The sequence below is a fragment of the Flavisolibacter ginsengisoli DSM 18119 genome (assembly GCF_900129295.1).
Classification (GTDB): Bacteria; Bacteroidota; Bacteroidia; order Chitinophagales; family Chitinophagaceae; genus Flavisolibacter; species Flavisolibacter ginsengisoli.
The window spans coordinates 1-94,516 of sequence record NZ_FQUU01000018.1 but is presented as its reverse complement, the minus strand read 5'-3'; the positions used below and the strand labels follow the sequence as shown (position 1 = coordinate 94,516).

The 94,516-nt window shown below is 42.7% G+C and carries 83 protein-coding genes and 1 rRNA gene; 36 read left to right on the top strand and 48 right to left on the bottom strand.

Annotated elements, in window-relative coordinates; translation table 11 throughout:
- The 9 genes from BUA53_RS17450 to BUA53_RS17410 form a co-directional block, all read right to left on the bottom strand.
- A 16S ribosomal RNA gene (locus BUA53_RS17450) occupies nt 1-721 on the bottom strand; the annotation flags it as partial.
- Between the two features lie 674 nt (nt 722-1,395).
- Entirely contained in the window at nt 1,396-1,638 is a 243-nt protein-coding gene (locus BUA53_RS17445; protein WP_072836678.1) for a hypothetical protein, read from the bottom strand.
- A gap of 403 nt (nt 1,639-2,041) precedes the next feature.
- Complete coding sequence (locus BUA53_RS17440) at nt 2,042-2,713, bottom strand: AcvB/VirJ family lysyl-phosphatidylglycerol hydrolase (protein ID WP_072836677.1); 672 nt, start codon at nt 2,711-2,713, stop codon at nt 2,042-2,044.
- Complete coding sequence (locus BUA53_RS17435; protein ID WP_245793202.1) at nt 2,710-5,298, bottom strand: phosphatidylglycerol lysyltransferase domain-containing protein; 2,589 nt, start codon at nt 5,296-5,298, stop codon at nt 2,710-2,712. The genes BUA53_RS17440 and BUA53_RS17435 overlap by 4 nt, the downstream gene beginning before the upstream one ends.
- Nucleotides 5,299-5,378: 80 nt before the next feature.
- The gene (locus BUA53_RS17430) at nt 5,379-5,780 is read right to left on the bottom strand and encodes a hypothetical protein (protein WP_072836675.1); all 402 of its coding nucleotides are present in this window, start codon (nt 5,778-5,780) and stop codon (nt 5,379-5,381) included.
- Between the two features lie 29 nt (nt 5,781-5,809).
- Nucleotides 5,810-6,469, bottom strand: coding sequence for a hypothetical protein (locus tag BUA53_RS17425; RefSeq protein WP_072836674.1), 660 nt, complete (start codon nt 6,467-6,469; stop codon nt 5,810-5,812).
- Nucleotides 6,470-6,578: 109 nt separating this feature from the next.
- Nucleotides 6,579-8,783: a response regulator gene (locus BUA53_RS17420; RefSeq protein WP_072836673.1), complete on the bottom strand. Its 2,205-nt coding sequence runs from the start codon at nt 8,781-8,783 to the stop codon at nt 6,579-6,581.
- A 32-nt stretch (nt 8,784-8,815) separates the two neighbouring features.
- Nucleotides 8,816-9,016 carry a hypothetical protein gene (locus BUA53_RS17415; RefSeq protein ID WP_139256477.1) on the bottom strand — a complete coding sequence of 67 codons (201 nt, stop codon included), beginning with the start codon at nt 9,014-9,016 and terminating at the stop codon, nt 8,816-8,818.
- 223 nt (nt 9,017-9,239) lie between these two features.
- On the bottom strand, nt 9,240-9,935 hold the full coding sequence (locus tag BUA53_RS17410) for a LytR/AlgR family response regulator transcription factor (RefSeq protein WP_072836671.1): 696 nt from the start codon (nt 9,933-9,935) through the stop codon (nt 9,240-9,242).
- A gap of 161 nt (nt 9,936-10,096) precedes the next feature.
- On the opposite strand from BUA53_RS17410, the gene BUA53_RS17405 reads away from it, so the two are divergent.
- The 11 genes from BUA53_RS17405 (at nt 10,097) to BUA53_RS17355 (ending at nt 22,612) form a co-directional block, all read left to right on the top strand.
- Entirely contained in the window at nt 10,097-10,546 is a 450-nt protein-coding gene (locus BUA53_RS17405) for a hypothetical protein (protein WP_072836670.1), read from the top strand.
- A 427-nt stretch (nt 10,547-10,973) separates the two neighbouring features.
- Nucleotides 10,974-11,645: a hypothetical protein gene (locus BUA53_RS17400; RefSeq protein ID WP_072836669.1), complete on the top strand. Its 672-nt coding sequence runs from the start codon at nt 10,974-10,976 to the stop codon at nt 11,643-11,645.
- A 348-nt stretch (nt 11,646-11,993) separates the two neighbouring features.
- Nucleotides 11,994-12,809, top strand: a complete 816-nt coding sequence (locus BUA53_RS17395; protein ID WP_072836668.1) for a LamG domain-containing protein — start codon at nt 11,994-11,996, stop codon at nt 12,807-12,809.
- Between the two features lie 222 nt (nt 12,810-13,031).
- Complete coding sequence (locus tag BUA53_RS17390; protein ID WP_072836667.1) at nt 13,032-13,565, top strand: hypothetical protein; 534 nt, start codon at nt 13,032-13,034, stop codon at nt 13,563-13,565.
- Nucleotides 13,566-13,694: 129 nt separating this feature from the next.
- Nucleotides 13,695-14,414: a hypothetical protein gene (locus tag BUA53_RS17385; protein ID WP_072836666.1), complete on the top strand. Its 720-nt coding sequence runs from the start codon at nt 13,695-13,697 to the stop codon at nt 14,412-14,414.
- A gap of 182 nt (nt 14,415-14,596) precedes the next feature.
- The gene (locus BUA53_RS17380; RefSeq protein ID WP_072836665.1) at nt 14,597-15,277 is read left to right on the top strand and encodes an alkylmercury lyase family protein; all 681 of its coding nucleotides are present in this window, start codon (nt 14,597-14,599) and stop codon (nt 15,275-15,277) included.
- Nucleotides 15,278-15,373: 96 nt separating this feature from the next.
- Nucleotides 15,374-17,044, top strand: coding sequence for an amidase (locus BUA53_RS17375; protein WP_072836664.1), 1,671 nt, complete (start codon nt 15,374-15,376; stop codon nt 17,042-17,044).
- Between the two features lie 210 nt (nt 17,045-17,254).
- Entirely contained in the window at nt 17,255-19,558 is a 2,304-nt protein-coding gene (locus BUA53_RS17370) for a GH92 family glycosyl hydrolase (RefSeq protein WP_072836663.1), read from the top strand.
- Between the two features lie 67 nt (nt 19,559-19,625).
- On the top strand, nt 19,626-19,979 hold the full coding sequence (locus tag BUA53_RS17365) for a nuclear transport factor 2 family protein (RefSeq protein ID WP_072836662.1): 354 nt from the start codon (nt 19,626-19,628) through the stop codon (nt 19,977-19,979).
- Between the two features lie 90 nt (nt 19,980-20,069).
- Nucleotides 20,070-20,678 carry a hydrolase gene (locus BUA53_RS17360; RefSeq protein WP_072836661.1) on the top strand — a complete coding sequence of 203 codons (609 nt, stop codon included), beginning with the start codon at nt 20,070-20,072 and terminating at the stop codon, nt 20,676-20,678.
- Nucleotides 20,679-20,908: 230 nt separating this feature from the next.
- Nucleotides 20,909-22,612 (top strand): PKD domain-containing protein, encoded by a 1,704-nt coding sequence (locus BUA53_RS17355; RefSeq protein ID WP_072836660.1) that lies wholly within the window; start codon nt 20,909-20,911, stop codon nt 22,610-22,612.
- Nucleotides 22,613-22,887: 275 nt separating this feature from the next.
- Here BUA53_RS17355 and galA read toward each other — a convergent pair whose 3' ends face one another.
- The 8 genes from galA to BUA53_RS17315 form a co-directional block, all read right to left on the bottom strand.
- Nucleotides 22,888-26,271, bottom strand: coding sequence for a beta-galactosidase GalA (galA, locus tag BUA53_RS17350; protein WP_072836659.1), 3,384 nt, complete (start codon nt 26,269-26,271; stop codon nt 22,888-22,890).
- A 21-nt stretch (nt 26,272-26,292) separates the two neighbouring features.
- Nucleotides 26,293-28,773, bottom strand: coding sequence for a glycoside hydrolase 5 family protein (locus BUA53_RS17345; RefSeq protein ID WP_245793200.1), 2,481 nt, complete (start codon nt 28,771-28,773; stop codon nt 26,293-26,295).
- A gap of 172 nt (nt 28,774-28,945) precedes the next feature.
- Nucleotides 28,946-30,313 (bottom strand): SusE domain-containing protein, encoded by a 1,368-nt coding sequence (locus tag BUA53_RS17340; RefSeq protein ID WP_072836658.1) that lies wholly within the window; start codon nt 30,311-30,313, stop codon nt 28,946-28,948.
- 23 nt (nt 30,314-30,336) lie between these two features.
- A complete protein-coding gene (locus BUA53_RS17335; RefSeq protein WP_072836657.1) occupies nt 30,337-31,167 on the bottom strand; it encodes a SusE domain-containing protein in 831 nt (276 codons plus the stop codon).
- Between the two features lie 20 nt (nt 31,168-31,187).
- Nucleotides 31,188-32,816, bottom strand: coding sequence for a RagB/SusD family nutrient uptake outer membrane protein (locus tag BUA53_RS17330; RefSeq protein WP_072836656.1), 1,629 nt, complete (start codon nt 32,814-32,816; stop codon nt 31,188-31,190).
- 18 nt (nt 32,817-32,834) lie between these two features.
- A complete protein-coding gene (locus BUA53_RS17325) occupies nt 32,835-35,834 on the bottom strand; it encodes a SusC/RagA family TonB-linked outer membrane protein (RefSeq protein ID WP_175546108.1) in 3,000 nt (999 codons plus the stop codon).
- A gap of 160 nt (nt 35,835-35,994) precedes the next feature.
- A complete protein-coding gene (locus BUA53_RS17320; protein WP_072836654.1) occupies nt 35,995-36,729 on the bottom strand; it encodes an NUDIX hydrolase in 735 nt (244 codons plus the stop codon).
- A 6-nt stretch (nt 36,730-36,735) separates the two neighbouring features.
- Nucleotides 36,736-39,609, bottom strand: coding sequence for an alpha-amylase family glycosyl hydrolase (locus tag BUA53_RS17315; protein WP_072836653.1), 2,874 nt, complete (start codon nt 39,607-39,609; stop codon nt 36,736-36,738).
- A gap of 94 nt (nt 39,610-39,703) precedes the next feature.
- On the opposite strand from BUA53_RS17315, the gene ligA reads away from it, so the two are divergent.
- From ligA to BUA53_RS17290, 5 genes are all read left to right on the top strand, one after another.
- The gene (gene ligA / locus BUA53_RS17310) at nt 39,704-41,806 is read left to right on the top strand and encodes an NAD-dependent DNA ligase LigA (protein WP_072836652.1); all 2,103 of its coding nucleotides are present in this window, start codon (nt 39,704-39,706) and stop codon (nt 41,804-41,806) included.
- A gap of 160 nt (nt 41,807-41,966) precedes the next feature.
- Nucleotides 41,967-42,527: an NUMOD4 domain-containing protein gene (locus BUA53_RS17305; protein ID WP_072836651.1), complete on the top strand. Its 561-nt coding sequence runs from the start codon at nt 41,967-41,969 to the stop codon at nt 42,525-42,527.
- A gap of 126 nt (nt 42,528-42,653) precedes the next feature.
- On the top strand, nt 42,654-42,971 hold the full coding sequence (locus BUA53_RS17300; RefSeq protein WP_072836650.1) for an antibiotic biosynthesis monooxygenase family protein: 318 nt from the start codon (nt 42,654-42,656) through the stop codon (nt 42,969-42,971).
- A 102-nt stretch (nt 42,972-43,073) separates the two neighbouring features.
- The gene (locus tag BUA53_RS17295) at nt 43,074-43,742 is read left to right on the top strand and encodes a DUF2461 domain-containing protein (protein WP_072836649.1); all 669 of its coding nucleotides are present in this window, start codon (nt 43,074-43,076) and stop codon (nt 43,740-43,742) included.
- A 57-nt stretch (nt 43,743-43,799) separates the two neighbouring features.
- Nucleotides 43,800-44,636 carry an oxidoreductase gene (locus BUA53_RS17290; protein WP_072836648.1) on the top strand — a complete coding sequence of 279 codons (837 nt, stop codon included), beginning with the start codon at nt 43,800-43,802 and terminating at the stop codon, nt 44,634-44,636.
- A gap of 74 nt (nt 44,637-44,710) precedes the next feature.
- Here BUA53_RS17290 and BUA53_RS17285 read toward each other — a convergent pair whose 3' ends face one another.
- Entirely contained in the window at nt 44,711-45,895 is a 1,185-nt protein-coding gene (locus BUA53_RS17285) for an outer membrane protein assembly factor BamB family protein (RefSeq protein WP_072836647.1), read from the bottom strand.
- 684 nt (nt 45,896-46,579) lie between these two features.
- Between BUA53_RS17285 and BUA53_RS17280 the strand changes: the two genes are divergently transcribed.
- Nucleotides 46,580-47,269, top strand: coding sequence for a hypothetical protein (locus BUA53_RS17280; RefSeq protein WP_072836646.1), 690 nt, complete (start codon nt 46,580-46,582; stop codon nt 47,267-47,269).
- 133 nt (nt 47,270-47,402) lie between these two features.
- On the opposite strand, the gene BUA53_RS17275 is transcribed toward BUA53_RS17280, so the two are convergent.
- Nucleotides 47,403-48,395: an aspartate-semialdehyde dehydrogenase gene (locus BUA53_RS17275; RefSeq protein WP_072836645.1), complete on the bottom strand. Its 993-nt coding sequence runs from the start codon at nt 48,393-48,395 to the stop codon at nt 47,403-47,405.
- 232 nt (nt 48,396-48,627) lie between these two features.
- On the opposite strand from BUA53_RS17275, the gene BUA53_RS17270 reads away from it, so the two are divergent.
- A complete protein-coding gene (locus BUA53_RS17270) occupies nt 48,628-50,343 on the top strand; it encodes a lamin tail domain-containing protein (protein ID WP_072836644.1) in 1,716 nt (571 codons plus the stop codon).
- Between the two features lie 76 nt (nt 50,344-50,419).
- On the opposite strand, the gene BUA53_RS17265 is transcribed toward BUA53_RS17270, so the two are convergent.
- Together BUA53_RS17265 and BUA53_RS17260 are read right to left on the bottom strand one after the other, a co-directional pair.
- Entirely contained in the window at nt 50,420-51,343 is a 924-nt protein-coding gene (locus BUA53_RS17265) for a PfkB family carbohydrate kinase (RefSeq protein WP_072836643.1), read from the bottom strand.
- A 184-nt stretch (nt 51,344-51,527) separates the two neighbouring features.
- Entirely contained in the window at nt 51,528-52,274 is a 747-nt protein-coding gene (locus BUA53_RS17260; protein WP_072836642.1) for a DUF3575 domain-containing protein, read from the bottom strand.
- Between the two features lie 125 nt (nt 52,275-52,399).
- Between BUA53_RS17260 and paaE the strand changes: the two genes are divergently transcribed.
- Complete coding sequence (gene paaE, locus BUA53_RS17255; protein WP_072836641.1) at nt 52,400-53,479, top strand: 1,2-phenylacetyl-CoA epoxidase subunit PaaE; 1,080 nt, start codon at nt 52,400-52,402, stop codon at nt 53,477-53,479.
- On the opposite strand, the gene BUA53_RS17250 is transcribed toward paaE, so the two are convergent.
- Nucleotides 53,480-54,202 (bottom strand): TlpA family protein disulfide reductase, encoded by a 723-nt coding sequence (locus BUA53_RS17250; protein ID WP_072836640.1) that lies wholly within the window; start codon nt 54,200-54,202, stop codon nt 53,480-53,482.
- A gap of 271 nt (nt 54,203-54,473) precedes the next feature.
- Here BUA53_RS17250 and paaA point away from each other — a divergent pair, with 271 nt between their 5' ends.
- From paaA to BUA53_RS17200, 10 genes are all read left to right on the top strand, one after another.
- A complete protein-coding gene (paaA, locus tag BUA53_RS17245; RefSeq protein WP_072836639.1) occupies nt 54,474-55,421 on the top strand; it encodes a 1,2-phenylacetyl-CoA epoxidase subunit PaaA in 948 nt (315 codons plus the stop codon).
- Between the two features lie 59 nt (nt 55,422-55,480).
- A complete protein-coding gene (gene paaB, locus BUA53_RS17240; RefSeq protein WP_084080218.1) occupies nt 55,481-55,846 on the top strand; it encodes a 1,2-phenylacetyl-CoA epoxidase subunit PaaB in 366 nt (121 codons plus the stop codon).
- Between the two features lie 33 nt (nt 55,847-55,879).
- Nucleotides 55,880-56,701 (top strand): 1,2-phenylacetyl-CoA epoxidase subunit PaaC, encoded by an 822-nt coding sequence (gene paaC, locus BUA53_RS17235; protein ID WP_084080226.1) that lies wholly within the window; start codon nt 55,880-55,882, stop codon nt 56,699-56,701.
- Nucleotides 56,701-57,186 (top strand): 1,2-phenylacetyl-CoA epoxidase subunit PaaD, encoded by a 486-nt coding sequence (gene paaD / locus BUA53_RS17230; RefSeq protein ID WP_072836637.1) that lies wholly within the window; start codon nt 56,701-56,703, stop codon nt 57,184-57,186. The genes paaC and paaD overlap by 1 nt, the downstream gene beginning before the upstream one ends.
- Nucleotides 57,187-57,230: 44 nt before the next feature.
- Entirely contained in the window at nt 57,231-58,004 is a 774-nt protein-coding gene (locus BUA53_RS17225; protein WP_072836636.1) for an enoyl-CoA hydratase-related protein, read from the top strand.
- 51 nt (nt 58,005-58,055) lie between these two features.
- Nucleotides 58,056-58,427 (top strand): four helix bundle protein, encoded by a 372-nt coding sequence (locus BUA53_RS17220; protein WP_072836635.1) that lies wholly within the window; start codon nt 58,056-58,058, stop codon nt 58,425-58,427.
- 56 nt (nt 58,428-58,483) lie between these two features.
- Complete coding sequence (locus BUA53_RS17215) at nt 58,484-58,903, top strand: PaaI family thioesterase (RefSeq protein ID WP_072836634.1); 420 nt, start codon at nt 58,484-58,486, stop codon at nt 58,901-58,903.
- The gene (locus tag BUA53_RS17210; RefSeq protein ID WP_072836633.1) at nt 58,903-59,460 is read left to right on the top strand and encodes a TVP38/TMEM64 family protein; all 558 of its coding nucleotides are present in this window, start codon (nt 58,903-58,905) and stop codon (nt 59,458-59,460) included. The genes BUA53_RS17215 and BUA53_RS17210 overlap by 1 nt, the downstream gene beginning before the upstream one ends.
- 48 nt (nt 59,461-59,508) lie before the next feature.
- Nucleotides 59,509-60,099 (top strand): acyltransferase, encoded by a 591-nt coding sequence (locus BUA53_RS17205; RefSeq protein WP_072836632.1) that lies wholly within the window; start codon nt 59,509-59,511, stop codon nt 60,097-60,099.
- Between the two features lie 82 nt (nt 60,100-60,181).
- A complete protein-coding gene (locus BUA53_RS17200) occupies nt 60,182-61,435 on the top strand; it encodes a T9SS type A sorting domain-containing protein (RefSeq protein WP_072836631.1) in 1,254 nt (417 codons plus the stop codon).
- A 59-nt stretch (nt 61,436-61,494) separates the two neighbouring features.
- Here the strand turns inward: BUA53_RS17200 and BUA53_RS17195 are convergent, their stop codons facing one another.
- A complete protein-coding gene (locus BUA53_RS17195) occupies nt 61,495-62,211 on the bottom strand; it encodes an SIMPL domain-containing protein (RefSeq protein WP_072836630.1) in 717 nt (238 codons plus the stop codon).
- A 181-nt stretch (nt 62,212-62,392) separates the two neighbouring features.
- Between BUA53_RS17195 and BUA53_RS17190 the strand changes: the two genes are divergently transcribed.
- Nucleotides 62,393-63,247 (top strand): TPM domain-containing protein, encoded by an 855-nt coding sequence (locus tag BUA53_RS17190; protein ID WP_072836629.1) that lies wholly within the window; start codon nt 62,393-62,395, stop codon nt 63,245-63,247.
- Nucleotides 63,248-63,343: 96 nt separating this feature from the next.
- Here BUA53_RS17190 and BUA53_RS17185 read toward each other — a convergent pair whose 3' ends face one another.
- Complete coding sequence (locus BUA53_RS17185; RefSeq protein WP_245793198.1) at nt 63,344-63,691, bottom strand: DUF6970 domain-containing protein; 348 nt, start codon at nt 63,689-63,691, stop codon at nt 63,344-63,346.
- Between the two features lie 54 nt (nt 63,692-63,745).
- Between BUA53_RS17185 and obgE the strand changes: the two genes are divergently transcribed.
- Entirely contained in the window at nt 63,746-64,747 is a 1,002-nt protein-coding gene (gene obgE / locus BUA53_RS17180) for a GTPase ObgE (protein WP_072836628.1), read from the top strand.
- Nucleotides 64,748-65,210: 463 nt separating this feature from the next.
- Nucleotides 65,211-67,376, top strand: a complete 2,166-nt coding sequence (locus tag BUA53_RS17175) for a S46 family peptidase (RefSeq protein WP_245793196.1) — start codon at nt 65,211-65,213, stop codon at nt 67,374-67,376.
- A gap of 106 nt (nt 67,377-67,482) precedes the next feature.
- Here BUA53_RS17175 and BUA53_RS21280 read toward each other — a convergent pair whose 3' ends face one another.
- Nucleotides 67,483-67,647: a hypothetical protein gene (locus BUA53_RS21280; RefSeq protein ID WP_175546107.1), complete on the bottom strand. Its 165-nt coding sequence runs from the start codon at nt 67,645-67,647 to the stop codon at nt 67,483-67,485.
- 103 nt (nt 67,648-67,750) lie between these two features.
- Entirely contained in the window at nt 67,751-68,407 is a 657-nt protein-coding gene (locus tag BUA53_RS17170; protein ID WP_072836627.1) for a phosphatidylserine decarboxylase family protein, read from the bottom strand.
- A gap of 120 nt (nt 68,408-68,527) precedes the next feature.
- Here BUA53_RS17170 and BUA53_RS17165 point away from each other — a divergent pair, with 120 nt between their 5' ends.
- Entirely contained in the window at nt 68,528-69,913 is a 1,386-nt protein-coding gene (locus tag BUA53_RS17165; protein ID WP_072836626.1) for an aldehyde dehydrogenase, read from the top strand.
- Here the strand turns inward: BUA53_RS17165 and BUA53_RS17160 are convergent.
- The 3 genes from BUA53_RS17160 to BUA53_RS17150 are packed head-to-tail and all read right to left on the bottom strand — an operon-like array spanning nt 69,903 to nt 73,232.
- Nucleotides 69,903-71,678, bottom strand: a complete 1,776-nt coding sequence (locus BUA53_RS17160) for an ABC transporter ATP-binding protein (protein ID WP_072836625.1) — start codon at nt 71,676-71,678, stop codon at nt 69,903-69,905. The two genes, BUA53_RS17165 and BUA53_RS17160, sit on opposite strands and share 11 nt — an antisense overlap.
- Before the next feature lie 45 nt (nt 71,679-71,723).
- Nucleotides 71,724-72,239, bottom strand: coding sequence for a GNAT family N-acetyltransferase (locus BUA53_RS17155; protein WP_084080216.1), 516 nt, complete (start codon nt 72,237-72,239; stop codon nt 71,724-71,726).
- Nucleotides 72,240-72,269: 30 nt separating this feature from the next.
- On the bottom strand, nt 72,270-73,232 hold the full coding sequence (locus tag BUA53_RS17150) for an alpha/beta hydrolase (protein WP_072836623.1): 963 nt from the start codon (nt 73,230-73,232) through the stop codon (nt 72,270-72,272).
- Between the two features lie 25 nt (nt 73,233-73,257).
- Between BUA53_RS17150 and BUA53_RS17145 the strand changes: the two genes are divergently transcribed.
- Nucleotides 73,258-73,704, top strand: coding sequence for a hypothetical protein (locus BUA53_RS17145; protein ID WP_072836622.1), 447 nt, complete (start codon nt 73,258-73,260; stop codon nt 73,702-73,704).
- A 68-nt stretch (nt 73,705-73,772) separates the two neighbouring features.
- The gene (tadA, locus tag BUA53_RS17140; RefSeq protein WP_072836621.1) at nt 73,773-74,210 is read left to right on the top strand and encodes a tRNA adenosine(34) deaminase TadA; all 438 of its coding nucleotides are present in this window, start codon (nt 73,773-73,775) and stop codon (nt 74,208-74,210) included.
- Between the two features lie 326 nt (nt 74,211-74,536).
- Here the strand turns inward: tadA and BUA53_RS17135 are convergent, their stop codons facing one another.
- Together BUA53_RS17135 and BUA53_RS17130 are read right to left on the bottom strand one after the other, a co-directional pair.
- Nucleotides 74,537-75,946, bottom strand: a complete 1,410-nt coding sequence (locus BUA53_RS17135; RefSeq protein WP_072836620.1) for a SusD/RagB family nutrient-binding outer membrane lipoprotein — start codon at nt 75,944-75,946, stop codon at nt 74,537-74,539.
- Between the two features lie 10 nt (nt 75,947-75,956).
- Nucleotides 75,957-79,070, bottom strand: coding sequence for a SusC/RagA family TonB-linked outer membrane protein (locus BUA53_RS17130; protein WP_072836619.1), 3,114 nt, complete (start codon nt 79,068-79,070; stop codon nt 75,957-75,959).
- A 322-nt stretch (nt 79,071-79,392) separates the two neighbouring features.
- Here BUA53_RS17130 and BUA53_RS17125 point away from each other — a divergent pair, with 322 nt between their 5' ends.
- On the top strand, nt 79,393-80,001 hold the full coding sequence (locus BUA53_RS17125; protein WP_072836618.1) for a superoxide dismutase: 609 nt from the start codon (nt 79,393-79,395) through the stop codon (nt 79,999-80,001).
- A gap of 55 nt (nt 80,002-80,056) precedes the next feature.
- Here the strand turns inward: BUA53_RS17125 and yidD are convergent, their stop codons facing one another.
- From yidD to BUA53_RS17040, 17 genes are all read right to left on the bottom strand, one after another.
- A complete protein-coding gene (gene yidD / locus BUA53_RS17120; protein ID WP_175546106.1) occupies nt 80,057-80,287 on the bottom strand; it encodes a membrane protein insertion efficiency factor YidD in 231 nt (76 codons plus the stop codon).
- Nucleotides 80,271-80,678, bottom strand: a complete 408-nt coding sequence (gene rnpA, locus BUA53_RS17115) for a ribonuclease P protein component (protein WP_072836617.1) — start codon at nt 80,676-80,678, stop codon at nt 80,271-80,273. The genes yidD and rnpA overlap by 17 nt, the downstream gene beginning before the upstream one ends.
- Before the next feature lie 76 nt (nt 80,679-80,754).
- Nucleotides 80,755-80,910 (bottom strand): 50S ribosomal protein L34, encoded by a 156-nt coding sequence (gene rpmH, locus BUA53_RS17110; RefSeq protein ID WP_072836616.1) that lies wholly within the window; start codon nt 80,908-80,910, stop codon nt 80,755-80,757.
- Between the two features lie 228 nt (nt 80,911-81,138).
- Nucleotides 81,139-81,957: a glutamate racemase gene (gene murI, locus BUA53_RS17105; RefSeq protein WP_072836615.1), complete on the bottom strand. Its 819-nt coding sequence runs from the start codon at nt 81,955-81,957 to the stop codon at nt 81,139-81,141.
- A gap of 166 nt (nt 81,958-82,123) precedes the next feature.
- Entirely contained in the window at nt 82,124-82,693 is a 570-nt protein-coding gene (locus BUA53_RS17100) for an OmpH/Skp family outer membrane protein (RefSeq protein ID WP_072836614.1), read from the bottom strand.
- Between the two features lie 81 nt (nt 82,694-82,774).
- Nucleotides 82,775-83,287: an OmpH/Skp family outer membrane protein gene (locus BUA53_RS17095; protein WP_072836613.1), complete on the bottom strand. Its 513-nt coding sequence runs from the start codon at nt 83,285-83,287 to the stop codon at nt 82,775-82,777.
- Nucleotides 83,288-83,333: 46 nt separating this feature from the next.
- Nucleotides 83,334-86,063: a BamA/OMP85 family outer membrane protein gene (locus tag BUA53_RS17090; RefSeq protein WP_072836612.1), complete on the bottom strand. Its 2,730-nt coding sequence runs from the start codon at nt 86,061-86,063 to the stop codon at nt 83,334-83,336.
- Nucleotides 86,064-86,359: 296 nt separating this feature from the next.
- Nucleotides 86,360-87,109 carry an isoprenyl transferase gene (locus tag BUA53_RS17085; protein ID WP_072836611.1) on the bottom strand — a complete coding sequence of 250 codons (750 nt, stop codon included), beginning with the start codon at nt 87,107-87,109 and terminating at the stop codon, nt 86,360-86,362.
- 143 nt (nt 87,110-87,252) lie between these two features.
- Nucleotides 87,253-88,095, bottom strand: a complete 843-nt coding sequence (porG, locus tag BUA53_RS17080) for a type IX secretion system protein PorG (protein ID WP_072836610.1) — start codon at nt 88,093-88,095, stop codon at nt 87,253-87,255.
- Nucleotides 88,096-88,230: 135 nt separating this feature from the next.
- A complete protein-coding gene (locus BUA53_RS17075) occupies nt 88,231-89,109 on the bottom strand; it encodes an NAD kinase (RefSeq protein ID WP_072836609.1) in 879 nt (292 codons plus the stop codon).
- A gap of 330 nt (nt 89,110-89,439) precedes the next feature.
- Nucleotides 89,440-90,096: a CBS domain-containing protein gene (locus tag BUA53_RS17070; RefSeq protein WP_072836608.1), complete on the bottom strand. Its 657-nt coding sequence runs from the start codon at nt 90,094-90,096 to the stop codon at nt 89,440-89,442.
- A 33-nt stretch (nt 90,097-90,129) separates the two neighbouring features.
- Nucleotides 90,130-90,906, bottom strand: coding sequence for an alpha/beta fold hydrolase (locus BUA53_RS17065; RefSeq protein WP_072836607.1), 777 nt, complete (start codon nt 90,904-90,906; stop codon nt 90,130-90,132).
- 87 nt (nt 90,907-90,993) lie between these two features.
- Nucleotides 90,994-91,530, bottom strand: coding sequence for a CvpA family protein (locus BUA53_RS17060; protein ID WP_072836606.1), 537 nt, complete (start codon nt 91,528-91,530; stop codon nt 90,994-90,996).
- A gap of 7 nt (nt 91,531-91,537) precedes the next feature.
- A complete protein-coding gene (locus BUA53_RS17055) occupies nt 91,538-91,990 on the bottom strand; it encodes a GatB/YqeY domain-containing protein (protein ID WP_072836605.1) in 453 nt (150 codons plus the stop codon).
- 272 nt (nt 91,991-92,262) lie between these two features.
- On the bottom strand, nt 92,263-92,622 hold the full coding sequence (gene gldC / locus BUA53_RS17050) for a gliding motility protein GldC (protein WP_072836604.1): 360 nt from the start codon (nt 92,620-92,622) through the stop codon (nt 92,263-92,265).
- A 223-nt stretch (nt 92,623-92,845) separates the two neighbouring features.
- Nucleotides 92,846-94,030, bottom strand: a complete 1,185-nt coding sequence (locus BUA53_RS17045) for a glycosyltransferase family 4 protein (protein ID WP_084080214.1) — start codon at nt 94,028-94,030, stop codon at nt 92,846-92,848.
- A gap of 253 nt (nt 94,031-94,283) precedes the next feature.
- A partial coding sequence (locus BUA53_RS17040) for a transposase (RefSeq protein ID WP_175546105.1) occupies nt 94,284-94,516 on the bottom strand: 233 nt, incomplete at its 5' end.

Below are 94,516 nucleotides of genomic sequence, written 5' to 3'. Positions count from 1 at the left end.
TTGGTGTTCTATGTCATATCTAAGCATTTCACCGCTACATGACATATTCCGCTCACCTCCACGGTATTCAAGATAGATAGTATCAACGGCAGTTTCCGAGTTAAGCTCGAAGATTTCACCACTGACTTACCTACCCTCCTACGCACCCTTTAAACCCAGTGAATCCGGATAACGCTTGCACCCTCCGTATTACCGCGGCTGCTGGCACGGAGTTAGCCGGTGCTTATTCTTATGGTACCGTCAATCGGGAAAGAATTCCCGGGTTTCGTCCCATATAAAAGAAGTTTACAATCCAGAGGACCTTCATCCTTCACGCGGCATGGCTGGTTCAGACTTGCGTCCATTGACCAATATTCCTTACTGCTGCCTCCCGTAGGAGTCGGGCCCGTGTCTCAGTGCCCGTGTGACTGGTCGTGCTCTCACACCAGTTACTGATCGCAGGCTTGGTGGGCCGTTACCCTCACCAACTACCTAATCAGGCGCACGCCCATCCAAAACCGCCGGAGCTATACTATTAAAGTGATGCCACTCCAATAGGTTACGAGGTATTAATCCGGGTTTCCCCGGGCTATTCCCCAGTTTTGGGTAGGTTGCGTACGTGTTCCGCACCCGTTTGCCGGTCGCCAGCAACTGTATTGCTACAGTCCTGCTGCCCCTCGACTTGCATGTATTAAGCCTGCCGCTAGCGTTCATCCTGAGCCAGGATCAAACTCTCCATTGTAAATGAGTTTTGATACTGACTATTAAATTCTCAAATTTTGAAAAATTAACGAGTCAATTTCGAATTTTATTCGCTTGACTTACCTTTTGAGTTGCAGATCCCTCACAAAAGAGACCTGCGCTTGCTGTTGCTTCCAAACTTTCAAAGAACTTGCTTACCCCTACTACCCCCGAAAGAATAATATAGGAAAACTTCTGCCAGATGATAAGAAATCGAATCTTATAAGGCCCTATCGCCTCACCTGTTTTTTACCTTTTCGAAGAACTTTCCAACCGTGCTTTTTTCGATTGGGAGTGCAAATGTACACGCTTTTCTTACCCTGCCAAATTTATTTTCCTTTTTATTTTATTTTAACAATTATCTCCTCAAGCGATTGAGATATAATAAGATATCTCATTTACTTCCAGAATCTTCGATTCTTGTTCAATGAAAGGGTTTTTATGACATTTATAAAAACTGAAAGATTAATTAGTAACTACCTGTTCTAATAACACCCCCGGCACTATTAAATTGTAAAAAAACTTGCTAATTATTGCTCGCCTCATGCCAGGTCTGATCCAATCATCCTTGCCAGGATTTCCCGAGCCTTAAAACATCCAGAAAATAAAGAACAATACCGGACTTCACCTTCACAAGCTAATAATGTCTCCAAAAAAAGACAAATGGCTGAGCCACTAACTTTCTGTTTTGGAGGGCTGGCTTCCAGGTTGCAATTCTCCCGGAACATTTAATTTCAAAAGATCCAGGTGGGGTTCTTTCTTGTGTATAATAGAAGCCAGCCTGGTTACAATCTTACGCTGGTCGGATACTGCCTCCCAGCTTTCGCCGGACAGCAACCTCTTGTTCAGGCTTTCCAACTCAGTATTATACAGATCTAATAAGGACACTAAGTCCAGGTGAGAAAGATCCTTTTCCATGATAGCGGCATTCGGTTACGGCCAGGAATTCAGCAAAAATTATTCCGAAATCAATACCAGCAAAGGTTTCCCTGGAAAGCAAAACAATGAAAAAAGCCCCCTGGAGGGCTCTTTTCGTTTTTAGGTTCTCATAGAGAAGATACGGTTTGTTCCGGCTGGCAAGAACCGGTTCAATATGTTTAATCAGGCTAATAATAAATCCTATTCAAGCGTACTCTTCTTTAAAAGCAAGTTTATGATAAAGGCTTGAAGTTCATGACAAATATTTTAACCCATTACATAAAAACCCTTAATAACGCTCAACAAATTGATCATCCACAAGGCACCTGTCGCATGAAAAATGTTGTTGACTGTTACCTATGAAGGGATGGTATTACTGGAGATTCACTCCCCGGTAACCTGTTTAATGTAAGAACTGAAGCATGGTCCTGGCTACCAGGTCCGGGTGTCCATCAAAATGGTGACCCCCAGGAATGACCTCGTTGGTGTAATTCTTCAACGTGATACTGGCGACAGGAAACTGGCGCTCTTCACTACCCATTATGGTTACTGTTTTGGTTTCACCCATATGGTTGATAGCCTGGGGCACATCCATACTTCTTTTACGGCCTTCAATAAACATGTCCGCAACATGTATTTCAAGGTCCGTTGAAGCTGAAGGTGACAATAATAAAACAGTAAGTAATTTTTGTCTCAGCGCTAGTGGTAACGCATTTACAATAAAGGGAACTGCATCTGCTCCAAAAGAATAGCCAGCTAATACCAGCTTTACATTTGGTCTTTGTGATAGCTGCCCTTCCAGGTAAGCTGCGATGAGCTCAGCGGCTTGTTGGGGAGATTTTTTGTTCCAGAAAAAACCATTTGCATCCAGGGCCGCCACTGTATAGCCTGCCTGGTGAATGTCCTTGCAAAGATCAGCAAAGAAATGGCGTACGCCACCATCGCCGCTAATGAAGAATACAAAAGGCTTTTCACCAGAAGCAGTCCATTGTTTTACAGGGAGTGGTTCCTGTTGTGCAAACAACCTTCCCGCCAAACTGCTTATTATGATAAAAAAGGAAACTATCTTTTTCATGGTTTCATTACTGTATTTAATGCAAGGGGTAATTGAACAAGGTCTATTTCATTCTCAAATACCAGGTACTTGTTCTCCCATAAGGTTGCATATTTATTTTTGAATTCCCGTAAACCTTTGTAATGCTGGAAGCGTTTAATCCTGGCAGCAGCCATTTTAATAAGATGCTCACCTATGTTACCAGGCTGGTCGACCCCGGTCATGGGAACCAGGCCCAGGTTTAGCCATAATTTATTGTTTTCCCTGGCATATTCAATCAGCCTGATTACCAGCGCATCCATAGCAGCCGCCGGCGCATCAGCTGTTTTTCGTATCAGGTCGTATGTACATTCATCTTCTGCATAGTCAGGGATAATGTTCAGGAATGCCTTTACCTTTCCTTCCGCATCCTTTAGGCAAATAATATCCTGCTTTTGCAATTCCCTGGCATCGAAAATGCCCTGGGCAAACAACATCTCCACTTTATGATAGTGCTCAAGCCATTCATCCGAAACCGTGTGTAACTCTTTTAAGAAGGAGGCCTCATGAGGTGGATGATGAAGGGAAACCCTGAACCCTTTTTTCTCCAGGCTATTCAACCCATTGCGCAAGGATTTCTGCTCCCTGCCCTCAAGCGTAAATTGCCTTACCTCAAGTAGAGCCTCCTGGCCTATTTTCAATTTATACTTTTTCAGTTCATCAAACCATGGCATGCTATGCTCATCTACCCTGTAAAATGCAGTCTTCAATCCCATTTTCCTGCAATGCTGGTCAAACTCCCTTAGCACAGCGATCTTGTTTTGTTCAGCACAAACAGGTTCTTCCAGCACAATGGCAAAACCCCGGGCAATACGATAGGCAATAAAGGCTTCACATATACCTGAAAAGAAATACAACTTGTCCTTATAGAGCTTAAAATAATCAATGGCAGAATCGCCAAACCGGTTTAATAAATAAGCTGCACGCTCCTTATTGGATAGGGAATGTGCAGTTGTATGCATGGTTGGTTTTAGCAGGGCGAACACCAGGAAACCCCAGGTAAGAAAACCCAGGCTGCGGATCAGCCAGATAAATTCCCTTCCAAACCAGGTTACAGGGTGAAGGGAAGTATCCTCCACCAATAAAAAACTTTTTAAGCTATGCACTATAGCCTGTTGCCAACTGAAATCCAGTGCAAAATGCCGTTTATCAATAAAATAAAAGCTAATAAATGTAAAAAGCAGCACACTGGCAAAACTGGTAGCTGCTGTTTTAACGCCCAGTTGCGACCAGTATTTTCCTGTACGCAACTGGTAGGAAGCCGAAGTGGCGATCAATACCAGTAGCGTAATAGTGGCCAGTATTGATTCTTCATAGTCAAGGGCCTTGGTCACATGTCCTATGATTGATAATACTGTCAGGCTGAGAGCGATGACCCATGCGGCCCTGAACCCTCTTAACAGGTACGAAGCTGTTACCAACAAAGAAAGGCCAACTAAGAATACCAACAGGCGTGAAGCATGTATAGCGCCCAGGGGCAGGTATTCCCTCAATGCAACGAGGCGCGAGGTCAACGGTGGCGTAATCACTGAAATGATATTGACTATTCCCAAAAAAAAGGTAAGAACGGCCGGTGCAAGGCGAAGGAATAACCTCCTGCCCTTCCAGGCAAATGCCAGCAGCCCACCCAGCAAGGGTAACCAGAATTCAAAAACGCGAAATAGTATGGCAATAGACAGAGCCTGTATGGCAGTATAGCCAAATATTTGCAACACATAAACCATTGCCAATTCAACGGCACCAAGGCCCCTGAGGAAGGGAGAAATGATCATCAGTAGTACTGCTATGATATAGCCCGTGGCTGCAGCCAGCAACGAAGCCGGCACACCCAGGGCAAGCATGGCCACATACACATTAAGCATGCACAAGGCTTCCACCGCAAGGGAATACAATACTGCATGGGCTAATGGTTTGCTTTTAATTTCACCCTCTACAAGTTCCCTGAAAAGCGGTGCCTGTGATGGTAATTTAGAAGTGGCCCAATGGTATAAACGGCCCTTTGTCTTAAAAGAATAAAGAGCCTTTGCAAGGCCTGCTAATAAAACAAAGAGCGCCAAAAGGCCTATGGCTGCATGGTGGAAGATGTGGGCATGTAAAAGGGTAAATAGCACCACAGGCAAGCCAGCGATAAATACGGTCATCAAGCCTATCAATCCAAACAAGGCGCTTGCCTCGAATACCAGTGCTTTGCTGAATCCGGGCTTTCGCACCTGTGCCGGAGAATAGGCCAGCGAGCTTATTCCGCCGGCTGGCAAAAAAACACTTACAAGATTCCTTTTTAAGAAGAGTTGAATGGCATTTCCAAATGGCAGATCCAAACCAACGGCGGCAAAGCTTTTCCTGTATATTCCTGCCTGCGCAGCTATGTAAAGAATGGTAACAAAAATCCCCGCAAGCTCCCAGCCATGGTTGGCAAGTTGCAGTCGGGGAATGATAGTATGTAATTCCTTTCGCTCACTGCGAAAAAAAACAATGGCCAATAGCAGCACCAGTATCGCCAGTAATTCCCTGTGGTAATTCTTTAGTGCATCCAGGGATGTCTTGTTTCCCTGCCCCTTTTTCATCATTTGAAATTTTATGATGGGCAATGAAACCTGCATTGCCCTGTAGTAAACCTACAGGGCTAGACCAAATGCAGGTGTCAAAACTAACTGTGCTTTTTGTTCTCTTTGAAACGCATGTCTGCAGAACCATCCTTTTTCACATGGACAGTGGTCTTTGCCTTCTTGTTGGCCGCATAGCGCATATCCGGGGTACCGTCTTTTTTAACAACAGTGGTGCTTGTAGTTGCCGGGGCTGTTGTTTTTTCCTTGATCTTCACCTTGGTAGTGGTAGCCTTTCCTTTTACAGGAGTTGCAGCAGTAGTGCCTACAGTTGTAGGTTTGCTGGCAGCAGGCATAGTAACAACTGGTGCAGTTTGCTTACTAGTTGATTTTTTTACCACCTGCATTTTTGGGGCGTCTTTCTTTTGTGCAGCAGTTGTGGTCTGTGCATAGCTGGCAGCACTGAAACCTATTATAGCAAGAGCTGCGAAGAGTAGTTTTTTCATTGTTTGTTTTTTAAGTGTTTGAAAAATTATTAATTATCATGATCATTGAAAGCATGTAAAAACAAAGGCAGTTTGAACTGAAGCTCACAGTTGTCAAACTGTATATCATAAAGGAATAGTTTAATATTCCATTGTTGCTGGTAAAGACCTACTTTCTCTCCTATCGTATCTATTACCAATAATCCCGAGCATAAACTCCTGGAAAACTCATCGCTAATAATTCCTTTTAGGTTACAAACTGTTCCATTTATCTGTGGATCCTCCAGGTCTAAAGTACAGGCAGGTAATATGGAGGCACTGATCTTCAAGCGTTCAGCATCCGGCCTGTACCTATGTAACTGGCATTGCTGGTTAAAAGCCATGATGAATGTATAAAAGCCTTCCAACAAAAGGTCTCCTTTTTCAAAATCAATTACAACATTCAACAAGGGACGCTGGTCAACCTGTTGGTCCGGGTAATTTTCTTCTGATACAGCCAGCGCTGAAGAAGAAACCGAATAATGAAATTGCCGGAGCCTGTTTGAATTTGCCATGACCTTTGTTTGACCTATGTAAGCTACGCCAGGCACCGTAGGGTAAAAAGAGGCAGTCGATGGTTGGGCAAAAGCTATCGATGGCGGGGCAAAATCAAAAACAGATACTGGGAAAATACCTTGTAAGGGAATATTCGCCAATTGGTTATCCAGCATTCAGCTACGTTGAATGGTTACAGTTATAAACCTGTTAAAAGAAAGGTGAAGTAATAAAAATATAATCCATTTCATGGCAGGATAAAATAGTTGTATTCAATCTTAAATGCTAACTATCATTAAGACTAGCTAAAAAATGCCGGGCTTCTACAATAGCCATACGGCCTACTGAAATTATAGTATCAATTGTTTCCCCTTGGATATGTTGGCCATTATTCAAATTTTCCACCAGGTCAAGGTCTGCGCCCAGGAGATTGTTCAATCCCATTACACTAATGGTAGTCTTCATATTATGCGCCACCCTTTTCAGGGCATCATTATTTTTTGCTCGCCAGGCTTGCTCCAGGTCCTGCAATTCTACAGGCATGGCTTCAAGGAACTGTCCTGTTACTGCCTTTTCATATTCACTATTGCCTGCACTGATTTCTTTCATATAATCCAGGTTGATGTATTGATATACACCAGGTGCCTTTCTTGAAACAACAGCTCCAGCAGCAATAGGATTATATACAGGTATAAATCTTTGAATCAACTGCAAAAGATTTTCTTCACGAACCGGTTTGGAAATGTATTCATCCATTCCCAAACCCAGGCATTTTTCACGCTCTCCACTCAACGCATGCGCCGTCATAGCAATAATGGGCGTATCAATTTTCAATACCTTCCTGATCTCTGTTGTTGCGGTATAGCCATCCATGACCGGCATTTGAATATCCATCAATATGAGGTCATATTTCCGGGCACGTAATAATGTAATGGCTTCTTTGCCATTTTGCGCCAGGTCAAAAGATAATTGCCATTGTTTAAAAAGCTGCTGCAACAAAGATTGATTGACCTGGTTATCTTCCACCACCAGTATATGAACATGGTGAAAGGTATCGTATGTCGTCTCTCCTGGCTGGGATATGCGTGTTAGTGCCGGTGGTGTCTCCCCCGACAATTTAAATGGTACCTGCAGGTGAAAACTGGTGCCCTTTCCTTCCTCGCTTCCCACCTCTATATGTCCATGCATAAGTGTTACCAGGTCCTTCACAATAGCCAGTCCCAAACCACTCCCCCCATAGTTGCGTGTTACAGAATCTTCGGCCTGTTGAAAACGGTTAAATATGGCTGTTAGTTTATCCTTAGCTATACCTATGCCGGTGTCGCTCACCATAATACCCAATTTCACGCCTTCCTCGGAAACACCCTCGTTGGATACGGATATCCTTACAGCACCCTTATCCGTAAACTTGATGGCATTACCCACCAGGTTCACCAGTATTTGGGTCAGGTGCGTAGCATCACCTTCCAGCACCTGCGGTACATCTCCTGCTATATCTGTTGTAAGCATTATGTTTTTCCCCGCAGCTTTTTCACTAAACAGTGATTCGACAGATTGAAATAACTCTTCAACATGAAATACTACTGTCTCTATCCGCATCATACCGGCTTCAATCTTCGACAGGTCTAAAATATCATTGATCACAGAAAGCAAATTCTCACCCGAGCGTTGTATGATGCCTACATATTCTTTTGATTCAGTGTCCAGCGCCCTTCTTTCCAGTAAATGCGTAAAGCCTATGATGGCATTCATAGGCGTCCTGATCTCATGGCTCATATTGGCCAAAAAGTTCTCCTTCACCCTTGCAGCTTCCCTTTCTTTCTTTTCAGAAATATGCAACTGGTCAATTAACTGGTACTGATTACGAATGATATTAATGATGTACCAGAACAAAGCAGCACCCGTTACCAATACCAGTACGATGAGTAAAGTTCCAAACCGCTGGGCATCCTTACCGCTCTTATCCAGCGAACCTGTTATGTTGGACAACAGGCTTTGCCTGATGGTGATGATCTTTTGAATGACCTGCAGTATTGAATCCGTAAGTCTTTTCCCCCGCTGGGTAGCGATTATCTTTTCAGCTGTGGCCTTACCAGCCACATTAAATGAATCAACGATCTGGTTATTGAAGAGCAATTTCTGACGCACCAGGTGATCCAGTTGGTCAATGTATTCTATGGAGCTGTCATCATCACTTATCTTTTGCAACCTGTCAAGATCTGATTCCACCCTGGCAATCTGCGTTTCCAGTCCTTCTATATACGAAGTATCGCTGGTAGTGACCGTTCCCCTGATCTTGTTTTCAACGGATAGTATATCTTCCTCCAGTTCCTGCAACTGGCTTTTCACCGTCAGCTCGTGTAATAATTTTTCATTGCCGCCTACCAGTTGCCTGATATTTTTGGCGGAATTGTATTGAATGAAGATGACCAGGAGATTGCCGGCAATGAAAGCAGCCAATATATAAAAGATGATGCGCTTGCCTGTCATTACTGCTTGTGTTAAGGCTAATTTAGAGCATTTTACCGAGCTGATTTAGAAGGAAGCTTTAAATAGTGCACCAGTACAAGTATGAGTATCGCAATGCAGGCCAGCAGGGCAATGCTAAGCAGCATAAATAATTCAACACTCATGCCTCCATCTGACAGGTGCAGGAACAAATAAGCAACAGTGATGAGCATCATTGTATCTGCAAAAAATAATATGGTATACAAAATTTTCATGTTGTAAAACAAGCCCTGGTTAAGACCAGGGCTGTAACCAAACCAAAACATAAACCGATTCCTGCGATAGCAGAAAGAACACATGTTGATCATCGAAAATCCACAGCATTGCTGTTTTTAATTCGATGCACTATTAAAATTAGAAAGCAGGATAAGAAGCCAGAATCCCTAAAAGACAGTAAAGGAAAAGCAGTCGCTAAATGGGAAAAAGCAGTCGGTAACTTTAAAGCACATTCATCCTTTTGTTAAGTGCGGCCCTGTAGGCATCAGCCACTGGCACCGGCTTTCCGTTAATGATGAGGGTACCCTCCTGGATGGTATCGATCTTATCTATGGCAGCTATAAAGGAACGATGCACTCTTAAAAATCGCGAGGAGGGTAAGCGTTGTTCCACTTCCTTCATGGTGGCATGGATAGCAAAATATTTTTGAGCAGTATGCAGTTTTACATAATCACCCATTGCTTCCACATATAAAATATCTGAAAGTTTCAATCTTCTAACAATATTGCTATCCCTGATAAAAATAAATTCCTCATCGGATAGCTTTACCTGTTCCGAATTACATTGAAGCATTTCTCTGGCCTTATCTATTGCCTGCAGAAACCGGCCCGGGGTAATTGGTTTTACTATATAATCAGCCACATTCAGGTCAAATGCCTCAGCTGCATATTCCTTTTTTGACGTTGTGAAAATTATGATTGGCCTTTCCGCCTGTAAATTCCGGGTGAGTTCTATGCCCGTCATTCCCGGCATTTCAATATCCAGTAATAAAAGGTCAACCGGTTTTTCACGTAGCACGTTATAAGCTTCCATGGCAGAAGCGCATTCACCACTCAATTGCAGGTCACTTACCTGGCTCACAAGTTGCTTCAATGTAGTGCGGGCAATTATATTATCATCAACGATCAGGCATTTCATGCAATAAAATTAAATAAGGTTCTACTACATGTACCTGTTTTAAGTTTTTAAAAAAACAATCTCTTCATTTCCATTCATCCCAACCAGGTGCCGCCATTAATAAAATTCTAGAAAGGGTTTATGGAATAAAATGGTTGAGGCATCTCATTACAAAACCAATTATGAAGAAAAAAATTATGTCTCTCACAGTAGTTCTGTTTTCAGCAGGAATGGTTATGGCACAGCAACAAGGCAAAAAACTCCCACCACCGCCTCCACCACCGCCTGTACCTGGTGTTAATTTCAGTGCACCACCTCCGCCGCCACCAGTAGTAGTTCAGGCAGATATGGCAGAACCTCCTGCCCCACCTCCTGCACCTCCAACTCCTCCCGCAAAGGTTGATAAATTATCCTCTGGCGCTTACGAGGCTTTCTTGCACCGCAACCCGCAAGTAGAAGGCCTTGGCTGGTCGGATGAAGGAAAAACACTTCGTGTGCAACTAAAAAATGGCAGCGAAGAAACATACAACCTTGACAAAAAAGAACAAGCAGCAAAAGCAAGGCTTCGTTATGGTAAACTGCCAGCACCACCGCCACCGCCGCCTGCGCCAGTTCTCCCTGGAAATGACTAAAAGAAGGGAAGGCAAATTAAAAAAATAGGGAGTCAAGTTGTCAGACTATGATGGTACTCATTAGAAATCCTATATATAGCTATCGGCGGGGTGCTGACTCCAACTGAACAATGGTCCATTGGATGTTTATCTATGTTACAATTCTATCTGTTTAATTGAAACACTTCAGCATACCCTATTCTTATTCATCAGTTAGATATATCTCCTTTATAGCTCCTTCCTATGTACTGTATAGGAAAGGTATAGATACTCCGTACTGGTACGGAGTATCCATACCGTAGATAGGGAGTAGATAGGGCGAAGCTATACCTTTGATATATAGTAACCAGGAATACGGATAGGGATAGCTGTGGATAAATATCGAAGAAGGGATACATCTAAAATACTAATTATTTTAGTATTTTGTGTATCTAAATCCAATCCTATTATGGCCAGGCAGATAAGTTCTATTAAAGCAATCGGCACCATCCAGGGCATTAATTTTTACCAGGAAGAAGATGATTACCTGGCCAGGGAAAAACCAGGTGTAGATAGCAAACGATTCTTCTCTGACGCTGCTTTTGCAGGCTCCAGGGCCAGTTCTTCACGCTTTGGAAGGGCCAATACCTTGTGGTCACTGGTTTACCGTTATGTACTGCCTGGCTACAAATGCAAGACACTCGCTTCACTTTGCCGAAAGCAAGGCCTTGCCCTTGTTCATGAACGCATACAAGAGGAAGATGTACTGCGCAGGCTGCATAGCTATTTACACTCCCTGCATTGCATGGCCATCAGTGCCGCAGATTTTGAGTTGAGCATACCAGCCTTACTAAGGGAAGCAGATGCCAGGACAAATAGTAAATTGAAGAAGCCAAAGAAACGGAAGAAAGAAAATCTGACCATCATTATCAGCGAACCACCCACAGCAGAGGATAAGGAATATCTTACCCATGAGGAGCATGATTTTGATTGGGATATAGTTTTTGCAGGAAGTTTTTATAAGGACTACGAGATTCCCATTTGTTTAGCTGGCAGGGTAAGGGATAATTTCAGGGGGTTAAAAACAGTACTGCTAAAGCCAAAAGAAAAGATCGTGGATGAATGGGTGAAATTAGAATAGCAGGTGTGGTGACAGGGGCGCATAATGGCACTATTGAAAGTTGAATAAGAAAGAAAGCGAGAAAGAATAACAACTCACAACATGCATGTTTATGTAATATTAGCTGAAGAACATAAATGCTCTTCTCTATCTGTAATCATTGTAAGCAAGTTTATGCAATAAGAAAATCGAATTGTAGAACATTAATGAAGCGAGAGAATATAAGAGATCACTTCTTTACAAATACTTTTGCAAATAGCGGAAGGGTGGAAAAATTGAAAAGGTAGCATGTCATTAAATATTTATAGATATATTTAAATTTTAAATTGAATTTTCTAAGTCTTTGACACCAAAACCTACCCATTGAATATGCAAAAAGTTATTTATAGTCTTTATGGCACCCTACTTTTTATACTATTGCTTTCAACCCAGATAGGCGTTTCTTCTTGTACAAAGGAAATTACTAAACAAGACACGGTTTGGAAGTCCGATATAATCGGGAAGCATATTAATGATAGTTTATGGGGATACTATCCAATTGAGGGTAATACCAGCGATGCAAGTGGTAATAACCATGCTTTAACGCTAAAGAACGGCGCATCACTCAGCTATGACATACATGGCAATGATCTGAGCGCGCTTGACTTCAATGGATATGAGAATTATGCTTCTATTGCAGACGGTGCACTTTTCCCTAGTGCAACCGCTTTTTCAGTTTCTCTGACTGTTATGCCCAGGGAAAACAGAGGATTGTTTTTTGGTAAGCAGGATTACAACACAGGCAAGGCGGCATCGTTTAATGTTGGAATTGATAATGTGATAAATGGGGATGTAGCACGTTTTTCTATTACTACTAACCAGGATCAAATCTGTGACCAAATTCCCGCAAATGGATATTTGTTATCGAATCCCAGGGTGTTTCATCCTTTTGCCTGGTATCATGTTATTATAACCTTTAACAATGGCACTATGAAACTCTATATAAATGGCAGCCTGGTTAATAGCCAAACAATAGATATTCATACCATTAATCATTGTGTGAATGGACAGTTTATCCTTGCAAATTGGTGGTCAGGTGACCATAATGGATTCAACGGAAAAATGGACGATATTCGAATCTATACACGAACCTTATCTGATATTGAGGTCAAGTACCTGTTTGATAAATGTTCTATAAATCCTTAATAAACATATTTCCAGAACTTAGATAGAAAGCTATCAAACACTCTTGATATAACTGAACATAAAATACTCCGCTAAAACATTAAACGGAGTAGGTGAAATGCCTAGAAGAAAAGCACCGGTACATAATCAGTGTATAAATATTGCAAGATTATCAAATACCAATAATACACAAAGGTTGGTTTCAGTGCTATCACAATATTCATTAAAATCAAGTTTAAATAGTTGGCACCTTTAACACAGAAGGATATTGACTATATTGATTCAAACTTCAAATGGCCGCTTCAGTATGATGACATCTGGAACAGGTATGTGGTTATGCTCTTTCCTGCATTTTTATTGTTCCTTGGACTCATTATTCCAATAGAAATAGGGCTGACAAAATTTAGTGCTTCCTGGGCTATTCTACTTTTGGGCTTTGCAGTATATTTTATCATTTACCATAGCAAACGAATTGAAGCGGAAAGAAAATTCTATTCAATTCCTGTAACCTCCTTTCAACTCACCAACATTGAGGAGTATTTAAAGCAACTCAAATGGACAATACTAGAAAAGAATAGTTCTTATATTTCTGCAAGGACACCAACTTCACTTACGTCATGGGGAGAAAACATTACTATTCTATTCAGGGAAAATGAACTCTTGTTCAATTCCAGGCCAGATGCACAACCCAATACCTACAAAAGAGATTGTGTAAACTTCGAGGCATTGTACAACTTATTAAATAATGATGCAAAGCAGTTAACTGACCGTTTGTAAAATAGCGGCTTGAATGTTAATTTGGCCAACAAATGGTATTTGACAACAAAGAAAAAATGCAGCGAAAGGAACACGGCGCCTACCGATTCACAAAAGCTTTAGAAATTAACGACCTGCTTAAATAATCCAGTGGACGATCAATTAAAACTTTTAATCTCAGTTTACGAAGAAGAGAAAATCAGGCTTCAAAAACTTATTGACGCGTGCATAGCAGAAACAGAATATTTAATGGCTCATTACCATTCAGAGGCTTTGCATCAATTAAATGGAAGACTTCAAACGTTGAATAATATTGAGGATAAGCTATATGATGAAAAGGAATCCAGGCAAAGATGGATCCATGGCTTGCAAAAGCAAATTGAGGTTGAAAGCTTAACCAATATGAAGGAGTATTTAGAAAAAAGGCTACAACATGAAAAGGAGGCATTAGAAAGACTAAATCAAACTCCAAAACAGGCTACACTTCCAGGTCATGAAACCCTGCTTGACGAAACGCTTAAAAAGCTCGTAGACAAGAAGATTAAAAATCTAAGGTTGGTTCTAAAAAAGACTGACAATTTATTCTTAAGCATTAGCTATTCGAAGAAGGTACTAAAACTTACGTTGCCATATGTTAAACAGCATACGAAAAAATGGATTCTTAATGAGGATCACATAAATGCTTTTAAAAATATGGGCTTCGAATTAGCTGAATCTGAAACCAAACTTTGTTTGACACTTTCAGGTGATAAAGAAGACCTCTTAAACAGGGTGCAACTAATTCTATCAAAAATAGTATTTGAAATATTCTACTTTAAAGAGTTTGCGAATGAGAGTTACATTCAATTTGCAGACAAATCAAGCCGCTAAGAAATGAATTTTCAAAAGCCGGGTTGACAGAAGCTATTCTTCATCAGTTGCAATAACATCTACTTTGAAACAGAAAAATAAATTCATTACTTTGATATAACAATTACCTAATGTACTGCCAGGTCTTTCTTCAACAATGCATTCAGCGTTGAATCAAGTTCAAAGAACTCAAAGATGTAAAAATGGTAACAAATTCAAATCTTCATTATCATATAATCAAAGGGATTATTGAAAATGGTTTTGCAACAACTATTGACCAACTGGCTGACACGCTTAATGCAGGCAAACAGGAAGTAATTAAAGGTTTATACGAATTACAAGAGTATCACGGTGTTGTTTTACACCCTAAAGAACCAAAGGTTTGGGTGATACATCCTTTTTCATTAGCGCCGACTAATTTTTTCGTGAGATCAGAAAAAGGAGAATGGTGGGGGAATTGTGCCTGGTGTTCATTAGGTATAGCAGCACTTCTTAAAGAAGACTTGAAAATAACAACAACAATTGGAGGGGAAACCAAACAGATTGAAATTAATATTTTGAACGGAGCAGTTCAAGAAAAAAATCTTTTCGTGCATTTTCCAATATCAATGAAAAAGGCCTGGGATAATGTGATATACACTTGTAGTAATATGCTGGTTTTTGAAAACGAAGAACAAGTAAATAGCTGGACAAGGAAACATAATATTCCAAAAGGTGATATCCAGCCCATTGAGAAAATTTGGGACTTCTCAAAAAGATGGTACGGCAACCATTTAAACCCCGAATGGACAAAGTGGACTGTTGACGATGCGAAGCGTATATTTAAAGAATTCCAACTTGAAGGTGAAATATGGAATCCTGGCGATTCAAAAGAAAGATTTTGAAGGGGCCAAAAAAAATGCTGCTGCTTACATTACCAATAACCACTTAGTTTTTAATTCCAAATTAAGAGTGATCCTATAAATCTGTAATTTGTATGTATGCAAAATGTATACAGGCTGATCAAAACTATTGTTTGCTTTACTTCACTTTTGGTGCTTACACCATCTATCCGTGCGCAAGAGATTTCGGTGAGCGAAATTATTAATACAGAAAAAATGTACGACCTGCATTTTACAGCCGCCAAAAGAGATTCTATGTTGAATCAACTGAAGGCCAACCTGAAGCTCTATCAATACCTGCATGGATTTAATTTACCCAATAGTGTGCCCCTGTCCAACTGGTTTGACCCGGTATTGCCGGCAATGACTTTCAATACAAAACAACAAGCCATTACCTGGAATATTCCTGAACGTTTGGCAATGCCTGCTGATACCAACCAGCTTGCGTTTTATACCATTCCCCAGTTGGCATCGTTGCTCAGGCATCATAAAACTACTTCCGTTCAGTTAACCCGGTTCTTTATCAACCGGTTGAAGAAATATGGCGATACCCTCCATTGTGTGATCAGTCTTACGGAAGAAATAGCCATTGAACAAGCCAAAAAGGCTGATGCTGCCTTTGCCAAAGGCATTTATAAAAGTCCACTGCAGGGCATACCCTATGGGTTGAAAGACCTGTTTGCTGTGAAGGGCACCCGCACCACGTATGGCACGCCCCCTTTTAAAGACCAGGTGATAGAGGAAGATGCCTTCGTGTACCAGCAACTGGAAAAGGCCGGCGCTGTATTAATTGCTAAACTATCTATGGGCGAGCTGGCGATGGACGATATATGGTTTGGCGGGCAGACTAAAAACCCCTGGAACTTACAACAGGGTTCCAACGGATCCTCTGCGGGTTCGGCATCGGCAACCGTTGCAGGCCTGGTACCATTTGCTATTGGTACAGAAACCTACGGCTCTATAGTAGCGCCTTCTGCTGTATGTGGAGCCACCGGCTTGCGGCCAACATTTGGCAGTGTGGCCCGAACCGGTGGTATGAACCTTGCCTGGACCTCAGACCGTATTGGCCCGATCTGCCGCAACGCAGAAGATGCCGCCCTTGTTTTTGCGTTTATACATGGCAGTGATACATATGATCGTGCCTCACGTACAATGCCTTTTAATTATACAGGTACTGTGGATCTTAAAAACATTAAGGTGGCGTATGCGAAAAACTATATTGACACCTTACCCGGCAACAGCGCAGAAAAAGCTGTTATTAAAACTTTAAAGGATGCAGGCGTGCAGGTTACAGCTATCGACTTCCCATCCAACCTGCATACGAATGACCTGCTTACAACCATCTGGGCTGCAGAAGCAGCTGCCGCCTTTGATCCCCTCACAAGATCAGGTAAGGATAGCCTGATGGTGCAGCAATGGCAAAGCCGCTACCCGAACATGCTGAGAAGTGCACGGTTTATACCGGCGGTTGAATACCTTACCGTATGCCGGTTGCGGTACATGGTGATGCAGCAGGCCTTTCCCTTATTGAGCAAATACGATATTATCATTGTGCCCAGCATGGCCGATGAGCCCATGGCGCTGACCTGTCTTACCGGCAATCCCTGTATCACATTACCGGCCGGTAACGCTGCTGCGGGTAATGCACCACCCAGCATTACTCTCATAGGTGGTAAATTATACAGTGAGGCAGTAATAGCTGCGTTCGCTAAAAAGTTTCAGCAGATGACAACTTACCATCAGCAGCACCCGCCTATGTTTTCAAATTAATAACAGTTACCTAAAATGGTTTGATACTAAAAAAGATTTACCTCTGATAAAAGCACCGGAAAATAGCTGCACCATTTATTGTTGCTTCTAACCTGGAAAGAGGCATAGTTACTTTGAAGCAATCCTTATAAAGTAGTAGCGTGGGAGCATATTATCAGTATTTTCGCCAGTCTTCTTAGAAAACCCGCTGGTTGACGAAAATCTGAATAAATGAAACCCTATCAAAATTACCTGGTCACTCTCCTCATTATTCTTGGTTCTTTTTTAGAACTGCCTGCGCAAACGGTAAATAAAAAAGTTACCAGTTATGTAAACCCGTTTATTGGAACGGCCGCAGTTGATAAAAAAAGTTTGCCGGGCTGCACCTTTCCCGGTGCTACCATGCCCTTTGGTTTTGTGCAATTGAGTCCTGATACCAAACATGAAGTAAATCGACCCTGCTCCGGGTACGATTATAATGATAATACAATCGTTGGCTTTAGCCATACACACCTAAACGGTACCGGCATCGCCGACCTGCTGGATGTGTTAATCATGCCTATAACCGGCGATGTAAAAAAAGCTGCTGATTATAAAGACAGTGCATCAAGAGATTTTCGTTCCGCTTTTAGCCACAGCCAGGAACAGGCAAGGCCTGGTTATTACCAGGTGAAACTGACCGACTATAATGTAAATGCCGAATTAACAGCCACGGAACATGCAGGTTTTCATCGTTACACCTTTCCACAAAGTGCCGGGGCAGGTTTTGTCATAGACATGGATCACAGCCGCCTGAAAGGAACCGGCAACAGGTCAGCAAAGATCATCTCTGCGGAAATAAGAATTGTTGATAACAGGACCATTGAAGGCTATCGTGTTTTGACCGGTTGGGCCAAGATGCGCCGCGTCTATTTCAGGGCCGAATTCTCCCAACCTTTCACCTCCAATATCCTGATTGATGGTAAACGTGTTTATGAGAACAAACCGCTAGTGATGGGGGCTGAGGGCATTAAGGCGATTTTCAATTTCGCATCCACTGCCAATGAACAGGTATTGGTTAAAGTTGGCCTGTCTGCCATAAGCGTTGCCAATGCTAAGGAAAATTTAGCTGCAGAAATTCCCGGGTGGAATTTTGACCAGGTAGTTGTCCATGCAGAAAACGCCTGGGAAAAAGAACTAAAGCAAATTCAAATTGAAGGCACTGATAAACAGAAACGCATTTTTTATACAGGCCTGTATCATGCCTTTATCCAGCCAAACAATACGGCTGATGTAAATGGCGATTATCCTGCTGCTGATTATACCACCGGCCGTGCCGCCGATAAAATTCATTATTCTACTTTTTCCTTATGGGATACTTACCGGGCTGCACACCCGCTGTACACAATTGTACAACCCGGGCGAACGGCAGGTTTTATCAACAGCATGATCCGGCACTATGATAGTTATGGCATTTTGCCCATCTGGTCTTTGTGGGGTGTGGAAACCTATTGCATGATCGGCAATCATGCCATTCCTGTTATTGTTGATGCGGCACTAAAAGGAATAAAGGGTTTTGATGTGAACAAAGCCTATGAAGCTATTAAAGGATCTTCTACCCGGGACCATATTCAATCACCCTTTGGCATATATGATAAGTACGGCTATATGCCCGAAGACCTGCAATCGCAGTCGGTTTCCATAACCCTGGAAACGGCTTACAATGATTGGTGTGTGGCACAACTGGCAAAGAAGTTGGGCAAGAAGGATGATTATGATTTCTTTATTAAACGTTCCGGTAACTACAGGAATTTATTTGAAACGGGTACAGGTTTCTTCAGGGCAAAGGACAAGGATGGTAAATGGATGGAGCCCTTTGACCCCTTGCAATACGGTGGAAATGGTGGCCAGCCTTACACCGAAGGCAATGCCTGGCAGTACTTATGGTATGTACCGCATAATGTGCCGGACTTTATGAACCTGATGGGAGGCAAAAAAGCATTTGTAAACAAGCTGGATGAATTTTTCACATTGGTGGATACGGTGAAACGAAAGAATGGAAATGCTTCCGGTTTTATTGGGCAATATGCACATGGAAATGAACCCAGTCACCATGCCGCTTATTTATATGATTATGCAGGCGAACCGTGGAAGACACAGTTTTATGTAAATAAAGTATTGAATGAGTTATATGATGATCAACCTGCAGGATATTCGGGCAATGAAGATTGCGGCCAGATGTCTTCCTGGTATATTTTCAGTGCCATGGGTTTTTACCCTGTGAATCCTGCCAATGGTATCTATGCTATTGGTTCTCCCCTCTTAAGCAAGGCGACCATTGATCTGCACAACGGCAAAAAATTCAGGGTGCTGGTGAAGAATGCTTCCAAAGAGAATATTTATATACAATCCATGAAGATGAATGGAAAGGCGTATACAAAGACCTATATCACCCACCAGGATATCCTTAATGGGTCGTCGGTGGAATTTACCATGGGCCCGGAGCCCAATAAAACCTGGGGAGTGCATACGCCACCGCCAGTTGAAAGCTGGTAGCATTAACCTGAAAGCTTTATCGCTGAATGTCATACTGACCAACCACTAACTTTGAAAGAAATACTTTATGGCCTCCCCGTACGAAGCGTTAATCAGGAAAGCCTATGCAGCCTTCAATGCAAGAGATATTGATAAGGCGCTTTCAACCATGCACCCGGAAGTTCAATGGCCAAAAGCATTTGAAGGGGGTTATGCGAATGGACAGAACGAAATAAGGGAATATTGGACCAGGCAATGGACAGAAATAAATCTCAATGTGGAACCTGTGGCAATTAACGAAAGGCCAAACGGAACTTTAGAAGTTATAGTTCATCAAAATGTTAAGGATATACAAGGCAATAAGATTTTTGACGGGACTGTAAAACATATTTACACTTTACAGGACGGCTTGTTAAAGCGAATGGATATTGAACCCGAATAGACATTTAAAATGATATTCTTTTAGTTTGGCAAGGAGCCTGGCCAAACCCTGGTTTGTATTTTTCATTATCCTACTCTCTATCTTTAATCCATGGAAACAATTCAACCGCTGGGCAGGACAAGCTTTGGCAATGAGGCCAATAAAGGAAACGTTTTATCCAAAGAAGAAGCACTGGACCTTTTATACAGTTGGGTACCGAATGAACGTTTACGGCTTCACATGAAACAGGTGGCTGGCGTGATGCAGGCATGGGCCCTGGAAAAAGAAGGCTTACCGGAAACTGAAGCCTATAAATGGTGGCTGGCCGGATTGCTTCATGATGCGGATTGGGAAAAATACCCCAATGACCATTGCAGGATCATCATTGAAGAACTGGAAAAAAGAAATATCGATCCTTCCGTTATCCAATGTATTGCATCTCATGGTCCCCGGCATTTTGGCGTAGAACCTCAAAGCACTATGGATAAAATGATCTATGCCATCGACGAGCTATCAGGCTTTATTCATGCGGCTGCACTGATACGTCCCAACCGCTATGAAGGCATGGATGTAAAAAGCATTCAAAAGAAATTGAAGACCCCTTCTTTCGCCGCCCAGGTGAGCAGGGAAGATATTACTGACGCTGTTAACAAGGCCGGGATAGCATTGGAGGACCTGGTAAAATTTGTTATTGAAAAACAGAAGGATATTAATATATAAAATGTAAGATTGAATAGGTAAGTAAACGACAGTCTTACTTCAACACTTGCTTTTTTAAAACGGGCTTCTTCCCTTGTCAACATGTCAACCTTTCAACTTTTCAACTATATTTAAAACTCATCAACAGGGAATTGAACAAATAGTAGAAACTTTGTTAAACCATTGCACCGGTATCCTGTCCTAACATTTCGCTGGATCTTGTAGGATTAGCATCTCCTTAAAAACTATTTATGAGATCTTTTTACCTGCTATTGGCAGCTTTAAGCAGTTTCCTATTTACCAAAGCCCAGGATATTGCCAACTTCACCATTGCCATTGGCACCAACCGCACCATCACTATTAATAATACTTCCCAGTTCAGCAGCAGCGCTAACAGGAAGGCCTTTTGGAATTTTGGAGATGGCACAGGAGCTGTTACCGCTGCTTCATCGGGTACCCGGCACAGTTATGCCGCCAATGGTTTGTATAAAGTTTGCCTGCTGATCTATGCCTATACCGGGGAACATGATTCGATGGCAACGGCAGACCATTGCCAGGAAGTGCGTATATCGGAAACAACCAGCGATTGCAAGGCAGGGTTTGAAGTGGGCAACACAAACGACTCGCTTACCAAACTGTTTGTAGTCCAGGTCTATACTTCCGGAGACCACAGGCCGGAACTGGTCTGCTGGAATTTTGGCGATCATACGGATACCTGTATTCAATACAACCCAGCATCGCCACATAATTACGCGGTGTACCATCATTATAAAGAAAAAGGAAGCTATACTGTTTGTGTCAAGGTTCAATACCAGGGAGGCTGCAAGGCAGAATATTGCCACGAGGTAAAGGTGTCCAAAGAAGATAGCTGCCGCATAGAATACAAAACAGAAAAAATAGCTTCCAACAGGCTTGCACTACAGTTCATAGCGCAACCTGTAAATAGTACCGACAAGAAGCCTGTTCGTTTTTGCTGGAAGTTTGGCGATGGAAAAGATACCTGTATTGAATATACACAGGGAACAGACAAACCATTTACCGTTTCACATGCTTATGCACATGCCGGCAATTATGAAGCCTGTGTTGCCGTATTGTTTGATGGAGGTTGCGAGGCAAGGTATTGCCACCAGGTAACGATAGCTGAATTACCACCGCCTCCTTCCCATGATTGCTCTGTTGGTATTCATATAGTGGCATCCAATGGTAAGGAACAAAAGTTTTCCGCAGAAGTGATGAACAGTAAAGTTCCATTGAAGATCTGCTGGAACTTTGGCGATGGCCGTGACACCTGTATTTACCCCGACCACCCCACCAGGGAAGGCCAGTTGGCCATGGTTCATGGATATCCTGGACCGGGACGTTACGAGCTTTGTGTTAAGCTATGGTATGATGGGGGGTGCATGGCAGAAAAATGCCGTGTTATTGAAATTGCAGGACAGGAGGCAGATGTTTGTGGTGGCTATATGTCCATATCAACTGTGGGAATAAAAAAGGCACTCTTCAAAGGTTTTAGCGTTACCAATCCTTCCGATCATCCCATCAGCTGGAGATGGAATTTTGGTGATGGACATTCCGGTGGCGGGCAGGTGACCACACATGAATATGATGCGCCCGGCAATTACCGGGTATGCCTTACCATTCTTACAGACCAGGGATGTGAGACACGAACCTGTAAAACAATTACCGTGCATGCAGACAGCGCTGGCCCCATCATGCAATTGTCGCCCAACCCGGTGGAAACCATTTTACATGTGCTTTACCAATCTACCAAAGAGCAGGAAGTAAGGGTACTTATATTCAACTCCAATGGGGTGCTGGTAAAATCCTGGGTGAAAAATGTGATTCCCGGCGTCAATACCTGGAGTCTTGATCTTAGCGCTCTGCCAGCCGGTATTTATTCATTGGTGGTACAGGCTGGGAACAAGGTGGTGAGTGCAGCGTTTACCAAACACTAGTGTTTGTTTCTGGTTTATTGTTTATTGTTTCTTGTTCATTAGATTAAAAAGGAACTATCATATGCAACCATTCTTTGGTCAATTGTCAATTGAACTTAGGAAGAAGAACATTTTGCTATCCTGACAATTATAAACAATACCCATCTTAGTACCCTGGAAAATTGTCTCTGTGCATCTCTGTGCCTCCCTGCCACTGTGGCTCCCTTGTTCACGACTACGAACTCTTGACTAATCTCCTTATCAACCCGTCAACTTTTCAACTTATCAACCTCCAATTACTTCCCCAAATACTGCTCACTCAACTCATCGAACACAGAAAGAAAAGGTGTGGCCTTCCCCTGTTTATCAAATATGGCTTCCCAGGTATTCAGTGGCTCCCAAATGCAGGTGCCTTTGCCGCGGCCTCCGGCCACATTGAATGCAATATCAGCCACTTCTTTTTTGAGAGCTGAATATTCTACGACGATCACATCTTTTTTATAGTGGGTTGCCAGGTCATTAATATTGTATTCCAGGTCGGCCAGTGTGTTGTGCCATTTTGGATAATAGGAAAGTCCGATCACATCGAAGGAGATTCCACGGGCAATCATATTGTCGTAAAAGAAACGGCTTTCATCATTCTGTCCGCCTAAGGCCACGTGCAGCATGATGGAGGTGGAAGGCGAAACAGCCTTCACTCCATTGATACCAGCATAGATCAATTGAGCCAGGCTATCCAGGTTCGCAATGCTTCCTTCAGGCCAGATCATACCGTGGTTGATCTCGTTGCCTACCTGCACCATATCAGGGGTCGTACCCTGGTCTTTTAATGACTGTATGACCATTTTGGTATAATCATAAACTGACTTCTTTAACTGCTGGAAGGATTGGCCTTTCCAGGCAGCCGGCTTGAATTGCTTTTGCGGATCGGCCCAATAATCACTGTAATGAAAATCAAGCAGCAACTTCATGCCGGCAGCTTTGATACGTTTGGCCATGGCCATGGTATGTTGCAGGTCGCAAAAACCTTTTCCAGGCGAGTAGCCACTATCCCTTGCAGGATCATTGAATATGCGCAACCTGATGTAATTAAAGCCATGAGCTTTTAAAATTTTCATAGCATCCTTTTCCTGACCATCACTATCATAGAACTTCATTCCCCTGTCTTCCAGCTGGGGCAGGAAAGAAATATCTGCACCTAGCATCTTATCCACCTCGCTGCCCGTGAATGATTTTGCAGGAAATAAATTGCCTGATGTAGAAACAGGGTGAGGCGTGCCGGGTTGAATGGTCATGATATCTGTAGCACCTGTGTACAGGCTATCGGCTTTTGCTTCAAAATGAATTGTACTTTCGCTTTTACCGGATTGCAATATCACCTGGCAATGTCCATTGAATAAATGCCGTTGCGCAGCCGTGTCTTCATACTTATCCCGCTCATGGCTGCTGGGATCTCCATTACCCACACCAATGATCCTCGCATCACCCTTTACGGAAAAATGAATAAGGTTATTGGCATCCGGCACTTCACGTCCCTGTTTATCCACTACACTGATATTGATCACAGTGGCGTCCATTCCATCAGCAAGCATGGTAGTCTTATAGGGACTTACCACTACTTCTGCCGGGGCACCGGTGGTTTCCACTTTAGAGGTCAGCTTCCTGCCTTTTTTATAAGCAATAGCTTCCAGGTTGCCTGGTTCATAATTGACAGCCCACTGCAGGTGGCTGTTGCGGGGCATGTTCTTCTTTCCAAGACTTTTACCATTCAGGAACAGTTCCACATTATCGGCATTGCTATTCACCCATACATCAATGGGCTGCCCTTCCCTGCCCTTCCAGTTCCCATGTGGAGAGATGTGCAGTACATCGTTATCGGTCCACCAGGACTGGTAATAATAATAGATATTTTTAGGGAAGCCACATACGTCCATGATACCAAAGTGAGAGCTGATATTGGGCCATTGGTAGGGCGTTGGTTCGCCGCGGTAGTCAAAGCCTGTCCATACAAAGCCTCCCAGCCAGAAATCATTGGGTCCAGCCAAAGACCACCAGGCTTCCGCTGTACTGGCCCACCAGGGAGCCGTAATATCCTGGTCGGGCACATAGGCATTGATGGTGTCTTTTGTATAGATGCCACGGGTAGTAACTGTGCTTCCCATCTCGGTGCCGATAATGGGCTGCCCCGGATGATCTTTATGATAATCTGCTACTCCTTTATGCCTGTAATTGAAACCTCTTACAGGGATCACTTCGTTGATGCCATGGAATTCATTAGCTACATCAGCAGCGTAGGTACTTTTTCTTGTGGGGTCTAATTCTTTTTGAAGTGCCAGCAGGGATTGGGCAATACGCCTTCCAACATCCTGCGTTTGCACCCAACCTTCTTCGTTGCCTATTGACCAAAGAAATACACAAGTGCGGCTTCTGTCACGTCGAAGCAAGCGTTCAAACTGGCCAAGATATTCAGGGCTGCTATTCAGCAAACGATTCTCGTCAAGCACCAGCATGCCCAGGCTATCGCAGGCATCCAGCATCTCAGGTGTTGGCGGGTTGTGGCTGGTTCGTATAGCATTGGAACCCATTTGCTTTAGTAAACGTACCCGGTAATATTGTAAATAGTCGGGCAGTGCACTGCCTACGCCAGCATGGTCCTGGTGGTTATTGGTACCATAGATCTTAACATGCTTCCCGTTAAGAAATACACCATTTGGTTTGATGTCAATGGTGCGCATACCAAAGCGTTTCACCACACTATCTACTATCCTTCCTTTTTGCTTTATTAGAGAAACTACCCGGTACAGGTAAGGATCTTCCAGGGACCAGAGGTGCGGAAAAGTAAGGTTTATATTTTGCTGAATGGTCTTCTCATTGTTGACACCTAATGAAAGGGGTTGTTCATTTGACCGGGCCAATTTTTTGCCATTACGGTCAGTGATATACGTTAGTACAGAAACAACAGATGGAGAAAGATCCTGGTTTTGTATTGTCGTTTCAATGGTCACCGCTGCCTTTGCAGGTGATACCGCTGCATGGGTATATATACCATCCGTGGCTATATGGACATTATTGTATTGGTTTAGCCATACGTGGCGATAAATTCCGGCACCCTCATAGAACCATCCTTCATATTGCGTGGCATCTACCCGCACTACTACAACATTTTCTTTCGCATAGTTGAGGTAATCTGTAATATCAAAGGAGAAGCCCATGTAACCGCTCTTATTATTTCCCAGGTAAAATCCATTGATCCATACTTCCGCATCACGGTAAATACCATCGAACTGCAATTGAAAGCGATGACCTGAGTCTGCCTTTGAAACCAGGAATACTTTGCGGTACCAACCAATGCTGGTCTCCGGAAATAAACCACCAACTGGCTTATAGCCATGCGCCATTACATCGAAATTCTCAGCATTGGTAAATGGCAGTTCAACAGCCCAATCATAGGGTAGTTGAAGTTGTCGCCAGCCTGAATCATTAAACTTTGGGTCAATGGCTGTGCCTGAGGCAGCCCCTGTTTTGGCAAAAATAGTAGAGATGCTATAGTTAAAATCTTTGGCAGGATCTGAAGCTGAGCCCAGGTGAAACTTCCAGTTGTCATCAAAATTGATATGCCTGCGTTGGGCTTCAGCGGATAAGCAGAGAACTGATAACACAAGAGCAAAAACGATCTTCATAGTGACTTATTTATTTCTTCTTTATTGTAACCACACAGATTCTATTTCTAAACTAACGTTTCCCGTTGGGAAGCCATCCCCGCTAAACCTTATTTCCAGCTTTTCCAGATTCTTATTATCAAAAGGTTTAGCTGAGGAAGAATGAAACCAAAGAGGCTGAAAACCGGGGTAAGGGCGTGGCAACAGTAGTATAGAACCAGGTTGCAGATTATTAAGTGGTACCACTATTTCTCTAAATTCATTTCCTGCCTTTACATTGGTAGAAAAGGATTGTGCATGTGTATTGATAAGACTAACGGTAAAAGACAGATCCCTGGAAGACCTGGCCCTGATTACTAACTTAGTAAATGACGACAGGTCATCCTTCCTGCCAAATATCTTATCACCAAAATAATATTGCCAGGCCATCAGTTGATTGGATCCGCCTAAGGTAGTTTGCAAAGCCAACTGCCTTGGCTCAGCGCCTGGCACCAATGCCACATTATTGTTCTTCCAGTCATTATTGTAAACATTGGTTCGCTGCCTGTCAGCCATTGCATTATAAAGTAGTAATGGGGCGTTTGCCGGAGAAACAAAGGTCTGCCAGGTTTCATTGGCCAGGTTATCCCAGGCATAGGGATCTCCCATTGTATTACCCGGGAAGGTGTAAATAATTCCTGTGTCATGAACCATAATCCGGTAGTTCAAAATGCCAGGTATCACCATTTCTGAGGGAATGACTGCACTATAATTATACCCTTCCCCTTTTTTACATTCAATTGTCTTCCATTGATTGGCGGCATTTCTTAATTCGAGAGAAGCCTTTATATCATCAGCAATGCCTGCAATAGTTGCTGTAATAGTATATTCTTTTCCAGCTGTCACTTCCTCGGTGGGCTTGTGTATAATCAAGGGCGTTGTAACAGATTGGACAGGTGCAAAAAACTCTTTTGAAATAGCGTCTACTGAATGGCTGCCTTCTTTATCAGATAAGATGTACACACCAGGGCTTATAAGGAAACTACTACCCTCCTTTTTCACCAATTGATTGGTATTAATATCCACCACATCGCAATTACCGTTAAGCCCTGGCAGGTTGAATTCCATCCGGTTTTGCTTCCAGTTGATCTTCACCACTTCTTTTTGCGGAGATGCTTTTTCAAATGGATCTTTCACAGTTAAGGCATCAGGCATTAGTTCAAGTCTCCAGCTACCATTTTCCAGCTTATCTAAAAAATAAGCGCCAGTTCCTTCATAATGAATTACAGGTGATGAACCTACCCCTGCAATATGCTGCAACTTTTCCGGGCTGACAGGTTTGGTGTTGGTGGTATTGGAATAATAAAATTCACCGTCAGTATTCATCTCGCTCAACTGGTTGCCATAACTTACCCTGAAGGGGCCAAACAATGTGTCAGCAGGATAGCTGCCATAGTTTTTTTTTCGGGGCAGCATATGGAATGCTTTGGAAGCTATTAATAAGCTAATTGCTTTTGAAGGTGTATAAGCAAGATTCAGAAAATGCGTCTGGTATTCCGTATTGGCATAGGCAGTCGCCATTGGATCGTAAGCAAACTGTGTAGCCCACTGGAAACCCGCTGTCCTGAAGCTGCGTGCCATGGCAGGGTACATATTGCTTTGAAGAATATCAGCAGCATCAAACTCATATACCATCTTGGCCCTATGAGCAAAAGCAGGCAAAGAATCGGCAAAAGGTATAAGGTACTGATCCACGTTAGGCAGGAAATTGCCTTTTTGTTCATGCCCCGCTACCAGGCCAGTGGGGTACCATTGAAAGCTATGGCCATCAACTGATGCTTTTGTTACCGCACCGGCATACGCAGGTGATTCACTGATATTATAAAATATGGGTTTGCCCCACCCGGTTGATTTTATAACTTTTGCTAAACGGTTGATATATTCTGTCGTTCTTTCCCGGGAGTCTGTATGGTGCGGTTCATTATTTATTTCTGCTGCAATGATACCAGGATCATCCTTATAAGCAAGTTTCGTATAGGGGTTAATGTGGGTAAAGAGCTGTTGCAAATAATTCTCCTGTGCTTTAATAGCTGCTTCCAGGACCACAGCATTTTGCTTGCCGTACACAGACGAGAATCCATTGGTTTTTTCATCCTGCTCAGGATAGCCATTTCCCCAGAATGCAATAGGTGTCAATAATATTTTAATATTTCTTTCCTTCAGTTTTTGCAACAGGTAATCAAAGAGGCGCAGGTGTTCGTTGTCAAGCAGGTTACCAAGAGAATCACTTATTTCCACATCCCATATATGCACCCGGAAGGCATCAAGACCCAGGCGGCTCATATGGTATACATCGGCATCAATAGCCTTTTCCAGGTCTTTGCCGAGGGCTTTGTGTGAACGATAACCATAGGCAAAAGGAACAGTGTAATTAACCCCAAAGAAGGCCGCTTCCTTTTTATTGCTGGTATAACGAATAATACCTGCCTTATCAACATATACCAGGTTCTTTTTTGATTGGCTATAGCCTTTACTACCGGCCATTACCATTAAAACTGTTATAACGAAGCTGAGTAAACTTTTTATTTTAATTCCTTTTATTACCACCTGGTCCTAATTATTTATTGAAAGTAATTTATAATATAGCGCAACACCATTACTGGCATAAAAAAACGCTTCCTGTAGGGGAAGCGTTTTTAAATAGTATCGATAAAGCTTATTGAATTTTGTAGGTATAATACCCCGCACCATTGAGATACAATGTAACATTATGCGTACCTGCAGTAATATTAATATTAGCACCGTCTTTTTCAAGGCTTCCATCTGCATTATTATCACCGAGGTTTAGACCCCAGTCATGGTTTGCCCTGAATTTAAAGGAGCCGTCAGATGCAGCAGTAATAGTACCTGACCAGGTTTTACTATTAGCATCAAAGGTCATATCCGCATCGCTACCCCAGCTATTGAAATCACCGATCATACTCCAGGTGGTCTTTGTAGCAGACCAGGTATTGTCGTTAGTATTGGCCATTATGTGGTAGTAACCAGCACCAGGAACGGTAAGGTTTCCGCCGCTTGAACTCAATGTACCACCACCAGCATCGCCCAGGGCAGTGCTCCAGTCAGGAGTGGTTGTTAGTTTGAATTCGAAACTGCCACCTGCGGGGAAATATACATAACCTTCATATTTGCCATCAGCAGCAGGAGAACCCAGTTGTTGAGCGGTAGCAGGTGTCCATCCCTGGTAGTCACCTGGAACATACATAACTGCATAAGGGCCTGCCGGTGTTACGGTAAAGAGGCCGCTTTGGAAATCCAGCCTGATCTTGTACATGCCTGTTGCAGAAGGGCCAGGGAAATTATCACTGAGTCCTGCACCAAATGCGCCACCCAGGCTTAAACCGGGTAATGAATTATTGGCAACAGAATATTTATCCCACTCACCATTCTTAACTACCACCAGGTATTGCTTGCCACCATTCAGGTAGAATGTGCCCTCATAGGTAGTTTCATCTATCCTGGTAAATTGCTGTGCAGGCAGAGGCACAGGATTACCCCATCCTCCGGCTGTAGCATCTCCAACAATAAATAAAGTATTGGTGGTTGGAGGTGCAACCTTTGGTGGCACCTTATAAGGTGTCATTTTGATCTTCAGCGTATTGGACATCAGGCGCTCGTTGTTATTAGCATAAGAGGAAACTACTCTTACATCCATATCCACCGGAACATTAAAAGCATAACCTTTTGCCAAAAGGATATCATTAAGTTCCCTGGCCAATATATTTCTTGTCAGTGCACCATTTACAACGATCCTGCCGGGATTAGCAAAATTCTTACCCGTGGAATCGATCTCGATGGTGTACTTCATGTTCTTATCCGCAGTAGCATATTTGGCAGATGTCCAGTTAAGTGTCAGAACTTCCTTTAAGGAATCTGTAGGGGCAGGCGCAATATCAGTGGCAGATGCAGTGAGCACAGGAGCCGTACCATTTCCATAATGAGGCAGATCACCTACCTTATTACAGGCACTGAATACAATACCAGCACCCGCTACCAAGAGTAAAAGTTTTATTATTGATCGCATAAAAAATATCTTGTTTGTGAGTGTTATTGTTTAGTAACTGTATATTTTCCTTTCTGGAAATCAACCTTGATCTTGTACGTACCGGCAGTTGGAGGGCCAGGGAATCCTGGATCAGAATCTTTTTTCTCAAAATCACCAGCCTGCCATGTACCACCAGTAATCATATGGTATTGGGAGCCCCATTGTCCATTATCCTGGATCAGCTTATAGTTACCACCACCTGGTAAGGTTACCGTTAATTCATATTCAGTAGGTGAAACCTGTGTGAACTGTTGGGAAGTTAAATAAGGGTCTGATAAGGGATTAGACCATCCTGATGGTGCTGCGTCTCCTGTCATCCACAGGGTTCCTGCTGCCGGTGGTTCCACCTTAGGAGGTGTAGAGAATGGCGTTGCAGTAAAGGTTAGCACGTTGGAAGGCAATGGTGCTGAATTGTTAGCCAGGGTGGACTTTACTCTTACCTCAATCTGGTGAGGCTTATTTACCTGAAGGCCCATCTGGTTCAACAGGTAATCATTGATCTGGTTTTGGGTAAAGGTTTTGCTCATTTCTTTACTTACCACCACTGATTGTTTTTGAGGGCTTGTAAAGTTGGCTCCCACCGTATCAAACTCTATCACATAGTTTACATCCTGCGAACTGACGCCTGTGGTGAACATGTAATTAGGATTGGTCCATGAAAGCGTCATGGCTTCCTTATCCTTATTAGCAAATGAAAGAGGAATGGTGTTGCTCACCGTTGCTGTTAGCTGAGGTGCGGTTCCTCCTTCATAATAGATCTTGTTCTCATCCTTTTTGCACGAAGCAAGGATCAACAAGGAAAGGGAGAATAGTATAAGCAATCTATTTTTCATATTAATAGACAATTTTTAAATTAATAACCTGTGTTTTGAGTCAGGGTTGGGTTAGCACTACGAACAGTAGCAGGAATAGGGAATAAATTGTACTTAGAGTCTACGCCTGTACCAGAAGCTACCCCGCCTTTCCATGGCCATAGGTAAGTGCTTGTAGTAAGCAGGTTATAACGGATCAGGTCTGTACGACGGTGTCCTTCCCAGTATAACTCACGTGCTCTCTCATCCAGGATTAACTGGAGGTTTAGATCTCCTGCCAGCAACAATCCTTCGCTATTAGGTCCATAACTATCGCCATAAGCCCTGTAACGCAATTTATTCATATAGGTCAGCGCAGTAGTAGCATCCCCACCCGTACCATGACGAAGCACTGCTTCCGCATAGATCAGGTACATTTCTGCCAGGCGGAAAACAGGGAAATCGATGTCAGCAAAATTGTGCTGTACATCAGATACCGGACCGCCATCAGAACGCTTGTTCACAAATTTCCTTACATGAACGCCCTGTGCATAATCACCAACATTATTAATGGTCTTTGCAGATAAATTGCTAAACAAAGCCCGTTGGTCAGTATTGCCGGTAGGATCAGGGAATTTATCAACTAGGGCTGCTGTAGTTCTGTAACCTGCCCATCCTTCACTCATACCATATTCAAGAAAATCTGTTCCTGCCGCAGCTTTCACCAGGAAGGTTGTATTTCCGAAAGATTGTGTACGAAGACCATCACAGTTAATGGTGAAGATAAATTCAGCTTTTTGCTTGTCATTATCAGCCATAAACAGCTTGGGATAACCCGATACCAGTTGATAACCTGCATCGATCACTTTTTTAGAATAGGTAATGGCATCTGTGTAATAAGGAATAGCCTGGCCATCTTCTGTAGAGAATCCCAGGTAAACAGGTGCATTCAGGTACATCCTGGCGCGCAAGGCCCAGGCAGCAGCCTGGTCAACCCGGCCATACTCAATGGTATGAGCAGGCGCTAATTCACCATCAATTTCTTTCAACTCCTTATCTATATAGTGAAACAGCTCTTTACGGCCGATCTCTCCAGGAAGTTTAGTTCCTACCTGCATGGAATCAGTAATATAAGTGGACTTCCCAAAAAGGTCCATCAACGCCCAATAGTTAAACGCACGAAGAAAGCGCACTTCAGCTCTTGAATTTTTGATATCAGCTGCTTCAGAACCACTGATATTGCGGGATGATAACTTATCATCTGTTGCTTCTCTCAGGTATTCATTGGCGATAGAAACATTATATACCAACCTGGAATACAATCCTAAAATGAAAGGATCGGAACTTGTCCATTTCAGACCATGAAAATCTTTAATGGTCTGGTCATCCCATGATACGATAGCTTCTTCAGTAGGTAATTCCTGCGCATTAAAAAATCCACGGATAAAGGGAGATTGAGAACCCTCATCCAGGCCCTGTATATCTGATGAACCAGCAGGACCGGAATTACCGGTAGTGGCCAACCCACCATATACCTTAGCTAATACGCTTTTGTAACCCGCAGCGGTAGAGTACGTAGTTGCGGGGGTTAGGTCATTCTTAGGAAATACATCAAGCTTTTTAGAACAGGAAGTTATTCCTGCAGCTATTAAACAGCCGATGATTAAATTATTTATTGTTCTGAATTTCATATACCAATTAATTTTTTATTAGAAATCTAAATTGACACCCAGTGAATACACTCTTGGACGTGGGTAAATGTTTCCATTAATACCATAGTCACTTGATTCTTCCGGATCCAGTCCCTTATAGTCTGTGAACAATCCCACATTCTGGATACTTCCCTGGATGCGAAGATTTGCCTGGTTGTTGAATACCTTACCTACATTATAGCCAAGGTTGATATTGTCTATACGCAGGAAGGAAGCATTCTCAATAAAGTAATCAGACAGGAACTGGTTGGCACTGTTGTTATGAAATCCAGTTTCAAAATATACCACGGAGGCATTTCCAATATAACCCAGCGGGTTGGTAATGGTTGAACGTATACCTGAACCTGCATTATATTGATTGTACAGGTAGTTGCCTATCATGCCATGTGCGGCAACACCGGCGCTGAATTTCTTGTAGCTTACCTGTGTGCTGAAGCCCAGGATAAAGTCAGCTGCAGGCTTTTTGTACAGGTAACGGTCATCCGCATCTACTTTTCCATCGCGGTTGATATCCTCATATAATCCTTCAATAGGGCGGCCGTCCTTGCCATAGATCTGCTTGTAAACAAAGAATGAATTAGGCGCATAACCTACGATATTCTTGCCAAGGAAGTTACCAGTAGCTATACCTATACCACCTACATCAATACCCTTGAAATTAGAATCCTGGTATCTCAACAGGTTTGTGATCTTGCTGGTATTATAAGCAATGTTGAAACTGAGATCCCAGTTCACATCTGAATTTCTTACAGGTGTAGCATTCAATACAACCTCTACGCCTTTATTTTCAAGGTTACCTACGTTGGTAGTGATCCTGTTCACAAAATTGGCTCCAGGTGCAACAGGTACATCACTCAACAGGTCCTTGGTCTTTTTGAAGTAATAATCAACTGAACCAGATATCCTGTTTTTCAGGAATCCGAAATCAAAACCTACGTTAGTAGTAGTGGTTGTTTCCCATTTGATCGTTGGATCATAACCTTCAGGACGCAGGTAAGTGTAGAACTGGTCGCCAAACTGGTACTGGGCAGATGAATTACTACGTGTGTACCTGGTAAGGTAAGAATAATAAGGTATGCCATCCTGTTGGCCGGTAACACCCCATCCTAAACGAAGTTTAAACTCGCTAAGCGCACCTGCATTAGGAAAGAATTGCTCTTTCAGTTTCCATGCTGCAGCAAGGGCAGGAAAATAACCAACCCTTGTTTCAGGCGAGAACTTGGAGCTTGCATCTCTTCTTAAAGAAGCTGTCAGCAAATACTTATCAGCAATGGTAAAGTTTACACGACCCAGGTAAGATTCCAACCTGTATTTAGGATCGTCTGTTGCAAACGTGGGTTGTGAATTTGCAATGGTGTCTTTCAATGCAGGCTTGCTTGGGTCGGAAAGTGCCCTGTAGCTGAAGGCAGCATAATTATATACATCAGTAAGGAACTCCTGGTAAGAGTGTCCAACAAGGATATCAAACTTAGTATTGATATCTTTCAGTTCCTTGGAATAAAACAACTGTACATCAGCCAGCGTATTCTTCTTTCCTTGCTGGTAATAAGATCTGCGACCACCTGTTTTATAGTTAGTAGCTGATAAAGAATCTATATTATCATTACCACTTCCTTTGCTGTAATCCATTCCGAGGTTCAATAATAAATGCAGGTCAGGCAGGAAATGTAATTTATAATCAAACTGCACATTCCCAATCACGCGATTCACGCGGGAGCGGTTATCCCTCATGTTGATCAGGCTAAGCGGGTTACGGGTGGCTAATTGCACCGGGTTGTTATCGCTTTGCAGCCACTCATAGTAACCACCAAATTTATTGTTAGCGTAAACTGGCTGTGTAGGATCGAAGTTTACCGCAGCGCCAATTGCACCCTGGTCAGAAAAATTGTTCTTGATTGTGCTGGCTTTCAGATTCAGGTTTACTGCCAGGTGATCATCAAGAAACTTAGGGCTTAAGTTCAGGGAGGAAGAAAGACGGTCGAATGTATTTTTCAACAGTACCCCTTCCTGGTTCAGGTACCCAAGTGAAAGCCTGAATGGCACTACGCCAAGGCTACCACTGGCACTGATGTTATTATCAACACCCAGGGCTTTTTGGTAGATCACATCCTGCCAGTCAGTATTGGCAGTTCCCATAATATTCTTCCAGGTTTGTAATCCTGTTTCAGCAGCATCGGCAGTGATGATCTCACGAACCTGGTCGCCAGTCATCACTTTTACTTTTTTGCTTACCTCACTCATAGAAACCTGTGAGTTGAAGTTGAAACGCACCTTACCTTTTGCACCCTTCTTGGTGGTGATCATTAATACCCCATTTGAAGCACGTGAACCATACAATGCTGTTGCAGAGGCATCTTTCAAGACGCTCACAGATTCGATATCATTGGGGTTGATGGTACTTAACAGGTTGCCTGTACCTGAAATGCCGTTACTTTCCACTGGCACTCCATCGATAACGATCAAAGGGTCGTTACTGGAGTTAAGGGAAGCACCGCCGCGGATGCGGATCTTACTACCACCACCTGCAGATCCACCACCGGAAGTGACCTGTAAACCAGCCACTTTACCCTGCAATAACTGTTCAGGTGAAGGAATAAAACCTTTTTGAAAATCCTTGGCTGAGACAGATGAAACAGAACCCGTCAGGTCGCCTTTTCTACGGGACCCGTAGGCAATTACCACAACCTCGTTGAGGTTGCCCATTCCAGATTGTAGGGTGATGTTAATAGAATTACTGTTAATAGGAACTTCCTGTGCGCTATAACCTACTGATGTAAAAACCAGGGTTGTAGCTGACGAAGGAACGTTAAGGGTATAACCACCGTCCTCGGCAGTTACTGTCCCAATGGTTCTTCCTTTCACGGTTACAGACACACCGGAAACACCTTTACCGGTAACGTCACTAACCTTTCCGGAGATCACTCTTTCTTGTGCGGATACGATCAGGGAAAAAAAGAGAAAGAGGGGCAGCCCAATACAATGGAGCAATTTTCTCATGTTCATAAGCAATGAATATTTATTAATAAAGCGGATTTTGCAGTCGTTAATGTGTATTGTGGACACAATTATAGATGTTTTTTAACATTCCCTAAAATTTATTTCAGTTTCCTGACCAATATCATACAGAGGAAACTTAGGTCCCTATTCACTTTCAGGTTTACACCAGGTGAGTTTTTACTGGTTTTGACCGGTTCAGATCTGTGCTTATCTTTTTCAAACCGGATTTTAATTTGTACAATTTTCCAGGTCTGTGGGGTACATCCTCTTCCATTTCATTAAGATCAACCAACCAGTTCTTCAGATTGATTCTTTTACGGAAATTCCTGCGGTCAAGCTCTTGTCCCAGGATAGCCTGGTAGAGATCCTGTAATTCTCTAAGTGAGAATTTCTCAGGCAAAAGATTGAAAACTACCGGGTGCTCCAATACTTTTTCCTGGAGCCTCTGCAGGCAGGTGTCAAGGATGAGCTTATGGTCAAAGGCCATACTGTTTAATTCGGCTACATTATGCCAGTGAAGCTCATTATCAGTAAGGTTTAACTTATGGCTTTTTATATTAACCAGTGAATAGTAGGCTATAGTAACTACCCGGCCGGAGGGATGTCGGTGAACATCCCCAAAACTATGCACCTGCTCCAGGTAAACATCTTTTAAGCCGGTCCGCTCAAGCAAAACCCTATAGGGCGCATCATCCAGGTTTTCATTAGGGGTGACCAAATCACCTAATAGGGACCAAAGCCCTTCAAATTCTTTCAGGTCAGATTTAATCAATAGAACCTTTAACTGTTTCTCTTCATATCCGAAAATGACGCAATCAACCGAAACTGCAATATTGAAATATTCTTTATGGCTGATCTTTTCAATGGCAGCGGTTTTCAAACCCGTGTTCTGCATAAGCAATTATTGAATGGTTACGGAAATGGTTTTGGTTAATTGTTTACTGGAAACCTTTATAAAATAATTACCCCTGTTTAGTTTCAGGGCATTCATTTTCAATTGATGATCTCCTTTTGAATGAAACTGGTCATGCAAGGTTGCCATAAACTGCCCTGTAACATTGTACAGGTCAGCCCTAAGATCACCTGCTGCCGGCAGGTTTACTTCCAGCATATACGTTGAGGTAATGGGATTAGGATAGACCTTAGCCTCCAGTGTAGTACCCGTCCATGGAATATTTGAAACCGGGGTTACGGCTACATTATTCACATTTCTGTTCACGTATACATGAAACTCGCCGGGAGATAAGTTTACATTCTGATTTGATCCTGTGGCTGTAAAAGTGGTATTCTGAAGGTAATCAAACCAGGTCCCTGCAGAAGGAAAACTAACGCTGGCAGATTGTACAGTTACATCAAAGTTGCCAACAACAAGAAGCTTTGAACTGTCACCAGAGGAAACGGATAACCATTTTACAGGACCGGAAAAGTTTTGTGTAATGGTGCCGGACAAAAATGCTTCTTTATACCAGGGGTGTGAACGCAGGTGAAGTAACTGGCTATAGGTGTTATATATAGATTTACGCCGGGGGTCATTTAGGTAATCCCACCTGATAGGCTTTTCTGCAAGGCGGCAATCATTGCTGATGGTACCATTAGAACAGGTATTGATCGAGTAACTATAACCCAGCTCGCCAAATTGCCATATCATCTTTGGACCAGGGATGGTAAAAAGGAAGGCTGCATCCAACTCCATTCTTTTTAAAGCTGTTGTGGTATCCTTTATATTATAAGCACCGCTGGAATTGCCATAGTTGAGATTTTTAAAGACTATACGCTCTTCATCATGGCTTTCCATATAGCTCACCAGGTGTGGTTTTGTAAAATTGCGAACGGTATGTATCGCCCTTGAAAAATCCCAATCCTGTGCAATCCCCATTGAAGCCTGCCCATAATTATAGTTCATGTTGCCCCAAAGCATCATACCGTAATCTGCCAGCTCCCTTTCTTCCTGGTCCGCAGCAAAATGTTCAAGGATGGCATAGGAACCAGGTGACTTGTTTTGTAAGGTATCATAATAACCCTTCCAGATGGCTACCCGGCTGGCATCATAATTACTCCATTGCCCTACATTGCAATTGCCTCCATTGGCATCGCAGGTCTGCGTTTGTGTAAATCCTTTGGATAGATCAAACCTGAACCCATCAATATGGTATTGCTGCAACCAGTTCTCTAAAACCCTGCTGACAAAATATTTTGTATCTGCACTTGCATGATTCATATCATAGCCAACATTAAAAGCATGCTTTGGTACCGGGTTGAACCAGGGATTGTCAGCCGAAGGCCTGTTATTGGCTGCATCCCAGTACAACTGCACCATGGGAGACAAACCGAAAGAATGGTTGAGGGCTATATCCATGATCACTGCAATACCATTTTTATGGCAGGAATCAATGAATTGCTTTAAGGAATTCTTAGTGCCATAATATTTATCAGGTGCAAAATAGAAGTCGGGGTTATAGCCCCAGCTGCTATTGCCTTCAAACTCATTCAATGGCATCAGCTCGATAGCGTTGATGCCCAGGGTTTTTAAATAATTAAGGCTGTCCATGACTGTTTTCCAGTCGTGTGCCGCTACAAAATCACGCAGCAACATTTCATAGATCACAAGTCCTCTTTTATCAGGACGCGAAAATGTACTGTTCCAATTGTAAACCGGACTTGCAGTCTGCAGCAGGCTAACAACACCGGTCTGACCAGAAGGATAAGCCTTTAAGTTGGGATAGGTAGCAGCAGGAATGTACCCATCACTATAGGGGTCCAGTACCTTTTCAGTATAGGGATCTGCGATCTTTAAATTATTATCAACAAGGTATTGATAAGCATATTCCCTCCCGGGTACCAATGGATGAATGCGCAACCAAAAGAACTTCCCGTCGGGCGTTTTGTTCATAATATCACCAGCCTGGGGAGTCCAGTTATTAAACTCTCCGATCACAGTTACATTTGATTTATTTGGAGCCCTCAATACCAGGGTAACCGATGTATCTCCCGGTTCATAATTGATGCCATCCCTGGCGCCGGCTGGCAGTGCTGCAACAGGAGATGCCCCGCCGGACACAAAAATGTTGAGTGTGTCATAGACACTAATGGTTCCCTTGATAGCTGAAACAATAAATTGTTGATTGCCAATAGCATTAATGATCGAATTGGCCGTTAGGGTAGTTCCGGTAGTACCTCCTATAAGTGTACCATTATGGTATAATTTCAAATCTGCTGACTGGCTTGAATTGGCAGTTAAGGTTACGACACTGCCAACTGCCCAGGATTGTGGTTCCGGTACCGGGTCATATTTCGGTTGTGAAGGCGGAGCATCAATTCTAACTGCCAGGTTGTTATTGTATATAGGCACATACATGTCACTTCCATCGGTATTACGCTGTGCTTTGCAGGAAGAACTACAGTTTCCCTCGCGAAACAAAATGGCTATACTTTTCAGGATCTCCCCTGGAGCTAAACCAAAGAAAATCCTTGGATTATTGATAGTATACTTCCATTTATTAGGTCCAACATAAGTAGCCTGGGCCGCTGCTTCGGCTGAGCCCCAGGTAAATGGCGCATGTAACCAGCCTGAGTAATTATTCTGACTGGTAATGGCTCCTACGTGCACATAAACATTACCAGTGAAACCCATCAGCCCCTGGTTTCCTTTTGTAGCATCAACAGTGATCGTAATAACATCAGTATCTTTTGGAAAAGCCGGAGTCCAGGTAAGTAATTGAGCATTGGTTACCAGGCCCATTATGGCCAGCATACATAGGAGCAGCAATCTCTTCATAGCAAGTTTATTCGGACTAAAGATAATAATATGTACTTAAAACACATTCTTTTTCGAACACTCTTTCAAAAGCACTACTATTTTTACATAGAATATGGCCAGCAACCCAACAAAAGAAATCCAGGCGCTAACTCAAAAATTACTGAAACAATGTCAATCAGGTAATATTTCTTCCAGCGACATACAAGACCTGAGAACTGTTTTACGCTTTCATGAGAATCGTTATTATATCCTCAATGATCCCCTGATCTCAGATTTTGAGTACGATACAATTTATAAGGCGCTGGAAGCTCTTGAAATAGAAAACCCGGATCTTGTTGTTCCCGATTCGCCTACACAGCGGGTAGCCAAAGGCCTGACAAAAGAATTTCCAACAGTCCAGCACCTGGTCCCAATGCTCTCCCTCGATAACTCCTATAACAGTGAGGACCTGGTTGATTTTGACCGCCGGGCCAGGGAACTTACCGGTCTTCAACTGATAGAATATTGCATTGAGCCTAAATTTGACGGAGCGAGCATATCACTTATTTATGAAGATGACCACCTGGAGCGGGGTGCTACGCGGGGTGATGGTGTACATGGAGATGACATCACACCTAATATAAAGCAGATCAGGAGTATACCGCTTTCAGCAAAGTTTTCGGATTATGGCATACAAAGCATTGAGATCAGGGGTGAAGTATTGATCAATAAGAATAATTTCAAGAAATTCAATGATGGCCTTACTGAACAGGGCCTGGCACCACTGGCCAATCCAAGGAATGCTGCAGCTGGAACATTACGCATAAAAGACCCTGTTGAAGTTAAAAGAAGGAACCTCGAGGCTTTTGTGTACCATGTTAGTTATTATACCGAGAGAAAAGGTAAAGAGACTCATCCATCACTCTCCACGCATGCTGAAACTCTTGAAATGTTATGGGATCTGGGCTTTCGTAGTCCTGAGAAAGAGAAAAAGCTGGTTAAAGGCATACAGGCTGTTATAGACCATTGCATTGCATTTGAAGAACAGCGTGAGAACCTGCCATACGAGATCGATGGTATGGTGATCAAGGTTAATGATTTTGAATTACAGGACCGGATGGGTATGACCACGCATCATCCCCGTTGGGCCATAGCCTATAAGTTTAAAGCAAGGCAGGCCACCAGTAAATTGATCAAAGTTGGTTACCAGGTTGGCCGTACAGGCAATATCGGGCCTGTGGCGAAAATTGAACCTGTACACATTGGTGGAGTGACCGTAACCTCTGTTTCTTTATTCAACGAAGATGTGATCAGGGAAAAGGATATCCGCATAGGCGATACTGTTTTAGTTGAACGAGCCGGAGATGTGATACCCTATATTGTAAAACCACTCACGGAGCTTAGAACAGGTGATGAACAGCCCATTCACTTCCCCAAACATTGCCCTTCCTGTGGCGACAAACTGTTTCGGTCACCCGAAGAAGCCGCCTGGAGATGTGTGAATATCAATTGCCCTGCACAGGTATTGGAGCGCCTGATCCATTTTGCCTCTAAAGATGCTATGGATATCCGGGGACTGGGTGAAGCAATTATAGAAAAATTCCATTCGTTAGGTCTGCTTACATCCATACCCCAGGTTTATCAACTCGATTATGATGCAATTAGTAAAATGGAAGGTTTTGGCAAGAAATCAATAGATAACCTCAAATCGGCAATTGAGCATTCCAGGAAACAACCATTACACCGGCTGATCTATGCATTAGGTATCCGGTATGTGGGAGAAACTACAGCTAAAACATTAGCCCATGCAGTTGATCATCTATTGGATCTGGCTAAGCTTGATGAAGCCGCACTGCAAAGCCTGGAAGATATTGGGCCTAAAGTTGCCGGAAGTGTGGTGCAGTTTTTCAGCAATAAGGACAATATTGAAATGATCAAAACCCTGGAATTCCAGGGCCTTACATTAAAAAATGAAAAAAAGGAGTATGCCAGTGCAGGAAACCTCGACGGACAAACGTTCCTTTTTACAGGTACACTTACCCGCCTGAAGCGTAGTGAAGCTGAAGAATTGGTGGAACAAAATGGAGGGAAACTCATCTCAGGTGTCAGCAGCAAGCTGAACTACCTGGTAGTAGGAGAAGATGCAGGCAGCAAGCTGGAAAAAGCCAAAAAGATCAATACCATCAGGATACTTTCTGAAGACCAGTTTTTAAAAATGTTACAAGCTGAAGCATAACAACAAGGTCTTAATATTCCTTTAACCTGTTTATTATAGTTAGCAGCGTAAATTTTTAGTCTCTTTCATGATAATCTGCCAGAAATAGGTTGCGGCATAAAATTTTCATGTAGTATATTGCCACTATTGTTGACCGTTATAACTTCTAAAGGCAAACGATATGATCAAAAAATTAGCCGGTGAAACATGGAAACCCCTGGTATTTAAAGGAAGTAAGGACCTGCGTAACCGTTATGCTGTTTCCTCCTCAGGTAGAATAGCCAGTTTTAAGGATGATGTACTGGAGGATGGCAAACTATTGAATGGCTCCTTAACCACTGGGTACCGCACTTTAAACCTGCACCGGCCAGGTCATAAAGGCACTCTATATATTCACAGGGAGCTGGCGAAGCTCTTCTTACAGAGACCATCGCCTAAGTATAGGTTTGTTATTCATAAGAACCATAATAAGCTGGACAATTCTGTGAAAAACCTCAAATGGGCAACCCTTGAAGAAATGATCGAACATCAGCAAGGCAGCCCGGCCAAGATCGCTTATAAGAAAAAACAGGCCAACCGCGAAGTGGGGCTGAAATTAACGGCTTCACAGGTAAAAAAGATAAAGGATCAGCTAAACAATAAGAACCGAAGGCTCACCATTAAACAACTTGCCGATAAATACGATGTCAGTGAAATGACTATGTACCGTATCAAAAGTGGTGAGAACTGGGGAAGGGTTTAGAAGTACCTGGAAGAGTGCATCAAAGAGTCATTAAATAGTCCGGGCAACTTAGTGAATTGGACTAACTTTAGGCGTATAATCCACACCTGAAATTGCCTTTCTTCACTTAAAATAAAGGAGGTTTTTATGGTTGTCCGACTTACGTTCTGCAAATTCCTGCCCGATAAGATTACCGAAGCTAAAAGGGTTTACAACCAGGACATTGTTCCTGTAGCAAAAAAACAAAAAGGGAATCTCCGGATCTTTTTGCTCGAGCCTGTTGACATGGCAGATGATTTTATTTCTGTAACTGAATGGAAATCCAAAGAAGATGCCGACGCCTATCATACAAGTGGCATTTACAAATCCCTGGTCAACAAACTTGAGAAATTCTTTATGAAAGAGCCTACTATCAAGGTGTACAACGAGATAGAAGCTTTTACTCCTTCTTATCCCATTTTATGAAGGTTGAAAGTTGATTGCAGACCAGCATGCTGCAGTCAACTTTTTACTTTTCATTTGACCGCACAATAAGGTTCACCTGCACAGATTCTTTATCTTCATTTCATGATAGAACCGCAAACCCTGACCTTCTTAAAAAAGCTAAAAAAAAATAACAATAAACCCTGGTTTGACGAGCACAGGGCGCAATATGAAGCTGCACGCATCGACTTTTCCAATTTTATTCAATTGCTTATTGACGCACTGCAGTTAAAAGATACCACTATCACAGGCATGACATCAAGGGAGTGCATGTTTCGTATCAACCGGGACATTCGCTTTTCTAAAGACAAACAACCTTATAAGACAAATTTTGGAGCCAGCATTAAAAGAGGTGGACGTAAATCCGGTTTTGCCGGGTACTATTTCCACCTGGAGCCGGGAAATAGTTTTATTGGCGGAGGATTATGGATGCCCGAGCCCGCGGCTTTAAAAAATGTGAGGCAGGAAATTGATTACAACTGGGAAGAATTCCAGGCTATTTTAAAAGAAAGAAATTTTAAAAAAACCTACGGCGATCTATATATGGGTGAGGGCATGAGCCTGAGCACCACGCCTAAGGGATATGAAAAAGATAATCCCGCCGCTACTTACTTAAAGTTGAAAGTTTTCATTGCAGAAACAGCAGTGACAGACGAAGAACTGGTAAAGGCCAGCTTGCATAAAAAAACACTGACGGCCTTTGAAGCTTTGCAACCACTGCTCAATTTTATCAATACAGCCATTGACGTATGAAAAGGTGATTGAACCATTACGGCCGGAAATTTGTTCCTATAACACTAAAACAATTATATGGCAAAGACCTGGTTTATAACCGGCGCATCTAGTGGGTTGGGAGAAGCATTATCACAAGCGGTACTGTCTGCAGGGGATTCAGTGGTGGCCACTTTTCGCAGGCCGGAACAGGCAGAAGCATTTTCCAGGGAAGCAAAAGAGAACGGGATGGGCCTGGTGCTGGATGTTACCCATACAGCAGATATTTCGAAGGCACTACAGGAAGCAAAAAACAAGTTTGGACGCATAGATGTATTGGTGAACAATGCAGGATATGGCACTATTGGAGCCATTGAAGAATTTAACCTTGACGAGATCAGGGAGCAAATGGAAACTAACTTCTTCGGTGCTGTTGCAGTAACCAAGGAAGCCCTGCCCCTGATGAGAGAACAAGGTGGCGGACATATAATACAGATCTCATCTCAATCAGGCTTCAGGGCCTCTGCGGGGTTTGGTATCTATAATGCCAGCAAATTTGCACTGGAAGGTTTCAGTGAAGCACTGGCCCAGGAAGTACAACCTTTCGGCATTAAGGTGGTCATTGTAGAACCCGGACCTTTCCGAACTCAATTCCTTGGATCATCTGTAAAGACCCCGCAACAAACCCTCGATGCCTATAGCAAAACAGCTGTTGCCCAGATGTATCAATATATGGAACGCATGAATGGTAAACAGGAAGGTGATCCCGAAAAGGCAGCCCGCGCCATAGTAGATTACATTCACAACAACAGGGAACCTTTGCGCCTGCCATTGGGTAAAACAACTATACAGGGAATGAGAGCCAAACTGGCTTCGGTAGAAAAAGATATTACCGCCAATGAAGCCATTTCTGTAAGTACCGTTTTCGAAAACTGACTTACCTGTCAATGAAATCATTTAAATGAACTTTTATAATTATGCACATGGTTACCGCATGGTAGCCATGTGTTTCATTTACCACGCTCCACATATTTGAAATCACCACCTGCATAAACTGTATGTTCACTTACAGCTAATGAGAATACTACATCATCTGTTCCCGGGTCCCATTCTGTAAGAAAACCTGTACGCTTATCGATAGCTGCCAGGTGATTGCGTGCCATGCCACCAATTAAAAAAAAACCACCTCCTGCATACAATGTATTACTATCAATAGCAATGGATGTGACACCTCCGTTGGCATTTGGATTCCAGGAAGTAACCATACCGGTACTGGCATCAATGGCTGCAAGGTTATTTCTTGATTGACCGTTAATGGCAGTAAAATTTCCACCTACGTAAACTGTACTGCCATCCTTCATAACCGATGATATCCTGCCATTTGAATTCGGATTCCATGGCAGCACATTACCCGAGCCCAGATCAACAGCTGCCAGGTAATTTCTTTGTTGTCCCTGTATAGAAGTAAAGTCACCGGAAACATATGCCACTGAACCATCAATGCCAATGGAATAGGTAAGGTTGTCAGCATTAGGATTCCACCCTGTAGCAATGCCAGTATTAGCATCAATAGCTGCCAGGTAGTTTCTTGCAGTTCCACCAGCTTCTTTGAAATAACCTACTATATATACAAGGTTCCCTGCCAGGGCCATATTAAATACCCATCCTTTTACGGATGGATTCCATGCTATTGCTTTGCCTGTAATTGCGTCTAATGCTGCCAGGCTTGTTCTTGGCTGCCCTCCAATATGATTGAATTCGCCTGCTACATATACAAGGTTGCCTGCCACCTTAATATCCAACACCGGTTGATCTGCATCGGCATTCCAGGATGAAAGAGATCCGTCTTTGTTGATCCTGGCAATATAATGACGGGGCTGACCGCCTACCTGTGTAAAGAACCCGCCTATATACCAGCCTCCGTTTCCATCAGGTGCTGCCGTTGCCACCCTGCTATTAGGTTGCACAAATGAGAGATCCGGAATTCCAGTTGCTTTATCAATAACAGCCCCATAGGACATGTTTTGAAAACCAGGAGTAAAATCAGAAGAATTATCCTTGGAGCTACCTTTAGTAGCTACGACATGAGATGCACCATTTGCATCCATTGAGTTTATAACCAGGTTTTGGGGATAAACTGTCTTTACGGGCAGCAACGCTCCGGCTATTATCAGGCAGGCACACCACTTCTTCATAACAGTTAAGCTTTTATCCTAAATGTGAAGAAGATGGCTATTTAAAGTTATTAAATAAAAACACAATATAAACTCATCAGTATAACTATTTCTTCATGTCTTAATTAGTCAAAATCAATTCATTGAAACGAGCATTTGTCTGGATTGGCAACAGGGACAATCCCTTAACCTGGTAAATGATACAAGATTCAAATAGTAACAAATGTTGTCCATTTTCTTATAATCAAATAAGCATAAAAGGTAGTTGAACCCTTAAAGAATGAGTGCACTCCAATAATTCCACTTTTACATTCATACAGCAACCTTTGATAAACAAACAATGAAGCTGATAAGTTTACCATCAACCACCAATATTCCAGGGATAAGACACGATTGAAGCACCTTTGTACCGCCTCTTTAAAGAGCCGTTACAGAGCCGTTACAAAGGCGGCACATAGGCGGTACATAGGCGTTACATAATAGCCTTTATTGGGATGCTGGGTAGCTCCAAATAGGTTGTCAGTTTTTAATAATTATTCCAATAAAACTTGTCTTATTGTTATCGGAAGCATAGACCCATTCTTTTTCTATGCCTTCTATTGTATTTACACCCCGTTTTTACAATTTCACAACAATAAGAATTGTTAAGAGGCTATGATCCACATTTATTGATTTGTAATCTTGTTGTACCAAAAAACTGTATTCATGAAAAGAGATCTACTCCTTTTGCCAGTTTTATTCTTTGTCCTTTTTACTTCCTGTGCAGGACATAAATATTACACTTCCTCTTCCTTTGATCAACAGACGGCAAGGCATAAATTGATAGCGGTGCTCCCTGCTGAAATGGTCTTTACAGGCACGCTGCCAAAAAATCTGTCACCAGAGGACATTGCCTTGATTGAAGAAACAGAGAGCCGCACCTTTCAAAATTCATTATACAACAGCATCCTTCGTCATGCCAATGGCAGGAAGTACTATACCAGTATCAACGTGCAGGATATAGGAACTACCTTAAAGCTGTTGGAAGAAAATAAGATTACGATCAGGGATTCATGGAAGCAGGATGACCGGCAATTAGCTAAAATCCTGGGTGTGGATGCAGTAGTCAGGATGCGCATTCAAAAGAAAAGATACATGAGCGACCTGGCATCAATGGGAGTCAATATGGGCAGGCAGGTGTTATACCAGTTAGGTGCCGGCAGTCGTTTTCCCTTTCCTTATGTATCAGACAAGACCAATGATATTTATGCCTCCTGCAATGTGGTAAGCAACAATCAAACCTTATGGAATGATAACTACCAACGTGGTGCAGATTATAATAATCCATCCGAAACTGTCATCTATGACATCACGGATAATTTTGGAAAACATTTTCCGTATAAGAAGAGGAGTTAACAGGTTTTTAGTTGACAAGAAGTAAAAGCACTTAACCATTACTGGGAGTATGTCTGCAAATAACTTATAAATTAATTTAGTTAGGCCAGGAACCTTTCGGCCTGGCCTAACTAAACTCTCTTATCAGTAAATCTTATCCCAGCATGTTTTTTCCCACCAGGTATTCTGCTATCTGTACAGCATTGGTGGCAGCACCCTTGCGCAGGTTGTCGCTAACGATCCACATATTCAGTGTATTGGGCTGCGTTTCATCCCGACGCAATCTCCCTACAAACACTTCATCTTTTTCATGCGCCCACAAAGGCATTGGATATACCTGCTGCGAAGGGTCATCCTGAACAATGATACTAGGTGATGTACAGAGTAATTCACGCACCTCGTTCAGATCATAGTCTTTCCCAAACTCCACATTCACACTTTCACTATGGCCTCCCATAACGGGTATGCGCACTGTGGTTGCAGTTACCTTGATGGAATCATCTTGCATGATCTTTTTAGTCTCGTTCACCATCTTCATTTCTTCCTTGGTATAACCATTATCCAGGAACACATCGATCTGCGGCAATGCATTCAGGTCGATGGCATATTTATAAGCCATCTCGCCCTGGCGGCCTTCCCTTTCATTAAATAATTGATCAACCGCTTTCTTGCCTGTACCTGTTACACTCTGGTAAGTAGACACTACTACCCTTTTCACACCATATTTTTTATGCAATGGCTGCAGCGCTACTACCATCTGGATAGTAGAGCAATTGGGATTGGCTATGATCTTATCATTTACTGTGAGCACATCTGCATTTACTTCCGGAACCACCAATGGCTTGGTAGGATCCATTCTCCAGGCAGAGGAATTATCGATAACAGTTATGCCCGCAGCGGCATATTTAGGAGCCCACTCCAGCGAGGTGCTTCCGCCGGCAGAGAACAGCGCAACGGCTGGTTTGGCATCTATACCATCCTGCATGCTCACCACCTTATATTTCTTTCCCTTAAAGTCAACTTCTTTTCCAACTGATCTTTCTGATGCTACTGGAACTAATTCATCTACAGGAAAATTCCTTTCAGCCAATACCTGCAACATTTTTGTACCTACAAGGCCGGTGGCGCCAACAACTGCAACTTTCATTTTTGTTTCTTTTAGTGGTTTGTTATAATGGCAAAAAAAAGCCTTCCGTTTAGGGAAGGCTTGTAATCTATTTAAAACATACTCATACGTTACACACCTTCCGTTTGGGAAAACTGTTTCTTCGTACGTTTTGTATGTGTAATGATCAACATTGCGGGGCGAAAGTAACGCCAAATCTTTTTCTTTCCAAATAGACTATATTTTTTTACAAATAGTTTTTACATTTAACGCAATGAGGCCAAAACTACTGCTGCCATTACTCCTGGCACTATTCAGTACCCCTGTTCTCTTTGCGCAAACCATCTCACGTTATGATATAGTGATCGACGAGATCATGGCAGACCCTTCCCCACAGGTTAAACTTCCAAATGCTGAATACATAGAATTAAAAAACACCAGCGGCCATGAGCTAAACCTTGCAGGATGCAGACTGCGCACTGCTTCATCCACCAGTGGCGCTTTTCCTCCATATATTTTGCCTGCCGACAGTTTTTTGATTATAAGCTCCACTACCAATGCTCTATTGTTTACCAACTATGGACGTACACTTGGCATTCCTTCTTTCCCTTCCTTATTGAATGAAGGAACGATGTTGATCCTGCAATCCAAAGAAGGTATAGTGATACATGCGGTCAATTATTCTTCCGGCTGGTACCAGAACCCTGTCAAAGCAGATGGAGGCTGGAGCCTTGAAATGATAGATACGCATAATCCCTGTGAAGGAGTAAATAACTGGAAAGCATCTATTGACCCCCGTGGAGGTACACCTGGCAGTAAGAATTCCGCGGATGGTTTAAACAGGGATGAAGCACCGCCTCAATTAATAAGGACCTACAGCCTGGACAGCCTTACAGTAGTTGCTGTATTTAATGAATCATTAGACAGTCTGTCTGCATCCAATAAGGCCAGCTATAGTTTTAATAACCTGCTTATTAATAGCGTAACACCGGAGGCTCCTTTATTCAATATGGTTACCATCAGGCTGGCTGAGCCTATGCAAAAAAAGACCCAATACAATTTAACCGTGCTATCTGTGACGGATTGCTCAGGCAATTCCATTGCGGGATTTAATAAAGCCAGGGCTGGCTGGACGGAAGAGGCTTCCCCGGGAGACCTGGTGATCAATGAGATCCTTTTTGACCCCAGGCCAGGTGCATCTGATTACCTGGAAGTGTATAACAACAGTAATAAGATATTAGATGCTTCGCATCTATATGTTGCCAATAGAAATACTGCAGGAGAGCTCAGTTCAGTCAAAAAGTTTACCGATCTGCCTCAAATAATGTTTCCCGGGGATTACCTGGTGCTAACCGAGGATCCCATTTCGCTTCAAAAGGAATACCTGGTCAGGGACCCAGCCACCATCATAAACATTCCTATGCTGCCTTCTTTCCCTGATGACAAGGGATATGCTATTGTAACAAATTTGCAGGGGCAGATAGTAGATGAAGTGCCTTATTCTTCCCAATGGCATTTTGCGCTGATTGCTGATGCTGAAGGAGTGGCACTGGAAAGAATTAATCCTTCCGCTCCTTCTGCTGATGCAGGGAACTGGCATTCGGCTGCTTCCACTGCAGGATATGGAACACCGGGGTACCTTAATTCACAATATGGATCAAACGAATCTGCTGGCTCTACCATCGAGGTCTCTCCAAAAATATTCTCTCCTGATAATGATGGCCTGGATGATATAGCCACAATAAAATACCTGGTGGAAGAAAGAGGTTATGTGGCCAATATCACATTATTCAACTCAAATGGAATACCTGTGCGCTCCCTTGCAAGAAACCAAACCCTGGGATTAAATGGCTACTGGAACTGGGATGGACTGGATGATAAACAACAAAAGCTACCCCGGGGTACCTATATCATTTATACAGAACTCTTCAACCTGCAGGGTAAAAAGAAACAATTTAAGAGCACCATTGTCCTTGCAAGAAAAAATTAGGCATCCGGGGGCCTGCGGTTACTTTAAAAAAAAGAGCCTAACAGGTAGGCTCTTATAATTATTTGAACAAATGGTGTTATACCAGTTCTATGTCAAAGCTTACCAGTTCCTGGAACTGCTGTAAGCGGCGGTCAATATCTGACTTTGTAATTTCTTTTATTCGTTGTGTGCCAAATTTCTCCACGCAGAAGCTGGCCATTGCCGAACCGACGATGATAGCAGTCTTCATATTCTCATAAGAAATGTCCCTGGTCTTTGCAAGATGGCCAATGAAGCCGCCGGCAAATGTGTCACCTGCTCCTGTTGGATCAAAGACGTCTTCCAGGGGCAGGGCGGGAGCAAAAAACACCTCATCGCCATGAAACAATAAAGCACCATGTTCACCCTTTTTAATGATCAGGTATTTAGGGCCCATAGTAAGGATCTTTTTGGCTGCTTTTACCAGGGAAAACTCATGACTAAGTTCTCTTGCCTCCCCATCGTTCACCAATAAAACATCCGTCATGGTAAGCACTTCTTTCAGGTCATCTAAAGCGGTTTCCATCCAGAAATTCATAGTATCCAGTACTATAAGTTTAGGGCGCTCTCTCAATTGCTCAATAACCGCTTTTTGAAGTTTTGGCATCAGGTTGCCCAGCATCAGGAACTCTGCTCCCTGGTAGCTCTCTGGAATAACAGGGTTAAAATCAGCGAGTACATTCAGGTCAGTCACCAGTGTATCGCGGGTATTCATGTCCATATGGTACTTCCCTGCCCAGAAAAAAGAAGGTTTGTCCGGTACTATTTCTACACCTTCTACCTCTACACCCCGCTCCTTCAGTTCATTCATTTCAGCCTCGGGAAAATCATATCCCACAATAGATACCTGCTGCACCGGCTTAATGAAATTTGAAGCTGCATAGGCTACATAAGTAGCTGAACCACCTATGATCTTATCACTTTTTCCAAAAGGAGTTTCAATAGCATCAAATGCCATTGTACCAACAACGATTAAAGACATTTCTAGTTTAAATTAGATTAGAGATTACCACTATTCAAAGCCTGTAGCATACTTAAACAGGCCAGGAAACACGGACGTTTATACGGCGTGCAAACCTAAAGTAATTTTAATAAGCTGCCTTTAATTATTTGGTGTTTATAGCCTGTTACCTTTTCACGGAATGCCCTTTTATGTAAACCCCGTGTTAAAACCGCACACCAATAGAAAGCCCAAACCGCAGACCGGGCAAAAAACCGCTGTAGTCCGATGAAACTGTTTTGGCATTTGGATCTACCACCACATTCAGCTTATCGCCAATTATGGGCAGGTCTCCAATAGAGCTATTGATCTCTGCCTGGGCATCTGCAGCATCCTGCGCATCCCAGGGATCTGTGGAGGTAATATCGTGCATAACCACTTTATGGGTAGCGCTGTTAGCTTCAGGTCCCAGGAAGAAGAAATCAATCACTACTCTTTTGGCTATCAGGAACTGAACACCTAATTGTGCACCAACTCCAAATCCTTTATAGGCGCTCGTGGTGGCAAAATTGGTTGGCTTGCCATCTAGATCTGTATCAAGGATGGTTGATCCATCACTTTTTACATACTTCAGGTAGGGCTCAAAATACATTCCTGCCATTGCTGCATTACCCAGGTACATACGATAGCCACCCATGACGGAAAAGGTCTTCATTTCCACCTCCCGGTCCTTATCATCTATTCTAACTGATGTTGTCTTGCTTATGGGAATACCAATATTAAAGGTTACAGATTTCTTCTTTTTGAAATTGTATTCTCCCATCAAACCTATTTTGCCAAAATAAAGACTGGAAGGATTCCATTTTATGATGGTAAAAGGGATATAATGCTCATTATTTGCAGCATCGCCGGCCTGGGCGTTTACATGCTGGAACAGGCAACTGAGGGCAAGCAGGAAAAAGATTCTTTTCATGTAGTGTAAGTTTTGGTTGTATGTGCTCCTAAGGTAATATGATTCAATTGAAATTGAAACAAAGTACCTGCAGGCCTATAATCATTTGATGGCTGCATCCTTATCTTTGGCGCTATTGAGGCTATATGATCCATTTCCATTCCCTTCGTGTTGAAAAAATAGACAGGCAAACAGATGATTGTGTTTCCATCAGTTTTATTGTTCCTGAAGAATTGAAGGATACATTCCGCTTCAAACAGGGACAAACGCTCACCATCCGCAAAAAGTTCAATGGAGAAGAAGTTCGACGCAATTATTCTATTTGCAGCAGCCCTTTTGACAATATACTGCAGGTGGCTGTAAAGAAAGTAGAAGGCGGCCTGTTCTCTTCATTTGCTAATGACGAATTAAAACCTGGGGATGAACTGGAAGTGTTGCCTCCTACGGGAAAGTTTTACACTGAATTGTACCCCGAGCAAAAGAAAAGCTACGTAGCATTCGCAGCTGGCAGCGGTATCACACCAATATTATCCATCATCAAAACCACCTTATTAACAGAACCTAAAAGCCAGTTTACACTGGTTTATGGAAACCGCACCAAGAATTCCATCATATTTAAAGAAGAACTGGAAGCCCTGAAGGATAAATTCATTGACCGGTTCCGTATCTATCATATTCTTAGCAGGGAAAGATCAGATGCAGAAATTAATTATGGACGTATCGACACAAATAAATTAGATCTTCTCTTCTCAAAGCTGATAGATGCCCAACACTGCGATGAGTTCTTTATTTGCGGTCCCGAGGAAATGATCTTTTGCATTAAAGGTTACCTGGCAGGCAAAGGCATTGCCCCTGATAAGGTGCACTTTGAATTATTTACTGTTCCGGGGCAAAAAACAACAGGAATAGATACACATGAAAAAGCTATTGAGGAACAAGGCGCTACAGCCAGGGTGCAGGTGAAGCTTGATGGGATCCTTTTTGATTTTGACCTCGCCTATGAAGGACAAAGTGTACTGGATGCGGCGCTGGAGAAAGGAGCAGACCTTCCCTATGCTTGTAAAGGTGGTGTATGCACTACCTGCAAGGCCAGGCTTACCGAGGGTGAAGTGACCATGGACGTAAACTGGGGACTGGAACCCGAGGAAGTGGAAAAGGGTTTTATCCTTACCTGCCAGTCGCACCCAAGATCTGAAAAGATCACAGTTGATTTTGATGCACGATGATCAATGAGCTGCAATCCCTGGTGCGGATTTTTGCAGCAATTCATTAATGGACCTTTTCACCCAGTAAACTGTGTTTGGCGCCAGCCCTGAAGTATGAAAATATACCTTCCCTGAAGGATCCAGCACCACATGTGTTGGGTAGAACCTGACCCCGTAATTAGAAGCGATCATACCCCCGCCCTCAACCATGGTATAGTTAAATGGCATTTTAGTAAGGAAGTTTGCAATATCCTTGGGAGAGTCCAGTGATACGCCTATAAAAAGAACGTCCTTATTGTCTTTGAAATGTTCCACCAGTTTGTTCAAATCTGGTATTTCCCGGCGGCAGGGGCCACAATTGATGAACCAAAAGTTCAATACAATGATCTTTCCTTTTGCATTGACCAGGTCCACAGGATTCCCATTAAGATCCTTTGTAGTAAATAGCTCTAATTTCTTCCCGGTTGTAAAAAAATTACTTTCCTTGGGCTTAGGCATTTTTGAGTATTCAGCATCAATGGCATTCTCACTCAATTTCATTAATATTAAAGCGCTCTTTTGGTCATTAGGATTTTCTGGTCTCAATCCATAATCACCGCTGTTGAATAGCTTTCGCCATTCCTGTAACGGGTACACCCTGCCTGTGGAATCTTTTACTACAGAAGCATCGGTAACCGCAATATTGACCTGGGCATGCAAGCCAAGCGTAAACAGCAAGAAAATAAGTGCAGCAATGGGTTTCATTCGCTTAAATTAAAAACTAAAGATATATTGTAATAGCTCTATTTCACAGCAAATAATCTATCAGGTACCTAACTTGGCAGAAGTTTTAAATCCCTTACCTTATGAACTGATGCTTTCACCAGTCTGGCCCTATTCTATATAGTACCAGCTGCATTCATAGAAAATACTTGTTGCTAAGTATCAATTGGCAAAAACATATGCTTTTAAGCTCTTCCGGAATTAACACCAAAGGGGAAATGGTTTCATTAAATTTGTGGTAACGAAATGCTATATGACTACACAGGAACTTGAAAAGAATTTCCAGGATAAGGTGGATGCCGAGGTTCGCATTGAGCCCAGGGATTGGATGCCTGGTAAATACCGCCAGACCCTTATCCGTCAAATAAGCCAGCATGCACATAGTGAAATTGTTGGCATGCTCCCCGAAGGAAACTGGATCAGCCGTGCACCCTCCTTAAAACGCAAACAAATACTGATAGCCAAAGTGCAGGACGAAGCCGGTCATGGCCTTTATTTGTATAGTGCCGCTGAAACCCTTGGTATCACCAGGGATGAAATGATAGAACAACTGCACAGCGGCAAAGCCAAATATTCATCCATATTTAATTATCCGACGATTACCTGGGCCGACATGGGCGCCATTGGCTGGCTGGTAGATGGAGCAGCCATTATGAACCAGGTGCCACTGTGCCGAACCTCCTATGGACCATATAGCAGGGCTATGATCCGCGTTTGTAAAGAAGAAAGTTTTCACCAGCGCCAGGGATTTGAAAGCCTGTTGGTTCTCAGTAATGGCACACCGGAACAAAGGGCTATGGTGCAGGATGCAATTGACAGGTGGTGGTGGCCAAGCATTATGATGTTTGGACCTCATGATGCCGAAAGCACGAATACTGAAGCCAGCATGAAGTGGAAGATCAAACGCTTCAGTAATGATGAATTGAGGCAGCGCTTTGTAGATATGATCGCAGAACAGGTGAAGCTTTTAGATATGACACTGCCGGACCCCGAACTTAAATGGAATGAGGCCAGGGGGCATTATGATTTTGGAAAGATCAACTGGGAAGAATTCTGGAATGTGGTAAGTGGAAATGGTCCCTGTAATAAACAACGCCTTGATGCACGCCGCAAAGCCTGGGAGGAAGGTGCATGGGTACGTGAAGCTGCCAAAGCCCACGCTGAGAAAAGAGTGCTCAGGGAGAAACAACAGGCTGCCTGATCAATGCTGCTTTAAACAAGCAACAACCTCAATATTAAAGAACAAGAAAGCCAGGAATAATGAATCAAACAATTATCAAATACTACTATGGAGATTATGGCGACAAAGAAATGCCTTCCGGAGCAGGCCAGCACAGTCCTGTTGCCAATGAATGGCCTCTTTGGGAAGTGTTTATTCGCAGCAAACAGGGACTGGATCATAAACATGTAGGTTCGCTACATGCAGCCGATGCACGGATGGCCATTGAGAATGCTCGGGATGTGTATACCCGCCGGCAGGAAGGCGTTAGCATTTGGGTAGTGGAAAGTAAATACATCCATGCATCCAATCCTGATGATGCCGAAAGTTTTTACGAGCCAGCCAATGATAAGGTGTACCGTCACCCCACCTTTTATGACCTGCCGGATGAATTGACACATATGTGAGGCCTGTCAAACTATAACTTTTAATTGTTCAACTTGCCAACAACAGAATTATTTCTATATACCCTTCAACTTGCTGACAGTACCCTCCTGATGGGCCAACGCCATAGTGAATGGACGGGCCATGGGCCTGTGCTGGAACAGGATATTGCCATCACCAATATTGCACTGGATTACCTGGGTCAATCAAGAAATTTATACCAGTATGCTGCTTCATTGTATAATAATGCCCCGGAAACGGAAAAGGCAGCAATGGATAAATACATCCCACGGCTTTGGAAATCTTTCCAGCGTGAGTTACAGGAAGATGACCTTGCATTTCTTAGAGAAGAACACCAGTTTCTGAATGTGTTGCTAACTGAACTCCCCAGGGGCGATTGGGCCTTCACAGTGCTGAAGGAATTTTTCTATAGTGCCTTCCTGATGAACCTTTACCAGGATCTATTGCATAGTACTGATAACCAGTTAGCAGCTATAGGAGAGAAATCAGTTAAAGAAGTATCCTATCACCTGCGTTGGAGCAGTGAATGGGTGATACGCCTGGGAGATGGAACGGAAGAAAGCAATACCCGGTTGAACAATGCCCTGGCTGATATATGGATGTTCACGGGAGAGCTTTTTGTTCCTGCTGCTTATGAGCAGATAGTAGTGCAGCAAGGGGTTATTAAAGATCCGCAGTTATACAAAGAACCATGGCAGGAAAAAGTCCGTACTATATTCCAGCAGGCTTTACTGGATGTTCCTACACCTTCCTGGATGCAGCACGGAGGTAAGGAAGGAAGACATACAGAACATATGGGCTACCTGCTTGCAGAAATGCAGCAATTGCAAAGAACTTATCCAAATGCTACCTGGTAATGCCGGAAGAAAAGGAAATATGGCAAATACTGGCAGAAGTAAAAGACCCCGAAGTACCTGTCCTTTCCGTAATTGACCTGGGTATCATACGCTCCATTACCATCACCGGCAACCATATTGATGTTGTGATCACCCCAACTTATTCAGGTTGCCCTGCCATGGATGTCATTTCCATGGATATCCGGTTGAAGTTGATAGAAAAAGGCTTTCGGGACATTTCCGTACGCCAGCAGTTGTCACCAGCCTGGACTACCGACTGGATGAGTGAAGAAGGCAAGCAAAAATTAAAAGCCTTTGGCATTGCACCCCCTAATCCAAAGCAACAGTTTTGCACAACCGAAATGTTTCGCCAGGAAGCAGTGGCATGTCCGCGGTGCAATTCCTATCACACAGAACTGATCAGCCAGTTTGGATCCACAGCCTGCAAGGCCATGTATCGCTGCCTTGACTGCAAAGAAGCTTTCGATTATTTCAAGTGTCACTGACGCCCGCATATTTCTTTTAGTTTTACAATACCAAATCATTTACCATGTCATCTATCTTATTTGAGATAAAGGATTCCATAGCTTTTATTGCGCTCAACCGCCCGGAAAAGTATAATGCTTTTAACCGGGAAATGGCCCTCCTGTTGCAGGAAAAACTTGAAGAGTGCAAAGCCCCTTCCATACGTTGTGTATATATCACGGGCGCTGGTAAAGCTTTTTGTTCGGGACAAGATCTGGATGAAGTAGTTGACCCTAAAGGTCCCAAGGTGGTTAACATTGTTTCTGATCATTACAATCCTATCATAAGTAAAATAAGATACCTGGAAAAACCTGTAATGGCAGCTGTTAATGGAGTAGCTGCTGGTGCTGGCGCTAACCTGGCAATAGGATGTGATATCGTAGTAGCTAAAAGATCTGCCAGCTTCATACAGGCGTTTTCCAAAATTGGCCTGGTACCCGATACCGGTGGAACCTTTTTCTTACCCCGCCTTGTTGGTCTTCAAAAAGCCTTTGCATTAACCATGTTGGGCGATAAATTATCTGCCGATGAAGCAGAAAAAATGGGAATGATCTACAAAACGCTACCTGATGAAACTTTCAATGAAGACTCAATAGCCATAGCTACAACCTTATCGCAGTTGCCCACCAAAGCTTTGGCCCTGACCAAAAAAGCCCTGAACCAGAGTTTTATCAGCAGTTTTGAAGAACAACTCCATGCTGAGGAAGTACTTCAGCAAAGAGCCTCGGCCACCAAAGATTTCAAAGAAGGTGTGCAGGCTTTCCTGGAAAAGCGAAATCCAAATTTTACGGGGGAATAAACCGCTGGTTGAAAGGTTAACAAGATGATAAGTTGATAAGTATATTAGCTTATGAGTTACCAAAACTTTGAAGATCTTGAAGTTTGGAAAAAAGCAAGGGCATTGAAAATTGATATAAGGAAACTTACCCTGACATTTCCTCCGGAAGAAAAATTCAGGCTCTGCGACCAATTAGTAAGAAGTTCAAGGTCTGTCAATTCCCAACTAGCCGAGGGACATGGCCGTCGCACTTATCCAGATAGACTACGTTTCTGTATTATAGCAAGAGGATCTTTAAGTGAAACCCTGAACCACCTTATAGATGCCCTGGATGAAAATTATATTACAGAAACAGTACTTAATGAATACAAGGCAAAAATTGCTGAAGTTGAAAAACTTTTAAATGGATACATTCACTATATCGAAAAGAAAATCGATCCATAGAACTCCATTTCAACTTGTTAACTTGTCAACCTGTCAACTAAATATCATCAAATCCTATGAATCCTAGTTCTACACCTAGTTCTATCTCCCACCACATGCTCCGCCTCGACAAATTCAGCCAGTGGCTGGGAATAGAGATCATGGAGGTCAGCGAAGGCTATTGCAAGGCAAAGATGAAACTAAGAGAAGATATGATCAATGGCCTGGGCGTAGTGCATGGTGGTGTGGCATTTTCTTTGGCCGACAGTGCCTTTGCTTTTGCCTGCAACAACAGGAATAACCTATCACTTGCATTAGATACCAGCATCAATTTCACAAAGCCATTAATGCCCGGCGATGAACTGGTGGCAGAAGCCAAAGAATTACACAATGGCAAAAGCACCGGTGTCTACCTGGTAACCTTATATAATCAGAACAATGTGCAGGTAGGACTATTTAAAGGCACTTGTTTCAGAACAGGTAAACCCGTGCTTTAATGAAAGAAACCATTCTCCACCTGTTCCAGCAATATCCCCATGCAGCATTGCTGATCAGCATATTCATTAGTGTTGTCGTTGCCTTATTAGGAGTTATTCCCAGCTTTTTTATCACTGCGGCCAATATCTTATTTTTTGGTTTTTGGGAAGGCACCGCCATTTCTTTTATCGGGGAATCGGTGGGAGCTATTATCGCCTTCCTCCTGTACAGGGCAGGATTTAAGAAAAGCATATCAATCCAGTTGCAAAAATACCCCAAGGTTCAGCGATTAACCGAAGCAGAAGGCAGGCAGGCTTTTCTGCTTATACTGGCACTTCGACTTATACCATATGTCCCTTCCGGGCTGGTCACTTTTGCCGCTTCCATTGGGAGAGTATCTGCACTCACCTTCCTAATTGCCAGTTCTACAGGCAAGTTGCCCGCATTATTACTAGAAGCCTTTTCTGTTTACGAAGTGATGCAGTTTGGCCTGATCGGGAAATTGCTGCTTACTACCATATCCTTATTACTTTTATTTTTTCTTGCCAGGGAGGCATTTTTCAAGACCCGCAAATGAATTGCCTGTGACAGGTAGAAGCTTCAAAAAAACATATAGGTTTGTGGCATGGCTTGTTATGAATTCAATGGCATTAAACCGGTGGTTCATCCATCTTCCTTCATTCATCCCCAGGCTGCGGTAACCGGCAATGTAGTTATTGGAAAAGATGTGTATATCGGACCCGGTTGTGCGCTTCGTGGAGATTGGGGAAAGATCATTATTTCAGATGGCTGCAATGTGCAGGAGAATTGTACGGTACATATGTTCCCTGGTGTCACTGTATTGTTAAAGGAAAATGCACACATCGGTCATGGGGCCATTATCCATGGAGCAACCATTGGCCGTAATAGCCTGGTCGGTATGAATGCTGTAATCATGGACGAAGTGGAGCTGGGGGACGAATGCATTGTGGGTGCACTAAGCTTCATCAGGCAAGGGGAGAAAATTCCTGCCAGGTCTTTGGTAGCCGGCAATCCAGCACGTATCATAAAACCAGTGAGTGATGAAATGATGAACTGGAAGTCTGAAGGCACTTCCATCTACCAGCAATTACCCCAACAATGCCAGGAAACTCTCAAAATCTGTGAACCATTAAACGAAGTGATACCTCAGCAGTTCACCTCACCCATTGACTATAAACCATTTAAAAAAAGCTGATACCTGTCATCTGTCAAAAAGAACTTCCTGTAATAATATTTTGTAATTTAAAGCCATAATTAACCGCTAAACCAAAAAGATCATGAGAAGAATTATACCATTTCTCATTGCTGCCTCCCTTGCACTTTCCTCCACCCAAATAAATGCCCAACGTGACCGTTTTGCTTATGCCATTACCGATCTCACTAAAGAAGGTGCCGGTTGGAATGCCTTACGTAAACTGGACCTGCAAACAGGTGAATACAGCAATGTAATTCTGAATGGAACTGACAATCGTGTTAGCATATATGATGCTATTACCCAAAAAGAAATAAAACAACAACCTGATGCCCGCTATGGCACTTTGCTGGAAACTCCTTTTGGTACAGGCGTGGCAGCTGCAGCTTATGACAGAAGACACAACCGGCTGTACTTTACACCAATGTTCGTTGATCAGCTCCGGTATATTGACCTGAAGACAATGAAGGTTTATTATATCACCGGGCAACCATTCAGCAACAGTGGAGATATGCATAATGACCAGTCGAAGGTCATCACCCGCATGGTGATAGCTCCTGACGGAAATGGATATGCGATCAGCAATGATGGCAACACCTTCATCAGGTTCACCACAGGCAAGAAACCATTTATTGAGCAATTAGGCTCGCTGGTAGATGATGCCTCCAATACCAATATTTCCATTCATAACAGCTGTTCGTCTTACGGTGGTGATATGATAGCAGATGACAATGGTAACCTATTCATTCTTTCTGCACGTAACTCTGTATTCCGTGTGAATACAGAAACTAAGGTGGCCACCTACCTGGGTAATATTAAAAATCTGCCTCCTACATTTACTGTAAATGGTGCTGTGGTTGATCCTGAAGGATCTCTATTGGTGAGCAGTGCTGTGGATGCCAGCGCTTATTATATAGTAAATCCTAAAGACTGGACGGCACTGGCTTACAAGGGAACCAACAGTGTATATAAGAGTTCAGACCTGGCTAATAGTAATTACCTGAGAAGTAATAAAACAATAAGACCAGAATTGGTAAATGTTCAACTGACAAGGTTTGCCCCAACAGAAAAATTTGCCAAACTTATCGCAGTATACCCTAATCCTGTGATCAATGATAATGTTACAGTTCAATTCAACAAAGTGCCTGATGGGGAATATACCATTGAACTGACAGATGTGCTGGGCCGCAGTGTGCTTCAAAGAAAAGTAACTGTAAACCAGGAAGACCAGGTGGAAACAATGGGTATCAGCAGGAGCCATGCAAGAGGAACCTACCTGGTTAAGGTTTTCGATAAAGAAAAATTATCAGTATTTACTCAAAAAGTGTTGGTTCAGTAAACCTGAACCCTCTGACGAAACGCTGGCCCGTAAGCCAGCGTTTTTTTATTTTCAAGGTATTATTTTAATAGAAACTTGGCACCTACTAACGCGGATACTTTTATTTTCTCGAATTCTACGCCAGGATTAGATCCTTGCGTTAATCCTTTAAGCTTTACTGTATAACCAGTTACCACCACATCTTGTAATTGACTTCCATAAAGTTGATTTGCCAAATTGTTATTATCAATGTCAACTAAATAAATAGCATTACCAACATTTTGTTGCAGTGCGGAAGTTAAAGCAATAGCTCTTTCCCTGGCATTTGCCACAGCCTTATTTCGCATAATATTCCTAAGGGAATTTATGGCAGAATAATTTACTTTCTGAATGGAAGAATTTGAAATATCCAATTGCTCCAGGAGTAAGAAAACTTGTGCAGCCGTCCGTGCATCTTTCACTTTTAATACATATTGCCTTGTTTTAATAACCTCCTTTCCCTTCAGTAAGATATACTTGAAATTACTTCCCATATAGTTTACACTCAGGTTGTTTTCTATATCTATGCCTATCTCTTTGAAAGACGCTAACATCCTGGTTTCCTGCTCTTCAACCGGAATTCTGTCCCGATTATCTTTTTCAGAAATGATAATATTAATATAGATCTCATCTGGCTCAATTAAGGTATCAGCACTGCCAGTTACTTCAAGGTATGGTTGGTCAATAAAGTTTTTAGCTTGTGCCTGGCTAATGAAACTAGTTATTAAGCAGACTAAAAACATACATATTTTGGTCATAATGAGCTTTTAGAAAAAGATGCAAGCACTATCCATATTACATATTATCAATAAAAAATTCACTATCCAACACACCAACTTACTCAGGGAAATTCTTTAAAAACTTTGATAAGACAGTTTGGATATAGCCCTTTGATATGGTATTTTTCACAGTTCTTATATGGGTAACCCCAAAAAACTAATGCTTAGATTAATCCACCTGGTAGTATTTTTTCCACTTTTATGTTTTGGCCAAATTCCAGATCCCAAGCCTAATACCTATATTAATGACTACACCAACAATTTACAGCCTGGAGAAATCCAAAAACTGAACGAACATATTTTACATCTTGAAAAAGAAACGACGGTGCAGTTGGCAGTTCTACTGATCAATGATCTGCCAGGTGGTATGAGCTTAGAAGATTTTGCACGCACTGTTGGAAATAAATGGAAGGTGGGAAATAACCATAACGGTCTCGTCTATGTGGCTGCACTAAATGAGCGTAAGCACAGGCTGGAAGTCGCAAGAAACCTTGAAGGTGAGATACCTGATATAAAAGCCTTTGCTATTATAGAAGGCCTGAAACCTTACCTGGCAGAAAAGCAATATTATAATGCATTGGAGTTATTGATTTCCAGTCTTGAAATTGAATTGGGTGCAGCACCACATATGGAAATTGATTCAACGTACAACTCTAATGATACAACTCCCAATATTCTCTTTGAAGAGGTAAACAATGGCCCACTCTCACCTGAATTACAGTCAAGAATGGAATTTGAAACCAGGAAAGCTAAATATGATCGTCTTGGTAATTATGCAATTGGTGGAATTGTTTTAGGATTGCTAGGCTTTAGCATTTGGGCATGGAGATATAAAAAGAGATATATCAAACAAAATACTGTAAATGGTGTGTATTTAGGTATCGGAAGCAGTTATTTTGCTTCCACTTACGGTGATTATTTTAATAGTGACAGCTCTGGCTCTTCGGGATTTGGAGGTTTTGGCGGAGATGGGGGAGGTGGATTTTCTGGTGGTGGGGCCTCAGGCGATTGGTAAATATGATTGCTTATAGAATTTGTGAAATAATGGTCAATTTTTATTGGCTGCGATTACATATCATCCAGATGCCAGGATACCTAGTTATAACATCTTTTATCTCTCATCCTTCCACACCAGCTTTACCAATCGTGCACTGTCTTTGAAGTCCTGGCATTTCAGATCGCCCTTTCCAGTTAAGCCACCACTCGGTGCACATATTTGATTGCATTGTTCATCCACTACAATATTGTACTGATCGCAGCAATTGCTGGAAAAGTAAAAAACCCTTTTACCCTTATAGTTATATTCATATACTTCGGCAGGAGGGTTCCATTTAGGTTCCTTCTTTATGGTTTCTATCTTTTGTTGAATACAGGAAGGCAATGCAGTCACACGGTCTTTGTTGCAGTGTTTTCCTGCAGCGGCCAGTGCAATTAAAGAAGTTAATAAAATCGATTTCATATGGCAATGATAGTTGTACCGGTATCTTTGTAAAACAGCAAAAATAGATACCTCTTGGAGAAAAGCAATTTTGTAGACCAGATCAGGGTCTTTTGTAAAAGCGGTCATGGTGGTGCGGGCATTAAGCATTTCAGGCGCGATAAACTAACAGCCATGGGCGGCCCTGATGGCGGTGATGGCGGCCGTGGTGGCCATATTGTACTAAGAGGTAACAGCAACCTATGGACATTATTACACCTACGTTATTATAAGAACGTACTGGCCGAAGATGGCGAAAGAGGCAGTGATAACAACCGAACAGGCCGTAATGGTAAGGATATTATCCTGGAAGTGCCCCTGGGAACCATTGCCCGGGACGAGGAAACCGGCGAAAAAGAAGTGGAGATACTGGCAGACGGTGAAGAGCAGGTATGGCTTCCCGGTGGTAAAGGAGGTTTGGGCAATACCAATTTCAAAACCCCAACCAACCAGGCACCCGAACATTGCCAGCCAGGTTTACCCGGCCAGGAAGGCTGGAAAGTGCTTGAATTGAAGGTATTGGCTGATGTTGGTCTTGTTGGCTTTCCGAATGCCGGCAAATCAACCCTTCTTTCAGTGATGACAGCTGCAAAACCAAAAATAGCAGATTACGCATTTACTACCATTGTTCCCCAGCTGGGCATGGTGGAATACAGGGATGGCAAAAGCTTTTGCATTGCCGACCTCCCCGGTATCATTGAAGGGGCGGCTGAAGGAAAAGGCCTTGGACACCGGTTCCTCCGTCACATTGAACGCAACTCTGTACTCCTCTTCCTGATACCCGCAGACAGCAAGAACCATAAAGAAGAATTTGAAATATTGGTAAACGAGCTGGAAGAATACAATCCCGAATTATTGCACAAGCAATTCATTATCGCCATCAGCAAAAGCGATATGCTTGATGAAGAACTGAGAAGGGATATCGAGAAGGAATTACCTACGGACATCCCGCATATTTTCCTTTCTTCAGTCACCAACTATAATATCCAGGAAATGAAAGACCTGTTGTGGAAAGTGCTGAATACTCCCGCTTCTTAATAAAACCTATTATAGATCAGAAAAGGCAGCATGTAACAAGTGCTGCCTTTTTGTTAAGACCCTGACCTGTTAATCCACAACATCATTTTGAAAGCAAGGCCTTATGCATTGTTTTTTTAAATCAATTAACAGCACCTGCACAACTCCTGGCAGCAATCTTCAGTCTTCCTGTTACAGCCATCCGGAAGAAATAAGAAGTCCGGCCTCCGACCGGTCTCCTCTATAGCTACGCCCAGGTTCCTTCCTATCTACGCCCGGGATACTCCGTACCTGCACGGAGTATCCATGCCTTTGATAGGGAGGAGATAGGAAGTAGTTATGCCGGAACCCGGGAAGAGCGAAGGTTGAGCCCGGAAGGTGCGCAAAATCATAAATAGTTCAATAAACCAAACGGGGTGGCACATGGCATTTTTAAGTAGGTTTGCCAATCCCGCAATTCTGACGGTAATACCAAAAAACAAACATGATGAAAAAACTTTTAATCGTTTTCACGCTGAGCATCTCCGTAGTATTCAAAGCTGCGGCTGATGAAGGAATGTGGCTGCCCTTGTTACTGGGCCAGCAGGTTTACAACGATATGGTGAAAAAGGGTTTGAAACTCACCAAGGAACAATTGTATAGTGTAAACAAGGCTTCCTTGAAAGATGCCATTGTTATTTTTGGCGGTGGCTGTACCGGTGAACTGGTAAGCCCTCAAGGCCTGATCTTCACTAATCACCACTGTGGCTATAGTGTTATTGCAGGAGCAAGCACTATGGAACATAATTACCTCCGCGATGGTTTCTATGCCAAAAACAATGGTGAAGAGATACCTGGGGGCAATTTGTCCGTACAGTTCCTGGTGCGCATAGATGATGTGACCAAAGAAGTGGAAGATTCCCTGAAAGGACTATCCGGTGCTGAGCGGGCATCAAGGCAGTCTTCTGTTTTGGCTTCCATCAACAAACGCTTATCCGATCCTGATAAGAATATTGAGACCAGGATCAGCCCATTATTTAAAGGCAACCAGTTCCTGGCATTTGTTTACCAGCGTTATACTGACGTTCGCCTGGTAGGCGCACCACCAGAAGCTGTTGGTAAGTTTGGTGGCGATACTGACAACTGGGAGTGGCCCCGTCACACCGGTGACTACTCTATTTTCCGTGTGTATGGCACAAAAGATGGCCAGCCTTCCAAATACAGTGCATCTAACGTGCCTTTGAAGCCAAAATGGTACCTGCCTGTTTCCATGAAGGGTGTAAAAGAAGGTGACTTTACTATGATCTGGGGCTACCCTGGTGGCACCAACCGTTATGAATCTTCCCTGGGTGTGAAATTGTCAACTGACATCAATAACCCAACCCTGGTGAAGCTGCGTGACATGCGCCTGAAATACATGTTTGAGCAGATGAAGACCGACCCTGCCATCAAATTGCAGTTAGCATCTGACTATGCAGGCATTGCCAATTACTGGAAGTTCTTTGATGGAGAAACAAAGCAGTTGTTGAAATATGATGTTTATGGCCAAAAGAAAAAACAGGAGCAGGAGTTTTTGAAATGGGCAGCTAACAAACCTGAGTATAAGGACATTTTTAAAGACCTGGAAACTGCCTATAATGACTGGAGACCATATGCCGCGCATCGCATGTTCATTAATGAAGGCATATTAGGCTCACCATTGCTTGCCTTTGCAGCCAGCCTGCAACAGGTGGAAAATACTATGGTGAAGCCAGGTGTTTCTTCAGATGCCATCCGTAAGGTTATAGATGCCGCTAATGCATCAAGGAAAAATTTCCTGGAAAGTGAGAATAAGGCTTCTGACCAGAATATCATAGGCACTGTATTGCAGATGTATTACAATGAAGTTCCAAAAGATCAGCAGCCACAGGCTTTATTCCCCGCCATCAGAAATGAATATGGCTCCCTGGATAATGCTAACACTTATAAGAAGTATGCAGAAGCCATTTTTAAAAATACCATGATCCTGGATGATGCCAAATGGAATGATTTTGTAAAGAACCCGGATGCCAATACACTTCAGCAGGATATGGCTTATAACCTGGTGAATACCATTTTACGTAACTGGCAGGGAAAATACCTTCCATTGTACCAGCAATTTGTAACCAGGAATAATGAATGGGGCAGGCTTTACCTGAAAGGTGTAAGAGAAATGAACCCCAAAAAGGTAATGTATCCTGATGCCACTTTCACCATGAGGGTATCTTATGGTAAGGTAGCTTCTTATAATCCCAGGGATGCCGTGCATTATGATTACGTGACTACTTCAAAAGGTATACTGGAGAAATATGTTCCGGGAGATTATGAATTTGACCTGCCGGCCAAAGAAATAGAATTGCTGAAAGCAAAAGACTACGGTCAATATAAAGATGCCCGCACTAACAATTTAGTAGTTGGATTTATCACTACCAATGATATCACAGGTGGTAACTCAGGTTCTCCTGTTATCAATGGCAATGGTGAATTACTGGGACTTGCTTTTGATGGCAACTACGAGGCATTGAGCCATAAGATGGCTTTTGATAAAGATCTTAACCGCACCATTTGTGTGGATATACGCTATGTATTATGGTGTATAGATAAACTGGGCGGAGCGCCACAGATAGTAAAAGAACTGACACTAAGAAAGTAAGTTTGGCTGCTATAATTTTAAAAGGAGCAACCCATCGAGGTTGCTCCTTTTTATTTGACTAATTTGTATTTATAAAAAAAAGTCCCGCAGCAGCGGGACTTTTCCTTCAATAGCAAGCAACATTAGAAGCCCTGTTGCAGTGTGTCGCTTTCTTCATGGTGCATTTGCCCGTGTCCTTTGTTGGTTTCCGGTGGCTGGTAGTAAGCACAGTTGCTGTTACAGCTGCTGTAGTCAGCAATGCTACTCCTGCCACTAATAATTTCTTTTTCATCCGCAAACATTTAATTGGTTATCCTGGCAGTGATGGTTGATCTGGAGGTTATGACCATTTCCATCAGGAATTTGTCAATATAAGGTAAGACAATTTTTTAGAATTACCATCTCCCCAATACAGTAACACCACCCTTTACCTTTTGGTTGATTTTAACCTCAACCTTGGTATCAAGTGGTAATATCAGGTCAACCCTGGAACCAAATTTAATAAAGCCCATTTCAGCACCTTGCTGCACTTTATCACCTGCCTTTAGATAATTGACGATCCTTTTGGCCAGAGCGCCGGCAATTTGTTTCACCAGCATTTCCTTGTCACCCTGCCTGTAGACTACAGAATGTCTTTCATTGTCAGTTGATGATTTCGGGTGCCATGCCACCAGGTATTTTCCCGGATGGTATTTACTGTATAACACTTCACCGCTCACAGGATTCCGGTTAACATGCACATTTAATGGACTCATGAAAATGGAAAGCTGCAAACGCTTGTCTTTGAAGTATTCATCTGGCTGCACCTCTTCTATAACCACCACCGTTCCATCGCAGGGAGCCACAATCACATCCTCTCCCTCTGTATGCACTCTGCCGGGAATGCGAAAAAAGGATAGGATGAAGATCAACAGCCCCGTAATGCCCACTGCAATGATCCAACCCAATACCGGGTATCGTGGCATCACCAGCAACACGGTCAGTAAGACCACAACAGCCACTATAACAGTACTGATGACAATAGTTTGAAAACCTTCTTTGTGTATTTTCATTAGTTAGATTGAAGGGTCAAATTTAGGAAGAAGGGCACACAGAATTGTCAAGTTTCCCTAACAGCCCCCAAAGGTTTAAAAACTGATCCATCTTGTTCAGCGATACAGTACTTTTAAACTATGGCAGTTCATCCTCCAATAATTGCAGAACCCGGGCTATTAGCTGCCTTTTTTCAAACAGGTGTTACCAGGCCCTATGCCTTCCGGAAAGAGCAATTGGTAAAGCTTAAAAAAGCTGTGTTGAAGTATGAAAAAGAATTTTACGAAGCCTTGTATACTGACCTTAAAAAAAGCCCTGAAGAGAGTTGGGTGACAGAAATAGGTTTCCTTGTGGCCGAGATCAACCATACATTGAAGCACCTGCGCCAATGGATGCAAAGAGAAAAAGTGCCTACCAACCTGTTGAACCTTCCCAGCAGGAGTTATGTGTACAAGGAACCGCTTGGCACCGTATTGATCATTGGTCCATGGAATTATCCTCTCCAATTATTATTTACACCCTTAGCAGGCGCTATCGCTGCTGGCAATTGCGTGGTATTAAAACCCAGTGAATTTGCACCTTCCACTGCTGCGGTCATGAAAAAGCTGATCGCAGAAACCTTCCCACCTGATTATATAATGTATGCAGAAGGCGATGGAGCTATAGTGGTACCACAACTGATGGAGTCTTTCCGGTTTGACCATGTGTTTTACACCGGGAGCACCCAGGTGGGAAAACTGGTGTACCAAATGGCTGCCAGCAAGCTGGTGCCTGTTACGTTGGAATTGGGAGGTAAAAGCCCCTGCATCGTAGAGGCGGATGCCAATCTTAAAGTGGCTGCGCGACGCATTGCCATGACCAAGTTTTCAAATGCAGGGCAAATGTGTGTAGCCCCTGATTATGTGTTGGTGCATGCCTCCATAAAAGATGCCTTGATAAAAGAACTCATTCATTGCATTCAGCAGTTCTTTTCAGAAGATTCTTCTTCCAGTTATAATTACGGGAAGATCATTAACGAAAAACAATTCTACAGGCTGCAGCATTACCTGGACCAGGGCACCATCATTTATGGTGGAGCACATGATGCAGGCACACTGCATATGCAACCCACTTTGATGGAGCAGGTACCCCTGCATACTTCTGTAATGGGTGATGAGATCTTTGGCCCTGTACTTCCCATTCTTTCCTTTACCAGTTTTGAAGAAGCCAGGGACATTGTAAACCTCAATCCCAATCCACTGGCCTTATATGTATTTACCAGCAGTGAAAGCACGGAAAAGAAATGGATAGAAGAAGTTCCGTTTGGGGGCGGTTGTATCAATAATGCCAGCTGGCACCTTACCAATTTCAACCTTCCTTTTGGAGGCAGGGGCAATAGTGGCATAGGTAAGTACCATGGCCGTTATTCATTTGATGTTTTCAGCCACAGTAAGGCAATCATGAAAACGCCAACCTGGTTTGATCCCGGAATTAAATACCCTCCTTTCAAAGGCAAACTGAACCTGTTCAAAAAGATCATTCGTTAATACCAGGTTCTTTTACCAGACTCTCTCTCCTCTCTCCCACTTGCTGGCGCCACATGGCATAATACAATCCTTTTTGTAGCAGCAGGTCATCATGGCTGCCTGTTTCAACTATCTTTCCCTTTTCCAATACATAGATGACATCAGCATGCATGATGGTAGAGAGCCGGTGAGCAATCAGTATAGATATCTGTTCCTGGCTTTTAGATACTTCGCGAATGGTATTAGTGATCTCTTCCTCTGTCAACGAATCAAGTGCTGAAGTGGCTTCATCAAAAATGAGGAGTCGTGGGTGACGTAACAATGCCCTGGCAATGGATATGCGCTGCTTCTCACCACCCGACAATTTCATGCCTCCTTCCCCCAACACAGTTTCTATTCCTTTAGATGATCTTTTCAACAACTGTTCACATGAAGCTTTGTGCAAGGCTTCCCTGATATCATTATCAGTAGCATCAGCCTTCACAAACAAAAGATTTTCCCTGATAGTACCCGCAAAAAGCTGTGTATCCTGTGTCACAAATCCTATCTGCCGGCGTAATTCATTATACCGTATCTGTTGGGCCGAGTGATCATTAAAATAAATATCACCCTGGACAGGCTTATATAAGCCCACCAGCAGCTTTACCAGGGTTGATTTACCCGACCCTGATGGTCCCACAAATGCAATGGTCTCACCTGTTTTCACCGCAAAGGAAATTCCATCTACGGCATTGTGTCCTGCAGTTTTATGCCTGAACACAACATCTTCAAAACGGATAGAGTTCAATTCGCCAATATGCACTGCATTCTCAGGCCGTTGCTCAATGGGCTTGTGCATAAGGTTGTCAAAACTATGAACAGAGGCCTCTACCTCCCTATAACTTAAGATGATATTTCCAAGGTCCTGCAGGGGACCGAAAATGGAAGTGGAAATAAATTGCATGGTAATAAGCTCCCCGGTTGTTAATACTTTTCGAAATATGAGCCAGAGAAGTATAAACAGGATCGACTGTTTCAAAATGCTTAAAGTGGTGCCCTGCATGAAAGTAAGAGAACGCACCTTTTTCACTTTCACCATTTCCAGTTCAAAGATCTTCAGCGTTTGATCTTTGAGCCTTCGTATTTCGGGAAAGGTCAATCCCAGGCTTTTTACCAATTCAATATTGCGCAATGATTCGGTGATAACTCCTGACATTTTATTGGTCTCGCGGTTGATAGACCGCTGCGTGGTCTTGATCTTCTTGCTTAACAATCCTGTAAGTGAGCCCAATACCAAAATGCCAATTACAAAAACAGGGATCAGCATCCAGTTTTTTGTAATGCTATACCAGATGAGGAAACCAAGACCCACCACCGAAGAAAACAGTATGTTGATAAAGGCATTGATGAACAGTTGTGTATCGGTGCGAACCTTTTGCAGCACTGAAAGTGTTTCACCACTTCTTTGTTCTTCAAATTCCTGGAAGGAAAGACGGAGGGTTTGTTTCAACCCGTCATTGAAGATCTGCATACCAAATTTCTGCACAGCCAGGCGTGTGAAGTATTCCTGGAAAGATTTGGCTATCCTGGCCACCAGGGCTACAGCAATGGCTATTCCCAGCCACCATACTATACCACTTACCAGTTCATGTTCCGTGCGATTACCAGGTTTGGTAGCATATTCATCGATGATCTTACCAAAAATAACCGGGTCAACAAGGTTAAGCAACTGGCTGATACCAGCCAGTGCGAGAGACAGCAATATTAGCCAGCGCTGGGGATGGAGATACTTCCATAAAATTGCCATTGCAATATGTAAGCAAAAAACAAGCCCGTAACCAGGGCTTTATGTTTAGAGGAATTTACGCATCAGCCAATCCCTTTGAAGGTCCTTGCCCAGCAGGAAATCCGTTTCATCAAATTTCTCAAAACCCCATTTAGTATAAAAATCTATGGCCCTTTGATTCTTTTCCCACACACCCAGCCAAACTGCCTGTGCGCCTTTTTCCTTTGACCAGTCAAGAGAAGCCTGCATTAATACCTTACCCACTCCTTTTCCAATTTTATCAACAACAGAATAGAGCCTTGCAATTTCAATAGCATTCATAGTTCCCAATGACCAGGGTGGTCTTGATTCACGCAACTTTACATAGCCGGCCGTTTCGCCATCTTCCTCTGCCAGCAGGAAAGTATTACCAAAAGAACCCACTTCTAATATAAGTTTCCCCCTGGTGAATTGTTTAGACAGGAACAGCTCCATGTTCTCAGCCGTATTGTTAGCAGCAAATGTGTCATAAAATGTTTGCCTGCTCACATCAGCAATTAAAACAGCATCATCTTTAGTGGCCATCCTAACGGTTAGCGTCATATTGCAATTTACTTTCAAAAACTAATTTCTTTATGAGGCAGTAACAGCTGACTTATTTAAAAATATTTGTAATGCTTCGGGGAAACCTTTTTGAAACATGGACAGGTGGCCCTCGCCATTGCGGTAATGCATGATGGCAGAAGATATTTCTTTTTCAATAGTTTCAGCATGAATGACAGATACACTGCTATCCAAATTGCCCCACCAATAATGTACTGTTTGACGTATGTCTGCAATGGGAAATCCAAACTCCCTGCAATACAGGCGTGCTTCATACACCGCACCAGTAGTTCCATTTCGACAAGCCTCCTTATAGGTAAGATTTGCAAGTGCATTGAGATGCTTCACATCCCTGATCAGCTCATAATCAATATGGGGAAACCCTGTTAGTCTTTCTGGTATAGGCCTGGTCAATTTTTTACTGCATAAAACACCAAGGGTGCGCTGTAGTAACCATGGACTGAATTTAGCCATGCGGAAATACCATTTATTAATACCCATTTGCCTGAATACAGGAGCGTCAAAATAACGGCTGATGCCTGCTATTATAGCTACTTTGCTGATCAGCTCCGGACAACGGTGTGCAACCGCCAATGCATATGGACCACCCCCTGACCAGGATAAAACAGGACATTGATCCAGGAAGAGCTGGTGCGCCAGTATCGCCACATCATCAGCAAAAGAAAGAAAAGATCCATCAGGATTAAACGTAGACAGTCCCATCCCCGGACGGTCAACAGCTATCAGCCTTACATGTGCACGAAGCAGCAATGCCTCAAGGTTATGTCCAAATTCCTGCAACAGTAGTGGTTCCAGCCTTGAGCTGGGAGAGCCATGAAAATATAGCAAGGGTGCTCCTGAGGCAGGCCCGTAAAGTGCAAAGCCCAGCTTTCGTTGATCTGGTAATGTGATGGTCTGATGGTACACGTAAAAGTTATAATAAAGATGTGCCAGCCCCGGAACAAAGTTGGTCATTGGATTTGATACTGGCATGTTTTATTTTTAAGAAAAACAAGCCATGTGTGCTTATCAAAGAAAGACCTGGGCAGAGAAACTGAATGTTGACCGCAGCCCGGAAATAGAAAAAGTGGAGAAGGATTTTGGCGGTGTGAAGGCGGGGCAAATGATGCTGATACCAACACCCAGGCTGGTAGATGCCTATATCAGGCAGATTCCCAAAGGCAGGCAGGTAGATAGCATCACACTTCGTAAAGACCTGGCAGCTGAATACCATGCGGAAATTACCTGTCCGCTGACAACAGGTATCTTCCTGCGTATAGCGGCAGAAGCAGCCTACGAGGCTTACAGGCAAGGAACGCCCCTGGAGAAGATCACGCCATTCTGGAGAGTGATTGATGAAACATCACCAACGGCGAAGAAGCTGACGTTCGGTACAGCCTTGCTGAAACAACAACGCAAAAAGGAAGGCCTGGATCCCATGTCTAAGTTGCACGCCACATATTAACTATGTGGTGAAAGTTCCATCAAAAGATTTACGCTGCAACTCCCTTACAAATAAATAATTTCGAAGGGATGGATGATGAATATTATATGCGCCAGGCGCTGATGCAGGCACAACAGGCTTTCACGGAAGAAGAAGTGCCTGTAGGAGCCGTTATCGTGATCAATAACAAGATCATTTCCAGGGGTTATAACCAGGTGGAAAAGTTAAATGATCCAACAGCACATGCAGAGATCATTGCCCTGACTTCCGCCTTTAACTTTTTAGGTAGTAAATATTTGCCTGAAGCAACTATTTATATAACCGTCGAACCCTGCCTGATGTGTGCAGGTGCCTTGTACTGGAGCAAAATAGGAAAGATATTATATGGTGCTTCTGACGAAAAGAATGGCTACCTCCATATCACAGGGAATACATCTCCCTTTCATCCAAAAACAGAACTGGTAAAAGGCATATTACAAACGGAATGCAGTGAATTGATGAAATCATTTTTCAGGATGAGAAGATGAATTGAGTCGGTAGTCGGGAGTCGAAAGTCAGGAGAAAGAACCTCGGAGACCCGATGACACAGAGAGGCACAGAGTATTTTGCCTGCAATACACCTATGTGTTTTCCTGTATTAAACCTTGCAGTGATTCTTTCCATCTCATTTTTAAACTAAGGGATTGTTGCATATTGCGTTCAACAAACTTACATTCATCTGTATTTGAACTAATGAATGGTTCATACCATAGTTCGCTTTGACCTAACAAACAAGAAACGATAAACAAAAAACCAGAAACCAAATAAAAAGAGCCACCCGAAGGCAGCTCTTTCCAAAATTTTACTAACTCTATTATGGCTGGTCGAACCACAGCTTGTCTGCTAAAGAAGTTACTACAGGAACATTTTTGGCATTTCGGTCAGTTTCTGTAGAAGGATAATTTGACCTCCTGATAAATGTGGTCAATAATGCATTGACAGGAAGCGTAAAGTCCTTGTACTGGTAATCAAATCTCCTGGCATCAACCCATGCTTCAGGCTGCAGGAACATTGCGATATACTTTTCCTTAAATATCAGGTCCTTTGTAAAGTTGGCAACGCCTACTGCTACTGCAGGATCAGATAAATAAGCATTCTTTTCTGCAGCAGGTACACCCAGTTTATCCATATTCGCTGCAATTCCATCCAGGTAGGCCTGGTAAGATCTTGCTTTATCAGTTGCGAAAGTAGCTTCTGCTTCGATGAACTTCATCTCAGAATAAGTGACCAACAACAATGGTGCTCCTGGTTTAGAATAAAATCCAGTGACGGATAAGTAACTTTCCTCTTGATTGGTTCCGGTGCCTGTACGACCTTTTCCATTAGGCGTGCCACGATAATCGTTAAACTTTGTTAATGAAGCAATATACTTAAGTCTGGGGTCTACAACACCAAAGGTTGTTCCGTTCATCGCATCTACAGATTGCTCACTCATCCAGCCATCCAATAATAATTTTGTATTATTTACAGCTACCTGGTTCCATGGGCTGGCACCAGCAAATGTGGTGAGCTGTGCATCATCTGCATTGGAAGTATAAGCTTTTGACAATGCATCAAGGATAGCGGTAGGATTATAAGCAGCCTTCTTACTCAAGCGGTTCAGCAGCCTTGCTTTTACTGCATAGGCAGTCTTGATCCAGTTGCTCACACTACCATGGTGTATAAGGTCACTGTTAGCATCCAGCTTAATGGTTGGATCTGCTTTATTGAATTCGACAACTGCATCGTCAAGCAGCTTTAAACAGGCATTGAATATATCCTGTTCTTTATCATATGCCGGGGTAAAGTTCTTAGGATCAAAGGCCTGAGAATAAGGGGCATCGCCGAATATGCTGATCAGCAGGCTCATATTCATTGCCTCTGTAACATCGGCCACTCCCATATGCTCATAGCCATTAAGGGCGGCGGCTTTTTCTTTCATTATCCTGCCATCCTGCACCGTATTATAGATATTGTACCAAAGAGAGCTGCGGTCTACATTATCATAAATATCCGACCCGCTTGAAGCATTTGGAGAAGCCAGTTGCTGGGTATAATAGGCCGTAATATTTCCCGCCCGGAAATAGTTAAGTCCAGTTTGATAGGTTACCTGTGCCAGCAATCCGTTTATTGGTGGATTTTGCGTCTGGTTAGGATTTACCTCGTTCACATCGAGGTAGTTCTTTGAGCAACTGCCAAGCGCGAAAACCGACAGCAGTAATATATAAGTGAGTGTATTTTTCATGCGAGTGTTTTTAGAATTGAATGTTTACAGATGCCATAAATGTTCTAACACCGGGATATGTAAATCCGGAGAAACCTTCAGAGCTATTAGCACCTGAGCTGAATGAACTTGATTCCGGATCAAAACCAGTATAATCGGTTTTCAGCCAAAGATTATTGCCTGTAAGCGAAACAGAAGCGCCTTTTAACACTTTCGTACGGTTCAATATACTACCTGGAAGATTATAGGTTAATGACAATGAGCGCAACCTGATCCAGGAAGCATCCTCAACGAAATTCTCAGTAATACCACGATAAACATTCCTGTAGTATCCGTTACCATAATTTACACCATCAGGTCCAGTGGCCTGGCCTAAATAAACAGGCTTGGTGTTTGGGGAACCATCGGCTAATACACCCGGGAATACAATAGTTTCTGTGCGGTTCTCTGTTATTTTGGAAACACCAAAGGCTGCCATGAAGTTGGCAAACTGGTTGTACTTCATTTGCCCCTGTCTTGTATCCAGCAAAGCAGAAACAGCAAATTGCTTATAGCGGAAGGTTTGTAAAGTGCTGGCTATATAATCAGGCTGAGAACTACCCAGGTATTTTTGCTTGGTGTCTATCTGTGGGAAGCCGTTAGCACCGATCAGTAATGGCGCACTTTCATCGATCCTTAATGGGTCTTCTGTCTTGGTGCCATAATAGCGCTTATATGTTCTGCCAAATAAGGCTCCATATTCATAACCAGGTATGAGCTTCATGTTGGCATTGGAAGAAAGGTAACCAAACTGAGATTCCAAAAGGATCTCATTCAAACCCTGGTTCAATTTAACCACCTCGTTCTTATTGGAAGAAAAGTTGATGGTGAAATCCCATGAAAAATCATTGCTCCTTACAGGCATGGCATTGAGGCTAATCTCAATTCCTTTGTTCTTGATCTCGCCGGCATTAATATATGCTTCATCAAAACCTGTAGTGTTGGAAATCTTCACTGGAATTAAAAGGTCCTTACTGTTAGCCTTATATCCTGTTACCTCCAATCCTAAACGATTGTTCAGGAAGCGCAATTCAAAACCTGCTTCTGCAGTGGTAGTAAACTCTGGTTTTAACAATGGGTTGCCTAACCTGTCCACATTAGTCCAGGGTATAACATTTCCTATTGGATTACCTGGCACGAAGCCCGTGGTTGTACCATAGGGATTTCCATCTTTACCCACTTTTGCATAGGAAGCCTTTAATTTTCCATAACTAAACCAGGTAGGGAGATGAAGCATATCACTGAAAATATAACTAAGGCTATAGGAAGGATAAAAATAGCTTCGTGTATCTTTAGACAGGGTAGAAGTAAAGTCATTACGGCCAGTTACTTCAAGGAAAAGATAATTCCTGAACCCTAAGGTAAGGTCGCCAAAAATACCATAGTTACGGTAGTCTTCTAACAGGTTAGAAGCCAGTATTTTTTTTGTGTTCTGCAACAGGAAAAGATCAGGTACTACTAAGGTGTCACCGGTAGTACTAACTCTTCTCAGCTTCGCATCTTTAAGGTCATGACCCAGTTTCAGATCTATTGAAAAATCATTGCCAATGTTGTGGTTTACATTAGCAATAAATGTAGAAGTGATGATTCGGTTCCTGATAGTGTGTTCCTCGTAAAAACCCATATCATTATCAGAATTGACTAATTCATCCACCACCCCTTTTGGTCCTGGTGCATAGTGTGTCCTGCCATCAGTATAAAAGTCATTACCAAAACGGTAGGTAAAGTTTAACCAGCTGGTTGGGGCGTAATTTACATTGGTACTTGCTATGACCCTATTCACATTATCAAAGAAACGGTTGGTAGCCAGTGTGTATACAGGATTATCATTGTCAGGACCATAATTTTTTTGGGTACCATCAGGCTTGATATAATCCATCACATCCCATCTTGGAGACCAGTAGATCAATTGCTCGCCATAACGATCAGAGTTAACGCGGGAACCTCCTGAATTGATAAAGTTCATAGAGGCACCTATCTTGAGTTTCTTGCTTACGTTCAGGTTACCATTTACCCTTGCATTATAACTTTTATAATCACTGAAGGGAATGACACCATTCTGGTTGGAATAGGAGAAGGATGCGCCTAGCTGCATCATTTCTGATCCACCTCCCAGGTTGATGCTGTGGCGTGTCTGGTTACCCTGCCTGTAGGCTCTTTTGAAGTTGTTAAATATCTGGTCAGGGTGTGTTGGATCCTGGGCTTTACCCTCAGCTACTGTAGGTCCCCAGGAAGGCCAGAAGCTTGTGTTGTCATATACACCTAAGTAACCCTGTGTAAACTTCGTCTGCACATCCGGAGTCTTGTTAACATTGTCAAAGCCATAACTACCGGTATAGCTTACCTGTATTTTACCTGCCCTGGCTGACTTAGTGGTGATTAACACTGCACCATTAGCAGCACGTATACCATATAATGCGGTGGCCGCACCTCCTCTTAATACCGAGATACTTTCAATGTCATCGGGATTAATATCAGCAGCCCTGTTGGTCATACCTCTTGTATCACCACCCCCAGTAGTGAAAGTGCTGTTATCCACCTCCACTCCATCTACAATAAAAATCGGCTGGTTATTTCTTCCGGCATCAAGGGAGTTGATACCCCTGATCTGAATCCTCGCGCCCTGCCCTGGTGCACCTCCTGTAGAGGAAATAGTTACACCTGCAACTTTCCCCTGTAATGCATTTACTACGTTTGACTGGTGATTGACGGTCAGATCTTCAGCATTCACACTTTGAACGGTGTAGCCTAAAGATCGTTTTTCCTTACGGATGCCAAGGGCTGTAACGATCACTTCTGACATAGCGCCTGAGGAACCCAGGCTTACATTGTAAATATTCCCTGTACCTACAGCCATTTCCTGCGACTGTCGTCCAGCGAAGGAAAATACGAGTACCGGGCTAACACCTGTAACGGTCAGGGTATAACTTCCCCTTTCATCCGTACTAGTTCCGTTGGTCGTTCCTTTTTGCAAAACAGATGCGCCTGAAAGAGGAACTCCCTTTTCATCGCTGACTATTCCTGTAATTTGCCGGGATTGGGACAATGCCCAGAATGGCATGGATATAAATAGCAGTATCCATGCAGATAGCAGTGTTTTCTTCATAAAAGCGAATGTTGATTTTTATTGGTCTTAATTAGCAATTAGCATCCTAACCTCAAGCTTACATATAGAATCCTGCAAAAACTTGCAAAAATTCCGCATAGTGTCAATTTCAAATGAAAGTTATCAAAAAAATTGATTTGTTAAGATATTTATAATGATCAATACTCAACAACACCGCAAAAAACGCAAATAAAACAGCATGATCACTTCCCCCTTGAAAGAATTTAAGGAATGAGACCGTCATACCAGCTATCCTTAATAAATTTGTGTCTCCTTAATCAAGAAGATTTATAATTAATAGAAAAATTTAAAAACAATTGTTATGGCTTTTACTCTCCCTCCTTTACCGTATGCGTTCAACGCACTGGAACCACATATTGATGCTCAAACCATGCAGATCCATCATGATAAACACCACCAGGCTTATGTAGATAACCTGAACAAGGCTATTGCAGGTAGCCCTAATGAAAATAAGAGCCTTGAAGAATTGTTACGCAATGCAGGCACCATTTCGCCGGCAGTTCGTAATAATGGCGGCGGTCATTGGAACCATAGTTTCTTTTGGGAGATCCTGGCCCCTAATGCTGGTGGTCAACCTTCCGGAAAACTGGCTGATGCCATTAACCAAACCTTTGGCTCTTTGGATGCATTGAAAGAAAAAGTAAACACTGCCGGTGCAACCCGCTTTGGTAGCGGCTGGGCCTGGTTGCTTGTAAAGGATGGCAAGCTTGAAGTTTCTTCCACACCTAACCAGGACAATCCTTTAATGGATGTGGCTGAAGTAAAAGGAACACCTATTCTGGGAATAGATGTATGGGAACATGCCTATTACCTGAAATATCAAAACAGGAGACCTGAATACCTTACTAATATCTGGAATGTAATCAACTGGAACAAAGTGGCACAGCATTTCGATAATGCAGGTAAGTAAATAGAATAGATTAATTAAAGAAAGGAGCTCCCCGGGGCTCTTTTTTTATGCCTGTTTACGGAACAGGGTCATAGCCATGACCTCCCCAGGGATGACAACGACTGATACGGCGAACGGTGAGCCATAATCCCTTGAAAACTCCATGCTTCTCAAAAGCTTCTACAGCATAGTGAGAACAGGTAGGCGTGAACCTGCACTTGGGTCCCAGCCAGGGAGAGATCATTACCTGGTAAATCTTTATCAGGCCAATAAAAGGAAGTGCCAATATTTTAAACAGTGTCTTCATGAACGGTAGCCAGTTTATTTTGTAGTTTTCTCAGGCAGGCAGACATGGCTGTTTTAAAAACGTCAAAAGAGGCAATTGTCTTATCTGTATAAATAAAGAAAAGGTAAGCTTTCAGTTTAGATTGTTGCAACTGGCCGGCAAGTTCTGCTTTTTGAAGACGATATGCTTCCCTCAATAATCTTTTGACCTTATTACGGTCAACAGCCTTTTTAAAATACCGTTTGCTTACAGTAACGCCTATTTGCGCGTGGTGTTCATCAGCAGAGGAGACAAACCTGTAAGTGACCCTGATTGGGAAAACAGTAAAGCTTTTACCACTGGCAAACAGCGTATCTATTTGTTTGCGGCTTTTCAGCTTCTCTTTTTTCCCTAGTCCAAACGGCTTGGCCATGCTGTAAAATAAAACAAAATAGCCTCTTAAAAGAGGCTAATGATGTAAACGATCTATGCCCTGGGGCAGAGTTCAATTATTTTAATTTCTTCTCATCGCTGATGGTCAGCTTATGACGTCCTTTTGCACGACGGCTTGCCAACACTTTCCTGCCATTAGCGGTCTGCATGCGCTTTCTGAATCCATGAACTGTTTTCCTGCGGCGGCGATGCGGTTGAAATGTACGTTTCATTGTTTAATCAGTTTTTCCACGTTACTAAATGGCCTGTGGAGAGCCAGGCTGGTTTCAGTTACCTACAGGTCACCACACCCGTTGGTTTTGTGAAAGGACGGCAAAGGTAGGGGAGAATTGGGATAATTGAGATCCATTCAGTAAAGATTTTAACTGGAAAGCTGTTAAAATAGCCCGGTAATTCTTATAAAGCTTTTCCCCGGCCTGTTTTTACTTACCAGGAAAAGCTTAATTGATAGCTACATGGTTGGAACTCACAGCTTCTCCAAAGAAAAGGCTTGCACGGGTATCAAAATCTGCAGGCGCATCAGTGGTGAAAAAACTTCTTTTACCATCCCTCGTAAGACGTACCTCCATATCCGGATGGCGCTGCAGGTAATCTTCCAGGCTATGGGCTACGATCTCGCCTTGTGATAGCAGCTTTACTTTACCCGGCAGGTATTTACGTATCTTATCTTTTAATAAGGGATAATGCGTGCAGGCAAGCAATACGGCATCAATATCAGGGTCGCGGCTTAAGAGGTTATCAATATTCTTTTTAATGAAGTAATCGGCGCCATCAGACTGGTGTTCATTATTCTCTACCAGGGGCACCCACATGGGGCAGGCTTCCTGTTCTACCCTGATGCCCGGAAAAAACTTTTCAATCTCAATAAGGTAGGACTGCGATTGAACCGTTCCCGGGGTAGCAAGGATACCAATATTGTTGGTGGTGGTATAATTTCCTATAACCTCGGTAGTTGGCCGGATCACGCCTAGAACCCTCGCATCAGGATTAAGGTCATGAAGATCATGTTGCTGGATGGTTCTCAATGCTTTGGCAGAAGCTGTGTTACAGGCAAGGATGACAAGAGGGCAACCCTGGTCCAGTAACCACTTCACACATTGCAGGGTGTACCGGTAAACAGTATCAAAACTACGGGTGCCATAGGGTGAGCTTGCATTATCTCCCAGGTACACATAATCGTATTGTGGTAATTGATTGACAATCGCTCTCAATACCGTTAATCCACCATAACCTGAATCAAAAACACCTATTGGACCCATGTGATGAAGTATGAGCTACGAAGATAGGGAGGAACGGAAAGGGGTTAACAGGTTAACAAGTTGAAAAGTTGACAAGAGGAGAAGGGGAAAATCAAAATTTAGTCCCCATTACAAAAAGAAATCCCGCTTCGAAGGGAAGCGGGATGCCTAAATAAAAATAAATAAATTATTGTTTTTTACCTGCTGCAGGTGTAGCTGGCCTGTTAGCAGCCGCTTTTGCACCTCCGGGAATAGTCAGGTTTAATTTCTTAGCAACAAGAGGCAACAGATCATCTGATTCAGGAGCTACCAGTAAAGCATCTTTGGTATACACATAAGTATAACCGCTTTCTTTGGCTACAGTCTGGATGGCTGTTACTGCCTTAGCATAAATAGGCTCCAGTAATTGCTCCTGCTTGCTTTGAACCATTTGCTGGGACAACTGTTGCCAGTTTTGCAACTCATACATATCCTGCTGCATTTCTTCACGCATTTTAGCCCGTGCTGCTGCAGGTGTTTTTAATGAATCTTTACCATTAACTAAACTATCCTTACGCTGAAATTCTGATAATGTATAATTGAACCTTGGTTGTAATGAATCGGATTGAAACTTTTCAAGGGTTGCTTGTACCTTGGCTGTTTCAGGCATTAATCTTACTACATCATCCACCCTGATGTATCCTGTTTTCTGTGCTGCAGCGCTGCCTGCGATAGTGAAAATAGTTGCTGCAACTAAAAATAATTTGATCTTGTTCATGAGATTGTTTTGTGATGTTTATTTATGATTCGTTTTTGTGGTTTATGGTTGTATTGATTAATTGCTTTTAAATAATTTTTATTATTTCACTCCCAGTTCCTTCAGCACATCATCGCTTTTTTCCAGTTTAGGGTCGGCAAATATAACCGTAATTCCTTCACTTTTATCGAGTATAAAGTCATATCCCCTGGCTACCGCTAATTTTTGCACAGCATTATAAACCTTGTCCTGTACGGGTTTTATCAGCTCCTGTCTTTTTTTGAAAAGCTCCCCTTCAAAACCAAAACGCTGGCGTTGCAGGTCTCTTAAGGTCTTCTCTTTTACAAACAACTGGTCTTCTCTTTTCTTCTTCAATTCATCACTAAGCATTACCTGCTCGGCGTCGAAGTCTTTATACATTTTATCCAGTTCCTGCTGCATGCCATCTATTTCTTTCTGCCAGCCTGCGGCTACATCATCCAGGTTTTTTTGAGCCGTTTTATACTCCGGCATTTTATCCAGGATGTACTTGGTATCAATGACCGCATAACGCTGCGCGTTTGTAAATCCAATAATACCTAGGCAGAAGGCTGCAAGGAAGAATACCTTTTTCATATAGTTTGATTTAATGCAATCAAGTTAATAAATATGCTGACACCTTTTATTCTGGTTCAAATCCAAGCATAAAGGTGAAGCGTGTCGCATTCTTGAAGCGGTTGGCTCCAGGTTGCAAACGGTCAAGTCCTACCCCATAGTCAAATCCAAGCAAACCAAACATAGGCAGGAAGAAACGCATACCCACACCCACACTGCGACGCAAACGGAAAGGATTGTACTCTTTGAAATTATACCAGCCATTGGCTGCATCAAAGAAGGTCAATCCGTATATAGTACTACCTGGGTTCGTCACCAGTGGATAACGCAACTCCAGGGAGTATTTATTGAAAATGGTAAAGAACTTATTGGTGCTTGTCTGGTCAGGATTGTTGATCGAAGGATCTGATGTTTCAAAAACAGGATACCCTCTTAAAGAAACAACATCATATCCCAATAGTCCATAACTATTCGTTAAACCATCGCCACCCAGTTGAAAACGCTCAAATGGTGATACTTCCAGCTTGCTGTTATAACGACCCATGAAACCGAATTTCGCGGCAAGCTTTAATACAAACTGGCGGTTCTTATCTGCTCCTGTTGGCTTACCTATAGGAACAAACCACTCAGAAGTAAAACGCCATTTATGGTATTCCGGATTTTTATATGGATTGCCTGAAGTTACCAGGTCAGGATTCAGCATGGAATATGGAGGTGTCAATTGCACACTGGCCACAAAGTTTGATCCACTCCTTGGGAAAGTAGGATCGTATACAGAGGAACGTTGCAAGGCAATCTTAAAACTAACGTTATTAGAAGTTCCATTGTCAAACCCTGAGAAAATGGGATAGTTCCTCATGCTATACTTTGTATAGTTCAAAGAATAGACAAGGGTAAAAAAGTCATCAGGCCATTTTAATGTTTTACCTAAAGAAACAGACGCACCAAAGGTCTTTAAATAGTTGGTGTCTGATTTAGCCTTATCAAACATGCCGGTAGAATAATTGTAAGCATTGGAAAACTTACTGCGGTATAATGCCACCGTAAACGAATTTCTTTTCTTACCTCCCAGCCAAGGCTCGGTAAAGGAGAAGTTGTAAGAGTTATAGGCCCTTCCATTGGATTGGTAACGAAGGCTAAGCTTTTGGCCGTCGCCCTGTGGCAATGGATCCCATGAATCTTTCTTAAAGATGTTCTTTATAGAGAAGTTGTTGAAAGTAACACCAAGTGTTCCTGTCAATCCAACACCACCACCCCAGCCTGCGGATAATTCCAGCTGGTCAGATGATTTTTCTTCCAGTTCCCAGTTAATATCTACGGTACCGTCGTCCTGGTTAGGCACCACATTTGGGTTGATCTTTTCCTGGTTGAAATATTGCAGGTTAGCCAGCTCTCTTTGTGAGCGGATCAGGTCAGTACGGCTGAATAATTCACCGGGCATGGTCTTTAGTTCCCTGCGAATAACATAATCTTTTGTCTTTTCATTACCGCTGATGGTGATATTCCTGTACCTGGCTTGTGGACCTTCTACTATCCTGATCTCGTAATCAATGGTATCATTATATACAGACGTCTCTACAGGGTCGGCATGGAAAAACAGGTAACCGTCATCCTGGTATAAGCTTCCAATATCGCCACCTTCCGCACTCAACTGCTTACCCAACCTTTTATTAAGTATGTCTATATTATATATATCACCCTTGTTGATACCAAGAATGACATTCAATAATGAATCAGGATATTTCGTATTTCCTCTCCATCCAATATTGCCAAAATAATATTTATTGCCTTCGGAGACCTTGATGTCAACCTGCAGGTTGCCATCCTTATTATAATAAAGGGCAGTATCAATGATCTGTGCATCCCTGTAGCCTTGTGAGTTGTAATAATTTACTACCCCTTGCAGGTCTTCCTCAAATTTCTTACGGTCAAACTTGGCACTGCTGAAAAGTTTGAAGCGGAAATATGGGTCCAGGAGGGCCTTGGTTTTAGAAAGGGACAAAAAGCCATATTCCTTTACATATTCACCAAAAGACAGGTTATTGTTCTCTCCAAATGGACTTGGTGTTTTGGTAGGGTTCAGTGTGAACTTGGTCCTTTCTTTAGTACCCTTTAATTGTTTCTTTAACTGCAGGTCGCCAACTGTTTCATTGCCAAAGAAATTGATCTCATTCACTTTTACTTTGTTTCCCTTGTTGATATGAAAGGTCAGTGAATTAGAATTTGCAAAGGCAGGATCTGGCTTTTCTTCAATGTCAACCTGCACATTCATGAAGCCTTTCTCTGTATAATATTTACGGATGGCTTCTATAGCGTTACGTCGGGTATTCTCTGTAATGATTGTTTGTCTCACCAAACCAGCCTTTCCCTGTATCTCTTCTGCCTCAGATTTTTTAATGCCTGTAAACTTGATATTACCCAGCTTAGGCCTTTCCTGCACATTGATCTCAAGGTCAATACGATCTTCATGAACACCGGTAATGAATATTTCTACGTTGCTGAAAAAGCGCTGGCGCCAAAGATTGGTTATGGCTTTTGAAAAAATATCTCCACCAGGGATCATTACCTTATCACCTCTTTGTATACCCGAAATAGACAGCACAATGGCTGAATCAAGCGTGGTTAGACCAGTTACCTTAACTGAGTTGATGGTGTATTCTTTAGGTATCCTGGAATTTTGAAGTGCAAGCAGGTCAGGGTCAACCGATGTAACCTTTGTCGTATCCTGGCCATATGAAATAGAAGCAATGAGCGTGCACAAGCTTAATGTAAGAATTCCGGATAAAAATCGTCGCATATAATAAGTTCAGTCGGTAATGCAATTAGGCAAATCGCAGTTTGGCAGGCAAATTAAAGGTAAATTTCAATCGGTTTTGTTAAAAGAGAAAGCCATTCTGCACTCCCGAAAGCTGGGAGCAGCCACGTAAGGCTAAGTTTTTCAATCATATAAAAAACTGGCTGACTCTACTGGTGCTCAACGCATATTTATATAGGTAAGAGATGTATAAATAAAAGGTCTGTAAATGGGGTCTAACTTCGCAGCAAGAGCAGGCTACCATTTTTCTTTCCTTTCCGCATCACCTCTATCGGCTTTTAAGCTGTTTCTATCTGCTCACTGGTTTTTCCAAAACGACGCTCCCTGTTCTGGTAGTCAATAATGGCTTCATAAAGGTTTTCCTTCCTGAAATCAGGCCAGCGAACATTGGTAAAATAAAGCTCGGCATAGGCCAGCTGGTACAAAAGAAAATTGCTGATCCGGTATTCCCCACTGGTTCGTATCATTAATTCAGGGTCAGGAAAATTACTTGTGCACAGGTATTGCTGAAGGGTTTCGTGGTCTATTTCCTCTATGTTTATCTTTCCATTCTTCACCTCCCAGGCAATATTTTTTACCGCATTCAATAGCTCCCACCGCCCACTGTAGCTTAATGCCATAACCAGGTTAAGGCCTGTATTATTCTTAGTAATCTCCAGCGCTTCATTCAATTCTTTGCGGGCATATTCGGGCAGCATGTTCATATCGCCAATCACGTGCAGGCGAATATTATTTTTATCCAGGCTTTCTACTTCATTCCTGATGGTACTCACCAGCAGTTCCATCAACCCTATTACTTCATACTGAGGGCGGTCCCAGTTTTCGGTAGAAAAAGCATACAAGGTCAGGTATTTAATCCCCAGTTCAGCACAGCCTTCTACAATATCCCTTACACTCTCCACCCCATGATAGTGACCAAAAAGGCGATCCTGTCCCTGTTCTTTGGCCCAACGTCCATTGCCATCCATGATAATGGCTATGTGTTTGGGTAAACGGTTTTTATCAATTTGCGTTAAAAGCTCAGACATTATTACTGGTTAAGAATCCTGGAATCCCCGGGAGGTTTAGTGGTGCAAAAATAAACAGCTATCCCGAGCATGGTGTTATTAAAATGGGAAAGCACGGCAAAGCCGTACTTTTTATCTTAAAACAATAAGTATATAATAATTTTTTAATTGGCCGAAGGGCACTTATAACTCTGTAGGTTAAAGCTCACATACAACAATGCAGTTGCAAACTGGTCCTTATTCTGGCTATTTCCTCTTTGTCTTCCCTTGGCTCCTATCCTTGGGCCTGTTTCATATGACCTGTCTGATAACAGGTAGGCCGGGTTAGGTGACCCATCAGGATTGGGAGGAAAAACAGAAGGATCCACATAGGTTTTACTCACATCATCAATATAATCAGTATTGGTAAAGCGGTGAACCACCTCAAAGCCAATATTCATCCTGTCGTTCAAAGAATATTTTACACCTACGCCAAAAGGAACCGCAAAAGCCATGGAACCATATGGTTTGTTGTTGGTGGTTGTAGGATCATTCTGTCCTTCAGTGCCTAGCTGGCGCAGGTTATATTTCTGACCTTCCAGGTAAGCATAAGGATCATAATTAAAGGCACTTACACCCAGGGTAATATAGGGTGTGAAGCGAAAGTCCGGGTCGCCAGGCATAAACCGGAAGAAATTAAAATCGCCCTGCAGACCGAGTTCCCAAATACTGGTATTAAAACTAAGGTTGCGCCTATGCATGTATTCATTATGCGTATTGTACACATCAGAATAACCCAACTGGGCAAAGGTACCTTCCACCCTCAGCCCTATATAGTTTCCAAAATTCTTGCGAAAGAAAATGCTGGCCGCCAATTTGGGCCTATTCAGTTTTGCCTTGGTATTTAGATCACCAAAATAATGTGCAGCGCCAACACCCACACCAAATTCCCCTTCCTGCACTATAGAGTTCTGGGCTAAAACTCCAAGGGGCAGGCAATACATGACAAGGGCCAGAAATTTTCTCATATCTGCAAAATAAGATTTTAGCTTCGAGATTTAACGCAATTTAGTCCTGTTTGGTATTGAGGCAGCGAAAAAACCGGGAACTAAAGAGGAAATTAAAAAGAAAAGGTAAAGTAAAGGCCTGCTGCCATTGAAAGCTTAATTTCTTTTATCAAGCCCCCAGGAAAGTTTGTTGCGAAGCGTTTGCAGGAAGTTGTTTTCGTTCAGGCGAACAAGGTTCAACATGAAGTTTTCTTTTCTAACTGCAAGTAGTACACTCTTATTGACTATTTCCCTTCGAGAGTCAAGGGCGCAGATAATATCATCTGCACGGCTTTCTACTTCAAAAGAAATGATGGTGTTATCAGGGATCACTATTGGCCTCACATTGAGGTTGTGCGGAGCAATAGGCGTTAAAACAAGGCTGCAGGCATCCGGGAAGACCACAGGTCCGTCACAACTGAGAGAATAACCCGTTGACCCGGTTGGGGTAGCCAGTATCAACCCATCGGCCCAATAAGTATTCAATAATTCTCCATTCAGGTACGTATGGATCTTCACCATTGGAGAGGTATCTCTTTTGTGTATGGCAAATTCATTCAGGGCATACGGCACATCGTTGAACATAGGTACATTGGAGTCCAGGTGAATCAAGGTCCTGCGATCAATAATATAGGACCGTCTCGCCAGTGCCTTTATGGCTTCTGACATCTCCTCACGGCCAATGCTGGCCAGGAAACCCAGCCTTCCAAAGTTGATGCCTACCACTGGGATGTTCTTATTCCTAACGAGTGTTACAGTATCAAGCAAGGTACCGTCACCCCCCAGGCTGATAACAAAATCTATCTGGTCGTTCAGGTCAACATGTGAAGAAAATGTTTCGGTGGTCTCAGGTAGAGAAAGCTGGGTTTTTACTTCATTATAAAATGGCAGGAAAATAACAGGCACTATGCCCTCTTTATGAAGTTCATCAAAAAACAACTGGATGTATTGTTGCTGTGATTCATCCAAAACCCTGCTATATATGGCTACCTTCAAAACGTATCCTTTTATCTAAAATTCTTTGAATCAATTGCTGTACCGTTACTGTAAATATAGAGTGTTTTACCCGTTGCGTCCAGGCTATAATGGGATTTATGCCTTTGAATTTCTTGTTTGGGATTACAACAATGAAACACTTCAAAAAAATTGGTATGTGCAGGAAAAAACCTCTTTGAAAAAAGCTGAAAGCCTGAAAATGACTCCAGGTACCGGCACATTGTAAACGTAATTCAAATATTACTATGCTTAAAACTAAGGAAAGCCAGTAGGAAATAAGGTTGCATCAACTTAAAGTACCAGAAACCAAAAACAATAAACCAGGAACTATTATATTTTTAAATAGTTCATCAGGTTATCATAGTTCGTCCTGAGTTCATTCTCAAACAATTCCTCACCAAAGTAGTATTTCACATTATACTCGTAACGCTGAAAAGTACCTATGATATCTGAAACCTCCAGTTTACTTACACGGATGGTGATCTGGCTCATGCCACTTTCGGGATCTGTGAATGTATTTAACTGCGTGATCTGTGCATCGTTGGATTCAACAATACGGTTGATCTCGTTAAAAGAATAGTTTTTACTGTCCATCTCCAGCACTATCAGGGCGCCGGGCTCGTTCAGGCTCATGAAGTTAGATGCATTGCGCAGCAGGTCATTATAGGTAACAATGCCCAGCAGGTGCTTTTCTTCCACTACGGGCACTACGCTAAGTTTATTGATCACCGCTGTTTGAATGGCTTTCAAAAAGTGATCATTTGCCTGCACGGATGTAGTTCCATCAGTGATGTGCAACTCATCGAGGGTATCATCATCATCGCTTTGCAGTAATTGTTCTTCGCTGATAATGCCCAGGTAGCTGTCATTCTCCACAACTGGCAGATGTGCAACATGATAATCATTCATCAACTGTAGCGCATGATGAACTTTATCTTCTTTATGGAGATAAGGTATTGAGTTCGATATGAGTTCGCGGGTTAACATAGCTAACGGTTTCAATAATAAAGACAAGCGATGTTATACAACTGTTGCAGGCTGGCTGAGCTTTTTCAAAAATTTATCTAAAATAGCGTTGAACTCTGCCGCTTGCTCCATCATAGGAGCATGTCCACACTGGTCAATGAAATGCAACTCACTGTTTGGTATTAACCTGTTAAATTCCCGTGCCACAAAGGGAGGGGTGATCGTATCGTTATTGCCCCATACCAGTAAGGTTGGCTGCTTGATATTATTGAGCTCGTCTCCCAGGTTATTCCTGATAGCACTTTTAGCCAGGGCTATGATCTTTATGACCTTCAGGCGGTTACGGGTGATCTCGAACACTTCATCCACCAATTCCTTGGTAGCCATTTTAGGATCATAAAAAGTTACTTCAGTTTTTTTCCTGATATATTCATAATCGCCACGACGGGGATAAGTATCCCCCATACCATTTTCAAACAGACCGGAACTGCCGGTCAATATCAGCGATTTGATCCTTTCGGGGTGTTTTAATACATGCACGAGACCTACATGGCCTCCCAGCGAATTACCTAACAGGTTCACATTTTTATAATCTCTTGTTTCCAGGAACTTATTAACGTGTTTCGCCAGGCCACCAACGCTGGTGTGTAAAATATCCAGGTCAAATAAAGGCAGCATGGGAACTACCACCTTGTACTGCAAACGGAAATGTTCAATGAGATCTTTGAAATTACTTAGGGCACCAAACAATCCATGCAACAACACCAATGGTTCACCTTCTCCTTCCTCGATATATTTAAACTTGCCTTGCTCTTTAATGGAATATTGCATCGGCTTAATCAATCTAATTTTTGCTAAAATAAACGTTTTACATCAAATCCCTAAGCTATCGCAACAATACAAAACAGAATATACTACCTAGGCTTTCTTACCCGAAACGTTTTGAAAGAATTGTAATAGTTGATCAAACATATCTTTAAAAAATGGCATAACCGCACCCATTATACTCATTATTTTAGGAGCGATAGGTTGTATCCAGGGATAACTTACAGATGCTTCAATCGTTTCAGGCTTTAAAAAATGCAATTGCTGCGCATAAAAAAGTAAAATACTGAATATGAAAAAGTAGATCAGTATATAGAAGATGATTCCTCCCAACCTGTTCAACCAGCCCAGCATGGCCAGCTTAACAACGCCTTCGAGCATTTTTGCACCCAACCGGATGGCCAGTGCTACTATTAGAAATACCACAAAAAAGGCAAGCACGGGCAACCATCGCTGGGAAATGTTCACAGCATTCCCAATATAACTGGCTGCCAGGGTGGAAAGCTTCAATGCTGCTGCCAGGCCAATAATAAAAGCCAGGAATGAAAAAAGTGCTACAATAAATCCTTTTGTAAACCCTTTAAATACAGAAATAATCAATAAGACCAGGGCAACCGTATCTATGAACATGCTGATATTATTTAGCCAGCAGTTCTTTTACCGTAGCCGAAATGGCTTTACCATCAGCACGGCCAGCCAGCTTTTTCGTAGCCACTCCCATCACCTTTCCCATGTCTGCAGCTGAAGATGCCCCGGTTTCTGTAATGATCTGTTGCAATTCTGCCTTCAACTCCTCGCCACTTAATTGTTGCGGAAGGAATTTTTCAATCACCGCCATCTCCTCCTGTTCTTTTTGCGCCAGGTCGGTACGGCTTTGCTGCTGGTAAATTTCCAGTGAGTCCCTTCGCTGCTTCATCATCTTCTGCAACATGCTTACTTCATTCTCCTCATTGATCTCACCATGAGCACCCGGCTCTGTCTTTGCTTTGATGATCTCGGCTTTTATTGCTCTTAACGCTCTTAAAGTTGCTTCATTTTTCGACTTCATGGCTTCCTTCATCTCGCCCATGATCTTTTGTTCTAAAGACATATATAAAGTTTATAGTTTCTGGTTTTTTGTTCCTGGTTCGTTAGGTCCGAGCTACTTTCTTATTTCAATCTTTTCTCACTTGAACATTGATTATTGAACATTGCTCATTGAGCATTCTTCTTTCTTCAAACTTAGAATGACTGCCATAGAAATGAATCTCTGACCTAAACCACTTCATCATTCGAAATTTCTCGTTCGATATTCGATATTCCTTTCCCCTTTGTGTATTCTTCGTGACTTGGCGCCTTTGTGGCCATTCTTTTCGACATTTGCTACTTTCCTGTCTCCAGCTTATTAGCTTTCATTTGCTGCTCCTGGAATTTGGCAAAGAACAATTTAGCGAAGTTCTTCATATCCGTTACCAGTTCTGTATTTCTTGTGGCCCGGTCAAAGCTATCAGCCATGGTCATCAGGGTCTGGTAATAAAAATCTGCCATCTCATCCACCATCATCTTTTGTGTCCACAGGTCTATACGAAGCGCTGTTTTATCCGTACCATCCCAGAGTGAAAGCAAAAAGGCTTTTGCCTGTTGGGGTTTTTCAGCGGTACTTTCAGATGCCTTCCATTCAATGCTGCTGGGAACCCTTCCTTCATCCAGTTCCACATCGATCACTATACTTGATTTTGCCATTTTTGAATTTTGAAACGCGAAGATAGGAAGGACTCCTGAGTCAGGAGTCGGGAGCCAGAAGTAGGAAGTTTTGAGGAAGCACGGAGGCATTACACAGAGATGCACGGCGGAAAAATTTAAAACAACGGGGTTATATGATACAGCTTTATCAGCTTATCCAATGCAGAGTGAATTATTTACGAGCTTGCATCTCCCCAAAAATCCTTCTCAATCCTATAAAATCTTAGTTCTGTTCCCTTGCCTTAACAATGCATCCCCACAGCAGCTCCGCACTTTTTTTCCAGGAGTACTTTTTGGCTATGGCCTTCCCTTTTTGGATCAGTGACTTGCGGAGCTCTTCATCTTTATAGATCAGCATCAGTTTTTCCGCCATATCAGTATGGCTGGAGGCATCAAAATACAGGGCTGCATCTTCTCCTATTTCCTGCATGGAGGTACCAGCAGATGTAAGAACGGGTACCTCGCATTTCATGGCTTCTACCACCGGCACGCCAAAACCTTCAAAAACCGAAGGATACACCAGCGCATAGGCTGAGGCCATCAAGAGTACCAGTTCCTTTTGATCAACATAGCCAGTGAGGATCACATCCTCCCGGTATTTATAGGTTTTTAATAATTCCAGGAACTCGTCGTTCTTCCAGGCAAGCCTTCCTGCCAGCACCAGTTTCATCTCACTACGTTGGCGCTTTTTAAATATGGAGAAAGCTTTTAACAGGTTCACCAGGTTCTTCCTTGGCTGTATAGCGCCGGCATACAGGAAGAACTCGCTGCCACCGGTATATTTTTCCTTAGTGCTTTCTTTTTTGTCAAAGGACACAGGCTTAAAATCTTCCTTCACCCCATTGTATACAACATCAATCTTTCCGGGATCAGTTTTATAATGCGCTATTATATCCTGCTTGCTGAATTCAGAAACAGTAGCTATAAACTGTGCCTTCTTTATGAATTTGGGGGTAAAATGCCGGTAAAAACGATAATGGGTCTTTTTATAGGCATCGGGGTAATGCAGGAACCCCAGGTCGTGCACTACAAGGCATTGTGGAACCTTTGTGGTCAATGAACAAAAACCGTCTGGTGACACAAATACATCGGCTTTTATCTTACGAAATACAGGGGGCAGTTTTATATCAAACCAGTATTTCCACAATAAGGGATGGCGGGCCGGTGGAGAGATCACCTGCATGGTTACATTGGAAGGAAAATCGTGTATTCCTGAATATGGTCGGTCCAGTAAAAAATGAAACTGGTGTTCAGGGTGCTGGCGGGCCATCATTCCAAATATTTCTGCTGTAAAATTTCCAAAACCTTCCAGGCTGCCCTCCACGAGGAAGCGTGTATTAACCGCGATCACCATAGGCTGGCAAAGGTATTCAATGGCAGGTTCTGAAATGGACTGTCCTTTACCCATAGTTTTCCCTGTTTTAAGGCCATTAAAAATCCAGGGAACGGAAGGGATATCCCGAAGATATCCCGAGGATATCCCGAGGATAAGCCGACGATAAGCCGACTCTTATAGGGTCGGGATATCCTCGGGACATCTATGGCTTATGTATGGGATAATACCAGGATATGCTGCCATTTGGCATAAGTTTCCAAAGGAGAGTGTTAACATAACTGTGTAAACTGGTTTTCTATCCAGTTTAGATAACTGTGCAAAGGGTTTATGATTCAACATCACATCTATCTTGACCAAATATATCAATAAAGTTTACAAGCATGGTAGCCCAGTCATCCTGTGGCTGGCTCCATTTTTTGGCTATTTGCATCAGTGCCAGGTACACTACTTTTTCTACTGCCTGGTCGTTGGGCAGGCTGCATTTTGTCTTTGTGTACTTTCTTATGATCCTGTTAATGTTCTCAATAATATTGGTGGTATATATTATTTTTCTGATGC

Bases quoted from the DNA above. Each gene is read 5' to 3' on its own strand.
- BUA53_RS17445 (WP_072836678.1), bottom strand. From the start codon at position 1,638: ATGGAAAAGGATCTTTCTCACCTGGACTTAGTGTCCTTATTAGATCTG.
- BUA53_RS17440 (WP_072836677.1), bottom strand. From the start codon at position 2,713: ATGAAAAAGATAGTTTCCTTTTTTATCATAATAAGCAGTTTGGCGGGA.
- BUA53_RS17435 (WP_245793202.1), bottom strand. From the start codon at position 5,298: ATGATGAAAAAGGGGCAGGGAAACAAGACATCCCTGGATGCACTAAAG.
- BUA53_RS17430 (WP_072836675.1), bottom strand. From the start codon at position 5,780: ATGAAAAAACTACTCTTCGCAGCTCTTGCTATAATAGGTTTCAGTGCT.
- BUA53_RS17425 (WP_072836674.1), bottom strand. From the start codon at position 6,469: ATGCTGGATAACCAATTGGCGAATATTCCCTTACAAGGTATTTTCCCA.
- BUA53_RS17420 (WP_072836673.1), bottom strand. From the start codon at position 8,783: ATGACAGGCAAGCGCATCATCTTTTATATATTGGCTGCTTTCATTGCC.
- BUA53_RS17415 (WP_139256477.1), bottom strand. From the start codon at position 9,016: ATGAAAATTTTGTATACCATATTATTTTTTGCAGATACAATGATGCTC.
- BUA53_RS17410 (WP_072836671.1), bottom strand. From the start codon at position 9,935: ATGAAATGCCTGATCGTTGATGATAATATAATTGCCCGCACTACATTG.
- BUA53_RS17405 (WP_072836670.1), top strand. From the start codon at position 10,097: ATGAAGAAAAAAATTATGTCTCTCACAGTAGTTCTGTTTTCAGCAGGA.
- BUA53_RS17400 (WP_072836669.1), top strand. From the start codon at position 10,974: ATGGCCAGGCAGATAAGTTCTATTAAAGCAATCGGCACCATCCAGGGC.
- BUA53_RS17395 (WP_072836668.1), top strand. From the start codon at position 11,994: ATGCAAAAAGTTATTTATAGTCTTTATGGCACCCTACTTTTTATACTA.
- BUA53_RS17380 (WP_072836665.1), top strand. From the start codon at position 14,597: ATGGTAACAAATTCAAATCTTCATTATCATATAATCAAAGGGATTATT.
- BUA53_RS17375 (WP_072836664.1), top strand. From the start codon at position 15,374: ATGCAAAATGTATACAGGCTGATCAAAACTATTGTTTGCTTTACTTCA.
- BUA53_RS17370 (WP_072836663.1), top strand. From the start codon at position 17,255: ATGAAACCCTATCAAAATTACCTGGTCACTCTCCTCATTATTCTTGGT.
- BUA53_RS17365 (WP_072836662.1), top strand. From the start codon at position 19,626: ATGGCCTCCCCGTACGAAGCGTTAATCAGGAAAGCCTATGCAGCCTTC.
- BUA53_RS17360 (WP_072836661.1), top strand. From the start codon at position 20,070: ATGGAAACAATTCAACCGCTGGGCAGGACAAGCTTTGGCAATGAGGCC.
- BUA53_RS17355 (WP_072836660.1), top strand. From the start codon at position 20,909: ATGAGATCTTTTTACCTGCTATTGGCAGCTTTAAGCAGTTTCCTATTT.
- galA (WP_072836659.1), bottom strand. From the start codon at position 26,271: ATGAAGATCGTTTTTGCTCTTGTGTTATCAGTTCTCTGCTTATCCGCT.
- BUA53_RS17345 (WP_245793200.1), bottom strand. From the start codon at position 28,773: ATGGCCGGTAGTAAAGGCTATAGCCAATCAAAAAAGAACCTGGTATAT.
- BUA53_RS17340 (WP_072836658.1), bottom strand. From the start codon at position 30,313: ATGCGATCAATAATAAAACTTTTACTCTTGGTAGCGGGTGCTGGTATT.
- BUA53_RS17335 (WP_072836657.1), bottom strand. From the start codon at position 31,167: ATGAAAAATAGATTGCTTATACTATTCTCCCTTTCCTTGTTGATCCTT.
- BUA53_RS17330 (WP_072836656.1), bottom strand. From the start codon at position 32,816: ATGAAATTCAGAACAATAAATAATTTAATCATCGGCTGTTTAATAGCT.
- BUA53_RS17325 (WP_175546108.1), bottom strand. From the start codon at position 35,834: ATGAGAAAATTGCTCCATTGTATTGGGCTGCCCCTCTTTCTCTTTTTT.
- BUA53_RS17320 (WP_072836654.1), bottom strand. From the start codon at position 36,729: ATGCAGAACACGGGTTTGAAAACCGCTGCCATTGAAAAGATCAGCCAT.
- BUA53_RS17315 (WP_072836653.1), bottom strand. From the start codon at position 39,609: ATGAAGAGATTGCTGCTCCTATGTATGCTGGCCATAATGGGCCTGGTA.
- ligA (WP_072836652.1), top strand. From the start codon at position 39,704: ATGGCCAGCAACCCAACAAAAGAAATCCAGGCGCTAACTCAAAAATTA.
- BUA53_RS17305 (WP_072836651.1), top strand. From the start codon at position 41,967: ATGATCAAAAAATTAGCCGGTGAAACATGGAAACCCCTGGTATTTAAA.
- BUA53_RS17300 (WP_072836650.1), top strand. From the start codon at position 42,654: ATGGTTGTCCGACTTACGTTCTGCAAATTCCTGCCCGATAAGATTACC.
- BUA53_RS17295 (WP_072836649.1), top strand. From the start codon at position 43,074: ATGATAGAACCGCAAACCCTGACCTTCTTAAAAAAGCTAAAAAAAAAT.
- BUA53_RS17290 (WP_072836648.1), top strand. From the start codon at position 43,800: ATGGCAAAGACCTGGTTTATAACCGGCGCATCTAGTGGGTTGGGAGAA.
- BUA53_RS17285 (WP_072836647.1), bottom strand. From the start codon at position 45,895: ATGAAGAAGTGGTGTGCCTGCCTGATAATAGCCGGAGCGTTGCTGCCC.
- BUA53_RS17280 (WP_072836646.1), top strand. From the start codon at position 46,580: ATGAAAAGAGATCTACTCCTTTTGCCAGTTTTATTCTTTGTCCTTTTT.
- BUA53_RS17275 (WP_072836645.1), bottom strand. From the start codon at position 48,395: ATGAAAGTTGCAGTTGTTGGCGCCACCGGCCTTGTAGGTACAAAAATG.
- BUA53_RS17270 (WP_072836644.1), top strand. From the start codon at position 48,628: ATGAGGCCAAAACTACTGCTGCCATTACTCCTGGCACTATTCAGTACC.
- BUA53_RS17265 (WP_072836643.1), bottom strand. From the start codon at position 51,343: ATGTCTTTAATCGTTGTTGGTACAATGGCATTTGATGCTATTGAAACT.
- BUA53_RS17260 (WP_072836642.1), bottom strand. From the start codon at position 52,274: ATGAAAAGAATCTTTTTCCTGCTTGCCCTCAGTTGCCTGTTCCAGCAT.
- paaE (WP_072836641.1), top strand. From the start codon at position 52,400: ATGATCCATTTCCATTCCCTTCGTGTTGAAAAAATAGACAGGCAAACA.
- BUA53_RS17250 (WP_072836640.1), bottom strand. From the start codon at position 54,202: ATGAAACCCATTGCTGCACTTATTTTCTTGCTGTTTACGCTTGGCTTG.
- paaA (WP_072836639.1), top strand. From the start codon at position 54,474: ATGACTACACAGGAACTTGAAAAGAATTTCCAGGATAAGGTGGATGCC.
- paaB (WP_084080218.1), top strand. From the start codon at position 55,481: ATGAATCAAACAATTATCAAATACTACTATGGAGATTATGGCGACAAA.
- paaD (WP_072836637.1), top strand. From the start codon at position 56,701: ATGCCGGAAGAAAAGGAAATATGGCAAATACTGGCAGAAGTAAAAGAC.
- BUA53_RS17225 (WP_072836636.1), top strand. From the start codon at position 57,231: ATGTCATCTATCTTATTTGAGATAAAGGATTCCATAGCTTTTATTGCG.
- BUA53_RS17220 (WP_072836635.1), top strand. From the start codon at position 58,056: ATGAGTTACCAAAACTTTGAAGATCTTGAAGTTTGGAAAAAAGCAAGG.
- BUA53_RS17215 (WP_072836634.1), top strand. From the start codon at position 58,484: ATGAATCCTAGTTCTACACCTAGTTCTATCTCCCACCACATGCTCCGC.
- BUA53_RS17210 (WP_072836633.1), top strand. From the start codon at position 58,903: ATGAAAGAAACCATTCTCCACCTGTTCCAGCAATATCCCCATGCAGCA.
- BUA53_RS17205 (WP_072836632.1), top strand. From the start codon at position 59,509: ATGGCTTGTTATGAATTCAATGGCATTAAACCGGTGGTTCATCCATCT.
- BUA53_RS17200 (WP_072836631.1), top strand. From the start codon at position 60,182: ATGAGAAGAATTATACCATTTCTCATTGCTGCCTCCCTTGCACTTTCC.
- BUA53_RS17195 (WP_072836630.1), bottom strand. From the start codon at position 62,211: ATGACCAAAATATGTATGTTTTTAGTCTGCTTAATAACTAGTTTCATT.
- BUA53_RS17190 (WP_072836629.1), top strand. From the start codon at position 62,393: ATGCTTAGATTAATCCACCTGGTAGTATTTTTTCCACTTTTATGTTTT.
- BUA53_RS17185 (WP_245793198.1), bottom strand. From the start codon at position 63,691: ATGAAATCGATTTTATTAACTTCTTTAATTGCACTGGCCGCTGCAGGA.
- BUA53_RS17175 (WP_245793196.1), top strand. From the start codon at position 65,211: ATGATGAAAAAACTTTTAATCGTTTTCACGCTGAGCATCTCCGTAGTA.
- BUA53_RS21280 (WP_175546107.1), bottom strand. From the start codon at position 67,647: ATGAAAAAGAAATTATTAGTGGCAGGAGTAGCATTGCTGACTACAGCA.
- BUA53_RS17170 (WP_072836627.1), bottom strand. From the start codon at position 68,407: ATGAAAATACACAAAGAAGGTTTTCAAACTATTGTCATCAGTACTGTT.
- BUA53_RS17165 (WP_072836626.1), top strand. From the start codon at position 68,528: ATGGCAGTTCATCCTCCAATAATTGCAGAACCCGGGCTATTAGCTGCC.
- BUA53_RS17160 (WP_072836625.1), bottom strand. From the start codon at position 71,678: ATGGCAATTTTATGGAAGTATCTCCATCCCCAGCGCTGGCTAATATTG.
- BUA53_RS17155 (WP_084080216.1), bottom strand. From the start codon at position 72,239: ATGACGCTAACCGTTAGGATGGCCACTAAAGATGATGCTGTTTTAATT.
- BUA53_RS17150 (WP_072836623.1), bottom strand. From the start codon at position 73,232: ATGCCAGTATCAAATCCAATGACCAACTTTGTTCCGGGGCTGGCACAT.
- BUA53_RS17145 (WP_072836622.1), top strand. From the start codon at position 73,258: ATGTGTGCTTATCAAAGAAAGACCTGGGCAGAGAAACTGAATGTTGAC.
- tadA (WP_072836621.1), top strand. From the start codon at position 73,773: ATGGATGATGAATATTATATGCGCCAGGCGCTGATGCAGGCACAACAG.
- BUA53_RS17135 (WP_072836620.1), bottom strand. From the start codon at position 75,946: ATGAAAAATACACTCACTTATATATTACTGCTGTCGGTTTTCGCGCTT.
- BUA53_RS17130 (WP_072836619.1), bottom strand. From the start codon at position 79,070: ATGAAGAAAACACTGCTATCTGCATGGATACTGCTATTTATATCCATG.
- BUA53_RS17125 (WP_072836618.1), top strand. From the start codon at position 79,393: ATGGCTTTTACTCTCCCTCCTTTACCGTATGCGTTCAACGCACTGGAA.
- yidD (WP_175546106.1), bottom strand. From the start codon at position 80,287: ATGAAGACACTGTTTAAAATATTGGCACTTCCTTTTATTGGCCTGATA.
- rnpA (WP_072836617.1), bottom strand. From the start codon at position 80,678: ATGGCCAAGCCGTTTGGACTAGGGAAAAAAGAGAAGCTGAAAAGCCGC.
- rpmH (WP_072836616.1), bottom strand. From the start codon at position 80,910: ATGAAACGTACATTTCAACCGCATCGCCGCCGCAGGAAAACAGTTCAT.
- murI (WP_072836615.1), bottom strand. From the start codon at position 81,957: ATGGGTCCAATAGGTGTTTTTGATTCAGGTTATGGTGGATTAACGGTA.
- BUA53_RS17100 (WP_072836614.1), bottom strand. From the start codon at position 82,693: ATGAACAAGATCAAATTATTTTTAGTTGCAGCAACTATTTTCACTATC.
- BUA53_RS17095 (WP_072836613.1), bottom strand. From the start codon at position 83,287: ATGAAAAAGGTATTCTTCCTTGCAGCCTTCTGCCTAGGTATTATTGGA.
- BUA53_RS17090 (WP_072836612.1), bottom strand. From the start codon at position 86,063: ATGCGACGATTTTTATCCGGAATTCTTACATTAAGCTTGTGCACGCTC.
- BUA53_RS17085 (WP_072836611.1), bottom strand. From the start codon at position 87,109: ATGTCTGAGCTTTTAACGCAAATTGATAAAAACCGTTTACCCAAACAC.
- porG (WP_072836610.1), bottom strand. From the start codon at position 88,095: ATGAGAAAATTTCTGGCCCTTGTCATGTATTGCCTGCCCCTTGGAGTT.
- BUA53_RS17070 (WP_072836608.1), bottom strand. From the start codon at position 90,096: ATGTTAACCCGCGAACTCATATCGAACTCAATACCTTATCTCCATAAA.
- BUA53_RS17065 (WP_072836607.1), bottom strand. From the start codon at position 90,906: ATGCAATATTCCATTAAAGAGCAAGGCAAGTTTAAATATATCGAGGAA.
- BUA53_RS17060 (WP_072836606.1), bottom strand. From the start codon at position 91,530: ATGTTCATAGATACGGTTGCCCTGGTCTTATTGATTATTTCTGTATTT.
- BUA53_RS17055 (WP_072836605.1), bottom strand. From the start codon at position 91,990: ATGTCTTTAGAACAAAAGATCATGGGCGAGATGAAGGAAGCCATGAAG.
- gldC (WP_072836604.1), bottom strand. From the start codon at position 92,622: ATGGCAAAATCAAGTATAGTGATCGATGTGGAACTGGATGAAGGAAGG.
- BUA53_RS17045 (WP_084080214.1), bottom strand. From the start codon at position 94,030: ATGGGTAAAGGACAGTCCATTTCAGAACCTGCCATTGAATACCTTTGC.